Source organism: Nitratireductor sp. XY-223 (assembly GCF_004959855.1).
In the GTDB taxonomy this organism is placed as follows: Bacteria; Pseudomonadota; Alphaproteobacteria; order Rhizobiales; family Rhizobiaceae; genus Hoeflea_A.
Genome location: NZ_SPNT01000001.1, coordinates 1261750 through 1377092, shown reverse-complemented (window position 1 = coordinate 1377092; position 115343 = coordinate 1261750). Strand labels below are relative to the sequence as shown.

General features: G+C 60.7%; 107 protein-coding genes and 2 tRNA genes (2 of these 109 only partly in view). 53 read left to right on the top strand and 56 right to left on the bottom strand.

From position 1 onward, the window contains the following. Nucleotides 1–531 carry the 5' portion of a UDP-glucuronic acid decarboxylase family protein gene (locus tag E4M07_RS06260; protein WP_136657395.1) on the bottom strand. It extends 408 nt beyond the left edge of the window, so 531 of the gene's 939 nt are visible here — the first part of the coding sequence; its start codon is at nt 529–531; its stop codon lies off the left edge, out of view. A gap of 200 nt (nt 532–731) precedes the next feature. Between E4M07_RS06260 and E4M07_RS06255 the strand changes: the two genes are divergently transcribed. Together E4M07_RS06255 and E4M07_RS06250 are read left to right on the top strand one after the other, a co-directional pair. Continuing rightward, on the top strand, nt 732–1796 hold the full coding sequence (locus E4M07_RS06255; protein WP_136657394.1) for a hypothetical protein: 1065 nt from the start codon (nt 732–734) through the stop codon (nt 1794–1796). A 21-nt stretch (nt 1797–1817) separates the two neighbouring features. Beyond that, nucleotides 1818–2498: an SDR family oxidoreductase gene (locus E4M07_RS06250; protein ID WP_136657393.1), complete on the top strand. Its 681-nt coding sequence runs from the start codon at nt 1818–1820 to the stop codon at nt 2496–2498. A 12-nt stretch (nt 2499–2510) separates the two neighbouring features. Here the strand turns inward: E4M07_RS06250 and E4M07_RS06245 are convergent, their stop codons facing one another. Then, entirely contained in the window at nt 2511–3854 is a 1344-nt protein-coding gene (locus tag E4M07_RS06245; RefSeq protein ID WP_136657392.1) for a UDP-glucose/GDP-mannose dehydrogenase family protein, read from the bottom strand. 162 nt (nt 3855–4016) lie between these two features. Between E4M07_RS06245 and E4M07_RS06240 the strand changes: the two genes are divergently transcribed. From E4M07_RS06240 to E4M07_RS06215, 6 genes are all read left to right on the top strand, one after another. After that, entirely contained in the window at nt 4017–5039 is a 1023-nt protein-coding gene (locus E4M07_RS06240; RefSeq protein ID WP_136657391.1) for an NAD-dependent epimerase, read from the top strand. A 19-nt stretch (nt 5040–5058) separates the two neighbouring features. Continuing rightward, a complete protein-coding gene (locus tag E4M07_RS06235; protein WP_169054106.1) occupies nt 5059–5649 on the top strand; it encodes a histidine phosphatase family protein in 591 nt (196 codons plus the stop codon). An 86-nt stretch (nt 5650–5735) separates the two neighbouring features. Next, complete coding sequence (locus E4M07_RS06230) at nt 5736–7637, top strand: ABC transporter ATP-binding protein (RefSeq protein ID WP_136657389.1); 1902 nt, start codon at nt 5736–5738, stop codon at nt 7635–7637. Continuing rightward, entirely contained in the window at nt 7634–9547 is a 1914-nt protein-coding gene (locus E4M07_RS06225; protein WP_206057179.1) for an ABC transporter substrate-binding protein, read from the top strand. The genes E4M07_RS06230 and E4M07_RS06225 overlap by 4 nt, the downstream gene beginning before the upstream one ends. Before the next feature lie 8 nt (nt 9548–9555). Then, the gene (locus E4M07_RS06220) at nt 9556–10554 is read left to right on the top strand and encodes an ABC transporter permease (protein WP_136657388.1); all 999 of its coding nucleotides are present in this window, start codon (nt 9556–9558) and stop codon (nt 10552–10554) included. Beyond that, nucleotides 10551–11729 carry an ABC transporter permease gene (locus E4M07_RS06215; protein ID WP_136657387.1) on the top strand — a complete coding sequence of 393 codons (1179 nt, stop codon included), beginning with the start codon at nt 10551–10553 and terminating at the stop codon, nt 11727–11729. Before E4M07_RS06220 ends, E4M07_RS06215 begins: the two co-directional genes overlap by 4 nt. Here the strand turns inward: E4M07_RS06215 and E4M07_RS06210 are convergent. From E4M07_RS06210 to E4M07_RS06195, 4 genes are read right to left on the bottom strand one after another with little or no spacing between them, the layout of a single operon-like run. After that, nucleotides 11723–12841 (bottom strand): glycosyltransferase family 4 protein, encoded by a 1119-nt coding sequence (locus tag E4M07_RS06210; protein ID WP_136657386.1) that lies wholly within the window; start codon nt 12839–12841, stop codon nt 11723–11725. The two genes, E4M07_RS06215 and E4M07_RS06210, sit on opposite strands and share 7 nt — an antisense overlap. Further along, nucleotides 12841–14001, bottom strand: a complete 1161-nt coding sequence (locus tag E4M07_RS06205; RefSeq protein WP_136657385.1) for a glycosyltransferase — start codon at nt 13999–14001, stop codon at nt 12841–12843. Before E4M07_RS06205 ends, E4M07_RS06210 begins: the two co-directional genes overlap by 1 nt. After that, nucleotides 13998–15257 (bottom strand): glycosyltransferase family 4 protein, encoded by a 1260-nt coding sequence (locus tag E4M07_RS06200; RefSeq protein ID WP_136657384.1) that lies wholly within the window; start codon nt 15255–15257, stop codon nt 13998–14000. Before E4M07_RS06200 ends, E4M07_RS06205 begins: the two co-directional genes overlap by 4 nt. Further along, the gene (locus E4M07_RS06195) at nt 15257–16462 is read right to left on the bottom strand and encodes a glycosyltransferase (protein ID WP_136657383.1); all 1206 of its coding nucleotides are present in this window, start codon (nt 16460–16462) and stop codon (nt 15257–15259) included. The genes E4M07_RS06200 and E4M07_RS06195 overlap by 1 nt, the downstream gene beginning before the upstream one ends. Nucleotides 16463–16766: 304 nt before the next feature. Here E4M07_RS06195 and E4M07_RS06190 point away from each other — a divergent pair, with 304 nt between their 5' ends. Together E4M07_RS06190 and E4M07_RS06185 are read left to right on the top strand one after the other, a co-directional pair. Then, entirely contained in the window at nt 16767–19217 is a 2451-nt protein-coding gene (locus E4M07_RS06190) for a mechanosensitive ion channel family protein (protein ID WP_169054105.1), read from the top strand. Between the two features lie 104 nt (nt 19218–19321). Then, nucleotides 19322–20179 carry an FkbM family methyltransferase gene (locus E4M07_RS06185; RefSeq protein WP_169054104.1) on the top strand — a complete coding sequence of 286 codons (858 nt, stop codon included), beginning with the start codon at nt 19322–19324 and terminating at the stop codon, nt 20177–20179. Here the strand turns inward: E4M07_RS06185 and E4M07_RS06180 are convergent. Genes E4M07_RS06180 through E4M07_RS06170 form a run of 3 tightly spaced genes read right to left on the bottom strand, consistent with a single transcriptional unit; the run spans nt 20149 to nt 23129 of the window. Further along, nucleotides 20149–21462: an FAD-dependent oxidoreductase gene (locus E4M07_RS06180; RefSeq protein ID WP_136657380.1), complete on the bottom strand. Its 1314-nt coding sequence runs from the start codon at nt 21460–21462 to the stop codon at nt 20149–20151. The genes E4M07_RS06185 and E4M07_RS06180 overlap by 31 nt on opposite strands. 33 nt (nt 21463–21495) lie before the next feature. Further along, entirely contained in the window at nt 21496–22287 is a 792-nt protein-coding gene (locus tag E4M07_RS06175) for a PhnD/SsuA/transferrin family substrate-binding protein (RefSeq protein ID WP_136657379.1), read from the bottom strand. Next, entirely contained in the window at nt 22287–23129 is an 843-nt protein-coding gene (locus E4M07_RS06170; RefSeq protein ID WP_206057178.1) for a fatty acid desaturase, read from the bottom strand. The genes E4M07_RS06175 and E4M07_RS06170 overlap by 1 nt, the downstream gene beginning before the upstream one ends. Nucleotides 23130–23306: 177 nt before the next feature. Between E4M07_RS06170 and E4M07_RS06165 the strand changes: the two genes are divergently transcribed. Then, nucleotides 23307–24203 carry a helix-turn-helix transcriptional regulator gene (locus tag E4M07_RS06165; RefSeq protein ID WP_246660369.1) on the top strand — a complete coding sequence of 299 codons (897 nt, stop codon included), beginning with the start codon at nt 23307–23309 and terminating at the stop codon, nt 24201–24203. On the opposite strand, the gene E4M07_RS06160 is transcribed toward E4M07_RS06165, so the two are convergent. Beyond that, nucleotides 24204–24923 (bottom strand): GntR family transcriptional regulator, encoded by a 720-nt coding sequence (locus tag E4M07_RS06160; protein ID WP_169054103.1) that lies wholly within the window; start codon nt 24921–24923, stop codon nt 24204–24206. Nucleotides 24924–25136: 213 nt separating this feature from the next. On the opposite strand from E4M07_RS06160, the gene E4M07_RS06155 reads away from it, so the two are divergent. Together E4M07_RS06155 and E4M07_RS06150 are read left to right on the top strand one after the other, a co-directional pair. Further along, on the top strand, nt 25137–25529 hold the full coding sequence (locus tag E4M07_RS06155) for a DUF2147 domain-containing protein (RefSeq protein WP_136657375.1): 393 nt from the start codon (nt 25137–25139) through the stop codon (nt 25527–25529). Nucleotides 25530–25707: 178 nt separating this feature from the next. Continuing rightward, nucleotides 25708–26106, top strand: a complete 399-nt coding sequence (locus E4M07_RS06150) for a nuclear transport factor 2 family protein (RefSeq protein ID WP_136657374.1) — start codon at nt 25708–25710, stop codon at nt 26104–26106. 121 nt (nt 26107–26227) lie between these two features. Here E4M07_RS06150 and E4M07_RS06145 read toward each other — a convergent pair. Further along, nucleotides 26228–26303, bottom strand: a tRNA-Lys gene (locus E4M07_RS06145). 184 nt (nt 26304–26487) lie between these two features. On the opposite strand from E4M07_RS06145, the gene E4M07_RS06140 reads away from it, so the two are divergent. Next, the gene (locus E4M07_RS06140) at nt 26488–27231 is read left to right on the top strand and encodes a cytochrome c biogenesis CcdA family protein (protein WP_136657373.1); all 744 of its coding nucleotides are present in this window, start codon (nt 26488–26490) and stop codon (nt 27229–27231) included. A 7-nt stretch (nt 27232–27238) separates the two neighbouring features. On the opposite strand, the gene E4M07_RS06135 is transcribed toward E4M07_RS06140, so the two are convergent. Beyond that, on the bottom strand, nt 27239–28168 hold the full coding sequence (locus E4M07_RS06135) for a DMT family transporter (protein WP_136657372.1): 930 nt from the start codon (nt 28166–28168) through the stop codon (nt 27239–27241). Nucleotides 28169–28265: 97 nt separating this feature from the next. Between E4M07_RS06135 and glmU the strand changes: the two genes are divergently transcribed. The 3 genes from glmU (at nt 28266) to E4M07_RS06120 (ending at nt 32391) form a co-directional block, all read left to right on the top strand. Then, nucleotides 28266–29627, top strand: a complete 1362-nt coding sequence (gene glmU / locus E4M07_RS06130) for a bifunctional UDP-N-acetylglucosamine diphosphorylase/glucosamine-1-phosphate N-acetyltransferase GlmU (protein WP_136657371.1) — start codon at nt 28266–28268, stop codon at nt 29625–29627. A gap of 120 nt (nt 29628–29747) precedes the next feature. Beyond that, the gene (gene glmS, locus E4M07_RS06125; RefSeq protein ID WP_136657370.1) at nt 29748–31574 is read left to right on the top strand and encodes a glutamine--fructose-6-phosphate transaminase (isomerizing); all 1827 of its coding nucleotides are present in this window, start codon (nt 29748–29750) and stop codon (nt 31572–31574) included. Nucleotides 31575–31674: 100 nt separating this feature from the next. Beyond that, on the top strand, nt 31675–32391 hold the full coding sequence (locus E4M07_RS06120) for a DUF502 domain-containing protein (protein ID WP_136657369.1): 717 nt from the start codon (nt 31675–31677) through the stop codon (nt 32389–32391). 5 nt (nt 32392–32396) lie between these two features. Here the strand turns inward: E4M07_RS06120 and E4M07_RS06115 are convergent, their stop codons facing one another. From E4M07_RS06115 to recG, 3 genes are all read right to left on the bottom strand, one after another. Continuing rightward, nucleotides 32397–33248, bottom strand: coding sequence for a hypothetical protein (locus E4M07_RS06115; protein ID WP_136657368.1), 852 nt, complete (start codon nt 33246–33248; stop codon nt 32397–32399). 92 nt (nt 33249–33340) lie between these two features. Next, entirely contained in the window at nt 33341–33766 is a 426-nt protein-coding gene (locus tag E4M07_RS06110) for a DUF1801 domain-containing protein (RefSeq protein WP_136657367.1), read from the bottom strand. Nucleotides 33767–33775: 9 nt separating this feature from the next. Next, nucleotides 33776–35881 carry an ATP-dependent DNA helicase RecG gene (recG, locus tag E4M07_RS06105; protein ID WP_136657366.1) on the bottom strand — a complete coding sequence of 702 codons (2106 nt, stop codon included), beginning with the start codon at nt 35879–35881 and terminating at the stop codon, nt 33776–33778. A gap of 202 nt (nt 35882–36083) precedes the next feature. Between recG and E4M07_RS06100 the strand changes: the two genes are divergently transcribed. Together E4M07_RS06100 and mfd are read left to right on the top strand one after the other, a co-directional pair. After that, nucleotides 36084–36374, top strand: coding sequence for a succinate dehydrogenase assembly factor 2 (locus E4M07_RS06100; protein WP_136657365.1), 291 nt, complete (start codon nt 36084–36086; stop codon nt 36372–36374). Beyond that, nucleotides 36368–39871 (top strand): transcription-repair coupling factor, encoded by a 3504-nt coding sequence (gene mfd, locus E4M07_RS06095; RefSeq protein WP_136657364.1) that lies wholly within the window; start codon nt 36368–36370, stop codon nt 39869–39871. The genes E4M07_RS06100 and mfd overlap by 7 nt, the downstream gene beginning before the upstream one ends. A gap of 32 nt (nt 39872–39903) precedes the next feature. Here mfd and E4M07_RS06090 read toward each other — a convergent pair whose 3' ends face one another. Continuing rightward, nucleotides 39904–40254, bottom strand: coding sequence for a hypothetical protein (locus E4M07_RS06090; protein WP_136657363.1), 351 nt, complete (start codon nt 40252–40254; stop codon nt 39904–39906). Nucleotides 40255–40266: 12 nt separating this feature from the next. Next, on the bottom strand, nt 40267–40830 hold the full coding sequence (locus E4M07_RS06085; protein WP_136657362.1) for a hypothetical protein: 564 nt from the start codon (nt 40828–40830) through the stop codon (nt 40267–40269). Between the two features lie 141 nt (nt 40831–40971). On the opposite strand from E4M07_RS06085, the gene E4M07_RS06080 reads away from it, so the two are divergent. From E4M07_RS06080 to E4M07_RS06045, 8 genes are all read left to right on the top strand, one after another. After that, entirely contained in the window at nt 40972–41565 is a 594-nt protein-coding gene (locus E4M07_RS06080; protein WP_136657361.1) for a DUF4384 domain-containing protein, read from the top strand. 27 nt (nt 41566–41592) lie between these two features. Continuing rightward, complete coding sequence (locus E4M07_RS06075) at nt 41593–42174, top strand: OmpA family protein (protein ID WP_136657360.1); 582 nt, start codon at nt 41593–41595, stop codon at nt 42172–42174. A 41-nt stretch (nt 42175–42215) separates the two neighbouring features. Beyond that, a complete protein-coding gene (locus E4M07_RS06070; protein WP_136657359.1) occupies nt 42216–42707 on the top strand; it encodes a DUF4175 domain-containing protein in 492 nt (163 codons plus the stop codon). 11 nt (nt 42708–42718) lie between these two features. Next, a complete protein-coding gene (locus E4M07_RS06065; protein ID WP_136657358.1) occupies nt 42719–43282 on the top strand; it encodes a DUF4384 domain-containing protein in 564 nt (187 codons plus the stop codon). 13 nt (nt 43283–43295) lie between these two features. Continuing rightward, nucleotides 43296–44138 carry a serine protease gene (locus tag E4M07_RS06060; protein WP_169054102.1) on the top strand — a complete coding sequence of 281 codons (843 nt, stop codon included), beginning with the start codon at nt 43296–43298 and terminating at the stop codon, nt 44136–44138. Between the two features lie 3 nt (nt 44139–44141). Then, entirely contained in the window at nt 44142–44831 is a 690-nt protein-coding gene (locus tag E4M07_RS06055) for a hypothetical protein (protein ID WP_136657356.1), read from the top strand. After that, the gene (locus E4M07_RS06050) at nt 44803–45489 is read left to right on the top strand and encodes a hypothetical protein (RefSeq protein ID WP_136657355.1); all 687 of its coding nucleotides are present in this window, start codon (nt 44803–44805) and stop codon (nt 45487–45489) included. Before E4M07_RS06055 ends, E4M07_RS06050 begins: the two co-directional genes overlap by 29 nt. Nucleotides 45490–45725: 236 nt before the next feature. Further along, nucleotides 45726–47111, top strand: coding sequence for a hypothetical protein (locus E4M07_RS06045; protein ID WP_136657354.1), 1386 nt, complete (start codon nt 45726–45728; stop codon nt 47109–47111). Here E4M07_RS06045 and E4M07_RS06040 read toward each other — a convergent pair. After that, nucleotides 47108–47770 (bottom strand): DsbA family oxidoreductase, encoded by a 663-nt coding sequence (locus E4M07_RS06040; protein ID WP_136657353.1) that lies wholly within the window; start codon nt 47768–47770, stop codon nt 47108–47110. The genes E4M07_RS06045 and E4M07_RS06040 overlap by 4 nt on opposite strands. Nucleotides 47771–47793: 23 nt before the next feature. Further along, a complete protein-coding gene (locus tag E4M07_RS06035; RefSeq protein WP_136657352.1) occupies nt 47794–49611 on the bottom strand; it encodes an extracellular solute-binding protein in 1818 nt (605 codons plus the stop codon). A gap of 354 nt (nt 49612–49965) precedes the next feature. Here E4M07_RS06035 and E4M07_RS06030 point away from each other — a divergent pair, with 354 nt between their 5' ends. Next, nucleotides 49966–50586: an invasion associated locus B family protein gene (locus E4M07_RS06030; protein ID WP_136657351.1), complete on the top strand. Its 621-nt coding sequence runs from the start codon at nt 49966–49968 to the stop codon at nt 50584–50586. Nucleotides 50587–50644: 58 nt separating this feature from the next. Here E4M07_RS06030 and hspQ read toward each other — a convergent pair whose 3' ends face one another. Further along, the gene (hspQ, locus tag E4M07_RS06025; RefSeq protein ID WP_136657350.1) at nt 50645–50977 is read right to left on the bottom strand and encodes a heat shock protein HspQ; all 333 of its coding nucleotides are present in this window, start codon (nt 50975–50977) and stop codon (nt 50645–50647) included. Nucleotides 50978–51168: 191 nt separating this feature from the next. Between hspQ and E4M07_RS06020 the strand changes: the two genes are divergently transcribed. Then, nucleotides 51169–52155: an AEC family transporter gene (locus E4M07_RS06020; protein WP_136657349.1), complete on the top strand. Its 987-nt coding sequence runs from the start codon at nt 51169–51171 to the stop codon at nt 52153–52155. Here E4M07_RS06020 and E4M07_RS06015 read toward each other — a convergent pair. Next, nucleotides 52094–53317, bottom strand: coding sequence for a UbiH/UbiF family hydroxylase (locus E4M07_RS06015; RefSeq protein ID WP_136657348.1), 1224 nt, complete (start codon nt 53315–53317; stop codon nt 52094–52096). The genes E4M07_RS06020 and E4M07_RS06015 overlap by 62 nt on opposite strands. A 280-nt stretch (nt 53318–53597) precedes the next feature. Between E4M07_RS06015 and E4M07_RS06010 the strand changes: the two genes are divergently transcribed. The 5 genes from E4M07_RS06010 (at nt 53598) to E4M07_RS05990 (ending at nt 58802) form a co-directional block, all read left to right on the top strand. Next, on the top strand, nt 53598–55187 hold the full coding sequence (locus E4M07_RS06010; protein ID WP_246660368.1) for an ABC transporter ATP-binding protein: 1590 nt from the start codon (nt 53598–53600) through the stop codon (nt 55185–55187). Next, nucleotides 55177–56271 carry an ABC transporter permease gene (locus E4M07_RS06005; RefSeq protein ID WP_136657346.1) on the top strand — a complete coding sequence of 365 codons (1095 nt, stop codon included), beginning with the start codon at nt 55177–55179 and terminating at the stop codon, nt 56269–56271. Before E4M07_RS06010 ends, E4M07_RS06005 begins: the two co-directional genes overlap by 11 nt. Continuing rightward, nucleotides 56272–57192 (top strand): ABC transporter permease, encoded by a 921-nt coding sequence (locus E4M07_RS06000; RefSeq protein WP_136657345.1) that lies wholly within the window; start codon nt 56272–56274, stop codon nt 57190–57192. 27 nt (nt 57193–57219) lie between these two features. Continuing rightward, entirely contained in the window at nt 57220–58284 is a 1065-nt protein-coding gene (locus E4M07_RS05995; protein ID WP_136657344.1) for a BMP family ABC transporter substrate-binding protein, read from the top strand. A gap of 218 nt (nt 58285–58502) precedes the next feature. Further along, nucleotides 58503–58802 carry a hypothetical protein gene (locus E4M07_RS05990; RefSeq protein ID WP_136657343.1) on the top strand — a complete coding sequence of 100 codons (300 nt, stop codon included), beginning with the start codon at nt 58503–58505 and terminating at the stop codon, nt 58800–58802. Nucleotides 58803–58881: 79 nt separating this feature from the next. Here the strand turns inward: E4M07_RS05990 and E4M07_RS05985 are convergent, their stop codons facing one another. Then, nucleotides 58882–59241, bottom strand: coding sequence for an acyl-CoA thioesterase (locus tag E4M07_RS05985; protein WP_246660382.1), 360 nt, complete (start codon nt 59239–59241; stop codon nt 58882–58884). A gap of 232 nt (nt 59242–59473) precedes the next feature. Here E4M07_RS05985 and E4M07_RS05980 point away from each other — a divergent pair, with 232 nt between their 5' ends. Together E4M07_RS05980 and E4M07_RS05975 are read left to right on the top strand one after the other, a co-directional pair. Next, nucleotides 59474–60412, top strand: coding sequence for a 4Fe-4S dicluster domain-containing protein (locus E4M07_RS05980; protein WP_206057177.1), 939 nt, complete (start codon nt 59474–59476; stop codon nt 60410–60412). 142 nt (nt 60413–60554) lie between these two features. Continuing rightward, nucleotides 60555–61457: a hypothetical protein gene (locus tag E4M07_RS05975; protein WP_136657340.1), complete on the top strand. Its 903-nt coding sequence runs from the start codon at nt 60555–60557 to the stop codon at nt 61455–61457. An 18-nt stretch (nt 61458–61475) separates the two neighbouring features. Here E4M07_RS05975 and E4M07_RS05970 read toward each other — a convergent pair whose 3' ends face one another. Both E4M07_RS05970 and E4M07_RS05965 read right to left on the bottom strand, forming a co-directional pair. After that, complete coding sequence (locus E4M07_RS05970; RefSeq protein WP_136657339.1) at nt 61476–62642, bottom strand: alkane 1-monooxygenase; 1167 nt, start codon at nt 62640–62642, stop codon at nt 61476–61478. 512 nt (nt 62643–63154) lie between these two features. Then, nucleotides 63155–63244: transfer RNA gene (locus E4M07_RS05965), tRNA-Ser, on the bottom strand. Between the two features lie 286 nt (nt 63245–63530). Here E4M07_RS05965 and E4M07_RS05960 point away from each other — a divergent pair. The 9 genes from E4M07_RS05960 (at nt 63531) to E4M07_RS05920 (ending at nt 72426) form a co-directional block, all read left to right on the top strand. After that, a complete protein-coding gene (locus E4M07_RS05960) occupies nt 63531–64613 on the top strand; it encodes a septal ring lytic transglycosylase RlpA family protein (RefSeq protein WP_169054101.1) in 1083 nt (360 codons plus the stop codon). 95 nt (nt 64614–64708) lie between these two features. Beyond that, nucleotides 64709–65869, top strand: a complete 1161-nt coding sequence (locus E4M07_RS05955) for a D-alanyl-D-alanine carboxypeptidase family protein (RefSeq protein WP_136657337.1) — start codon at nt 64709–64711, stop codon at nt 65867–65869. Between the two features lie 95 nt (nt 65870–65964). Next, complete coding sequence (gene tmk, locus E4M07_RS05950) at nt 65965–66654, top strand: dTMP kinase (RefSeq protein WP_136657336.1); 690 nt, start codon at nt 65965–65967, stop codon at nt 66652–66654. Continuing rightward, the gene (locus E4M07_RS05945) at nt 66651–67691 is read left to right on the top strand and encodes a DNA polymerase III subunit delta' (RefSeq protein ID WP_136657335.1); all 1041 of its coding nucleotides are present in this window, start codon (nt 66651–66653) and stop codon (nt 67689–67691) included. Before tmk ends, E4M07_RS05945 begins: the two co-directional genes overlap by 4 nt. A gap of 84 nt (nt 67692–67775) precedes the next feature. Further along, nucleotides 67776–69326 carry a methionine--tRNA ligase gene (metG, locus tag E4M07_RS05940; protein ID WP_136657334.1) on the top strand — a complete coding sequence of 517 codons (1551 nt, stop codon included), beginning with the start codon at nt 67776–67778 and terminating at the stop codon, nt 69324–69326. A gap of 7 nt (nt 69327–69333) precedes the next feature. Beyond that, nucleotides 69334–70125 carry a TatD family hydrolase gene (locus E4M07_RS05935; RefSeq protein ID WP_136657333.1) on the top strand — a complete coding sequence of 264 codons (792 nt, stop codon included), beginning with the start codon at nt 69334–69336 and terminating at the stop codon, nt 70123–70125. Continuing rightward, the gene (locus E4M07_RS05930; RefSeq protein ID WP_136657332.1) at nt 70122–70949 is read left to right on the top strand and encodes an MBL fold metallo-hydrolase; all 828 of its coding nucleotides are present in this window, start codon (nt 70122–70124) and stop codon (nt 70947–70949) included. The genes E4M07_RS05935 and E4M07_RS05930 overlap by 4 nt, the downstream gene beginning before the upstream one ends. Then, a complete protein-coding gene (locus tag E4M07_RS05925; RefSeq protein ID WP_348640516.1) occupies nt 70942–71439 on the top strand; it encodes a YbaK/EbsC family protein in 498 nt (165 codons plus the stop codon). The genes E4M07_RS05930 and E4M07_RS05925 overlap by 8 nt, the downstream gene beginning before the upstream one ends. An 18-nt stretch (nt 71440–71457) precedes the next feature. Continuing rightward, nucleotides 71458–72426: an alpha/beta fold hydrolase gene (locus E4M07_RS05920; protein WP_136657331.1), complete on the top strand. Its 969-nt coding sequence runs from the start codon at nt 71458–71460 to the stop codon at nt 72424–72426. Nucleotides 72427–72532: 106 nt separating this feature from the next. On the opposite strand, the gene E4M07_RS05915 is transcribed toward E4M07_RS05920, so the two are convergent. Then, entirely contained in the window at nt 72533–73201 is a 669-nt protein-coding gene (locus tag E4M07_RS05915; RefSeq protein ID WP_169054100.1) for a YiiX/YebB-like N1pC/P60 family cysteine hydrolase, read from the bottom strand. A 95-nt stretch (nt 73202–73296) separates the two neighbouring features. Between E4M07_RS05915 and mazG the strand changes: the two genes are divergently transcribed. Further along, nucleotides 73297–74118 (top strand): nucleoside triphosphate pyrophosphohydrolase, encoded by an 822-nt coding sequence (gene mazG, locus E4M07_RS05910; RefSeq protein WP_136657329.1) that lies wholly within the window; start codon nt 73297–73299, stop codon nt 74116–74118. Between the two features lie 40 nt (nt 74119–74158). Beyond that, entirely contained in the window at nt 74159–74569 is a 411-nt protein-coding gene (locus E4M07_RS05905) for a GFA family protein (RefSeq protein ID WP_136657328.1), read from the top strand. 18 nt (nt 74570–74587) lie between these two features. On the opposite strand, the gene hflX is transcribed toward E4M07_RS05905, so the two are convergent. The 9 genes from hflX to dusB all read right to left on the bottom strand — a co-directional run bounded on the left by hflX (nt 74588) and on the right by dusB (nt 86632). Further along, the gene (gene hflX / locus E4M07_RS05900) at nt 74588–75940 is read right to left on the bottom strand and encodes a GTPase HflX (protein ID WP_136657515.1); all 1353 of its coding nucleotides are present in this window, start codon (nt 75938–75940) and stop codon (nt 74588–74590) included. A gap of 22 nt (nt 75941–75962) precedes the next feature. Then, nucleotides 75963–76211 (bottom strand): RNA chaperone Hfq, encoded by a 249-nt coding sequence (gene hfq, locus E4M07_RS05895; RefSeq protein ID WP_136657327.1) that lies wholly within the window; start codon nt 76209–76211, stop codon nt 75963–75965. A 198-nt stretch (nt 76212–76409) separates the two neighbouring features. Further along, nucleotides 76410–77885: a TrkH family potassium uptake protein gene (locus tag E4M07_RS05890; RefSeq protein ID WP_136657326.1), complete on the bottom strand. Its 1476-nt coding sequence runs from the start codon at nt 77883–77885 to the stop codon at nt 76410–76412. Nucleotides 77886–77891: 6 nt separating this feature from the next. Beyond that, the gene (gene trkA, locus E4M07_RS05885) at nt 77892–79268 is read right to left on the bottom strand and encodes a Trk system potassium transporter TrkA (protein ID WP_136657325.1); all 1377 of its coding nucleotides are present in this window, start codon (nt 79266–79268) and stop codon (nt 77892–77894) included. 48 nt (nt 79269–79316) lie between these two features. Next, on the bottom strand, nt 79317–80681 hold the full coding sequence (locus E4M07_RS05880) for a sigma-54 dependent transcriptional regulator (RefSeq protein WP_136657324.1): 1365 nt from the start codon (nt 80679–80681) through the stop codon (nt 79317–79319). After that, nucleotides 80671–82947 (bottom strand): PAS domain-containing sensor histidine kinase, encoded by a 2277-nt coding sequence (locus E4M07_RS05875; RefSeq protein WP_136657323.1) that lies wholly within the window; start codon nt 82945–82947, stop codon nt 80671–80673. Before E4M07_RS05875 ends, E4M07_RS05880 begins: the two co-directional genes overlap by 11 nt. A 105-nt stretch (nt 82948–83052) precedes the next feature. Beyond that, nucleotides 83053–84507 (bottom strand): nitrogen regulation protein NR(I), encoded by a 1455-nt coding sequence (gene ntrC / locus E4M07_RS05870; protein ID WP_136657322.1) that lies wholly within the window; start codon nt 84505–84507, stop codon nt 83053–83055. 2 nt (nt 84508–84509) lie between these two features. Continuing rightward, complete coding sequence (locus E4M07_RS05865) at nt 84510–85637, bottom strand: nitrogen regulation protein NR(II) (RefSeq protein ID WP_136657321.1); 1128 nt, start codon at nt 85635–85637, stop codon at nt 84510–84512. After that, on the bottom strand, nt 85634–86632 hold the full coding sequence (gene dusB / locus E4M07_RS05860) for a tRNA dihydrouridine synthase DusB (RefSeq protein WP_136657320.1): 999 nt from the start codon (nt 86630–86632) through the stop codon (nt 85634–85636). The genes E4M07_RS05865 and dusB overlap by 4 nt, the downstream gene beginning before the upstream one ends. A gap of 152 nt (nt 86633–86784) precedes the next feature. On the opposite strand from dusB, the gene E4M07_RS05855 reads away from it, so the two are divergent. Continuing rightward, nucleotides 86785–88005, top strand: a complete 1221-nt coding sequence (locus E4M07_RS05855) for a bifunctional 2-C-methyl-D-erythritol 4-phosphate cytidylyltransferase/2-C-methyl-D-erythritol 2,4-cyclodiphosphate synthase (RefSeq protein WP_136657319.1) — start codon at nt 86785–86787, stop codon at nt 88003–88005. Beyond that, on the top strand, nt 87998–88480 hold the full coding sequence (locus E4M07_RS05850; RefSeq protein WP_136657318.1) for a CinA family protein: 483 nt from the start codon (nt 87998–88000) through the stop codon (nt 88478–88480). The genes E4M07_RS05855 and E4M07_RS05850 overlap by 8 nt, the downstream gene beginning before the upstream one ends. A 3-nt stretch (nt 88481–88483) precedes the next feature. Here E4M07_RS05850 and E4M07_RS05845 read toward each other — a convergent pair whose 3' ends face one another. The 17 genes from E4M07_RS05845 to E4M07_RS05765 form a co-directional block, all read right to left on the bottom strand. Next, complete coding sequence (locus E4M07_RS05845; protein ID WP_136657317.1) at nt 88484–88762, bottom strand: hypothetical protein; 279 nt, start codon at nt 88760–88762, stop codon at nt 88484–88486. 33 nt (nt 88763–88795) lie between these two features. Then, nucleotides 88796–90190, bottom strand: a complete 1395-nt coding sequence (gene lpdA / locus E4M07_RS05840; RefSeq protein WP_136657316.1) for a dihydrolipoyl dehydrogenase — start codon at nt 90188–90190, stop codon at nt 88796–88798. Further along, complete coding sequence (locus E4M07_RS05835; RefSeq protein ID WP_136657315.1) at nt 90191–91507, bottom strand: dihydrolipoamide acetyltransferase family protein; 1317 nt, start codon at nt 91505–91507, stop codon at nt 90191–90193. Beyond that, the gene (locus E4M07_RS05830; RefSeq protein ID WP_136657314.1) at nt 91507–92523 is read right to left on the bottom strand and encodes an alpha-ketoacid dehydrogenase subunit beta; all 1017 of its coding nucleotides are present in this window, start codon (nt 92521–92523) and stop codon (nt 91507–91509) included. The genes E4M07_RS05835 and E4M07_RS05830 overlap by 1 nt, the downstream gene beginning before the upstream one ends. A 2-nt stretch (nt 92524–92525) precedes the next feature. Then, a complete protein-coding gene (locus E4M07_RS05825) occupies nt 92526–93752 on the bottom strand; it encodes a 3-methyl-2-oxobutanoate dehydrogenase (2-methylpropanoyl-transferring) subunit alpha (protein WP_136657313.1) in 1227 nt (408 codons plus the stop codon). A gap of 228 nt (nt 93753–93980) precedes the next feature. Then, complete coding sequence (locus tag E4M07_RS05820; protein WP_136657312.1) at nt 93981–94427, bottom strand: type II toxin-antitoxin system RatA family toxin; 447 nt, start codon at nt 94425–94427, stop codon at nt 93981–93983. Nucleotides 94428–94442: 15 nt separating this feature from the next. After that, nucleotides 94443–95408, bottom strand: a complete 966-nt coding sequence (gene lipA, locus E4M07_RS05815) for a lipoyl synthase (protein WP_136657311.1) — start codon at nt 95406–95408, stop codon at nt 94443–94445. Between the two features lie 22 nt (nt 95409–95430). Further along, entirely contained in the window at nt 95431–95670 is a 240-nt protein-coding gene (locus E4M07_RS05810; protein ID WP_136657310.1) for a GlsB/YeaQ/YmgE family stress response membrane protein, read from the bottom strand. A 27-nt stretch (nt 95671–95697) separates the two neighbouring features. Then, a complete protein-coding gene (lpdA, locus tag E4M07_RS05805) occupies nt 95698–97161 on the bottom strand; it encodes a dihydrolipoyl dehydrogenase (protein WP_136657309.1) in 1464 nt (487 codons plus the stop codon). 139 nt (nt 97162–97300) lie between these two features. Further along, nucleotides 97301–97864 carry an HdeD family acid-resistance protein gene (locus tag E4M07_RS05800; protein ID WP_136657308.1) on the bottom strand — a complete coding sequence of 188 codons (564 nt, stop codon included), beginning with the start codon at nt 97862–97864 and terminating at the stop codon, nt 97301–97303. A 37-nt stretch (nt 97865–97901) separates the two neighbouring features. Further along, on the bottom strand, nt 97902–99224 hold the full coding sequence (locus tag E4M07_RS05795) for a pyruvate dehydrogenase complex dihydrolipoamide acetyltransferase (protein ID WP_136657307.1): 1323 nt from the start codon (nt 99222–99224) through the stop codon (nt 97902–97904). A gap of 14 nt (nt 99225–99238) precedes the next feature. After that, on the bottom strand, nt 99239–100618 hold the full coding sequence (locus E4M07_RS05790; protein WP_136657306.1) for a pyruvate dehydrogenase complex E1 component subunit beta: 1380 nt from the start codon (nt 100616–100618) through the stop codon (nt 99239–99241). 16 nt (nt 100619–100634) lie between these two features. Beyond that, complete coding sequence (pdhA, locus tag E4M07_RS05785; protein ID WP_136657305.1) at nt 100635–101705, bottom strand: pyruvate dehydrogenase (acetyl-transferring) E1 component subunit alpha; 1071 nt, start codon at nt 101703–101705, stop codon at nt 100635–100637. Nucleotides 101706–101844: 139 nt separating this feature from the next. Continuing rightward, nucleotides 101845–102162: a septum formation initiator family protein gene (locus E4M07_RS05780; RefSeq protein ID WP_136657304.1), complete on the bottom strand. Its 318-nt coding sequence runs from the start codon at nt 102160–102162 to the stop codon at nt 101845–101847. A gap of 189 nt (nt 102163–102351) precedes the next feature. Next, on the bottom strand, nt 102352–103587 hold the full coding sequence (locus E4M07_RS05775; RefSeq protein ID WP_136657303.1) for a hypothetical protein: 1236 nt from the start codon (nt 103585–103587) through the stop codon (nt 102352–102354). A gap of 213 nt (nt 103588–103800) precedes the next feature. Then, the gene (gene eno / locus E4M07_RS05770) at nt 103801–105075 is read right to left on the bottom strand and encodes a phosphopyruvate hydratase (protein WP_136657302.1); all 1275 of its coding nucleotides are present in this window, start codon (nt 105073–105075) and stop codon (nt 103801–103803) included. Nucleotides 105076–105180: 105 nt separating this feature from the next. Then, nucleotides 105181–106065, bottom strand: a complete 885-nt coding sequence (locus tag E4M07_RS05765; RefSeq protein WP_246660367.1) for a VOC family protein — start codon at nt 106063–106065, stop codon at nt 105181–105183. Between the two features lie 218 nt (nt 106066–106283). Here E4M07_RS05765 and E4M07_RS05760 point away from each other — a divergent pair, with 218 nt between their 5' ends. Both E4M07_RS05760 and E4M07_RS05755 read left to right on the top strand, forming a co-directional pair. After that, nucleotides 106284–108143: a 2-oxoacid:acceptor oxidoreductase subunit alpha gene (locus E4M07_RS05760; protein ID WP_136657301.1), complete on the top strand. Its 1860-nt coding sequence runs from the start codon at nt 106284–106286 to the stop codon at nt 108141–108143. Beyond that, nucleotides 108136–109155 (top strand): 2-oxoacid:ferredoxin oxidoreductase subunit beta, encoded by a 1020-nt coding sequence (locus E4M07_RS05755; RefSeq protein ID WP_136657300.1) that lies wholly within the window; start codon nt 108136–108138, stop codon nt 109153–109155. Before E4M07_RS05760 ends, E4M07_RS05755 begins: the two co-directional genes overlap by 8 nt. Before the next feature lie 27 nt (nt 109156–109182). Here E4M07_RS05755 and E4M07_RS05750 read toward each other — a convergent pair whose 3' ends face one another. Further along, nucleotides 109183–109845 (bottom strand): TetR/AcrR family transcriptional regulator, encoded by a 663-nt coding sequence (locus E4M07_RS05750; protein WP_136657299.1) that lies wholly within the window; start codon nt 109843–109845, stop codon nt 109183–109185. A 135-nt stretch (nt 109846–109980) separates the two neighbouring features. On the opposite strand from E4M07_RS05750, the gene E4M07_RS05745 reads away from it, so the two are divergent. Beyond that, nucleotides 109981–111219: a parallel beta-helix domain-containing protein gene (locus tag E4M07_RS05745; protein WP_206057176.1), complete on the top strand. Its 1239-nt coding sequence runs from the start codon at nt 109981–109983 to the stop codon at nt 111217–111219. A 26-nt stretch (nt 111220–111245) separates the two neighbouring features. After that, a complete protein-coding gene (locus E4M07_RS05740; RefSeq protein WP_136657298.1) occupies nt 111246–112298 on the top strand; it encodes an SO2930 family diheme c-type cytochrome in 1053 nt (350 codons plus the stop codon). 5 nt (nt 112299–112303) lie between these two features. Here E4M07_RS05740 and E4M07_RS05735 read toward each other — a convergent pair whose 3' ends face one another. From E4M07_RS05735 to tpiA, 4 genes are all read right to left on the bottom strand, one after another. Further along, nucleotides 112304–112597, bottom strand: a complete 294-nt coding sequence (locus E4M07_RS05735; RefSeq protein ID WP_136657297.1) for a GYD domain-containing protein — start codon at nt 112595–112597, stop codon at nt 112304–112306. Nucleotides 112598–112716: 119 nt separating this feature from the next. Then, entirely contained in the window at nt 112717–114345 is a 1629-nt protein-coding gene (locus E4M07_RS05730) for a CTP synthase (RefSeq protein WP_136657296.1), read from the bottom strand. Between the two features lie 172 nt (nt 114346–114517). Beyond that, on the bottom strand, nt 114518–114913 hold the full coding sequence (secG, locus tag E4M07_RS05725) for a preprotein translocase subunit SecG (protein WP_136657295.1): 396 nt from the start codon (nt 114911–114913) through the stop codon (nt 114518–114520). 149 nt (nt 114914–115062) lie between these two features. Further along, a protein-coding gene (gene tpiA / locus E4M07_RS05720; RefSeq protein ID WP_136657294.1) for a triose-phosphate isomerase crosses the window boundary here: on the bottom strand, nt 115063–115343 show its 3' portion. The gene runs 478 nt beyond the window's last position; only the last 281 of its 759 coding nucleotides appear in the window; the start codon falls outside the window, past its right edge — the gene reads right to left on this strand; its stop codon occupies nt 115063–115065.

Here is a 115343-nt window from a genome sequence, read left to right as displayed (position 1 = left end):
CGGACCGTAGGTGTTGAATATGCGCATGACCTTGATCTCAACATTGTTCTGCCGGTGATAGTCGAAGAACAGTGTTTCGGCACATCGCTTGCCCTCGTCGTAGCAACTGCGCGGCCCGATCGGATTGACCCGGCCCCAATAGTCCTCGCTCTGCGGATGAACATGAGGATCGCCATAAACTTCCGACGTCGACGCCTGCAGGATGCGCACGCCGAGCCTTTTGGCCAGGCCAAGCATGTTGATCGCGCCGATCACGCTGGTCTTGGTCGTTTGCACCGGATCGTACTGGTAGTGCACGGGTGAGGCCGGACACGCGAGATTGAAGATGCTGTCGACCTCGACATGGAGTGGCTGGATGACGTCGTGTCGCAACAGTTCGAAGTCGGTCCGCCCCAGCAGGTGCTTGATGTTACTGCGTTGCCCGGTGAAGAAATTGTCGACGCACAAAACGCTCTGCCCGCGCGAAAGCAGCGCATCGCAAAGGTTGGATCCGAGAAACCCTGAACCGCCCGTGACAAGAATCTCGCGCATAAAAGTATCTCATCCTGTTTTCGGTTTCGCGTTGGGCTGCGGTGCAAGATATACCGTTGGCGCTCAGCTAAGAGCTTTAATTTATCAATGCTTTCGCCACAACCCGAATATGCTATCGGCGCTTCGATGAACGAATTGGCTGGAGAAAAGCGAACTTATGCAGTAATGCGGTGACTCACCGAGTAGTCTGGAATTACGGGATGGGCTTGAAGCAACGCCTGAGAAATATTTCTGATCACGCGGCAGCCAGCATAAGATTTGTCGACTATCAGCTGAGGAACGGGCGTCGCGACGAGACGGCTTGCCGCTTCGTCGGCAGCTATGGCCTGATGAAATCCTGCGACTTCTGGCGCACGGACGGAAAACCGCCCGCCGCCGGTCAGCTGCCCAAGCTCGCTTGGGATCGCGACCGCCCGCCGGCGATATATGTCAAGACCGACCATTTGCCTGCATTCGCGGAAACGTCGCTGGAGCAGATCAGCGATTCCTTCATACTCGTTTCCGGCTGCAGCGACACCGAAATCGGGCCGCGCGGTGTCGATGCCGAGACGCAGCGACGGCTGCTGGAGCACCCGTGGCTTCAAAACTGGTTTGCACAGAACTGCAACACGGATCATCCGAAACTGCGAAGACTGCCGATCGGGCTTGATTACCACACGATTACATTTCGGGTCAGACACAAGCCATGGGGCCTGTTCTCAACGCCGGTCATGCAGGAAGCGGCTCTGGATCGCGCCAGGCAGGAAGGGCCGAGGCTCGATAAAAAGAGCGTCTCAGGCTACTGCAACTGGCACCATGTGCTCGACCGCGGTGACCGTCTGCGGTGCATGAACAGTGTGGAGCTCGATGTCCTGCGCCTCGAGCGGCTGAATATCAATCGCACGCTGAGCTGGCACAACAATGTCCGGCACCTGTTCACCCTCAGCCCGCTGGGCAACGGCTTCGATTGCCACCGCACCTGGGAGGCGATCTTGCTCGGCACAGTGCCGATCGTTCCCCGATCGGGCATAACTTCGCTGTTCACCGGGCTGCCGGTCTGCATTGTCGATGACTGGGCGGAAGTGACTGTCGATTACCTGGAGCGAAAGCGTGAATGGGCGCTCGACAGCGAGTTCGACTTTGCACCGCTTTACCTTGATTGGTGGAAGGCGACGATCCGCAATGAAGGCCCGCTGCCTGCAAGGAAGCAATCGTTTCAGGACTTTGTCGACACCGCCGATCAACCGCTGTCCCAACTCGGAACCAACCTTGCGAATGCCGCATAGATAAAGACGGGCGAACCGACCATGTACGATGCGATCAGGAACAAACGTGTCATTATCACCCATGCCGTTCGATATATGGGACCCGCATGCGTCGAGGCCTTTTCGAAGGAGGGGGCGCATGTGATCGCCAACGACGACGACCTGTCGACGGAAGCGGCGTGCCGTGAACTCATCGAAAGCGCCGGCACGGTTGATGTGCTGATCGTTAATCTTGCCGCGCCCAACCACTACGGAACGCTGGTCACGGACCTGAAAGACGATGACTGGCACGAGATGTTTGACCTTCTCGTTCATCCGCTCCATCGCCTGACGCAATTTGCGCTTCCGCAGATGATCGAGAGAAAGCGCGGCAAGATCATTGTCTTCGGCAGCGCTGTGCCGTTGCGTCCGATGGGCCTGCTATGCGCATACAGCGCCGCGCGCGGCGCGCAGATATCCTATGTAAAATCCGTTGGCGTGGAGGTCGCGCGCCACAATGTGCAGGTCAACCTGATCGCGCAGAACTGGGTCGAGAACCCGGCCTACTATCCGCCGGAAATGCAGGCGAACCCCAAGTTTCAGAAAAACTTGAGCGAGCAGGTTCCGCTCGGGCGACTGGCCAGGCCAGAGGAAGACACGGCACTTGCCCTGTTCCTGGCAAGCGATCAGAGCGATTTCTTCGTCGGCCAGGCAATTCCGTTTTCCGGCGGCTGGGCGAGTTAGCGCAGAATTGCTTTAATCGGCGACAACCGGTTCTGCCGGAGCGGGCTTGGCGCGGTCGCGGCCGATACTCAGATACGTAAACCCGTGGCGCGTCGGCTCCTTGCGCCGGTGGATGTTACGAAGGTCGATCATCAGCGGCTCCGCCATGGCGTCCCTTAGCCGGTCGAGTTCAAGCGCGCGCAGGACGTTCCATTCGGTCATGATTACGACGGCATGCGCACCGATGGCCGCCTCGTACGGATCGCTTGCCCAAATGACCTCCGGGTAAAGCTCGGCCGCCGACTCCATTGCCTTGGGATCGAAGGCCCGCACCTTGACGCCGTTCTTGATCAACAGCTCGACCACCGGCAGAGCCGGCGATTCGCGAATGTCATCCGTATCCGGCTTGAACGAGATGCCAAGCACCGCAACGGTTTTGCCGGCAGGGTCTCCGATCGTCTCGAGAACACGGTGTGCCATGTTCTCCTTCCGCGCCTCGTTCATCCGTATGGTGCTCTCCACGAGTTCTTGAGGAGCATCGACCTTTCGCGCAAACGCGGCCAGCGCGCGGGTATCCTTCGGAAAGCAGGATCCTCCGAATCCCGGGCCTGCGCGGAGAAACTTGTCGCCGATCCGGTCATCGAGACCAATGATCTCGGACACTTCGATAATGTTGCTGCCGTCGACCTTCTCGCAAAGATCTGCAATGCCGTTGATGAAGCTCACCTTCATGGCGAGAAAGGCGTTGGAGGCATATTTGCTGAGCTCGGCGCCGGAAAGCGACGCTACGGAGATCGGGGTGTCCTGCAGCTTCAACGGCCGGTAGAGCGCTTCGGCGACCTCGCGACCGCGTTCATCATGGATGCCGAGCACCACCCGGTCGGGGCGCATGAAATCCTGGATCGCCGAACCCTCGCGCAGGAATTCCGGATTGCTGACAACGGAAAAGTCGAGATCCGGGCGCAATTCCTCGATGCGCTCCTTGACCGTCTGGCACGTGCCCGGAACCACGGTGCATTTGACGATGACGACGGTGCCGTCGGTCAGATGCGAGGCGATGTCCTCGACGGCCGAGAATACATAAGTCAGGTCGATCTCATCGCCGTTGGCGGCAGACGGCGTGCCAACCGCCAGGAACACAACATCGGATTCGGGGACGCATTGGGCGACATCGCCCTGGAAATGCAGTCTCCCGGCTTCCGCATTGGTGCGGATCATCTGCTCCAGGCCGGGCTCGTAGATCGGACTGACATTGTTTTTCAAAAGAGCGATTTTCTCCGGCACGTTGTCCACGCACGTGACGTCGAATCCGAACTCGGACAGACATACGCCGGTTACAAGTCCAACGTAACCGGTTCCGATTATCGTTATGATCAATGCAGCCTCACTGGTCTAATTTTGGGATAAGTCGGCCCGTTCCACCGGTCGATGAATAGCAGCATTCCCATCGAAGTTTTGTGGCTGTATAAACATTTCGCGGAAAATTTCCATACCACATCGTACCGTTCCGAACACCCACCACGAAGAGAATGAGCACCTATGGCAGATCAGAATTCAGCTCCGATATTGGTTACCGGAGCGGCGGGATTTATTGGTTTCTACGTTGCCCGCATGTTGCTGGATGCCGGCCATCTCGTGGTCGGTGTCGACAATCTGAACTCCTACTACGATGTGAATTTGAAGAAAGCGCGGCTGGATCAGCTTGTCGGCCGCAACGGGTTTGCCTTTCACCGCGCGGACATTGCCGACCGGCAGGCGATTGCGCGGATTTTCGAGGACGTCAGGCCGTCGCATGTTGCCCATCTGGCTGCGCAACCCGGTGTCCGCTATTCGCTTGAAAACCCGCATGCTTACATTGAAAGCAACATCGCGGGTTTCATGAACATTCTCGAGGGTTGCCGCGCCTGCGGCGTCGCGCATCTGGCCTATGCCAGTTCCAGTTCGGTCTATGGAAACAGCCCCGACGTGCCCTACAGCACCGATCAGAATGTGGACCACCCGATCAGCCTTTACGCAGCCACGAAAAAGTCCAACGAGTTGATGGCGCATGTCTACAGCCATCTTTGGAATATTCCGACCACAGGTCTGCGCTTTTTCACCGTCTATGGGCCCTGGGGCCGCCCGGATATGGCTGCCTATCTTTTCACGCGCGCCATTCGCGAGGGCAAACCCATCAAGATTTTCAACAACGGCGATTTGCGCCGTGATTTCACTTACATCGACGACATTGCGACGGGCGTGGTCAAAGTCCTGTTGTCACCGCCCGGCGAGGATGGCGAGCAGGCAGCGGACCGGGACCGCGGTGTGGCGCCGCTCTACCGGCTCTACAATATCGGCAACAGCGAACCCGTCGACCTGATGAAGATGATCGAGACGCTTGAAAAGGTCGCCGGTCAGAAAGCCGTCAAGGAGTATTTGCCGATGCAGCCCGGCGATGTGCATGAGACATTCGCCGACACGTCCGCCCTTGAACGTGATTTCGGCTTCAAGGTCTACACGCCTCTGGAGGAGGGGCTTGCCGCGTTTGTCGACTGGTATGACGGATATCACGCCGCAAAATAGAGGAGCCGGTTTGGCCGGGTTGCCTGATCTGTATTTCCTGCGGCACGGGCAGACCGACTGGAACCTGCAAGGCCGGTTCCAGGGCGCAAGCGACATTCCGCTCAACGAGACCGGACTTGCCCAGGCGCAGGCCGTCTCCCTCAAGCTGGCAAGATACGCAGCGGAAAAGGGTCAGGATCCGCAGCAATTCGCACTGCTGAGTTCGCCGCTGCTTCGCGCCCGCCAGACCGCGGCGACCGTTGCGCGTCAATTGCACATCGGCGAAGCCGGTTTGGAATTCGTCCCGGTCCTGCGCGAGGTTTCCTACGGCGTCTGGGAAGGCATGACCTCCCTTGAGGTCAAGGAGCGTTATCCGGAGGAACGAAGGACCCGCAAGACGGACCGATGGCGCTTTTGTCCCGAAGGCGGCGAGAGCCACGCATCGCGGATACCCGAACTCGAGGCCTTCCTGGCTGATCAAAAGGCACCGGCCGTTGTGGTTTCTCACACGGGTGTCATAAGAGTCTGCCTGTATCTGCTGGGATGTCTTGACCGCGATTCCGCGCTTGCTGAGCCGATTTCGCAAGATAAGATTTATGTCTTTTCAAAAGGATCATTGGCACTGGTGTAAAAATGCTGCAAATATGACCGAAACAAAGGCGGCGCAACGGAAGAAAAACAAATCCTGCCGCCGACCGATAGGGGAACAATTGTTGAATGAATAAGAGTGCTTCCGATTTGCTGCGCGTTGAGAACCTGCGGGTGGCAATCGGTTCGAGAGAAAACCGGGTCGATGTAGTAAAAGGCGTCAGTTTTCGCATTCCGAAGGGGAGGACCGTTGCGCTTGTCGGGGAATCGGGCTCGGGCAAGTCCATTATCGCCCAGACGATCATGGGTATCCTTCCCGACATCGCGGAAGTGACCGGAGGATCGATCAATTTCTACGATCCGCTGAATGGCGACGAGCCGGTCGACATCGTCCAGCTTCCCCGGGACGGCCGACAGATGCGCCAGTTGCGGGGAGGGCGCATATCGATCATTTTTCAGGAGCCGATGACCTCGCTGTCGCCGGTACACACCGTCGGCAATCAGATCGACGAGGCGCTCTATCTGCACCGTGACGTCAGCAAGAAGGAATGCCGCGACCTGACCGAGCAGATGCTCGCCCTTGTCGGTTTTCCGAACCCGTCGCGCGCCTATAACATGTACTCGATGGAATTGTCCGGCGGGTTGCGTCAGCGTGCGATGATCGCCATGGCTCTGGTGTGCAATCCGGCGCTGCTGATCGCCGACGAGCCGACGACGGCGCTCGACGTGACAGTCCAGGCGCAGGTTCTGGCGGTCCTCAAGGATGTGCAGCAGAAACTCGGCATGTCCCTGCTCCTGATTACCCATGATCTTGGGGTCGTGGCCAACATGGCCGACGAGATACTCGTGCTTTACCACGGCACCCTGATGGAAGCCGGCACGTTGGAAGACATCTTCCACAAGCCGGAACATCCCTATCTGAAGGCGCTTCTGGCCGCGGTCCCGCGGCTGGAGATGGAGCCCGGCGAGAAACTCGTCGCGTTGCGCGAGGTGACGCAACCGCTTCCCGAATCCTTCAAGGAACGTGCGGCCAAGAGAAAGCATGCGCCGGATGACCTGATCTTGCGGATCAACAACCTGTCGAAGAGCTTTGAGTCGAAGAAGGGCAGCCGCCTCGTCAGCTCCGAGGCGGACCGGGTCATCGCCGTCGACAATGTCAGTTTTTCGGTGCGCTACGGCGAGTGTTTCGGCCTCGTCGGCGAGAGCGGCTGCGGCAAGACCTCGCTCAGCAAAATGATCATGCGGGCGATCACGCCGTCCAGCGGCTCGATCTACTTCAACGAGGGAACGAGGGACGTTGATCTGGCATCCGTGAGAGCGCATGAGCTTTTCGACATCCGGCGCCGGATCCAGATGGTGTTCCAGGACCCGTTTTCGTCGCTCAGCCCGCGATCGACGGTCATGAATATCCTGTCCGAGCCGTTGGAGATCCACCGTCAGGGCAACCGCCAGTGGCGCATGGAACGGGCCCGCGAACTGATGAGCATGGTCGGCCTTTCGCCGACCTTTCTGAACCGCTATCCGCACAGTTTCTCCGGCGGTCAGCGCCAGCGCATCGGCATTGCCAGGGCGCTGGCTCTCGATCCCGATCTCCTGATCTGCGATGAGCCGGTTTCAGCGCTCGACGTATCGGTCCAGGCCCAGATCCTCAACCTGCTGATGCGGCTCCAGCACGAGCTGAACCTCACCTCTATTTTCATTTCCCACAACCTCGCGGTTGTGAACTATGTGGCTGATCGCGTTGCGGTAATGCGGCGCGGCCGCATCGTGGAGATCGCGCCCGGGCAGGTGTTGTTCCGGGACCCGGTACACCCTTATACTCGCAACCTCTTGCAGTCCATTCCGACGACGGATCTAGCCTGCCCGCTGGCGCTGGGAAACACCGACATACTGTCGAGCAGCGCCCAGGAAAACTGGGATGAGCAGTTCATCCCCGAAGGGCCGGGCGCCGAAATGGAAATGATGGAAGTCGGCAAGGAACACTACGTCCTTGTCCGGCCGAACTGCGATACAACAAGGCTGGTAGCATGATGTTCAAGCATTTCACATTCGCAGCGGCATTGATTGCCCTGATCCAGATGGCAGCACTGACCGCGGTTCACGCCGACACGATGCTGAAGGAACCGCCGTCTCTCGAAGCCGAGGTAAAATCCGGCGCTCTGCCGCCTATGAAGGAGCGGCTTCCCGATAATCCACTGGTGGTGGATTTCGCCTCCAGCGGAAAGAGCATCGGCCGTTATTGCTGCTCCCTGGAAATGCTGATGGGCAAGGCCAAGGACATCCGCATGATGACCGTTTACGGCTATGCGCGTCTGATCGGCTTCAACGACAAGTTCGAGCTCAGGCCCGATATCCTCGAGAGCTTCGAAGTCGAAGAGGGGCGCATATTCACCCTGCAGATCCGCAAGGGCCACAAATGGTCCGACGGTCATCCATTTACATCCGAGGACTTCCGTTACTACTGGGAGGACGTCGCGAACAACGAGGAGCTGTCGCGTTCGGGCCTTCCCCAGGTTCTTTTGTCCAACGGCAAGCCGCCGAAGTTCGAGGTGATCGACGAGCATACGGTCCGCTACACATGGGAGGACCCCAATCCGGCATTCCCGCTGGGCCTCGCCTATCCGTTGGCAACCTATATCTACAAGCCCGCGCATTACATGAAGCAGTTCCACGTGAACTACCGGGACCGCGAGGAACTGGAAAAGCAGGCCACGGACCTCGGATACCGCAACTGGTCGGCGATGCACACGGCGCTCGGCCGGCAGTACCGGCCCGAAAATCCTGAAACGCCGACCCTGCAGCCTTGGCACAACACGACGGAAGGTCCGTCGAAACGGGTGGTCTTCAAGCGCAACCCCTACTACCATCGCGTCGACCCGAACGGCCAGCAGCTTCCTTACATTGACGAAATGATTTTGCTGATGGGCTCGACCGATATCGTCCCCGCCAAGACCGGCGCGGGCGAAAGCGACCTTCAGGCAAGGTATCTGCGTTTCGACAACTTCACCTTCCTCAAGGAAGGCGAGGAAAAACAGGGCTACCGCGTGTTGCCGTGGCGTGCCGGGATTGCCTCCCAGATTTCGATATATCCGAACCTGAACGTCAAGGACCCGGTCTGGCGCGACCTGTTCCAGAACCGCGAGTTTCGCAGGGCACTGTCCATCGGCATCAATCGCAGTGAGCTGAATGAACAGCTGTATTTCGGTCTTGGGAAGGTCGGCGGCGACACGGTCCTGGAACAGTCCCCACTGTACAAGGAGAGCCTGGCACACAACTGGACCCAGCACGATCCCGATCTCGCCAACAGCATGCTCGACAAGATCGGCCTGGCCAAGCGAAACGATCAGGGAACCCGTCTGCTTCCGGACGGCAGGCCCATGGAAATCATCATCGAGAGCGCCGGGGAAAGCACCGAACAGACCGATGCACTGGAACTGATCCGGTATCACTGGGAACAGCTCGGCATCCGTTCCTTCAGCCGCTCACTGCAGCGCGACATCCACCGCCGCCGCTTCCTGACGGGCGAAACGATGATGACGATTTCGAAAGGTCTCAATATCGGCCTGGCGACACCCGACCTCAATCCCGAGGAACTGGCACCGGTTTCGCCGGCACAGCCGAACTGGCCGGTTTGGGGCCAGTACACACAGACGGGAGGAAAGGCAGGCGAGCCGCCGACGCTTCCGTCAGCCAAGCGGCTGCTCGAACTCTACGAGATGTGGCGTGCCTCGACCAATTTCGCCCAGCGTGAATCGATCTGGTCGGAGATGCTTGAGATCTACTCCGAGGAAGTCTTCTCCATCGGGACAACGCGCGAGGTTATCCAGCCTGTTGTCGTCAACGACAAGCTCCAGAACGTGCCGCAGGAGGGCGTCTGGGCCTGGTCGCCGTCCTCGTTTTTCGGAATTTACCGTCCAGAGACATTCTGGTTCGAGGAATAAGTCATTAGATGCTGAAATACATATTTCTGCGTTTTGTGGCCATGATCCCCACGCTCGCGATCGCGAGCGTGCTGATCTACACGATCGTCGAACTGCCGCCGGGCGACTTTTTCGAAAGCTATGTCGCCGAGCTGGAGGCGTCCGGCGAGACGGTCGATCCGAAAAAGATCGAGTATCTCAGGGTCGAGTACGGCTTCGACAAGCCCGTGTGGCAGCGCTATTTCCAGTGGGTCTGGGGCATGTTCCACGGGGATTTCGGCTACTCCTTCGAATATGAACGCCCGGTATCGGAGCTCATCGGGAGCCGGCTGTTCCTGACCATGCTCCTGTCCTTCGTGACGATCATATTCACCTGGGTCGTCGCGTTCCCGATCGGCATCTACTCCGCGACCCACAAGTACTCCATGGGCGACTACGGCTTTACCTTTATCGGCCTGCTCGGACTGGCGACGCCGAATTTCCTGCTCGCATTGGTCATGATGTATTTCGCCAAGGTCTGGTTCGGAACCTCGATCGGCGGGCTGATGGACCCCGAATACATCAACGAGCCCATGAGCCTTGCGAAATTCGGCTCGATCATGGAGCACATGGTCATCCCGGTCATTGTCATCGGCACGGCCGGCACCGCCGCCATGATCCGGCGCATTCGCGCCAATCTGCTCGACGAGCTCAAGAAGCAATATGTCATTACCGCGCGCGCCAAGGGTGTTCCGCCGGTCCGCGCCGTCCTTAAATATCCGTTCCGCATGTCGCTGAATTTCTTCATCGCCGATATCGGCAACATCCTGCCGGCCATCGTATCGGGCGCAGAGGTTGTTGCGATCGTGCTGTCGCTTGAGACGACCGGGCCGCTGCTCATCTCGGCATTGCAGAGCCAGGACATGTACCTGGCCGGCACATTCCTGATGTTCCTGGCCGTGCTCACCGTCATCGGCGTTCTGATTTCCGATATCGCACTGGTCATCCTCGACCCGCGCATCCGGCTGCAGGGGAAGGCGCAGAAATGAGCGATTCCTCCCTTCCCAAGCCCGGCGAGCCGCTTGGGCATTTCGTATCTTCCGATCCCTTCGATCCGCTGGCCGCGGAAAAACTGACGCCGGAACAGGAGAAGTACTACTTCGCGTCTCAGCGCCAGTTGATCTGGTGGAAGTTCAAGCGCCACCGGCTCGCGGTCTATTCGTCCGTCTTCCTGCTGTTCTGCTACTTCGTCATCGCCTTTGCGGAGTTCTTTGCGCCCTATGATCTGGCGCACCGGCACATCGATAGTATCTACGCGCCGCCGCAAGGCATCCATCTGTTCGAGGACGGCAAATTCGTCGGACCCAGGGTCTACCAGCGCGTTCGCACCCTCGACCTCAACACGATGAAGCGCGAATACGCGGCCAACCTCGACAAGAGCTACGCCATCAACTTTTTCTGCAAGGGCGATCAGTACAAGCTCTGGGGGCTGATTGAAGGGAACAGGCACCTTTTCTGCGTTGAGGAGGGGGGCACGTTCTTCCTGCTCGGGACGGACCGGCTCGGCCGGGACATGTTCTCGCGCATTATTTACGGTGCGCGAATTTCAATCACCATCGGCCTGATCGGGATTGCCGTGAGTTTCGTGCTCGGCATCACCATCGGCGGGCTTGCCGGATATTACGGCGGCTGGGTCGATGTCGTCGTACAGCGCATTATCGAGGTGTTGCAGTCGATCCCGAGCATACCCTTGTGGATGGCGCTGGCGGCTATTCTTCCGGTCACCTGGAGCCCAATCCTGATCTATTTCGGCATAACGGTCATTCTCGGGCTGCTGGACTGGACGGGACTGGCCCGCGCCGTGCGCTCGAAATTGCTGTCATTGCGCGAGGAAGACTATGTGCTGGCGTCCCAGCTCCTCGGCGCAAAGCCACGCCGCATCATCATTCGGCATCTCATTCCCGGCTTCATGAGCCACCTCATCGCTTCGGCAACCATCACTATTCCGGCCATGATCCTCGGCGAAACTTCGCTCAGCTTCCTCGGTCTCGGGTTGCGTCCGCCGGTCACCAGTTGGGGCGTGCTCCTGAACGAAGCGCAGAATATCAACGTGGTCGTGCTTTATCCGTGGCTGATCCTGCCGGTCGTGCCGGTGATCCTCGTTATCCTGGCGTTTAATTTCATGGGTGACGGGCTGCGGGACGCGGCCGACCCCTATCACTGATTCCGCATAATCAGCGGATCGAGGGTCGTTTTGAAGATCGCCGCCACGGCGGGGACGTCGTGGTGGTCTCGCACATATTGCTGGCCTCGTTGGCCGAGCCGCGCGCGCAGTTGCGGTTCCTTGAGCAGGCCCGCCAGGGCCTCGGCAAAGGCACCCGTATCGTCCTCCGGTACAAGCAGGCCGCCGACATCGTTGGCGACCACCAGCGGAACGCCCGCGGTCTCGAACGCCACCACCGGCAGGCCGCGGGCCTGTGCCTCGAGGTAGACCAGGCCAATCGCCTCGCCGATGCCGGGCCAGATGAAGACGTCGCTTTCGTCGAAGAGCGTGAACATGTCCTCATGCGCGACGCTGCCGCGAAATTCCACCCGGCCCGGGTCGGCGAAGACGGGAAACCGTTCGATCACATCCCGTTCCGGACCTTCGCCGGCGACGGTCAGGGTCCAGGAGGCGTCCTCCAGTTTGGCAAGTGCCTCGGCAAGAAGCGTGTAGCTGCGCATCTTCGCGCCGGGCCGCATCATCCCGGCCGCCAGAAGCCGCGGCACGTCCGCCGCCGCTCCCGTCTCACCCACCGGGGGCAATGCGGACATGTCCAGAAAGGGCGGGATGCGGACAGCCGCGGACATGTCCGGCAGGAAGGTCTCGAGATATTGCCAGTCGCTGTCCTTGAGCACGAAATTCGCCGCCGCCTGGCGCACGGCCTCTTGTGTCGCGGCTCTGCCCTCCAGCCAGTCTGCCGGACCGCCCTGGCGCGTCCTGCAGGCTTCCGCGGTCACATAAGGAATGCCGAATTGGCGGCAAAGGGGCGATCCGAGCCAGTCCGGTGACTTGCAGTAGGGGTGATAGGTGAACCAGAGATCCGGAATGCTGGGCGGATCGTCCCGCCACAGCCGCTCGATCCTTGTTCTCTCGGCGGTCACATCCGACCGGCGCTTGTCGTAGAGTTCCGCGGCGGGCCGTTTCTGGTAGCTGATCACCTCCGAGATCAGGCTGACGTCGTAGCCGGCGATGCCAAGTGCACGCATCATCAGCCGCGCGATTTCCCGGTCGCCGGATGGAATGGGATGATCGGGCGACTTCAGCGGGGCGTAAAAGGCGACCTTAGCAGCCACTAGCGCACCTTTTCCGGCGCAGCCTCCAGCGCCTGCCTCAAAAACCGCACCGACTGCTCCGCGCCGTCCTGGCGGATGCTCGCCCAATCCGGCGGTGGCGCATCGAGTGCTCTCACGATCGCGGAGCAAACGGCGGAAGGAGTCTTGTCCTCATGGGACAGCATGACCGCCAGTCCGCGTGCATCGAGAAGCTGCGCCCGGCGGAGCTGTTCGGTCTCCTTGTCGTTCCACTGCGGGGCTATGATGGAGCGGCAGCCGGCAGCCATGATATCGGCGACCGTGTTGTATCCGGCGAGGGAAATCGACAAACGCGCACTTAGGAGCATGCGGAAGAGATCGGGTACGAACTCACGGACCGTGATGCCGAAGCGGTCAAGTCGGTCGCGGTCGGCGATATCCATGTAGGGGCCCGTCAGCAGGCACCATTGCGCGTCCTTGAGCGGCGAGGCGGATTTGGCTTCCGCCGCCGCCAACAGCAGTTCGCGGCCCAACAGCCCGCCGCCGGCGGACACGACGACATCGAACTGCTCTTGGGAGTCGAGGGTCGGAACCGACCTATCGGGAGTTACGATGCCGGTATAGCGCAACAGCCCGGCGATTTCGGAAGTGAACGGAAAGGTCGCCGAAAGGTCGATCAGGTTTTCATCGCCATGGACGAGAACGCCGTCGAAATAGCGCTGCAGGAGTTCGACGCTCTGTCGGTCCTTTGAGGTCTTGTTCCCTTCCTGCAAGATGTCGCGGACCGACGCGAAGATTTTCGGCCTCGGTTGCATTGCGGCCGCCGCATCCATGAGCGGCAGCAGCTCGAAGTGCATTTGCCGCCGGCCGAAGGGAAACGCCTCGGTCACGATGATATCGGGCCGGCAATCCGCCAGGATCTGCAGCACCGTGTCGCGGCGGCCGGCACGGTATTTATCGTCGGCGACGCTCCCGTCTTCGGTAATCAGATTGGAAAAGTCGCCCCTGGCGGAAGTCAGCGAGGGAAGGAAATGGATGCGCGCGCCGTGACCGTCGAAATACGGCAGTTTTTCGCCGCCATGGATCAGTTCCACATGGAACCCGTTTCGCACCAGCACCGCTACGATCCGCATCGTTCGGAACACGTGGCCGACGCCAAGCAGGTGCTGCACATAGTAAAGGACTGTCGGCTGCGATCTCATTGGGCCGCTTCTTGATAGCCTGCTTCCACCCCGACCTCTTCAAACAGTGCGAGCAGCTTCGTTATCTCGCCGCGATGGTCAAAGCCGGTCGCGACTTTGCGCGCACCTGCGGCACCCATGCGCTGGCGCATTGAGGGATCGCGCGCGAGACTTTCTATTGCGCGCGCCAGATCCCGTGCGTTGTCCGGCGGAACCAGCAATCCGTTCTCGCCGTCCTCGATCAGCTCGACAATACCGGAAATCGGAGACGAAACGCACGCAAGGCCCTGGCTCTGGGCCTCAACGAGGACATTCGGCAAACCGTCGCGGTCGCCATCCTTGGCGATGCGGCAGGGCAGGACGAACAAATCGCTCTCCCGGTATGTCCGCAACACGAATTCCTGCGGTTTCGCGCCGATCATTTCCGCCCGGTCAGACAGGCCCAGCCTTTCGATCTGTTCGGCAAGCTGCTTGTACAAAACACCACCGCCGATATGGGTCCACTTCCAGTGCAGGTCGCTCGGAAGCATCGCCAGGGCATCGAGCAGCGTGTCGATGCCCTTTTTTGCCACCGCCCGCCCGACCGTGATGATACGGACCGGATCGTCCACCCGGCTGCCGTCACGAACCGAAGCGGAATTCTCCGGCGGCGGAAACCGGCTGAGGTCGATACCGTGGTGGACCAGGTGAACGGAGTTCTTGTTGCCTGCAAGCGCCTCCAGGTGCTCAAAGCCGCTGCGAGTGCAGGTGACGGTCCAAGTGGCATTGTCGAGTTTTTCCGACAGTTCCCAGTCCGGAGACGTCCATATGTCCTTGGCATGCGCGGAACAGCTCCAGCCGGTGCCAGTCATGGTGTGCGCGTAATAAGCGACGGAGCCGGGCGTGTGGATAAAATGCGCATAGAGCCAGTCCGTGTCGCCGGGCAGTTCGCGGGCAAGGACAAGGGCCTGTCCGAAGCGCCGGATCCGGTTGCGGGTCCGGTCCCGTTTCAGGTCCTTCAGGAATGTCCGCAGCGCCGCTTTGTAGCCCGGTTTCTTCCGGGCTGACAGCCAGCCGCGAAGGACGCGCAGCGGCGCTTCATGCAGATATTCGGGCAGATACGTGATCCTGGCCTTGATTTCCGAATGGATGGGATGGCGCGACGTGTCTGTCGGGCGTCTCAGGGAAAACAGATGCAGATTGTATCCGGCCCACTCGAGTTCAAGCAGTTCCTGGGCGATGAATGTTTCGGAAAGCCGCGGATAACCTTTCAGGACGACGACGATATTCCCGCCCATTATCCCACATTCTCCACCTCGAAAGGTGCTTTGCTCCGCATTTCGAGTATGGAACCGACTTTGCGGCAGATCCGCTCCAGGCCCGAAGAATCGAAACAATAGCCCTGTCCGGGCTTGTCGGCATCCGCGATCAATGCGCGTATGGCGGACGCGAATCCATCGGGATCGGTCGCATCCTCGGCCCGCACGACCTCGCAAAGTCCGAGCTCACGGGCGCGTTCCGCCCGGATCAATTGCTCCATGCGCGGTGTTTGGCGGGGAACGAACAGAACCCGTTTTTCGCGGGCAACGACTTCGCAGAACGTATTGTACCCGCACATGCCGATGACGGCCTTGGACTGTCGGATCAGCGCCTCGGGTTCGGTGTTGAAGCCGATCACCTGGACACCGTCGATCCGCTCCGCCCGCGCCCTGATCTGTTTCTCGTGCTGTGCGCCGGAGAACGGGCCGAGCAGCAGTACGGCGGGGCAGGGTATGGTCGCATCGTGCTCATAGGCATTCAGCACAGCATTCATCAGGAAATCGCCGTCGCCGCCGCCGCCAGCGGTCACAAGCAGATACTCCTCCGGCAATCCGGGGACCGGCACCTGCTCGAATTCGGGATGCGGCTGGTAGAGGTAACCGGTATAGCTGCAGCGACTAAGCACGGACTGTGGCAGGTCGAGATGGGCGAGGGGATTGTAGAAATCCTCGGACCCGTAAATCCAGATCTGATCGTAAAGGCCTTCTATGGCGCCATATATGCCTTTGTTTTTCCATTCTTTTTTTAGTTTCTCGGCCTCGTCGAGAACGTCGCGCAAACCCAGGATCAGCGTCGTGCCGCGTGCTTTCATGTGGCCGAGTGCGTCCGTCAGTTCGCCGCACAGTCCGAGCGGCTCCTTGTCGGCAATGAAAATGTCCGCGGGGTGTTTGTGTATGAAATCCAAAATGACCGAACGGCGTGCCTCGATGACCTGCGAGAGGCTCATCTGCGCATTGGCGGCGCGGTATTGGCCGTCCGGCTGTTTTTCGACCTGGTCTATTTCGACGAACCGTATGCGCGGATGGCTGGCATATTCGCCCGACAGGCCAGAACCGGTGATAATGGTGGCGTCCAGTCCGGGAAAAGCATCGACCAGCGAGCGCGCTATTTTTCGGTTGCGCCTTATATGACCAAGACCAAAGGTGTCGTGGCTGTAGAGTATGAGGTGCGCAGCGGTGCTCACGGGTGCCAACTTGCCATGTTCGGAGTTTAAACCTTGGTTTATCGCAGATTGCCAGGCCTTGCGCGGATTGTCCGCGCCGACGCTATTTTAAATCCTCGATCCTGACAGGGCCTTAACAAAGGGAAAAGCCCGGATTTCGCTGAATCGTACATAGGCGGTTGCGTTTCATATGTCACGGTCCTTTTGCGCTAATGTGAACCAAGTTGACAGGGGCGACAAACCGATTCGACTGGTTTTACGCGGCAACAGGCTGATAATGTGCGAAAAAAGGCCGGTGAATGCGGCGCCGGCAGCGGGTGACACCATGAATTCCACATCGAAATTGTTGTTCAACACAGTGCTTGCGGCCGTGGTGCTGCTCCTTTTGGCAGCACAGGCAGGCCACGCGCAATCATCCCTGCTGCAGTCCGTCGCCGGCGAAACGGGCTCTGAAAAGACCGAGACCGACGCCCTGAACACCCTCATCGAGGATGCCAAGGCCGAGGGGTCGACGGTCATCGTCATAGCGCCGCCATCGGCTGCGGCCGCAGGAGACGAGAACACGATGGAAATGGCCATGAGCAGTGAGATGCTGTTGATGGCACGCAAGAATGTCAGGCACATGCTGATTGAAGCCGGCGATTTCCGGGAACGGCTGGTGGAAGCGCTCGAGCGTGCGAGCCCCGACGGAGCGCCGTGGTGGCTTGCCTGGGCGGTCGGAACAGCCTTGTTCGGAATGGTCCTCGGGCTTGCTATCTACAAGGTGGTCGGGCGCTGGATCCGCGATCAGTTTGCCGGTTACTACAAGTCGGAGGACCTGACCCGCGCTGACAAGCTGACCTATCTGATGCTGCGCGGCGGATTGATCCTGTTCTCGACGGCCATCATGTTTTCCGTCGCGATCCTGGTGGCGGTCGTGCTCGACTACGAGCACGAGCCGTCGCGCATGACGATTTTCACGATCGTCGCCATATATGCGAGCTACCGCATACTCAGATACGTGATAATGCTGAACTTCTTCGCGCCGGACCTTCCGACGCACCGCATGATCAATCTCGACGACAAGCGGGCGCGCAAGCTCTACAACGACTGGATCTATGTCATCCTGGCATCCAGCTACATCCTCGGCATCATCGCCTGGGTGCGCGGTCTCGGCATAGACAATGACAGCTATCGCCTCTTGGCCATCGGCGGCCTTGGCATCGCCTGCATACTCATGGCTACGCTGACCATCATCCACCGCAAGGATACCTACGACATCGTCTGCGGTGTCGGCAGGGACGGCGTGGTTCCTCCTTGGCGCAACTTCGCTGCGCGGGCGACGACGCCGCTTTTGCTGCTCTACATCGTTGTCTCCTGGGTGGTGAGTTCCTTCCGGCTGTCGCTGGGACTGCCCGGCGGCTACATCATCATAATGGCGCCCATCATCGTGTTCATCGGCGGTGCGGTGGCGTACGCCATCGCCATTGTCGTGCTCGACCGCATCTATGAACGGCGCGCGAAGAACTATCGGCACATGCAGATCATCAAGCTTCGGCGCGCCCGCGCCGATGCGCGCCGTCGCGAGGCGGCGGAACGCATTGCCGCGGAAGCCGAGGTCGATGCGGAAGCGATGATCGGCGAGGGCGAAGAGATGATCGTCCACCATGTCGAGCCGCCCGTGGATGAGGATATAGACCTTGAGTACAAGCCGCTTTTCAAGCGGCTGATCGAGAACGCCATCGTCACGCTGATATTTGTCTTTGCGGTCGGAGAGCTCGGACGTCTGTGGGGCGTCAATTATGACCGTGTGGGCGGTCACCCGCTGGCGACGATCCTCGATAGCATCCTCATCGTGGTCTACACCTACCTGGCCTACCAGGCCGTCAATCTCTTCATCGACCAGAAGATCATCGAGGAGGGCGGTTCGCTCGACAACACGCCGGCGAGCCCGGGCGAGGGGGACAGCGAGGGCGGCACTGGTGAATCGCGCATGGCGACGCTGCTTCCCATTTTCCGCAGCGTTTTCATCGTGTTGCTGGTCATGGTGTCGGCTGCGTTCATCCTCTCCGACTGGGGCGTCAACATCGCGCCGCTGTTTGCCGGCGCCGGGGTGGTCGGCCTTGCCATCGGCTTCGGCGCGCAGACCCTGATCCGCGACATCTTCTCGGGCGTGTTCTTCCTGGTCGACGATGCCTTCCGCAAGGGCGAATATATCGAGGTTGGCACGGTCAAGGGCGTCATCGAAAAAATCTCCATGCGGTCCTTCCAGTTGCGCCACCACCTCGGGGCGGTCCACACCATACCCTTCGGCGAAATCAAGCAACTGACCAATTACTCGCGCGACTGGGTGATGATGAAGCTCCCCCTGCGGCTGACCTACGGCACCGATGTTGAACGCGTGCGCAAGCTGATCAAGAAGCTCGGCCAGGAGCTACTCGAACACGATCAGATCGGCCACCTGTTCCTGCAGCCGTTGAAATCCCAGGGCGTCTACTCCATGGAGGACTCGGCGATGATCATAAGGGTCAAATTCATGACCCGCCCGGGCGACCAGTTCGTGACACGGAAAGTCATCTACGGCGCGATCAGGGACCTGTTCGAGAAGGAGGGGATCACGTTTGCGCACCGCGAGGTTACCGTACGGCTTGCCGAAGAGGGGCAGGCGGACAACCTGACGCCGCAGCAGAAGGAAGCGATCACCGGATCGGTACGCAGCGTCATCGACGAGGAGGATGCGCAAAGGGCACGGGGCGGCGCGCCGGATTCTTCAAAGGTGGCGGCATCGGAACGCTGACGGGCCTGCGGATACGAATTCACGGATCGCGAAGCTTTCTGTTGTAAATCGCGACGGACTCGGCGAAAGTCCGCTGATGTCTTGGGATGGCGCGGGGGCTGTGGTTGATAAAGGAGCGGGAACTTGACCTTATTTCCGACTTCGGCGCGCACAAGCCCGGTTACCTGCCGCGGCTTGTGTGGAAACTGGCGACGCACCGGAAAATAGACCGGCAGCGCCGCAAATTTATCCGCAAGAACATCGCCCGGCGTTTTCCCGGCCCCTACGACGTGAAGGTCGAAGGTGTGCTGATGCGCGCCTATCCGCTCGAGAACTACGATGACAGGACCGCGGTCGGCCGCGGCAATCTTCCCGAAGTGCCGGAACGCGATGTGATCAGACCGCTTCTCAAGCCCGGCATGGTCTTCGTCGATATTGGGGCGAATGTCGGAAGCTACAGCCTTTTTGTGGCCAGCCAGTGCGGGGACAATGCGACAATCCTTGCATTCGAGCCGCATCCGAGGACATTCAGCAAGCTGACATTCAACGTCCGCGCCAACGGTTTTTCGTCCATCGAAGCGATCAACCAGGGCGTCGGCAGGCAAAAGGCGCGGATGCGGCTATATTCCAGCGGCGGAACGAATATCGGAACCGCGTCCATCCTGCCGGAAGCGGCCACGGACCATCAGTTCGTCGACGTCAAGGTCGCTCCGCTCGCGGAAGCGCTGAAAACAAGGCTGATCGAGCGGATCGACCTTTTGAAGATCGATATAGAAGGCTTCGAGGACCGTGCGCTATTTCCGCTGCTGTCGCTCAAGCATCAGTCCTGTTGGCCGCGGGCGATACTGCTGGAAACGGTGCTCCGGCAGCTTTGGGAGGACGATTGCGTCAGCCGGCTGAAGCATCTCGGATATCGGATCGCCGCAAACACGGGTGAAAACCTGCTCATGCTTCACCCGATGACGGAAAAGCTCGAATCCTGATTGATCTCGCGCAGGCGGGAGAAGGCACCGAGCGAAATATCCATATCCAGATGGTCGAGATGAAAACGGACCGGGTCCCGGTCATGGTCATGGCCGTTCTCGCAGGCTTCTATCAGGGCCGCCATCATCTTTCCGGCGACCGGGGCGTTCTTGTACTGGTTGCCGCTGGTGCCCACCGCCATGTAGAACCCGCCCAGATCGCTGCGGTCGTAGATCGGCATCCAGTCTTCGGTGACGTCGTAGAGAGCAACTACGCCCCGCGCCTTGCCGGGAATATGAAGGTCCGGCATCCTCTGCGCCATCCGCATCACCAGCACGTTCCACTGTTCTGAAAAGCTGTCGTCGAAATTGTCCGGATCGTCGATCCATTCCTTCACATCGCACTCGGGATCCTCGGATCCGATGAGTATGTGGTTGCCGATCTCTGGGCGGCAGTAGGTCTGGATATCGCTGTCCGAATAGACGACACCCTCGTTCTCGAAATCGACGCCTTTCGGCGCCGGCACATGGGCGACCTCGTGGCGAAGCGCCCGTGTTGAAATATTCATGCCGCCATCGACGCCCGCCATAGCGTTGATTTTCGACGAGTGCGGACCTGCGACGTTGACCACGACCGGCGCTTCGATCCGACTGCCGTCATCCAGTAGGACACCGCAGACGCGGTCCGAGGACTTCAGCACCTCGACCACCGCACGGTTGAACAGGAACTCGGCGCCGTGTGCCTCTGCGGCACGCTGCACGTTGTGGGCCGAGAGTTTCGGATCGTTGACGTAACCGCCGTTCGGAAAGAACACCGCACCTTCGACGCTCGGGCCCGTTGGCTGTCCGAAACCCTCGTCATCGGGACGCTTTGCCGGCTCGTATTGCCGGGTATCGGCGTTCGGCATGCGTTGTGCGATGTCCGAAACGGCGACGTGTTCGTAGGGACAGCCGATCCGGTCCATCATGGCGCAGACCCGATCCAGATGGTGGTTGTGTTCGGTCTTGATCACCAGGCAGCCGGTATTGTGGTACTTTATGAGACCTTTTTCGTCCGTGACGCCGACGTAGTTTTGCCAGTCTTTCCAGTAGTGCCAGCCTTCATAGGCGATGGCGCAGGATTCCAGCGCCGAATAGTAGGTCCGGATGATCGCGCACGATCCGGAGGTCGAGCCGTAACCGGCCTCCGGCAGCTTGTCGATGGAAAGGGTCCGCAAGCCCTTCCTGGCCAGTTCGTAAGCGGTACAGGCGCCGATGACGCCGGCGCCGATAATGATGGCGTCATAGGACGAATGTGCGGGCATGTGCGGTTCTTTCCTGTTCGGTCGGCGCGGGCACTAGAGTGCGACGGAATTCGCTATTTCCGCGCGGTTCGCGATTACTGCATAGTCCGAACTCTTCAACTGCGCAAAGCCGTTCAGAAGCAGCGTGTCGGCAATGTCCGGCTCCAGCGCGGCCATGGCCTCGACGACGGCCAGATGCATCCGGTCCGCCGACCACTCGCCGCGCCGGGCACAGATCATCGGCAGTCCGGGCAACGGATCGGTCACCGCCAGCACCCGCAGTTCCGCGGCGGCCGCTTCATGCCGCTCCGCAAGGCGCCATGCGACGGCATCGATGGCGGCAACGTCGGCTTCCTTGCCCGCCACCATCCGGATGGAACCGCGATGCGAACCGCTTTGCACCGTCGACGAGAACACCTGCCCATCCTTGGCAAGATTGCGCAGATGGTACGCAAGCGCCGCGCAACCGGACTGCGAGCAGGGGCTGTTGAAGGCCAGCCGGCTGCCCTTCAGATCCTCTATGTTCGCGTAAGCGCTTTCGCGGCGTACGACGATGACGCTGAAATAGCTGCCGGCACCACAATCGATGTCGTAGGCCGGTGTCCCGACGACGGAAACGTGCCGGAGCAGATCGCGCACCAGCGGCAACCCGCATGTCTGTCCGAGCACAAGCCCCGGATTGCGCCAAAGCTCGGTGGCTGACACGTCTCGTTCGAGGCGATCGGGTGCCGGAAAGCCGTGGTCGCGCAGGCTGTCCCGCAGGCAGTTCCAGTAATGATCGTTCGCGGCGTGAACTTCCGGCCAGTCATACATGGGCAGGGTTGCGACGAACCCGTCAGCCGCCATCAGTGCCGCTGCCCGGTTTCGATCGGATAGACCACAGGTTCCTTGCGGTGGAACGCGAACCGCCGGAATATCTCGCCGTAGCTCTTGAAGAAGTAGCCCTTGTTCATGGCAAGGAACCGCGCCCGGTTGCGGCGGTAGAGCGACGGCAACTGGTGCCATGCCACCGCAGGATAGGCATGGTGAACTGCATGCAGGTTGTTGTTGAGAAACAGCAGGCTGAACGGGCCGCGGTCCTCGATGATGACCGAGCGGCCGCGCAGCGTTTCTTCCGCCTGGTGCTCCAGGTACGTGCGGACCATGAGGAGAGACAGGCCCATGTAGGCGCAGGCCAGGTACACCGGCAGCGGTATGGCGGACCACAGGTAGATCGCCAGCAGGACCGGCGGGACCAGGATCGCGTGCACGGCCCAGGCGAGCGCGACCCTGCGGTCGCCCCCGACGATGGCTCTGCCATCCGAAATCACAAGCCGGATTAGCGCGATGGTCGGACCGAGAAGCATGCGGCCGATGAGCGTATTGTTGGCTTCAAAGACAAGTTTGACCCACCGCGGCAGGCGCTGCCAGAAATCCTGTTCCAGGTACCAGCTTTCCGGGTCGTCATACGGATCGCATATGCGGGCGTTCTGGTGGTGTTCCAGATGCACGTCCTTGAAACGGAGATACGGGATGTAAAGGCCGATGGGTGGCAGAACGATCGCGTCATTTGCCCAGACGTGACGAAACGGATGCCCGTGCAGGCATTCATGCTGCAAGGACGAGTGCAGCGTGATGACCGGAATTGTCAGTATGGCGGCCAGGATCGGTGCGTATGCGGCCAGGCCGAAAACAAGTGCGGCCCACAATATATAACAAATTGCAATGAGAGCGGCCGTTCGCCACTCCGTTTTATCTTTAAGAATCATTCCTTTGTCCCCAAAAAACACGGCGTGATAATGGTCATAACCATCCGCCATAGACAATGTGGGAATGCGCGAATAAAAATGAGAATGCGATTTTGATTGTGTGGAAAATAGAAATAAATGAATAATCGTGATATTACACAACACATGGAGACAGAATACACAGACAAGCGGGACGTCGCCGAGGTCTTTCGCGACCGCATGGCCCTCCTGATTGCCCAAAAGGGGTTCAATCTCAGCCGCTTCGCCAAGAGCATCGGCATTGACCGCTCGGCACTCAGCCAGTTCCTCGCGCCCGGCTCCACCCGCCTTCCGCGGGCCGAAACCCTGTGCGCGATCGCCCGCACCTGCGGCGTGTCGCTCGACTGGCTGATGGGACTGATCGCCGCCGACACGTTCGGCGAGGAGACCGCGCCCATGCTCGAGGTCGAACGGGTCACCGACGATACCGGCAGCCGCATGATCGCCGAGTGGCACCGTGAGGCAATGGGTTACAAGATCCGCTACGTACCGAGCGCGCTGCCTGATCTCCTGCGCACGGAATCGGTACGCAACTACGAATTCTACACCCACGATCGTGACGACCGGCAGGTGCGCGACCAGCTGGCCAAGGACCAGCTCATCTATTCACGGCGGCCGGAGACCGACATGGAGGTCTGCATGCCGTTGCAGCGGCTGCAGGAGTTCGCCAGGGGGCAGGGGGTCTGGCGCGGCCTTCCCGAGGACATACGGCGCGAACAGCTCGATCACATGGTGGCCCTCATAACGGAGCTCTATCCCACCTTTCGTTTGTTCCTCTACGACGGCAGGGAAGCCTATGCGGCCCCTTACACGCTGTTCGGCCCGCTGCGCGCCGCGGTCTATCTGGGCAACATGTATCTGGTGGTAAATTCGGTCGAACACATCCGTGCGCTGGCCGGCCATTTCGACCAGTTGATCCGCATCGCCCGCTACGGTCCCGACCGGGTGTCCGAGTTCATCGTCGGTCTCTCGAGCGAACTGCCCAGCGACAATTGACTATGACTGAATGAAGCGGTCGAGCCGTGCGAACGCGTTGTAGATCGCATTTCGCGATGCAAAGCCGACGCCCTTGGCATCACGGAATTCCGCCGCCGCGACGATCAGGTCGATGTCACTCAGGAAGATCGTGACCTCTTCCGACCGGTCACGCTGTGGCAGGTAGTGGAACCACAGCCGCGCCGTGCGGTAATAGAGTTCGTCATAGGTGCGCAGCAGCAACGGATTGCCGATGATGCGGCAAATGGCCGTGTGCAGTTTCATATCGGCATTGGCAAAGAACGCCGGATCGGGCCGCTGCATGATTTTGCCGTAGGTCTCGCGGGCGTCGTGAATTGCCGAAACGGTCGCCTCGTCGATCGGATGCGGGTCGAGCACCCCGATCAGCGGCGCCAGTTCGATGCGCATCTGCACCGCCTGGCGCGCCTGTTCCAGGTCGAGCGGGGCGACGATTGTTCCGACCCCGTGCCGTGTAACGACAAGGCCTTCCTGGTCCATCCGCTGAAGCACGTTGCGCACCGGAGTCCTGCTGACCCCGAATTCCTCGCTCAGGCGGTCGACGTCAAGCCGGGTGCCCGGCTCGTATTGCAATGTCGTAATGCGCTGCCTGAGTGCCATGTGGATCTGATCGAAACGCTTGCGCCAGGGGCTGTTGTCATCGCTCGTCAGAAAAATATCCGGCAGTGAGCCGGCATCGTCGCTTATCGTGTCCGTTCCCATTACGGTTCCTAAAATAGTCGCCAGGCCGTATCTGTGCGTTATGCGCAATTTGCACATTTTGCATAATAAATAGGCAAAGCTACCAGTTTTCCTTGATCTGAGACAACAGGGGCTGAAACTTTTAAACGGTCACGGATCGGCAATGGTACAAAACCTGGCGCAATTGTCGTTTAGTGATGGTCCGCAAACGAATCCAAACACGGAAGATCCAGGATGAAAAGAACGACGATCGCACTCCTGACGACACTGCTCACCGCAACAGCGGCCTCGGCAACGGATGCCACGGGCCTCTGGCGTACGCAGTCCGCCTCGAACGGCGGTTACCTGCAGGTCAAGATTGAACCGTGCGGCGCCAGTCTGTGCGGCACCATCGCTGGCGCCTATACCTCTGACGGCAAGGCCGTTTCTGGTTACAAGAACGACGGAAAGCAGATGATCTGGGACATGAAGCCCGACGGTGCCGGCAAATGGGACGGCGGCAAGATCTGGTCGCCCGACGCGAACGTCACGGCAAACGGCAAACTGTCACTGGATGGCGGCAAGCTCACCGTTTCAGGCTGCAAGGGCCCGATCTGCCGCTCGCAGGAATGGACCCGGGTGGAGTAGCGGGATCGCTCCATACCGCACTCTGCCGGTTCGGCGCGGCTCCCACTGGCGTCGAAAACCCTGGCCCTGGCATTGCGCTGCCACGGCAGCACAAAATACGGGCAAAAAGAGGCCGCATGCTACTTGCGGAATCCGTTGGTATCTCCGGCTGGCAATTCTGAAATTTCGGAGGTGAAGGATGTCGACGACCGAAGACAATAAGCGGCTCGTTCGCGAGGCGTTTCGCCCCTGGGAGAGCGGCGATAGCGGTCCGTTTTTCGAGTTGATTGCCGATGACGTCCATTGGACCGTCATCGGAACCACTCCGGTATCGGGTGTTTATCATTCGAAGCAGGACCTTATCGATCATGCTTTTGGCCCGCTTCTCGCTCGACTGGCTGGCAAACTGACGACCACGTTCGTCGATCTCGCAGGCGAGCGAGACAAGTTGTTCCTTCGCTTTGAAAGCAGCGGGGTTTCACAATCCGGGGTTAGGTACGATCAGACCTATTGTTGGGCAATGGTCATGCGGGAGCGTCGTATTGTGGAGATTGTCGCCTATCTCGATACGGATTTACTGCGAAGGGTTCTTGCGTAGGACGCGCTGCAGGATGAGGCCGCCGAACGCACAAAGCGGATACGAATCAACATCACCAATCCGAAACTGGCGGCGCCGCGGTCTGCTATTGCTTAAGGTTATGGTTTTATTTGAGAATATTTGGTGAGCCGACAGGGGTTCGAACCCTGGACCTACTGATTAAAAGTCAGTTGCTCTACCAGCTGAGCTATCGGCTCCCGAAGGGCCCGACGGCCGCCCTCAAGAATTGCGCGGAACATATGCATGCCGTCTGACCGGGTCAACTGCAAAATGACATGATTCTGCTTCTTTTGGGAAATTCATTTCACCACGCAAAAAGGTGACTGGCGCGTGATCGCCAAGCATCCTATTAGAGGTCGTGAAACAAAGCGGAAAAGACATTTGAGCATCGCGGATATTTCAATCCTGGTCGCCATTTTCGCCGGCGGACTTTCCTTCCTGTCGCCGTGCGTACTGCCGCTTGTGCCGCCTTATCTCTGCTATATGGCGGGTGTCAGCATCGAGGATTTCCAGAACGGTCGGGAGAGCAATGTCGACGTCCGCCGCTCGGTCATGCTGGCCTCGCTGTTCTTCACGCTCGGCTTCTCGACCGTGTTCATTGCCCTTGGCGCGGGCGCGTCCACCATAGGTGCCTTGCTGCGCGCCCACAGTGTCATCCTGGCCCAGATCGCCGGGGTCGTCATCATTATCATGGGACTTCATTTCCTCGGCCTGTTCCGGATCGGACTGCTTTCCCGCGAGGCGCGATTCCAGGGCGGCGGCACGCCTGCCACCTTTACCGGCGCCTACATTATGGGCCTGGCCTTCGCCTTCGGCTGGACACCGTGCATCGGCCCCGTTCTCGGTGCCATCCTCGGCGTCGCCGGCGCGCGCGACACGGTTGGCGAGGGCGCCATACTGCTCGCCGCCTATTCCCTGGGCCTTGCAATTCCATTCTGGATCGCGGCCGGATTCTCAGGCGTTTTCATGCGTTTCCTGAAGCGGTTCCGTGAGCATCTCGGCAATGTCGAAAGGGCCATGGGTGGACTGCTCGTCCTGACCGGCCTGCTTTTCCTCACCGGCGGCATCTCGTACGTTGCCTACTGGATCCAGGACGCGTTTCCCATCCTGTCGAGGATCGGCTGAGGACGCCTCATCTCCGACGCGCCGGCAGGGTGGCCAGCAGCACGCCGCCAAGCACCAGGACAATGCCCGCAACGTGATGGAACTGCAGCCGCTCGCCAAGAAAGATGGTGGCAAGGACGACGCCGTAAACCGGCATCAGATACATGAATATGCCGGTCACCGACGCGCCCATCATGCGCAGCCCAAGCTGAAATCCGGAAAAGGCAAGAAGGGACGAGAACACGATGATGCCGGCTATGCCCTGCCACGCCGCACCGGTTGAAGGCATACGGGCGCCGGACAGGAATTCGTAGGCGGCAACCGGCAGGAGCAGCAATGCGCCGGATGCGCAAACCAGTCCGAATAGCGCCATGATTGGCAGGCGTGAAAGGCGCGGCCCGCGAAAGATGATCGAGTAGCCGGCCCAGGACGCCGCGGCGATGACGACACCTATATCGCCGGGATTGAGCGAACCGGATATCAGCCTCAGGATGCTGCCCTGAAACAGAATTGCAGCAACGCCGATGAAGGAAACGACGATTCCGGCCACTTCGCGGCCACGGATTGCCCGCGCGAAAAGGATCCGCTCGAGAAGGATGATGAACAGGGGCGACGTCGTATAGATCATCGTTGCATTCGTCGCCGTCGTGAACTGCAGGGATACGTAGAATCCGGCGCCCGAAAGCCACATGCCGAGAAACCCGAGTGCCAGCAGGGTTCCCGGGCGCTCCTTGACCAGTTCGAGACAGGCGCGGCCCGACCTCAGAACGAAAGGCAGCAGGATCAGCGCGCAGGCGCCCCAGCGCAGGAAGGCGAGCGTAAAGGGTGCAACCTCTGCCACCGTTGCGCGTCCGATGACGCCGTTGCTGGCGAACAGCAAGGGCGTGATCAGCATAACGGCGTAGGCGGCCGGCATGCGCAGGGAGGACGTGCCGACCGGCTGTTCGGAGGATGTCATGGGTTCGGGAAGGACCGGGCTTTCGCAATAAGAACAAATTCTTTAGACGTCCTGTATAGGATTTGCGGCAACAAAAGAACCCGAAATGGAGAATGCAATGGCGCGCAGTTGTCTGGCGGTGGTGCTTGCGGCGGGCGAAGGCACGCGGATGAAATCCGCCACATCCAAGGTTCTGCACGAGGTGGGCAATCTGCCGATGGTTGCCCACGTGGTCGGTGCTGCACAGTCGGCCGCGGTCGATGCCGTCGCGCTGGTTGTCGGTCGCGATGCCGACACGGTCAGTGCCGCCGCCGATACCGGTCTTCCCGTTGACACGTTCGAGCAGACCGAGCGGCTCGGCACCGCGCACGCGGTGCTTGCGGCGCGCGAGGCGATCGCGCGTGGTTTCGACGACATTCTTGTCGTCTTCGGCGACACCCCACTGATTACATCGGAGACGCTTTCGAATGCCAGGCGGTCATTGGCGGAAGGGGCCGATGTCGTCGTCATGGGATTTCGGACCGACAAACCGCACGGCTATGGCCGTCTGATAGAAGAAGGCGATCAGCTTGTCGCCATCCGGGAACACCGCGACGCGAGCGAAGCGGAGCGCGAGATCACCTTCTGCAATGGCGGCATGATGGCGATCGCCGGCAGCAAGGCCCTGGCATTGCTCGATACTGTCGGCAACGACAACGCGAAAGGCGAATTCTATCTCACCGATATCGTCGCCATCGCGCGCGAAAATGGCGGCTCGGTCGTCGCCGTCGAAGCCGGCGCCGAGGAGATACTCGGTGTCGACACGCGCGCCGGCCTCGCACGGGTGGAAGCGATTTGGCAGGCGCGAAAGCGCCACGACCTGATGATGGCCGGTGTAACGATGCGCGCGCCGGAAACTGTTTTTTTAAGCCACGACACGCTGATCGAGGCGGATACGGTTCTCGAGCCGAACATTGTTTTCGGACCGGGTGTCACTATCCGCAGCGGCGCCACCGTTCACGCGTTCAGCCATCTGGAAGGCGCCACGGTGGAAAGCGGATGCTCAGTCGGACCGTTCGCGCGGCTGCGGCCTGGCGCGGACCTCCATCCGGGCGCGAAGGTCGGCAATTTCTGCGAAGTCAAGAACGCGGCGATCGGCGCCGGTTCGAAGGTCAATCACCTGACCTATGTGGGCGATGCGGAAATCGGTGCGGACGCCAATATCGGCGCCGGCACCATTACCTGCAACTACGATGGTTTCAACAAGCACAAAACGACGATCGAGGAGGGTGCCTTCATCGGCTCGAATTCGTCGCTCGTCGCGCCGGTATCGGTCGGTAAAGATGCCTATGTGGCTTCGGGAAGTGTCATCACGAGCGATGTCCCGGACGACGCTCTGGCCTTCGGCCGCGCCCAGCAGGTAAACAAGGATGGACTTGGCAAGAAGCTCCGCGAACGCCTGAAACTCGACAAGGAACGGCGGCAAAAGACTGGAAATTAGGCTCTTTTTGCCTGTATTTGTTCATAAAATCAGATTTTACCATGTTATTGAATTTGAAACCGGTGCCGTTTGCAGTGCACGGCCGATTGGTTATCAAGGCATCGATCTGAGGGGTAATTTATGTGCGGAATCGTTGGAATCATCGGCAAACAGCCGGTTGCGCCGCTGCTCGTCGATGCGCTGAAACGGCTCGAATACCGTGGCTACGATTCGGCCGGGGTGGCAACATTGCTCGACGGCCGGCTGGACCGGCGCAGGGCTGAAGGCAAGCTCGCGAACCTCGAAACCGAGTTGTCGCACCATCCGCTGGACGGAAATGTCGGCATCGGCCACACACGCTGGGCGACGCACGGCGCCCCGACGCAACAGAATGCGCATCCGCACTTTTGCGAAGGCGTGGCGGTCGTGCACAACGGGATCATCGAGAATTTCTCCGAGATCCGCGAACAGCTTACGGCCAGGGGCGCGCAATTTACCACGGAAACGGACACCGAGGTCGTTGCGCAGCTACTCGCCAGCCTTATCCGCAACGGCAAATCGCCGCGCGAGGCCATGCAGGCGACACTGGGGCTGATCAAGGGCGCCTACGCGCTCGCCGTTCTTTTCGACAGCGAAGACGGCAAGATCATGGGCGCGCGCAACGGACCGCCGCTCGCGGTCGGCCACGGCGAGGGCGAGATGTTCCTGGGCTCGGATGCGATCGCGCTTTCGCCGTTCACCGATGAGATCACTTATCTCGAGGATGGCGATTGGGCTGTCGTTGGGCGCGACGGCGTCGAGATCTTCGACACCGCCGGCAATGCGGTCGAACGCCCGCGCTCGAGGGCCTCGACAGCCTACGCGCAGGTGGAAAAAGGCAACCACCGCCATTTCATGGAGAAGGAGATATACGAGCAGCCGGAGGTCGTGTCGCACACGCTGGCGCACTATATCGACTTCACCGCGGGAAAGGTCCGCAACTTCGCGTCGGATCTCAATTTTTCCGCCATTGACGGCATCAAGATCGCCGCCTGCGGCACCGCCTATTATGCCGGGCAGATCGGCAAATACTGGTTCGAGCGCTACGCGCGCCTGCCGGTCGAGATCGATGTGGCCTCCGAGTTTCGCTACAGGGAAATGCCATTACCCGGCAATCAGGCGGCGCTGTTCGTGTCTCAATCGGGCGAAACCGCCGACACGCTGGCCTCGCTCCGCTATTGCAAGGAGCACGGGCTGACGATCGGGGCGATCGTGAATGTACGCGAATCAACCATCGCCCGTGAGGCCGATACCGTGTTCCCGACGCTGGCCGGCCCCGAGATCGGCGTTGCCTCGACCAAGGCCTTCACGTGCCAGCTTGCGACCTTTGCCGCTTTGGCCATCGCGGCCGGCCGAGCCCGCGGCACGCTCATTGCCGACGAAGAGGCCAACATGGTGCGGGCGCTTTCAGAAGCGCCCCGCATCGCCTCGACCGTGCTCAACACCATTCAGCCGCAGCTTGAGAACCTCTCGCGGGAACTGTCGAAATACAAGAATGTGCTCTATCTCGGCAGGGGAACGAACTTCACACTGGCGATGGAAGGGGCGCTCAAGCTCAAGGAGATATCCTATATCCACGCCGAGGGTTATGCCGCGGGCGAGCTGAAACACGGGCCGATCGCACTGATTGACGAGAACATGCCCGTCATCGTGATCGCGCCCTACGACCGTCACTATGAAAAGACCATCTCAAACATGCAGGAGGTTGCCGCGCGCGGCGGCCGCATCATCTTCGTGACGGACGAGAACGGCGCCGCCGCATCGACACTGGAAACGCTGGCGACCATCACCCTGCCGAATGTCGACGAACTGATGATGCCGCTGATCTTTACGCTGCCGATTCAACTGATCGCGTATCATACGGCTGTGTTCATGGGAACGGACGTCGATCAGCCCCGCAATCTGGCCAAGTCGGTAACGGTCGAGTAACGGGAAAGCGGCCGGAACGGGCGGTATCTGCGCTTGTTGCTAGCCGCCGATCTTCCTATATTAGTTCGCAAATCGTCTGCTTCCCGTTGCGGCTTGGTGAATGTCTGAAAAACAAACTCGCCTGTCAGCGTCGACCAGGATCAGGAACTACTTCCTGACCGGACTGATCATTTGCGCGCCATTGGCGATAACCGCCTACCTGACCTGGTCGTTCATCATGTGGGTCGACGGGTGGGTGAAGCCGTACCTGCCGGCGGTCTACAACCCCGACAACTATCTGCCTTTCTCGATACCCGGCTTCGGCCTTCTGACGGCGCTGGTCTTCATCACCGTGGTCGGCTTCCTGACCGCCAATCTGATCGGCCGCACAATCGTCGCTTACGGCGAATCGGTTCTCAACCGCATGCCGCTGATCCGCGGCATCTACAAGGGCCTTAAGCAGATATTCCAGACGGTGCTCGCCGAGCAGAACAATTCATTCAACAGGGCCGGGCTTATCGAGTATCCACGCCGGGGCATCTGGTCGATGGTCTTCCTGGCAACGGAGACCAAGGGAGAGGTGGATTCGCGGCTTCACGACGCGGGCGAGGACACGATTTCGGTGTTCCTGCCGACAACACCGAACCCGACCTCTGGATTCCTGCTCTTCGTTCCCCGGCAGGACATCATTATTCTCGACATGACGGTGGAGGAAGCCGCCAAGATGGTCATCTCGGCCGGCCTCGTTGCGCCCGAATATCACGCCAAGACCGAGGAACTGGCAAAGGAGGCGCTGGAGCGGCGCGAGCAGGAAAAAAGCCAGACGGCGGCCGAATAGAAGCGTCAGTAGTGCGGCCTGTTCATTTTCTTGTTGATGGCGCGCAGCAGGACCGTCTTCAGGCCCATGCCGGCGTTGTGCCTGTGGTTGCCGCGGCCATTGATGAGCGTCGCGTCGATAAACAGACGACCGCCGTTTTTCCTCAGGCACGCGTGGAAGGCAACGTGTTCGCAGACTTCCGAACCGTCATCCGCAATGCCTGAATAGCGACAATCACGAATGTCCTGAATACGGTACAGGCCAAATCCGCCAAAAGCGCTGTCGACCTCCACGAAGCCCCTGCTTGGATCGAGGCTTTTGCGCCGGTTCACCACGAATTCCTTGACCGCATCCTCGTGGGACATGCCTTCGGGCCGCTCTCTCACACGCTTCCAGCAATCGTCCGGCGACCAGGTCGGGTGCCTGAGCGCCCATATGTCGTAGTAGCGTTCGCTCTGGTTGGCAAAGATGGCCGCCCAGTCCGGTTCCCGCGTATCAAGGAGTTCAAGTATGCGCGTTTTGTCGAAGCGCTCATTCACGGCATCGAGATCCATGACGATCAGGTAGTCGAAATCGCGCAGCCTGTCGCTTGATTGAATTTCTTCGATGCACCTGTTGCGCAACATTGCCAGGCGGGCCGTGCGCTTTGGGATTTCGGCCTGAAGATCGCCGTAGGACCTTACGATTCCGCGTCCGTGGCGGCGGTCGAAGGCCTGGAGCTTCCGGAAACTCCTGTCGACGGAATTGTTTTCCAGGAAAACGTAGCCCCAATCGTCGAGACCGTTTCCGAAGTCTTCAATGATCCCGAGAATTCTGGGGAGCGCATGTGCGCAATCGCGTGCGAGACCGGCAAAGACGACCTTGTGCTTGATTGTCACGAAATGAGCCCCCGGCTGGATGGATACCGCATCCTACTAGCGCCGAAACCGGGGGCCCGCAAGTCGGTCGCAGCGCCCGTTAAAAACTACCGTCAGGCGGGCGCGGCGGCGGACTTCTTTCGCCGGTGATAGGTCAGGGCCAGGGCAAGGCAATGGCGGATCGCCTCCGCCGGGGGCGGGTGGGCGGCGGCAAACGACATGCGGCGATTGCCCTCGAATTCAAAAAGGTCCGGATAAAGCTCGCTGCAGTTCGCGATCAGGCTGGTCTGACAGTGGAAAAAGATCGAACACTGTTCCGGTCTGTCCGGTTTCCAGTCGATGCGTACGGTCGATCCGCTTTTCGGGCGGTGGGTCAGATAACTCGGCTCGCCCCATTTCAGCGTTTCTTCGATCTCGCCGACGCCGTCGGTCTGCGCTGCTTCGAACACAAGCTCCCGCAAGGCCAGCATGCTGCTCCTGACCGGTTCGGGGTAGCCGGAAAACACGGCTTCGACATCGGACGATTGAAAAGGTGTCATATGAGGTTCCTAACCTGCCTGGAGCAGCCGGATTGCTTCGTCCCGCCGCCATATATAGAGCAGATTACGCAATGCCTGGCCACGTTCGCCGGCCAGCGCCGCGTCCTTCTGGAGAATGTAACGGGCGTCATCCCGCGCGGCTTCGAGCAGGTCGCCGTGCGCCTGGAGATCGACCAGCCTGAATCCGGGCGTACCGGATTGCCGCGTGCCCAGGAGTTCGCCTTCGCCGCGCAGGCGCAGGTCCTCCTCGGCGATACGGAACCCGTCGTCGCTCTCACGCATGATCGACAGCCTTGCCCTGGCGGTCTCGCTCAGCGGCGCCTTGTATAAGAGAATGCAGCTCGACGCCTCTGAGCCGCGACCGACGCGGCCGCGCAGTTGGTGCAATTGCGCCAGGCCGAATCGCTCGGCATGTTCGATGACCATTATCGAGGCGTCCGGAACGTCAACGCCGACCTCGATCACCGTCGTGGCCACGAGGATGCGGGTCTTTCCGGACTTGAAGTCCTGCATGGCCCGGTCTTTCTCCGCGCTGCTCATGCGTCCATGAACCACGTCGGCAAGCGAACCGAATTCCGCCGCGAGATAGGCATGGCGCTGCTCAGCCGACATCAAATCGGAAAGCTCGGAATCCTCGACAAGCGGGCAGATCCAGTAGGCCTTCCGTCCGTTCGATATGGCATCGCGCAGGCGCGCTACGATATCGCCGATGCGTTCGAGCTCAATGGTCACCGTCTTGATCGGTTGCCTTCCGGACGGCTTCTCCGTCAGGCGCGAGACATCCATGTCGCCGAATGCGGCCAGCACCAGTGTCCGCGGTATCGGTGTCGCTGTCATGACGAGCATGTGCGGCGCCGAACCCTTTGCGGTCAGGCGCAGGCGCTGATGAACACCGAAGCGGTGCTGCTCGTCGACGACAGCCAGCAGCAGGTCATGGTAGTTGACACTCTCCTGGAACAAGGCGTGCGTTCCGACGATGATCCGGGCTTCACCGCTTGCGATACGGGAAAGGGCGGCTTCGCGTTCCTTTCCCTTGGTCCGACCGGTCAGCAGTTCAATCGTCAGATCCGCCTTTTGTGCAAGCGCCTCGATCGTTGCGAAGTGCTGCTGGGCGAGGATTTCGGTCGGTGCCATCAACACGGCCTGACCGCCGGCCTCGGCGCATGCGGCCATGGCAAACAGGGCGACCGCCGTCTTTCCGGAGCCGACGTCGCCCTGCAGGAGCCGGAGCATGCGGTCGGAGCTGTCCATATCCGTGAGTATTTCGGAAATCGCCTTGGATTGGCTGGCGGTGAGCTTGAACGGAAGCGCGGCCTGCAGCCTTTCCCGTATCGATCCGTCTCCGCGAACGGGCTTGCCGCGCAGCCGGCGTATCCTCTGGCGCACGAGTGCCAGCGACAACTGCCCGGCAAGAAGTTCATCATAGGCAAGCCGTCGGCGGGCCGGCGCATCGGCGCTGATGTCCGATTCGTCGCGCGGGTCGTGGAGCCGGCGAACCGCGCCCGTGAAACCGTCAAACCCGTTCTTGCGCAAGAAGGCCTCATCCAGCCATTCGGGCATGTCCGGCATGACGGCCAGGGCGCTGTCGATGGCGCGCTGCAGGAGTTTCGGCGACAGCCCGGCGGTCAGCGGATAGACCGGCTCCACCAGGGGAAAGGCGCCCGCGTCTTTCTCCAGGGCCATGTGGTCGGGATGAACCATCGAGGCGCGGCCGTTGAACCATTCCACCTTGCCGCTGACAAGCACTGTCTCGCCAACGGGCAGGGCCTTTTCGAGCCAGTTCTGCCGGGCGTGGAAGAACGTCAGCGCGATCTCGTCCGTTTCATCGTGCGCAAACACCCTGTAGGGCACGTTGCTCTTTCCTCTGGGGGGCGGCAGATGCCTGTCTACGTGCAGTTTCAGCGTCACAATGCTGTGCTCCGGAGAATGGGCGATCCCCGGCTGGTTCCTGCGGTCGATGATCCTGTGCGGCGGCTGGAGAATCAGGTCGACGGCCCGTGTCTCGTCGGCGTTTTCCCGACCGATCGCGCGTGCAATCAGGGCCGCGATCTTGGGTCCGATGCCGGAAAAAGACGTTATCGGTGCAAAAAGGGGATCGAGCAGGCTGGGCCGCATTCACCTGGTCCTCATGCAGCCGGCGATGTGATTTCGATCATGGCACTTGTCCAAAATTTTTCCGGAATTATCTGCCATCTGGTCCCCGCGTGAATTCCCATGGCCAAGCAAGCATCAAACGATCCTATGTTGGATCGCGACGCTGACATTTCAAATTGCCTCCTTTATAGAGACGCATAATCAGCAGGAATACAAACCGAACATGACCGGCACCACCCGCACGAGCGAACAACTGGATCCCAGAAGGCGACGCATTCTGTTTCGCGCCTGGCATCGTGGGATCAGGGAAATGGACCTTATTCTGGGTCATTTCGCCGATAAGAATATCGACCGACTCAGCGCCGAGGAGATGGACATATTTGAATCGCTGCTTGCGGTCGACGACCGGGATCTCATCCAATGGGTGACCGGCGAAGTGGCCGTGCCGCGGGAACACGACACGGCCCTGTTTCAGAAAATCCGCGCATACCGGCAGAGTGACGCAGCATGTTGACGGGCATCGCTGCCGACCGGATCTTCAACGCAACGGCACCGACGACCCTGGCAAACGTGCCGGCGGGGGCGGAGCCGATAGTCCTTGCTGAGGCGGCCCGAAAGGGACAGGCCGTGGCCTTCGTACTGTCGGACGGCCAGCGCATGGCCGATGTCGCGCAGAACCTCGAGTTTATCGCACCGGACATTCCCGTCCTGCAACTGCCCGGTTGGGACTGCCTTCCCTATGACCGCGTATCGCCAAGCGCCGATACGGCCGCGAGGCGCCTGTCTGCGCTGAGCGCGCTCATCGAATACGAAGCGAACCCCCATCCGGCCATCGTCCTGGTTTCGATCAACGCCCTGATGCAGAAGGTGCCGCCGCGTTCCCAACTCGCGGGACTGGGCTTCCAGGCCAAGCCGGGCAACCAGATCAGGATGGACGAACTTGCAGATCGGCTGTCCGGCAACGGGTTCGAACGTGTGCCGACCGTTCGCGAAGTCGGAGAATTTGCGATCCGCGGCGGTATTCTGGACGCGTTCCTTCCGGGCTACGACGAACCGTTGCGGCTCGATTTCTTCGGCGACACGCTGGAGAGCATCCGCAGTTTCGATCCGGCGACGCAAAGAACCACCAGCCAAGCCCGCGAAATGGTTCTCCATCCAATGAGCGAAGTGTCGCTGGACGCGGAAACGGTCAGCCGCTTTCGCAAGAACTACCTGTCGCTCTTCGGCGCGGCAACGCGGGATGATGCACTCTATCAGGCGATCAGCGAGGGACGTCGCTTCGCCGGCATGGACCATTGGCTGCCGCTTTTTTACGAGCAACTGGAAACGGTGTTCGATTATCTCGGCGGATTTGCCTTTTACGCCGATCGTCACGTCCTGGAAGCGTCCAGGGAACGCCACACGCAGATCGTCGACCATTTCGAGGCGCGCCGCAACCTTGCCGCCGAGGTATCATCGGCACAGGCGACACCTTACAATCCGGTGCCTGTCGAGCAACTTTACATGCCGCCGGACGGAGTGGCCGAAATACTGAACGCTTCGCATGCGGTGACATTGTCTCCCTTCATGGAAGAGGAACTGGCCGGACGCCCGGTAATCAATCTCGACGCCCATGCCGGCCCCCGCTGGGCCGGCACCGTCGAACAGAAAGGCGCCGAGGCTTCGCGGGTAAACGTATTCGACCAGGTTGTACGGCATATCGGCAAACAAAGGTCCGACGGGATCAAGGTCCTCGTTACGGCCTGGACCGAAGGATCACTTGACCGGCTTTTGCAGGTTCTTGGAGAGCACGGCCTGGAGCGCGTGCGCCGGATCACGACCCTGGCGGAGACCCGCAACCTCAAGCCCGGAGAGGCCGCCGCCGCCATCCTCAATCTTGAAAGCGGCTACGAGATTGACGGTCTGGCAGTCATCGGCGAGCAGGACATACTGGGCGACCGTCTGGTGCGGCGCGGACGCCGGCGCCAGAAGGGCTCCGATTACATAACCGAGGTCTCCGGTCTCGAAGAGGGCGACATTGTCGTTCACGCCGAGCACGGCATCGGCAAGTTCATCGGGCTCCGCACGATCGAGGCGGCCGGCGCTCCCCATGCCTGCCTGGAACTTCGCTACGCCGAGGCCGCAAAACTCTTCCTTCCGGTCGAAAACATCGAACTGCTCTCGCGGTACGGCTCCGACGCGGCCGAAGCGGTGCTCGACAAGCTTGGCGGTGTCGCCTGGCAGTCCCGAAAGGCGAAGCTGAAGAAACGCCTGCTCGATATGGCCGGCGCGTTGATCCGCATCGCCGCCGAGCGCCAAATGCGCAACGCACCGCAGCTCACCATGCAGGACGGTCTTTATGACGAGTTTGCAGCGCGCTTTCCCTACGAGGAAACCGAGGATCAGGCTCACGCGATCGATGTCGTACTGTCCGATCTCGGCGGCGGCATTCCGATGGACCGCCTCGTTTGCGGCGATGTCGGTTTCGGCAAGACGGAAGTTGCCCTGCGCGCGGCGTTCATTGCGGCCATGAACGGCGTGCAGGTCGCGGTTGTCGTTCCGACGACGCTGCTCGCGCGCCAGCACTACAAGACCTTCTCCGACCGACTGCGCGGTTATCCGATCCGCGTGCAACAGGCGTCGCGTCTTGTCGGCCAGAAGGAGCTGAGCCTGACGAAGAAGGAGTTGGCCGACGGCAAGACCGACATTGTCATCGGCACCCATGCGCTGCTCGGCAAGGCCATCAAGTTCGCCAATCTCGGGCTTCTCGTGATCGACGAGGAGCAGCATTTCGGTGTGAAGCACAAGGAACGCCTGAAAGAGCTCAAGAGCGACGTCCATGTCCTGACACTGTCGGCGACGCCGATCCCGCGCACGTTGCAGCTTGCGATGACGGGCGTGCGGGAACTCTCGCTGATCACGACGCCGCCGGTCGATCGCCTCGCGGTCCGCACATTCATCTCGCCCTTCGACCCGCTGGTGATCCGCGAAACGCTCCTGCGCGAGCATTATCGCGGCGGCCAGAGCTTTTATGTCTGCCCGCGCATATCGGACCTGGGCGAGATACAGGCGTTCCTCGAAGCTGATGTTCCGGAGCTCAAGGTCGCCGTTGCGCACGGGCAGATGCCGGCCGGCGAACTCGACGACATCATGAACGCCTTCTATGACGGCCAGTACGACGTCCTGCTGTCGACGACGATCGTTGAATCCGGGCTCGATGTTCCGACCGCCAACACGCTGATCGTTCACCGCTCCGACATGTTCGGCCTCGCGCAGCTATACCAGTTGCGGGGCAGGGTAGGGCGCTCGAAGGTCCGCGCCTTTGCCCTGTTCACGCTGCCGGTCAACCGGACGCTGACTGCAACTGCAGACCGAAGGCTCAAGGTTCTGCAGTCGCTGGATACGCTGGGCGCCGGATTCCAGCTGGCCAGTCACGATCTCGATATCCGCGGGGCCGGCAACCTCCTGGGCGAGGAACAGTCGGGGCACATCAAGGAAGTGGGTTTCGAACTCTACCAGCACATGCTCGAGGAGGCGGTTTCGGAACTGAAGGGAGAGGATGACATCGTCGATACCGGTTGGTCTCCTCAGATCACGGTCGGGACCTCGGTGATGATCCCCGACGAATACGTTCCGGACCTTCACTTGAGGTTGGGGCTTTACCGTCGTCTCGGCGACCTGACGACGCCCGATGAAATCGACGCTTTCGGTGCCGAACTCATCGACCGGTTCGGTCCGCTGCCCCAGGAGGTGCAGCATCTGCTGAAGATCGTTTACCTGAAATCGCTTTGCCGGGCCGCGAACGTTGAAAAGCTCGATGCCGGTCCGAAAGGGGTGGTCGTGCAGTTCCGCAATGCAGAGTTTCCCAATCCCGCCGGCCTCGTCGCCTATCTCGGCACGCTCGGTTCGCTCGCGAAGATCAGGCCGGATCAGAGTATATTCTTCGTGCGGGATCTGCCGAGCGCGGAAAAGCGGCTGGGCGGCGCGGCGGTCATCATGACGAAACTCGCCGAGATCGCCGACGCCGGGTAGCGTCGACCGCCGGGCATCTCAATGGAGCGGCCCTATTTGCTGAGCTTGTTGTGCTGCGAGGCTTCCATGGCGCTCAATACGATCAGCAATGCATCGGACTGATTGCGAGGGCTCGCTCCGCTGTCCAACTCTGCCAGCAATTCGCCAGCCGACAGGTTTTCGACATTCACCCCGTTCCTGGAAGCAAGGCAGGCCAGGTCGGCATAAAACCGGTCGTTCATGTACCCTGTCCAAGCCTTGATCGTCGGGTCGCTGGACTGCGCGAAAACGGCGCGAACGGAATTGTTGATCGGCGTTCCGGTTTCGCCGCAAGACTGATCCGCCATGGCCGGCCCGGCAATCGTCAGCGCGGCGGCAACCGGAATTACCCAGACCTTGAACATCTAACAGGCTCCTTATCGCGGCATTTGAGAACGGACATACTCAAGATAATCCAGATAGGCATCCTCAGCGATTCCGCTCGATTGGATTATCTTGGACTTATATGGCGTTGCTATTCTCGTCATGAAACCGGCCGTTTCAAGATTCTCCAGAACCTGACGCGCGGTCTCATGCGAGAATAGCGTGATCATCAGGCGCTGCATGTCAGCCTGATCGAGGCCCGGTGTGCTGGTCATCAGATTGGCTTTCGCCTTTTCTATCTGGTCGTCGGAAAACAGGCCGCGCTTCAACCTGGGAACCTCAAGCCCCATCAATCCGCGTTGGTCCCGGTTCTCGACCAGCTTGGATATTTGCTCGTTATGGTTGCGTACATAGGATTCGAACTTCTCCGGTGACTGGGTGAGCTCAAACGAATTCAGCAGGAAAAAGAACTCGACGAAGACAAATACGTTGTCGTGTCTGAGGTGCCTGAGAAAACGCGGATCGCTTTCCTTCGACAGGCGACATAACTGGTCGTGGAATGCTGTCCGGGCCTGACGAAGCACTTTCAGTGTTTCAATATTTACAATTTTGTCCATAGAAAAATGCCTGAAATCCGCCCCCAAAAAATTAGTAGTCCCGCATAAATATAGTAAAGTCTACCACGATTGAGTGCATAGGCCTTATATGTGATACTGCAACCCAACAGGTGAAAATTAGCTCAGCAAGGGATTAATACAATGCGCAAGTCGCTCCTGATTGCAACGGCAATATTCTGTGTTTCCGGGGGGCTGGGAGCCTATGCCGAGAACGCGTCAACCGAAAAATTCCGCTCTATCGCGGCAGTTGAAAACGCAACCAATCCGATCAGTGCCACGATAACGCCCATCAAGGTAAAGGATGAGGCGGTTTTCTCCAAAGGCGTTCTGCACGTCGGCGACCAGATCGGATTCGAAGTCACCGGAATCGAGGGCGCAAAGCTCTACATCCTGAACATGGATTCCGAGGGAACCATCTCGATGATCTATCCCAACAAGTTCGATGAGGGCGGCGAGGTTGAAAGCGAAGACACGCTGATGCTTCCGCAGGAAGATTCCAAGTATCATTTCGAAGCAACCGGCGCCGGCGGAACCGAGATCGTCAAGTTCATAGCCATCACCGGAGACAGCTCCACCTTCGACACCCTGTTGCAGGGGATGTTCGACCAGAAGGACACGTTTCCCAAGTCGATTGAACCGGCATCGGAAACTTCGGACACACTCAACCAGTTCTTCGAGTCGGCAAACGACTCCGCCGTTCGTGAAACGACCCTGGAATATGTGATTACGGAATAGGCGGCGACGGCCGAGAAAGAGACAGCCATGTTCACAGTCCCGATCAAGTCTGGCGAACGTTCCGTGTTGGCACTGCTGGCCGTGGCTGCTCTGGCCATCGGCTGGCAGGCGCCGGCGTCGATGGCCAGCACCTGCGGTACGCTGCCGCAGGTGCTGACCTCCACCGCCAGCGAGCAGGAGATCAAATGCGCGCTCAAGGACAGCCAGTCCAACTCGATGAAGCGCAGCATTTCGATCGTCGAGAGCGAACCCGAAGTCGAAGCCGTGAGCTTCGCGATCAATTTCGAGTTCGGTAGCGCAGACCTCACGCCGGACGCGCGCACGCTTCTGAAGAAGATTGCCGACGTCATCAAGAACGACGAGGAACTGAGCCAGTCCGCCTATTTCATCGACGGACACACCGACGCCGTGGGATCCGAGGAATCGAACGAGATACTGGGCATGGAACGGGCCAAGTCCGCAGCCGGGCAACTGCTGGCGGAGTTGGAGTTTCCATTGACAGTGAAGGTCCGCAGCTTCGGTGAAGTGCAACTTCTCGATCCGGATAAGCCCAACGCGTCCGTCAACCGGCGCGTAGAATTCACCCCTGTATCCGCGGAGCCGAACTGACGATGACAGCAACAACGCGACAGTCAGGAATTCCCGGTTTCATGCTTCCGGTCCTTTTATTGATCTCACTCGCGATAAGCGGGTGCGGAACAAATTGGTCGTATCAGGACGCCTTCGGTCGGCCGGGGGCGGGAACGGCGCCGCCCAAGGCGGTGACCAAGCCCGAGTCGACGAAGAGCGTTGCGGCCGCGCGGACGCCCAGGAACAACCCCAGGGAAGGCAAGAGCCTGGAGGTTACGGGAACGGACGCCGTGCAGTTGAGTATTATTTACCGCGAGCGATTGCTCGTTCCGCAAGGGTCCACCTTCACCATTACCGTGACGGGAGCAGGCGCAACGAAGCCGACGGTCGAAGTCTCAACGACCAAGGCCGGTCCTCCTTATGCCGTTTCCGTCCCGGTATCCGACGATGTCACCTATCCGTTGAAGATAGATGTGCAACTGAAATCCACTTACGGCCACACGCTGAAAGGAAGCGGTACGGTCCGTGAGAAGTCATCCGAGCCCGTGGAGATCCTGATTTCCACCAGTTGATGGGGAGTGGAATGTTAAAGAAAAAGGCTATTCGCGCCGCTGCCGCCGTAGTGCTTTCATCGGCGATTATGGGCGCAGGAACAACGGTTTCCCACGCCAAGTGCATCAACGGTTTCATGACCGGATTTGATGACTACGAGCGTGGCGCACGCAACTCGAAAAACACGTTTCGTGTCAACGAACTTCTGGTGCTGTGCTTCACGGCAGCGGAGAACGGTTACGTTGCTGTTTTCGACGCGCCGATCAAAGGCGACTTCGAGCAACTCTACCCCAATGAACTCACCCACAAGAACGGCGAAACCTATGCCGAGGTCGTCGCCGGCAAGGAGTACTGTTTCGGCGGCCGCGACACGTTCCCCCTCTATCATCCGCCGGATGAAGGGATCGGCTTGGGCAAGGTCTCGATCGCGCTGACGAAGTCACCCGATCTGCAATTGCCGGAAGACGATTACGATATCCCGGGCCAGCGTGTTCGCCAGTCTGTGATGAACAGGCATCTGCGTTCACACCGCCAGTCGTCTTCCAGGTGCACGGCACGCGATGTCTTGTACCTGGAATACAGGATAACGAACTAGGATGTCTGCGAACATGTTCAGCAAACTTATCAGGATTTTGTTGCCCGGCCTGATGCTTGTCGTGCCAAGCGTCTCTGCATTTGCTCAAAGCCAGATGGAGTGTACGGATCCGCGCACCGGGAAAACGACGTTGCGCATCGTCAACGGCGACCGCGCGAATCCCGGGGAGTGGCCCTTTATCGTCGGTCATGTGCCCAGGGGCGGCGACCGTGCATTCTGCGGCGGAACGCTGATCAATCAGCAATGGGTGCTTACAGCAGCCCACTGCTGGGAAGGCGTCTCCAAAAGCGATGTGGAAATCCGCCGCGTTGCATCCAACGGCGGTCTGGACAGCCCGGCCTATTCGATCGAAGCGGTTTTCATTCACCCCCGTTACGGCACGTCCAGTGACGTCATCGTCAACGACGTTGCGCTTTTGAAGCTGTCACGCCCGACGAACATCCCGAACAGCCAGCTTGCCTTGCTTCCGACCAAGTCTACGGAAAAGAGGCTTGCACCCGTACGCACGTGTGCTGAAGTGGCCGGTTGGGGCGACCTGCAATCAGGCGCGCAACAGGGTTCGCGTTACCTGAACTCGGTAAATCTGCGCCAGTTGACGGACGGGCAGTGCGCGAGGGCCTACGGTTCCGGCATTCGCTCCGATATGCACCTGTGCGCCGGCTATGAGCAGGGCGGCAAAGACTCCTGCCAGGGCGACAGCGGCGGCCCCATTATCGTCAGGGACGGTAAGACCGGCTACCTGCTGATCGGTGTCGTCAGCTTCGGCAGGGGGTGCGCGCTTGAAGGATATCCGGGCGTCTATGCGCGGACATCCCATTACCGCGATTGGATCTTTTCCACGGTGGGCGGGAATTGACCGATGTTGAACCCGCGCCGCCACGTCCTGCGTCTGCGATCCGTACTCGGATCCCTGATTTGCGCCTTGCTGGTCGCGATGATGGCAACGACGCAGCCTGCGCGGGCAGAATGCCCCTTAGAATCTCAAACCCCGGTCTACGATATCGGGTTTGAATTCCTCCGCGACTTGCTCATTTCCACGAAGTCGGAGCTGGAGCAGTTTTTCGATATAAATATCAACGAGTTCTGCCTGGATGAGGAGGAATACGGCGCCTACTACGACATGGAGTTCGGCAATCTTGTGCTTGGCGATTCTTTCTTGCTCGAAAAGGCCAATCCGCCGGGAAACGTCAACAACGTCATTGCCATTATTGCTCACGAAACCGCGCATGCATTTCAGCACAAACATGGATTGTTGAATATGCTTGTCGAGCAAAATCCACACAGGGTGAAATGCATTGAGCTGCACGCAGATTTTCTGACGGGCGGCTACATGAGATGGCGCGCCCAGGATTTCGACATCAATCATATCAAGCTGACGACGATGTTTTACCGTCTCGGCGACCGGGTGATCGAGAGTGACAGTCACCATGGGCTCGGCCCGGAGCGATACGTCACTTTTCTGCAGGGTTTCAATACCGTTGCGGGTGATGTGATAACATTATCAAGTATGGGGATAGCATATGTTTCACAAGCAGACTGTGATGAATAGCGCGCGCACACTGCAAGCTTTCGCGCTGATTGTGTCGGTCGCGACGGCCTGGACGGTGATGCCGGCCGACGCCCAGAAACTGCGCCTGAACAAGGGTTGCCCCAAGCTGGGCAGCTCGGATATCGGCAGCTATACGATCGACGAATTGAACGAGCTGTGTCACGGAGGCGGGGCATCCCAAGGGGGACCCGCGGAAGGTGGCGCGTCGCTCAGCTGCGGTCAGCACAAGGCTTTGGCGGTCTATTCGAGGTTGAATTCGAACTTTGTCGAGGGCCAGGCGGCTCAGGCTGTCGTCGACAAATACTGCGACAACGTCAGCGACGACTCGCTGCCGGTCGGCAGCCAGGTTGGCGGTGACCAGTTGTCCGGACCGGTGCGGTTCGAGCGCGGTTACTACACCGAATACTCGGGTGCCAAAGCGAGGATCTGCAAGACTTACTACTCGGGGTCCGCGTATCTTTACAACGGCACGATCGAGTTCGTATCCGGCGGCCACACCTGGCGGGGCGCGATCACTCAGAACTCCTTCATCTCGATCACGCGCGACGGGGTGGACCCGCGCCCGAAGAACCCCACAGGCATAAGCGGACCGATGCTCGGGGCCGAACTCTACAATGGTTACTGCGGCCGGGGCTTCTTTCGGCTAGTTTTACAGTAACTTGCGCGAAGGAACTGAAGGCTCCGATTTTGCAACAGCAGAACCCGCCGGCCGGTGCCGGCGGCCGCCTGTAAGTGATGCGTCGCAAAAAAGAACCATTTTTCTGAGAACATCGCCTGGAATACAACCAGAAACACCGGAACGTTTGCGATTTGTTAAGTGTAACTAGTTAGTGCTTGTTAACTTTTATTTACGGGCACGACCGGGTTTGAAGGTTCATGATCATGATCAGGAAAATGGCTGGCATACCGGGCACGATAGGACTGTCATTCCTGGTGACACTCGTTGCGTCTTGCGATTCCGGCGGAAACACCAACTCGTCTGCGGCCGTGCCGGCACCCGATCCCCAGGTTGAACAAAGCACCGTTTACGACGAGCAGGCCATCGCCGAGAGAGTCGAGGCATCCGCGACGACGGCGAGTAAAAACCCACGGCACCAGGAAACCGGTCTCAATCAGGATGAAATCAAGAGCTACGCCGAGCTGAAGGCTGCCCTCGATAACAAGATCCGCAATGAGGCCAAGAAACCCGCGGCAAACGGGCGCTCCGGCGACGATACCAAGATTGTTACCGCCACCCAGGAGACCCTGACCCAGACATCGGCGCTGCAACTGCCGGAAGCGGAACCGCAGGCCGAGGTCGCCCAGCAGATACCGGTGGAACAGGCAGGCCCTGCGCAGGAGCCGGAGGTCGTGGTCGCAGAAGCCCAGACCATCGAGGAAGCTATTTTGGACGGTGACGTGGTGACGCTTGCCAATATTCCGGTGCCGACCCCGCGTCCCGCGTATTCAAGCCCGGGACAGCAAATCGCGGTGCAGGAAAACCCGGCGCCGCAGCAAAATGCAAGCACATGTGGCAACATTGCCCAGATAACGGACAGGGACGGCGATTTCTCGCGCAACTCAGCCTATTTCCGAGACGATTTGCTTTGCGTCAGCGAGCATCGGTTCAAGGAAAACGGCGTGAACTGGATCGTCCACATCATCGAGCACAAGGACAAGCGGCCCGGGCCCCTATGGGCCGTTCCGCACGACAATGAGAATGTAGCCTTCGATACCGCCTTGTACGGGCTTTACAGATACGGCGGGAAGATTGTCTCCGTTGACAGTGCAGGCAAGCGCCTGAATGCCGGAATAGACCCCAACCGCAATTTTACCGGAAACAAAAAGGCGTGCGGCCGCTATTCGCCAAAATATACGGACCTCTTCATGTCGGCTTATCAGCGGGGCAGGCCGATCGTCGCTCTTCACAGCAACGCATTGAAATCGAGGAAAACCGGCGGAAGCGGAGGCGTGTCGATCAACTCGCCGTTCTCCAACACATCCGTGCATAAGGCGAAGAAGCCGATACCGTCTCAGAGCAACGAGGACACGCTCGCCTTTGTGGCATCGACGAAGAAGTACGGTGCGGATCACACGGTCGACAAGCGGATCGCCTCGCTCAACAACCAGGGAATCAACGTGATGCGCGAGCTCGTCAGCAGGCGTGGCAACGATTGTTCGCTGTCCAACTACGCATCACTGACGAACATAAAGGACTACTTCAATCTCGAAGTGGTACACGGGGACGGACAGACGCATATGAATATGGTCGACCGTCTTATGAAGATCCTCGGCTACTAGGAAGCCTGCGAGAGCTTTTCCTCTGCGACCTTGCTGATTGCCTCCGACAGAACTTCGGGGGATTGCGCGCCCATGACCGCGTATTTGTTCTCAAGGATAAAACAAGGGACGCCCGTTACGCCCATTTTTCGCGCGACCTCTATTTCCTGCTCGACCTCAAGGCAGTCGGCCGGTCCCGCAAGCAGGCTCTCGGTGATGGCACGATCCATGCCGGCCCGTTCGGCCGCGTCGAGAAGCACTTCCGTGTCGCCTATGTTCTTGCCCTCGATGAAAAAATCCTGGAACAGGATGTCGACGAGACGGTCCTGGACACCGGGGGCCTCGGACGCGGCCCAGCGGATGACGCGATGCGCATCGAGCGTATTCGGTGAAACCGCGATGGATTCGAAATCGAAGGGGATGCTCTCTGTGCGCCCGGCGTCGAGGATATTGGCGTAGATCTGCTGGGCGCGCTCCGATCCGCCGAACTTCTCGGACAGATACTGCTTCCGGTCCTTGCCTTCCTTCGGAAGGGTAGGGTCGAGCTGGTACGGCCGCCAGCGGACATCGACCTCGATGTTCTCCGGCAGATCCTTGACCGCGGCTTCCAGGCGCTTCTTGCCGATGTAGCACCAGGGGCACATGACATCGGAAACGATGTCTATATTGACGGACGTCATCGGCGGATCCTTTCTCGAAGGCGCTAGTTTTCGGCGCGCTTGTCCCACCAGGTCGGCAGCACATAGCCGTAAATGGGCGTCACTTCCGGATGTTCAAGATACGACCGGTAGGCCGCACGCTGTCCCGGCAGGAAGTAAAGCGGCACGACATAGTGCCCGGAAATCAGCACGCGATCAAAGGCCCGCACCGCAGAGACGAATTCCTCGCGCGAGCGCGCGTCGAGCAACGCCTGGATCATCGCGTCGATCGCCGGCTCGGCCGTGCCCGCGTAGTTGAAGGTCCCAGGCACGTCGCGTGAGCGGCTGTCCCAGCGCCACACCTGTTCCGATCCGGGCGAAAGGGAGGCGGAATATGCCTTGATGATCAAGTCGTAATCGTAGTTCTGGCTGCGCCTTTGATATTGTGAATCATCCACCGTGCGCACGCTCATATCGATACCGAGCAGGGCAAGGTTCCGCTGATAGGCGAGGGCGACCTTTTCCTGCCCTTCGTTCTGGGTCATGACCTCGAATGTGAGCGGCTGGCCTTTGTCGTCGATCAGCTTTCCGTTGTTGATCGTGTAACCCGCCTCGTTCAACAGCCTGAGCGCCGCGCGCTGGACATTGCGGTCGCGGCCGCTGCCGTCCGTCCTTGTCGCATGATAGGTGCCGTTCATGACGGATTTTTCCACAGCGCCGGGAAACGGTTCCAGAAGCGCCTTTTCGCGCTCGTCCGCGGGCCTTCCGATCGATGAGAGTTCGGAATTCTGGAAATAGCTCTCGGTCCTTTCATAGACGTCGTCGAACAGGCTTCTGTTGACCCACTCGAAATCGAACAGCATGGCCAGAGCCTGCCTGACGCGAACGTCGCTGAACTTGTCCCTTCTCGTATTGAAAACGAAGCCGTGCATGCCCGCCGGCAACTCGTTTTCGAATATCGTTTTCTTCACCTGGCCGTTTTCGATGGCGGGAAAGTTGTAGGCCCGTTGCCAGCTTGTCGGATTACCCTCGAAATGGATGTCGTAGACACCCTTTTTGAATGCCTCGAACTGCGCGCTGCCGGACAGGAAGTATTCGACCGAGATCTCGCCGAAATTGTCGACGCCACGCTTGGCCGGCAAGTCCGCACCCCAGTAGTCGTCACGCCGCTCGTAAACGATCTTCTCTCCCGGCTGGATTTCCTTGATCCGGTAGGGACCGGATGTGACGGGTGGTTCGAATGTGGTCTGGTCAAAGGTATCAACGTCGATTGCGTGTTTCGGCAGTACCGGATTAAGGCCAAGCACCAGCGGGAATTCGTGACCGGCGTCCTCGGTCAGCGTAAAGCGCACGCTGAGCGGCCCTGTCTTTTCCATGTCCGCAACCTTGTCGAGGCGGTTCGAGAAGGGCGGCCGGCCCTTTTCCTCAAGCAGGTTGAAGGTGAAAACAACGTCGTCAGCGGTAACCGGCTCTCCGTCCGACCATCTGGCTAGCGGATTGATGTTGAACTGGATATAGGTCCGTTCCTCGTCGAACTCGACGGATTCCGCCAGCAGGCCGTAGAGCGTGAACGGCTCGTCGCGCGAGCGTTGCATAAGGCTCTCATAGGTGAGATTGCCGAATTGCGGATCCCACATGCCGCGCGCCGTCGTGCGCATGCTCTTGAGGATGAACGGATTGAGATTGTCGAACGTGCCGTTGACGCCGTAGGCGATGTGGCCGCCCTTCGGAGCGTCGGGATTGACATAAGGGAAATGCTGGTAGTCCGGCCCCAGTGCCGGCTCGCCATGCGAGGCGATCGCGTGCTTTTTATCGTTGGCGAGCGCGGATCCCGCTGCCGTACAGAAAGCAAGCAGCGTTGCGGTTAGAATTCGTAACAACATTTGCATGGCGATCCTTCGCTGATTCGTAGCAAACCGTAGCACGATCCGCTTGCATTCCAACGCTCCAGCTTTTGCCCGCCGATTAAGGCTATTACAGGAAATTCCCGTGAAACCGTGCCCGCCCGTGCCAAACGGCGTGACATCGAAGCCATTTGCCCTTAGACAACGGTTAAAGACCTGCGTGGCAAGCCTTGCAATGGCCTTATTTGAGGTACAGGGAGTGCGCGATTGACGAGGCGGATCCGCCGGCTACGGCCACGGATTTGACACGACGGGTGGAGCCGGTTCCACACTGGATGCATGCTGCACCGCCGGTTACAATTGGATATCGAAAGCCCAGGAGATAACGCAAGAATGACCTTCAGGACCTCAAAAGTCGCAAGGACTGCGCTGGCGACCGTGTTTGCAGGGGCTGCGACCCTGTCGCTTATGGGCGCCGCGCACGCACAGGGCCCGAACCAGGGGTGGTTCAAAGTGTGCACCAAACAGGAAGACAATGACGTCTGTGTCGTTCAGAACATCACCACCGCATCAACCGGACAGCTTCTGACGGCCGTTGGCCTGATCATCGTCGAAGGCAAGGTCAACAACAAGACGCTTCAGGTTTCCGTTCCTTCGGCGCGGACAATCCCGCCGGGCGTCAACATGCAGATTGACGGCGGCAAGGCCCAGCGGGTCCCGTATTCGGTCTGCATGCCCGACAAGTGCGTGGCCCAGGTACCGCTGACCGACGCCATCGTCAGTTCCTTCAAGCGAGGTGGCGAAGTGGTGTTTACCTCGGTCAATTTCCAGCGTGCGCCCAATCCGATCAAGGTGTCGCTGAAAGGCTTCACCGACGCGTTTGACGGCGAGCCGGTCGCGCAGTCCGAGCTCCAGGAGCGGCAGCGCCTGCTGCAGGAAGAAATGCAGCGCAAGGCGCAGGCGGCCAGGCAGAAGCTGGAAGAAGCCCAGCAAAAGGCCAAGGAACAGAACTAAACAAGAAAGGCGCGGATTTTCCGCGCCTTTTGATTCCCACGGGACTTGAGCATCCCGGTCAGTGGCCGACGGGCCCCCTCAGCTTGTAGACACCATCGTCGGACCCCTCGAAAATCTCGGCAATCTGCGGATGCTGGACCGGTTGGCCGCTGTCGTCGGGCAGAAGATTCTGCTCCGACACGTAAGCGATGTAATCCGTGTCCTCGTTTTCAGCAAACAGGTGGTAAAACGGCTGCTCCTTGTGCGGGCGGACGTCCTCCGGGATGGATTGATACCATTCCTCGGTGTTGTTGAAGACCGGGTCGACATCGAAAATGACGCCGCGAAACGGGTAGACGCGGTGCTTGACTGTCTGACCAATCTGAAATTTCGCCGTCCGTGATTTGAGCATCCAAATGTGCCTCCTGAAGACACTAATAGAGGCAAGACGCGCGCAATTTCAACGCCTTTCGGACGAATCCAGTAACAAAACGGTAACTTTGGCATCGCCATGTCGGGCGGGCCGTGCGGTTCGCCGGCTACAATTGCTTGATTATGGGCTGTTTCTGAATACAAATTGTATCGCAACCGCGATTCCCATCCATGTCACAGATCACAGCGCTAATCCTCCCGCTCTTCGGGCTCATTTTTCTGGGCTACGTGACAGCCCGGCTTGTGCGCCAGCCGTCCGATGCGCTTGGCTGGCTCAACATATTCGTTCTCTACCTCGCGCTTCCGGCCCTGTTCTTCAAGCTCCTGTCGCGCACACCGATCGAAGAGCTGGCGCGTTTCGATTTCATACTCGCGAGCCTTCTTTCCACCTACTCGATATTTGCGGTGGTCTTCGCGCTGGCAATCATCCTGGCGCGGGCATCGATCGCTGCCGGCACCATACAGGGACTGGCGGCGGCCTACGGCAATATCGGGTACATGGGACCGAGCCTTGCCATCCTTGCCTTCGGCGAACAGGCGGCCGTTCCAGTTGCCCTGATTTTCTGCTTCGAGAACATCATGCATTTTGCCATCGTGCCGTGCATGATGGCGATTTCCGGTAGCGAGAAGCACCCGTTGCCGACGCTTGCGTTGCTCATCGCGCGCCGCATCGTCCTGCATCCGTTCATCCTGGCGACCATGGCCGGCATCGCGGTCGCCTGGCTCAACCTGCCGATTCCGGACGCGCCCCAGAGGCTGATCGACTACCTGTCCCAGGCAGCGGCACCCTGCGCCCTTTTTGCGATGGGTGTCACGCTTGCCTTACGTCCATTGCGCAGAATGCCGCTCGAGCTGACCTATATCGTACCGGCCAAGCTGGTCGCCCACCCGCTGCTGGTCTACCTCGCCATGGGCCTTGTCGGGGATTTCGACAGTACGTGGATTTTTACCGCGGTGCTTCTTGCTTCGCTCCCGACGGCCACGAATGTGTTCGTTCTCGCGCAGCAGTACAATGTCTGGGTCGAACGGGCCTCGGCCACGGTGCTTATCACCACCGTGCTCTCGGTCATTACAGTTTCATCATTGCTTTACGCGATCACCGCCGGCCTGCTTCCGGCCGATGTCTTTCCCGCCCCTGGGGGCGCCTCAGGAAACTGAAGCCGCTGCCCGGTTCCATGCCCTCGCGCATGGCCAGCACACGCAATGGCGCTATGGCCGAGAGCGCCGCGAGCCCGCCAGAGCGCAGCACCTGTACCGGCAGGAAATCGTGCAGCAGGGTGCGGTTCAGCATATCGACACTTGCCGTGCGCGAAACGACGTCGCTGCGCCGCGCGCGATCGTAGCCGCGCACAGCGGCAATGGCGTTGGCCGGACCGCCGGCGCGATCCAGCGCAGCCACGAACGCCAGCACGTCGCGCAGGCCGAGATTGAGTCCCTGCGCACCGATGGGCGGAAAGACATGTCCTGCCTCGCCGACCAGAACCATGCGCCCGCGGCCGAACGAGCGCGCGATCATGCCGCTGAAGGCAAAGCGTTGCACGGCGCTCTCCACCGCCACCTTGCCCAAAATCGAGTGCATCCGCTCCTCAATCAGCACCGCCAGTTCGCCCTTGGGCCTGGCCTGCATGATCTCCGCCTCGGCCGGCGAAAGAGCCCATACGAGGCTGGACATGCGGCCGGGCAGGGGCACCTGCGTGAACGGACCGGATTCGGTGTGAAATTCGTTCGACGTGTCGGCATGCGGATATTCATGCGAGAAATTGAGGACAACGGCCGTCTGGGGGTAACTCCAGTCGTGGGTCCGGATTCGGGCGGCCTCGCGGACCTTCGAGTTGCGCCCGTCCGCGCCCACAACGAGTTTTGCGGAGATTGCGGAACCGTCTTCCAGGATGACCTGCGCCTGCTCCGCATCCTCGTTTATGGAGATCGCAGCCTTCGGGTAACACGTGATATCGGCACACGATTCAACCGCCGTTGTCAGTGCTTCGAGCAGCGGCGCATTCGGTATGTTGAAGCCAAAGGCATCGATTTCGAGTTCGCTTGCGTGGAAGGTCACGGTCGGCGCGCGAACGAGCCGGCTTGTGGCGTCGATGATGCGCATGGCCCGCAAGGGAGCCGCCGCCGCGCGCACCTCGGGCCAGACGCCGAGTCGTTCAAGCAGTTCGATCGATGGCATCATCAGCGCCGTGGTTCGACCGTCGGCCGCTGCCGGTCGGGGCGCAACCAGCGCAGTCTTGTATCCGCGCTGCGCAACAGCGAGCGCCGCAGCGGAACCGGCGAGGCCCGCGCCAATCACCGCAATGTCGAATGTCTCGCCCATGACCTGTTTCCTCACCGTATTCACCGGTTGTCACCCTATCACCACCGGCGCATGAAACATAAGAAAAGACAGTCGGTCGGACCATCTGCCGCAGCCCAAACATTGGGCCATGTGCGCAAATGTTTTGCACTGCATCATTCGTGGATGACAGCAGAACCGCGGCCTGCAATTATGTGTCAAAAATTTGAAGCTCTTTATAATCGTTCGATCTTTCCGGGATATGCCGACTGCGCCTAGGATCATTACCGGTTGGATCCGCTTCAATGCGGGGGAGGAAATTTTGGCTCATCACGAACCTGGGCACAGCGATTGCCTATTGGAAGTGCGCGGCTTGACCAAGGTCTTCGGCGAATTGCGCGCCAACGATCATATAGACCTGGAGATCAAGTCCAGCGAGATTCACGCGCTTCTCGGCGAAAACGGCGCCGGTAAATCAACACTCGTCAAGATGCTGTTCGGCTCGCTGGAGCCGACATCCGGTCAGATATTCTGGAAGGGCAACCCGGTCACCATCGGCAGCCCCGGACAGGCACGTGGGTTTGGCATCGGTATGGTGTTCCAGCACTTCTCGCTCTTCGAGGCGCTGACGGTCGCGGAGAACATCGCGCTTTCCATGGACGACGATGTCAGCATCGAGAATATCTCCGAGCAGGCCGCAGTCCTTTCACGCGAATACGGCCTGCCGCTCGATCCCAACGCCCATGTGGCGGATTTGTCCGTCGGCGAACGCCAGCGCATCGAGATCGTCAGGACCCTGCTGCAGAACCCCGAGCTCATCATCCTGGACGAGCCGACATCCGTTCTGACACCGCAGGAGGCCGACAGGCTTTTCGAAACGCTCGAGAAAATCCGCTCAGAGGGCCGGTCGGTCCTTTATATCAGCCACCGGCTCGAAGAGGTCCAGCGCATCTGTGACCGGGCGACCGTCCTGCGTCACGGCAAGCTGACCGGCGACTGCGATCCCCGTGCCGAGACCCCGGCATCGCTTGCCCGCATGATGGTCGGCTCCGAGGTGAAGTCCGTTTCGAACACCGGCGGCAAGGTCACCGACGAAGTGCTCATCGAGGCGCGGGGACTGTCCGCGCCGGCCCGCACCCCCTTTGCGGTGGCGCTCAAGGATATTGATTTGACGGTTCGCGGCGGCGAGATCATCGGCATTGCCGGCGTGGCGGGCAACGGACAGAGCGAACTGTTCGACGTCCTGTCCGGCGAGGAACTGGTCGACAATCCCGGTGACATCAACATTTGCGGAAAAGACGCCGGCCGGCTCGGCATTTCGGCCCGCCGTCTTCTTGGCGCTGGCTTTGTGCCGGAGGAACGGCACGGCCATGCCGCCGTCTCCTCGATGACCCTGTCCGAGAACATGGTGCTTGCAAGGCACCGTTCCGACGCGGCCGAGTTTCTGACCGGCGGTCCCTTGAAGGTCATCCGGCACGATGTCGTCCGGCAGGCGTCCGAGCGGATCATCAAGGAAATGGATGTTCGCATGTCCGGGGAGGACCCGGATGCATCGTCGCTGTCCGGCGGCAACCTTCAGAAATTCATTGTCGGCCGCGAGCTCGACCGGAAACCTTCGGTGATCGTCGTCAACCAGCCGACCTGGGGAGTCGACGCAGGCGCCGCCAGCCGCATCCGGCAGGCGCTGATCGATCTCGCCAATGCGGGATCTGCGGTTGTTGTGATCAGCCAGGACCTTGACGAGATATTCGAAGTCGCGACCAGCATTGCTGTGATCAATGAAGGCCGGCTTTCGGCCGCTGAGCCAGCGGAGAACATGACACTCGAGCGGATCGGCCTCCTTATGGGCGGCATCCACGGCGAAGACACGCCGGTCGAAGAAACACGGATGGAGGCCGCCCATGCGCATTGAACTGGAACGCAGACCCGGCCACTCGGCGTTTTTTTCCGTCGTTTCGCCGTTCATCGCACTCGGGCTGACCATCATCGCCGGTGCCATCATGTTCACCGCGCTCGACAAGAACCCGATCGACGCCCTCTTCAGCTTCTTCATCGAACCGCTGACCGAGGTCTGGTCGCTGCATGAGCTCGCCATCAAGGCGGCGCCGCTGATCCTGATCGCCGTCGGCCTGTCCGTGTGCTTCCGGTCGAACAACTGGAACATCGGCGCGGAGGGACAGTTCATCCTCGGCGGGGTTGTCGGCTCGATCGTGCCGATCATGTTCCACCAGTGGGATTCCTGGCTCGTCCTGCCTGTCATGCTGATCATGGGCATGGCCGGAGGCGCCGCCTATGCCGCGATACCGGCCCTGCTGAAAACCAGGTTCAACACCAACGAGATCCTGTCGAGCCTGATGCTTGTCTATGTGGCGCAACTTTTCCTCGACTGGATCGTGCGCGGTCCGTGGCGCAATCCGGAAGGCTTCAATTTTCCGGAAAGCCGCGAGTTCGACGTCGAAGCGATCCTGCCCGAGCTGCTGCCGGCATCCGGCCGCGCCGACCTTGCCATCATCTTTGCGGTCATCGCGACGCTGCTGACTTGGTTCATGATGCGCTACATGCTCAGGGGCTTCGAGGTCTCGGTGCTCGGACAGTCGGCCCGTGCCGGCCGGTTTGCAGGCTTTTCCGCGAACAAGATGGTGTTCTTCGCCTTCCTGTTCTCCGGTGCACTGGCAGGCCTTGCAGGCATATCCGAGGTGTCCGGTTCGATCGAACAGCTCCAGCCGGTGATCTCACCGGGCTACGGCTTCACCGCCATCATCGTCGCCTTCCTTGGACGCCTCAATCCGCTCGGCATCTTTGCCGCCGGGCTGATCCTGGCGCTGACCTATCTCGGCGGCGAAGCGGCACAGATCTCGATCGGCCTGCCTGACAAGATCGCCCGCGTGTTCCAAGGCCTGCTGCTGTTCTTCGTCCTGGCTTGCGACACACTGATCCACTACCGCGTGCGGCTGAAATTCGCCTCGCATGCCGAACTCGCCGGGGAGGGCGCCTAGATGGAACTGATCGTAGCCGTACTTCTGACCGTTACGACAGCGGCGACGCCGCTGCTGCTGGCCGCCATGGGCGAGCTGGTCGTGGAGCGGTCCGGTGTCCTCAATCTCGGCGTTGAAGGCATGATCGTGGTGGGCGCCGTTGTCGCCTTCGCCACCGCGCAACTCTCAGGCAATCCGTATCTCGGTGCGCTGTGCGGAGCTCTGGCGGGCTGCGCCTTCTCGCTGCTCTTCGGATTTCTCAGCCTCACGCTGGTGACCAACCAGGTTGCAACGGGACTGGCACTGACCATCCTCGGACTTGGACTTTCCGGCATGATCGGCGAGAATTTCGTCGGTCAGCCCGGTGTCCAGCTCGAACCGATTGCCATTCCGCTGCTTGCCAGCCTGCCGCTTGTCGGGCCGCTGATCTTCAACCAGGACATCATCTTCTACCTGTCCATCCTGTCGGTTGTCGGCGTCAGCTGGTTCCTGTTCAGGACCCGCATCGGCCTGCAGCTGCGCGCCATCGGCGACAGCCACGGCTCTGCCCATGCACTCGGCATCTCTGTCATCAAGACGCGGTATCTCGCCGTCATGTTCGGCGGCGTGTGCGCCGGCCTCGCAGGTGCGCAGCTGTCGCTCGTCTACACGCCGCAATGGGTAGAGAACATGTCCGCCGGCCGCGGCTGGATCGCACTTGCGCTCGTTGTCTTTGCAAGTTGGCGCCCGCTGCGCGTGCTCGCCGGCGCCTATCTGTTCGGTGCCGTTACCATCGGACAGCTGCATGCCCAGGCGCTTGGCTTCGGAATTCCGTCGCAGTTCCTGTCGGCGCTTCCCTATCTGGCGACAATACTCGTCCTTGTGCTGATCTCGCGGAACAGGCGCTTGACACTGATGAACACGCCGGCTTCGCTCGCCCAATCATTCGTCCCGGATCGATAAACCACCATAACAGAAGAGGTGAACACGATGAAAAAGACACTTTTGGCACTAACGGCAGCCGCTGTGGTCAGCCTTGGCGGGACCGCCGCGCAGGCCGCAACGAAGATCTGCTTCGTTTATGTCGGCTCGAAGACCGACGGCGGCTGGACCCAGGCGCATGACATCGGCCGCCAGGAACTCCAAAATCATTTCGGCGACAAGATCGAGACGCCTTATCTCGAGAACGTTGCTGAAGGACCGGACGCCGAGCGCGCCATCGAACGCTTCGCGCGGTCGGGCTGCGAACTGATTTTCACGACATCGTTCGGTTTCATGGAACCGACCCTCGACGTCGCCAAGAAGTTCCCGAAGGTGAAATTTGAACACGCCACCGGTTACAAGACGTCCGACAATGTCACCAGCTACAACTCGCGCTTCTATCAGGGCCGCTTTATCCAGGGTCAGATCGCCGGACAGATCTCCAAGACCGGCGTCGCCGGCTACATCGCGTCCTTCCCGATCCCGGAAGTGGTGCGGGGCATCAACTCCTTCCTTCTCGGCGCCCAGTCGGTCAACCCTGATTTCAAGATCAAGGTCGTCTGGGTGAACTCCTGGTTCGATGCCGGCAAGGAAGCTGACGCCGCAAAGGCGCTGGTTGACCAGGGCGTCGACATCCTGACCCAGCACACCGACTCGACGGCACCGATGCAGGTCGCCGCTGAGCGCGGGATTCACGCCTTCGGACAGGCCTCCGACATGATCGAGGCAGGCCCCAACACCCAGCTGACTGCCATTATCGACAGCTGGGGCCCTTACTACATCAAGCGCACACAGGCGATGATGGACGGTACCTGGAAAACCCAGTCCACCTGGGATGGCCTCATCGACGGCATTCTCACGATGGCGCCCTATACCAACATGCCGGACGACGTGAAGCAGATGGCCATGGAAACGGAAGCCAAGATCACCAACGGTGAGCTGCATCCGTTCACCGGCCCGGTCACCAAGCAGGACGGTTCCGAGTGGCTGAAGGACGGCGAAACCGCCGATGACGGAACGCTGCTGGGCATGAACTTCTACGTCATGGGCGTGGACGACAAGCTGCCGCAGTAATCGGTTTCTTGCATAAATTGAAAAGGCGCCGTTCCGGCGCCTTTTCTTTTTGCATATCTCGGAACAGAGCGTCCTCCGGCACTGACGTCATTTCAAAGACGTTGAAAAATCGCGAAGGAGCGCCTTGCTTGAATGAATGCGACATGAACCGAATCTTCAACGGGTGTTCAGTCTGTCCGCGATAGGGTGTGGATACGCTCATACGAGAGGAAAGACCGATGTTACACGCATACCCGTTCACAGCCGTGATCCGCGCGCACCTCGCCGCCACCGGTATTGTCTGCTCTGCAATCGTAGCATCCACGATAGGAATGGCTGGATTTCCCGGGCAGGCACAAGCCGAAGGCACGCAGTTCAAAATCCAGATGGCTACGTCCGACATGCAGAATGCCGAAAACACAAATGGCCGGAACGAAGTCCCGGGTCAGAAGAAATTGAAGAGCTCCTCTCGGGAGGAGCCGCAAAAGGCATTCGATTCTTTTCTGATATTCAAGAATCCGGGTGCAGGTGCAAAATAGCGGCACCGGCTGCGACGATGGCAAAGGCCACCACGCCTCACACCGATTGGGGAAGTCTGCCGCATGTACTGCCCATTCTTCAAGCACCTGGGGAAAGGGTATCGGACGGGACCTGCACGGGACGGCCGTTCCTGTCCACGGCAACGAAAGTAAAATGCGCGTCCGTCACCTTCTCGTGCGCACCGTATCTGTCGCGCAGTACCCAGGCCTCGACATGGATCTTCATCGATGTGCGGCCGACATGCTCGAGATCGGTATAGACACACACCACGTCGCCGACCTTGACCGGCCGGATGAATTTCATCGCCTCGATGGCGATCGTCACGACCCGCCCGCGCGCCCGCTGGCCCGCCGCGATTCCGGCCGCGAAATCCATCTGGGATACGACCCAGCCGCCGAATATGTCACCGGCCGCATTGGTATCGGCCGGCATCGCCATGGTCCGGATCGTGAGCTCGCCCTTGGGGCTGTCTTCGCTTTCCTGCAATTTGGTCCACCTGCAAAGCTGTGCCCATAAAGCAATACACACTTTGGCGGTGGACCAGAAGTTCGAAATTCCACCCGGATGCTGCGCTGCGGGACAGGAGGCTTTATGTTGCCGCGAATTGCCGTAGACTGCCTCCATGCCGAGAGCCAACCCGCATCGCCCGTTCACTCCGGATCCAGCGCAGATGGAATGCGCGCCTGAGATTTCAGGCAATGCGGTCAACGGACTTGGCGAAGAAAAGTTCCGGCGCCCCGAAATTGTCTATTGGTCGCCCGATCCCGACGCCATTCCGCACGGGCGGCTGCAGAGGTGGTTTTACACCGTAAACCCGAACGAACCTGCCATCGTCGAGCAGCGCGCGGCACGGCAGAAGATCCTCGACGCGCCGCTGCCGGATCTGTCGGAGCGGCAGGTCGAGCGAACGCCGGAAGCCTGGACTGAGGCGCTCCAGCAATATGTCTCCGCAGGCCATTGCGAGCAGGTCGGCGCGACACCGCTCGACCGCGACTGGCTGTTTGAGGGCCAGGAAACGCCGTTCTCGAATGTCATCGTCATCGGCGTACAGCATGATTACGAGGCGATTTCCGAAGCGCCGAAACCCCGTGCCGGCGGCGAGGTGATGCGCCAGTACAGCCGCGCGGCCTTCGCCGCCAAGGCGATCGCCGGATGGTTACGGCGCTCCGGCTGGGATGCGGACCCGGTGACCGGGCCGATGGCCGGCAAGATCACGCTCATCCCGCCGGCCATCGCCAGCGGCTTCGGCGAACTCGGCAAGCACGGTTCGCTGATCACGCCTGAGATGGGCGCCAGTTTCCGCCTGTCAGCCGTGCTGACGGACGCGCCGTTCGCGCCGACGCCGCCCCGGCCGTTCGGGCTCGATGATTTCTGTCTGAGCTGCCGCGTCTGCGAAGACGCCTGCCCACCGGAGGCGATCTTCCCGGAAAAGCAGACCGTGCGTGGCGAAACCAAATGGTATGTCGATTTTGACAAATGCCTGCCGTTCTTCAACCAAACCCACGGCTGCGCCATCTGCATCGCCGAGTGCCCCTGGAGCCGCCCCGGCGTCGGCATCAAGCTGGCGGAAAAACTCGCGCGCAGGGCAGGGCGGCTGGCAGCCGTCTGACAGCGCCGCCACACTATCGCTCGCCCTCCATTCCGATCCAGGGGTTGTACGGCGGCGAAACCACAATTAGAAATAACAAACAACGGTTTATCTTTGCAGGCCATGGGCCGGCGCGCCGCGACCGGCTGGACGGGAGGGGTTCATGTCCGATCACGGACAGGCGGACGACGAAGGCGAAGACCGGGCCTTGGCGGTCGATGCCGTCGTTTCCGAGAAGATAGACGCGGATGAATACATCAAGCGTTTGCTGCCGGCGCATCGCGAGCACCAGAGGCTGTTTTCCCGCCTGCTGGTCTTCTGCCTTGCTCTGATTTTCGTTACCGGGATGGTCCAGATCCCCGAAACAACGGCGGAACAACCTCAGAACCTTACGCTCTTCGGCGCTCCGCTGCCGCTCGACATCTATCTTTACTCCGTGCTGGTGTTCTTTGTCCTCTTTTCCGTCCCCTATTCGGCATCACGGCTCCGCTCGTCCGAAACGCACAACCTGATCGCGGCCCTGTCCATCCTGCAGGGCAACAGGGACAAACCGCTCCTGTTGCGGATCAAGTCCGGCTGCAAGCCAAGTCACGGTTATACCAAGCACCGATACGTCACCGCTCTCATGGATGGCGGTTTCCACTCGGTCAAAACGATCACGGACAACGCGTCTCCGTTTTTAAGCTTCGCATCGCGGCTGACAAACAAATACGTCATACACCCGGCGATGTGTTTCGTGCCCCTTATCGGAGTAGGGGTGACGGTGGGAAAGCTGTACGAAGCGATCAATAGGAAAAATGACGACGAAACTTCGTCATTCATATGCACAAAGATCCTGAATTGCCCGTCCGGCCGCCGGCCAGTGGTCGACTATTTCCTGGATATGAACGTATGGCAGAGCCTCGGCACGGCGGCCATAGCGGTTGGGACACTCCTGGCGATCCTCTATTGCTGGAACGCGTATCGCAGTGTCCTGCTGGGCATCGAAATCCAGAAAAACGCCCGGGATCTTCTCATCTGGTCGAACCATCCCTCGCTCAGATATCTGCGCGGAAAACCCGACTGAGACGGGGCAGGGTGTCCGTCAGACAGCTGCCGCCTGCCGGTAGGCATGCTCGAGGCCCGGCATGACATTAGCCTTCGTCACGTCGCCACCGGCCCAGCGCATCACCTTCGGGTCCATGACCCGCCGCCACCAGGGCGGCACCACTGCCATAACGAAGCAGCCTGGATAGCCGCTCGGCAGGCGCGGCAGTTCCTCGAAATCACGCAAGGCCTGGTAGGGCCGCAGAGGATTGGCGTGATGGTCGGAGTGACGCTGCAGGTGGAAGAGCATCAGGTTCGAAACGATGTGGTTGGTGTTCCAGGAGTGACGCGGCGCGCATGGCTCGTAGCGCCCGTCTTTCCGTTTCTGCCGCTTGAGGCCGTAGTGCTCGACATAGTTGGCGAAGGTGAGCTGCAGCCATCCGGCAAAATGATGGATGACAAGGAAAGGCAGCACGATCCAGCCCAGCGCCAGCAGCAGTGCGATGGCCACGAGAAGAGCAATGGCATAGCCCTGCAGGATGTCGTTGCGGACGATCCAGAATCCGAAGCCCTTCGCCTCCAGTCGGTCGCGCTCCAGCATCCAGCCGCGCCGCGCCCCGCCCGGGATCTCGCGCAGGGCAAAATGGTAGACGCTCTCGCCGAGCCGCGCCGAGGCGCTGTCTTCCGGTGTCGCCACATGCGTGTGGTGGCCGCGATTGTGCTCGATGGAAAAGTGGCTGTAGCCGGTCAGCGCGCAGACGAGCTTGCCGCCCCACCGGTCGATCGGGTTGAGCTTGTGGCCGAGTTCATGCCCGACGGCGAGCCCGCCGCCGGACGCGGCTCCGGCGCCCAGCGCCAGCGAAACATAGGCCCAGACCGGCAGGCTTGCGGTCGCGGCAACGACCGTGCAGATCAGGAAGCTCGCCCACAGCACCGGCACGGAACAGAAGAGAAGCATCCGGTAGTAGCCGTCATCGGAAAGCTCTTCGACCACCTCCTCCGGCGGATTGTTCGTATCCTCGCCGAAAGCGACATCGAGGATCGGCACGACAAGATAGTAGAAAGTCAGAGGCACGAGCGACCACAGCGGCGCGCCGCTCCACGCGAGCATCAGGGCCGAGGCGCCCGGAACGGCGGGTGCCAGCACAGACGCCCACCACAGATGCCGTTTCGTATCGTGATACGAAACCTTCCCGCCGTCCTTCGATGCCGCGACGAATATCATCCTTGCGCTGCCTTTGCCTCCGTGAAGGCAGAAGACTAGCACAGTTCGGCGGCCGCAGACATGAAGCTTGCGCTTTTGTACCGTGCGTTGACATCCACGACCGATTTTCCTAAAGACCTTCCATCAACAGGAAAAGACGATGTTTTTCGCGCTCAACAGTAGTCCAAGCTCATATGCGTCCGCGCTTCGCGGTCGAGGGCTTTTGCGTGTGCGGTAAACCGTAGTCACATCGAAACGTTTTCGACCCGGAAGCAAGCGCTTGCCGGGTTTTTTGTTGCCCGGGTCGCCAACAGGAAGACCACTTCCATCCTCCACCAAGAGGAGCAGCCGGGCAACGGAGGGCCCACCGAACTTCGATACTTGAGCGGTGCCGGTTCGACACCAGCCTGCTCCTCTAAAGAGAGTGAACCAGCAAGGTGCTGGCGCAGACTGCTAATCTGTCGGGGCTTGTAAAAGCTTGCGGGTCGGGACCGCCGCTCTCTGCCAATCCCCCAAAACTGAAAAATGGAGTTTGGCGGAGGAGGTGGGATTCGAACCCACGAGACGGTCTCCCGCCTGCCGGTTTTCAAGACCGGTGCCTTCAACCACTCGGCCACTCCTCCGGACGCGCCTTCATGCGACAAGTGGATTGGATTTTCAAGATGGCGTGCGCCAAAATTTGCCGGGCGGGCCGTTTGTCGGCGAAGCTTTCACCAGCCATTAACCACGATCCGACGTATTCGACTCAAATGCGACGAAATGGCCGTGATGTCGCGCTCAAAGGATTTCTTCGGACCGCCTTTTGAGGCATTATGCAATTTCCGCCATTAAGGCATTGGGATTTAAGCCTAAATGGTGTATGTAAACATCAGCAGTTCTGCGTTCAGCGAAATCGGAACGAAAAAATTGATGCGATACGGTTTTGCCAAACCCAGATCCGGCCCGGAGCGCGACTGCGCGAAATCCGGCGACATTCTGCATTTCATCCGCTTCGGTATCCTCATTTCGGCCGGCCTCGCGCTCAGCGCCTGCGGCGGCAATCCGGACAACCGCGCGGAAATCAACGACAAGGTGAAGTTCACCTCGAAGGACTACGGCGTCTCGGCCAGCAAGCGCGTGACCACCTCGAAGAAGGTGCGCAAGGGCGGCGGCACCTACAAGGTCGGCAAGCCGTACAAGGTCAAGGGGCGCTGGTTCCATCCGAAAGAGGAGAAGGACTACGACAAGCGCGGACACGCCTCCTGGTACGGGCCGAATTTCCACGGCCGCCTGACCGCCAACGGCGAGGTCTACGACCAGTATCACCTGTCCGCGGCGCACCCGACATTCCCGCTGCCGAGCTATGCGCGCGTCACCAATCTGAAGAACGGCCACTCCGTCATCGTCCGCGTCAACGACCGCGGACCGTTCGAGAAGGGCCGCATCATCGACGTGTCGAGCAAGACCGCCGATATTCTCGACATGAAGCGCGAGGGCATCGCCAAGGTGCGCGTGCAGTATATCGGCAAGGCACGCATGGACGGCCGCGACATGCGCTACCTCTCGGCCTCCTTCACCAAGGATGGCCGCAGAACGCCGATCCCGGGCACGGACACCAGCCGGCCCGGCATCATGCTGGCGCTCAACAAGCGCAGAAAACCGGCTGATACGGCCTTCGCCGCCGGCGAGGTCAAGCTTGCGTCTGCCGTAATCCCGGCAGCACCGGCCCACGTGGCCCTGGCGCCGCCGAGCGCCGAGCCCGCTGTCAAGGGCGGCCGGCTGCCGGCCGTGGGCGATATCGCGCTTCCCGAAATCGGGCCAATCCCGCGCGAACGCCCGTCTCAGCTTCCGGCGCTCGCCGGGACTGAACCGAGGGTGTCTCCGGCGCTGGCATCTTATGCTCAAAGGCGTGTCGAGCAGCAGTCAAAAACCCCGTTCCGCGTCCTGTTTACCGGCAACAGCCGCCTGACCGGCGATATGGTCGCCGCCTCCTGGAAACGCAGAAACCACTGATCATTTAACCCTTCCCGAGGATCGTCGTTGATCGGCGGCTGCACGGTTGCTAACCTTCCGTGCAGGGGTACTGCGTAACCAGGGATTCGGGATTTATGTTCAGGCTGTTCGGGTCTTTCTTGTTCACGGCCACGCTGCTGGCAGTGATTGTCCTTCCAGGCGGTGCCGCCGCGCAGATATTCGAAACCAAAGCCAAGCAGGCCTATCTCATCGAAGCCGAGACCGGAACCGTTCTATTCGCCAAGAACGAGGACGATCTCATCCCGCCTGCGTCGCTCGCCAAGCTGATGACCATGGAAATGGTCTTCAACGCTCTCAAGATGGGACAGCTGACGCTCGAGGATGAATTCCAGGTCTCGGAAAACGCCTGGCGCACCGGCGGCGCGGTTTCGGGCACGTCCACCATGTTCGCCGAGATCAATTCGTCGATCCGGCTGGCCGACCTCATCCGCGGCGTCATCGTCCAGTCGGGTAACGATGCGTGTATCGTCATCGCCGAGGGCATGGCCGGCTCAGAGGACAATTTCGCCGAAATGATGACGGAACGGGCCCGTGCGCTCGGGCTCGAAAAATCGGTATTCGGCAATTCCACCGGGCTTCCCCACCCGGACGCGCGGGTCACCGTCCGCGAGCTGGTGCTTCTTGCCCGCCACATCCAGCAGAGCTATCCCGAGTACTACACGATATACTCCGAGCTCGATTTCACCTGGAACAAGATCTTCCAGCGCAACCGCAACCCTCTGCTGCGCTCCAATATCGGGGTCGACGGATTGAAAACAGGCTTCACCGAGGAATCGGGCTACGGCATCGTCAGTTCGATCCAGCGCGACGGCCGGCGCCTGTTCCTGGCGATGAGCGGCATGAGCAGCATCAAGGAGCGCGCCGAGGAAGCCCGCAAGATGCTGGAATGGGGCCTGCGCTCCTTCGAGAAGAGGGAGCTGTTCGCCGACGGCGAGATCATCGGAAATGCATCCGTTTACGGCGGCGAGCGATCGAAGGTCGCGCTGATGGCTGGCGGACCGGTGAATATATTCGTACCGGTGACCAATGCCGACCGGCTGAAGGCACGCATTGTCTATGACTGGCCGCTGACGGCGCCGGTCGACGAGGGCCGACCGGTCGGCACGCTCAATGTGTGGATCGGCGACACGCTCAGCCAGCAGACACCGCTCTTCGCCGCCGAATCCGTTCCCAAGGGCCCGTTGCACAAGCGCGCCTTCGACGCCCTGCAGGAGCTGATGCTGTTCTGGCTGTGACCTGGAATACCCGTTGGCGCACAACGCCCCTTAACGCGGTTTGTCTGGACGCAGGGGAAAAAGCCCCGTAATAACGGTGCCGGAATGGCAAGGAATTGGCTTCTTTGAAGGGACATTTCATAACATTCGAGGGCGGCGAAGGCGCTGGAAAGTCGACACAAATCCAGTATCTCGCCGAGGCACTGAGGGCGCATGGATTCGAAGTGGTCATGACGCGTGAACCCGGCGGCTCTCCCGGCGCCGAAGCGGTTCGTCACGTGCTTTTGTCCGGCGCTGCCGAGGAGTTCGGCGTGCGCATGGAGGCCATCCTGTTCGCCGCCGCGCGAAGCGACCATGTCGAGGAATTGATACGGCCCGCCGTCGATGCCGGCAAGATCGTCCTGTGCGACCGCTTCATGGATTCCTCGCGTGTCTACCAGGGCGTCACCGGCGGGCTGGAGCCGGAGTTCATCAACGGACTTGAGCGGATCGCCGTCAACGGAATGGTGCCGGACCTGACGATCATACTGGACCTGCCGGCGGAGGTCGGGCTGTCACGGGCCCGCGCGCGCAGCGACGACAGGGGAACCAAGCCGGACCGCTATGAAAAGGAAGCGCTAGCGGTTCAGGAAAAGCGGCGGGATGCGTTTCTCGATCTTGCCGCACGCGAGCCGCAACGCTGCAAGATTGTCGACGGCAACCAGCCGGCCGACGCGATTGCGCAGGAAATCGAGAAACTGGCATTCGAACTGCTCGACGGCGCCGAACCGAACGGAACCGACCGTGCGGAAGCAGAACCCTCATGAGCAACGACACCGGTGTCCTCGACGGTGCCATACCGCCGGCGCAAAACACGCGCCTGTTCGGACACGAGGCAACGGCTGAGTTCCTTGCCGGCAGCTACCGCTCCGGACACCTGCATCACGCGCTGCTCCTAGAGGGGCCGGAAGGCATCGGAAAGGCGACGCTGGCCTATCGTTTCGCCTATCACATCCTGACCCATCCCGAGGCCGGGAATGCGCCGCCGACGCTTGACGACCCCGATCCCGACTCCCCGGTTTTGCGGCAAATTGCCGGCGGGGCCTCCCACAACCTGATGCACCTGGCGCGGCCGCTCGACGTCAAGACCGGCCGCGTGAAATCGGCGATAACGGTCGACGAGGTCCGCCGGGCAGGGCACTTTCTGTCCCAGACATCGGGAACAGGCGCCTGGCGCATCGTGATCGTCGATCCCGCGGACGACATGAACCGCTCGGCGGCGAACGCGATTTTGAAAATCCTCGAGGAGCCGCCGAGGAAGACGCTCTTCCTGGTGCTGTCGCACGCGCCCGGCAAACTTTTGCCGACGATCCGCTCGCGATGCATGCCCGTGCGCCTTGAGCCGCTTTCGGAGGAAAACATGCGCAAAGGCCTCGATCACCTTGGCCTGACCGCGCATCAGGACTCTGCCGTGGTCGACGCCGTCATCGACAATGCCGGGGGCAGCCTTTCAAACGCGTTGCTGCTGTTGCGTTATGGCGGCCTTGAGATCGCGGAAACCTTCGAACAGATCCTGGAGGCAGGCGAGGGGGCTTCGCGCGTGCAAATGCACGCATTGGCGGATTCGCTTGCGGCAAGGGACCGCGAAATGGCCTACACCTTCTTTTGCCGATACGTTCTGGACAGGATATCGGCGATGGCGGTCAGCGCAGCGTCAACGCAGAACCTCCATGCGGCCAATCACTGGGCGACCACGGCCGGCACCCTGGAGGAAAACCTGGCGATCGCGGACGGTTACAATCTCGACCGCAAGCAGACGGTCCTGTCCGTTTTTTCTTCGCTGTTTCGAATGCCGGCGGCATAGCCACCGCGAATATTTTGCCGTATGACGGCAGCGAACCCGTAGCCGAAACGGTTACACCACAACCGAAAAGATGACACGAGACGAATGAGCGACCGCGAACGCTTTTACATCACCACGGCCATTTCCTATCCCAACGGGAAGCCGCATATCGGCCACGCCTATGAACTCATCGCGACCGACGCGCTTGCGCGCTTCCAGCGCCACGACGGCAAGGACGTCTATTTCGTGACCGGAACGGACGAGCACGGTCAAAAGATGCTGCAGACGGCCCGCAAGGAAGGCCTGCCCGTTCAGGAGTTTGCCGACCGCAACGCGGCCGAGTTCCAGCGCATGGCCGTAGAGCTGAATGCGTCGAACGATGATTTTATTCGCACCTCCGAAGAGCGTCACCACCTGTCGAGCCAGGCGATCTGGCAGAAAATGGTCGACACCGGCGACATCTACAAGGACACCTATGCCGGATGGTATTCCGTCCGCGAGGAGGCCTATTACCAGGAAAGCGAAACGGAACTGCGCGACGACGGCGTTCGCTACGGTCCGCAAGGCTCGCCCGTTGAATGGGTGGAAGAGGAAAGCTATTTCTTCCGCCTGTCGGCCTATCAGGACCGGCTTCTGGAGCACTATGAGCAGCATCCCGACTTTATCGGGCCGGACGCGCGAAGAAACGAGATCGTCTCATTCGTCAAATCCGGATTGAAGGACCTTTCGGTGTCGCGCACCACCTTCGACTGGGGAATCAGGGTCCCGGACGAGGACGGCCATGTCATGTATGTCTGGGTCGACGCGTTGACCAACTACATTACCGCGCTCGGTTATCCGGATACTGACAATCCGCTTTGGGCCTACTGGCCGGCCGTGCACATCATCGGCAAGGACATCATACGCTTCCATTCGGTCTACTGGCCGGCGTTCCTTTGGTCGGCCGGCGTCGAGTTGCCCAAGCGTGTCTACGCGCACGGCTTCCTGTTCAATCGCGGCGAGAAGATGTCCAAGTCGGTCGGCAATGTCGTCGACCCGTTCTCGATGATCGAGCACTACGGGCTCGACCAGGTTCGCTACTTTTTCCTGCGCGAGGTGCCGTTCGGCCAGGACGGCAACTACAGCCACGAGGCGATCGTCGGCCGCATCAACTCCGACCTCGCCAACGATCTCGGCAACCTTGCCCAGCGCTCCTTGTCGATGATTGCCAAGAACTGCGAGGGCCGGGTCCCGCAGCCCGGTGAACTATCCGATCCGGACCGCGCCATTCTGGATGCCGCGGACGCATTGCTGGGCGAGACCCGCGCGGCCATGCAGCGGCAGGCCATCCACAGCGCGCTCGCCTCGATCTTTGCCGTGGTCTCCGAGGCCAATCGATACTTTGCCGGCCAGGAGCCGTGGGCGTTGAAGAAGACCGACCCGGAGCGCATGGGCACGGTCCTTTACGTGACGGCGGAGATCATCCGGCAGGTCGCGATCCTGTGCCAGCCCTTCATACCCCAATCTGCCGGTGAGCTTCTCGATGTCCTTGCCGTCGATGCGGGCGAACGCGATTTCGACCAACTCGGCGGGGCAGGGCGTCTCGTGGCCGGCAACGCGCTTCCCAAACCGCAGCCGGTCTTCCCGCGCTACGTGGAACAGGAACAGTCAGAGTAACCGGGCCATGCTTGTCGACAGCCACTGCCATCTGGATTTCCCGGACTTCGATGCCGAGCGCGATGCCATCGTGGAGCGGGCGCAGGCGGCGGGTGTCGAACGCATGGTGACGATCTGCACGCGGGTCGCCAATTTCGACCGCGTCCGGGCCATCGCCGAACGGTACGACAATGTCTATTGTTCCGTCGGAACCCATCCGCACAATGCCGATGAGGAGCTTGACGTCACGCCGGATGACCTGGTGCGCCTGAGCGATCATCCAAAAGTCGTCGCGGTCGGCGAGGCGGGTCTCGACTACTATTACGACAACGCCCCGCGGGAGGCACAGGCGACCGGCCTGCGCAATCACATCATCGCGGCGCGCGAGACGCAGCTTCCCCTCGTCATCCATGCCCGCGACGCAGACGCCGATATGATCGCCATTCTCAAGGAGGAAAGCGCCACTGGCGGCTTCCCCTTTGTCCTGCATTGTTTCTCGTCCGGAGCCGCGCTCGCGCAAACGGGGATCGAGCTCGGCGGCTACGTTTCCTTCTCCGGCATCCTCACCTTCAAGCGATCCGACGAATTGCGGGAGATCGCCAGGGGCCTGCCGGTCGACCGCCTTCTTGTAGAAACCGACGCGCCATATCTCGCACCGCCGCCGCATCGCGGGCAGCGCAACGAGCCGTCCTATGTCGTTCACACCGCGCAGGTGCTGGCCGACACGCTCGATATGCCGACCGATGCGCTTTGGCGGGAAACGAGCGAAAATTTCTTTCGGCTCTTTTCCAAGGTGCCGAAACCGGAAGCCGGCGCATGATCGTCAACCAGCGTTTCACCCTTCTCGGCTGCGGTTCCTCGCCCGGCGTGCCGCGGGTGACGGGCGACTGGGGCGCCTGCGATCCGTCCAATCCGAAGAACAGGCGGCTTCGGGCATCGCTGCTGATCGAGCAGACGGACGCCAACGGCAAGACCACCTCCGTTGTCATCGATACCGGTCCGGATTTCCGTACCCAGATGATCGCGGCCGGTGCGACACGGCTCGACGCCGTAGTCTATTCGCACCCCCATGCCGACCATATACACGGCATTGATGATCTGCGCGGCTTTGTATACGCGCAACGCAAGCGTATCCCGGTCTACGCCGATGCGCCGACCATGCAACGTCTTCGCGAAGGCTTCGATTACTGCTTCGAGAAGCCCAACGGCAGCAACTATCCGCCGATCGTCGATGGATATCTCATTGAAAACACCGAAGATCCGATCGTCATAGACGGGGAGGGGGGACACATTACCCTGCTCCCGTTCGAGCAATTGCACGGCGATATCACATCCCTCGGCTTCCGTGTCGGCAATATCGCCTATTGCAGCGACGTCAGCGGTTTTCCCGACGCCACACCGCCGAAACTCCGGGATCTCGACGTCCTGATCATCGACGCGTTGCAGTACAAACCGCATCCAAGCCATCTTTCGCTCAGCGAGGCACTGGAGTGGATCGAGCGGTTGAAGCCGAAGAAGGCCGTGCTTACCCATATGCACATACCGCTCGACTACGACACGGTCGCGCGTGAGACGCCGGATCACGTGGAGCCGGCCTATGACATGATGGTTCTTGAACAGACTTTGGAGATTGCCGGTGACTGATGCGAACGCGAACACATCGAAACGTTCAAGCATGGACCGGGTTCGCGACAGTGCCGACGAACTCGGTCTCGACATCGAGATCAGGCGCATGGATCAGTCGACGCGCACTGCGCAGGAAGCTGCGGATGCCTGCGGTTGCAAGGTCGGTCAGATCGTCAAATCGCTGGTTTTCGAAGACGCCGCAAACGGCCAATTGATATTATTACTTGTAGCAGGTAATAATAATGCGGATATCGATCACCTGGCTGACCGCTATGGCATGAAGCTGCAGCGATGCGACACCCGGAAGGTCCGGAATGAGACCGGCTTTGCCATCGGCGGTGTCGCACCCATAGGCCACATCAATCCGATCAGGACCTGCGTCGACGAGACATTGCTGAAGCACGACGTCGTATGGGCTGCCGCCGGTCGCCCGGACAGCGTCTTTTCCGTCGATCCCAATACGCTGGTCGCGGCAATCGACGCCGAGATCATCACTGTCATGAAATAGCGGCGCGGGACGTTTGCCATGCACCGGAAATTCTGGATACCGATCCTGGCAATACCCGTGATCTATCTGGTCATCGCGTTTTCACTGACGTTGATCGGGCCGCGTGTCGGCAGCACCAGGAGCCTCAATTTCGATCGGCTCCCATCCGCTGATTCCGGCGTCCAGCCAAGACCGCTGCAGACGTTCGAGGCGCGCGACGGGCAGGCGCTTTCACTCGCGCATTATCCGTCAGACAGCAATCTGAAAGTGATCCTGTTGCACGGATCCGGCTACCACGGCGCTTATCTTGCGCCGCTGGCCGACCATCTGGCTTCGAACGGCGTGGCAGATGTCTACGTGCCGAATGTCCGTGGCCATCACGGTTCTGGAGACAGGCGCGGTGACGTGGACTATGTCGACCAGCTCGAGGACGATATCGACGAAGTGGCGGCGCTGATCCTGCAGGACAGCCCGGACGCCAGGATCTGCATCGGCGGTCATTCGTCCGGCGGCGCGCTCGCCATGCGCTACGCATCCGGTGAATACGGATCCTTGATTTTCTGTTTCTTCGGCCTTGCACCGTTTCTCGGACCCGATGCACCGACCATGCCGGAAACGGACTCCGGCTGGGCGCACATATCGTTGCCGCGCATCATCGGATTGTCGATGCTGAACAATGTCGGCATTCATGTCCTCGACGGCCTGGAGACAATCCGTTTCAATCTGCCGGAACCATATCGCGACGGCACCGAAACGCTTGGCTACTCCTGGCGGCTGATGACGAATTTTGCGCTGAACCGTGACTTTGAAAGCGACATCGCCGGGTTGCCGGAGGAGTCGCTCGTCCTTGTCGGAAGCGATGACGAGGCGCTGGACGCCGATGCATTCGTGCCGCTGTTTGCGAAGCTGGGCAAGCAGGCCCAGGTGATCGACGGGCTTGATCACTTCGGCATTGTGCTCGACGAGGGCGTCATGGAACGCCTTGGCGACTGGTTGTCGCAACACTGAGGCGCCAATACCGCAATATCAGCGCACAGCAATAAGTTCCATAATCTATCTTATGCGATCTTTGGATAAGGAGATCCGTTGCCCTGAACATGGCCGCCGGCGCTGTCTAGGCCGCCACGGCGATCTCCTCCTCCAGAGCGTATCCGCTTAGAAGATCTATTTCCGTATCGCTGGAAAAATCCGACGGCGTGTATTCATTCGCAGGCAGCGTCTTGTCCAGGATGCCGAGCTTCTGGTACGCATCGGCGACAAGCTCGCTGCAGAACAGACTTGAAATGTCCGCTTCGTTCGCGCCGAACGGACCGTCAAAAGCCGCCTTGATCAGCTCGATCTCATTGAGCTCATACGGCTTGCCTTTGTAGAGCTCGCGAAGCTCGACGAGCTGCGCGTGATGGTCCGATGACAACGCTTTGTTCAAACGGCGGATATTGACTTCGCCGTCGTAGGTCCGGATGCGCTCGCTCAGGGGCACGATCTGGACGCCCTTGTTGTATTTGCCCGTATCGATATCCTTGAACTTCGACAGTGTCGTCGATTCCCACAACGCCATGAGATTGTACTCTTCAAGAAAGTAGACGAGGCCGACATGCGACCATTTGGATCCGGTCGCGAATTTGATACCGGCACTGAGACCGCCCTTGCCGGAAAACAGCACAACATCGCCGGTTTTGAGGTGCGATCGAAGTTCGGAGTATTGCGTTACCATGGTTGTTCCTCCCTGCCCGATCTCCGTATCGTGCCGGATAATCAGGAAAACGACTGTGGTGATTGTCACGAAAACGGCCCGGGCTTGTTTGCTGCACCGTGAATTGTCGCCGGTGCCTTTCTTACCGCTGTCCATCGGCATCCGGTTCCGTTAAAGATGCGGCCATGGAACCGTCACGACATATCGACCGCCTGATCGAAATCATGGCCGCGCTGCGCGATCCGCAATCTGGCTGCCCGTGGGATGTCGAGCAGGATTTTCAATCCATCAAGCCCTATACGATCGAGGAAGCCTACGAGGTGGCGGACGCAATCGAGCGCGACGACCTCGACGATTTGTGCGACGAGCTTGGCGATCTGCTGCTGCAGGTCGTGTTCCACGCGCGCATGGCCGAGGAGGACGGCGCATTTGATTTCGGCGATGTCGTTCACGCCATCACGCGCAAGATGATCCGACGGCATCCGCACGTCTTCGCGGTCTCTTCCGCAGACACGCCCGAAGGGGTCAAGATCCAATGGGAAGAGATCAAGGCGCTGGAGAAGGCCGAGCGCACTCAACGGCGCCTGAAACACGGCAAGGACCCGAGTGACGAGGCGGGCCTGCTTGACGGTGTGCCCCGCGCCCTGCCCGCGCTCTCCGAGGCGATCAAGCTGCAGCAGAAGGCCGCAAAGGTCGGCTTTGACTGGAGCGATGCCGCGCCGGTGCTCGATAAGATCGAGGAGGAAATCGCCGAGCTGAAAGCGGCCCTGGCGCACGGTGAAAAGGACAAGGTCGGCAGCGAGTTCGGCGACCTTGTATTTGCGCTCGTCAATCTGGGTCGCCATGTCGATATCGACCCGGAAATGGCATTGCGCGGAACCAATTCGAAATTCCGCCGCCGGTTTTCGTTCATCGAGAAAGCGCTCGATGATGCTGGTGAGGACATCAATGCCGCCACGCTCGATCGCATGGAAGACCTGTGGGGCAAGGCCAAAGCGCACGACTAGGTCCCTGCCCTGAACAAATGCGCGTAAGGACGCGGGTATCATGGACGGACAATGCCAGTGCGGCGCCATCCGTTTCAGGCTGAACGGCAATCCCGTTGAGACCTATGTCTGCCACTGCCGTGAGTGTCAGCGGCAGTCTTCGTCGGCGTTCGGCATCTCAGTCTTCATGCACCGGCCGGATGTGGAACTGCTGCGGGGATCGCCGAAAACGTGGTCAAGGCCGACCGATTCCGGCGGGGTTCTCGACTGCTATTTCTGCCCCGACTGCGGCACCCGTCTCTGGCATATCGGCCGCGACTGGCCGGACAGGGTCAGCGTCAAGGGCGGCACGCTGGACACGCCGCCGGATCTTTCCGACGCCACCCACATCTGGACGTCGCGAAAGCTCCAGGGCGTTGTCATTCCCGAAGGCGCGAGGACGTGCGCGTACGAACCGTCTTATAGTGAATAATTATGCGATTACAGTGTGTTACGACGCAACGCGTCGGCGGCGTTCGAACTCGGCCATCTCGTGCTGGGTGATTTCCAGGTCCAGCGCAACACTGCCGTCCTCCTTGTCGTCGCGATCCAGCACATTGGCATGGTCGTAGAGCCACGCCATATGCGACAGCTCCCTGGGGCGAAGCACCACGGTTTCGCTGAGCAGCGTACCCGACAGGGTCTCCTCGATCAGGGCGAGCAGCCCGTCGATGCCCTTGCCCGTCACCGCTGAAACAGCGGCAACACGATCCGATGAGGCCGACTTGCCGATCATGTCGTCGACCGCCGTCTGCGGCAGCAGATCGATCTTGTTCCACACCTCTATGATTTCGGTGGGACTTGATCCCGGCCGGTTGACGCCAAGCTCGCTAAGAATGCGCAGGACATCGGCGCAATGGGCCTGGTTGTCCGGATCGGACATGTCTCGCACATGCAGGACGAGGTCGGCCTCGAGCACCTCTTCAAGCGTCGCACGGAATGCGGCGACCAGATGGGTCGGAAGGTCCGAGATAAAGCCAACGGTATCCGACAGGATCACCATGCGCCCGTGCGGCAGCGTCATGCGCCGCAGGGTCGGGTCGAGCGTGGCGAAAAGCATGTCCTCGGCAAGCACGCCGGCGCCGGTGATCGTGTTGAACAGTGTAGACTTGCCGGCATTCGTGTAGCCCACCAGGGCAACGACCGGATGCGGTACTTTCTTGCGCTTGGCCCGGTGCAGTTGCCGTGTCCGCCTGACCTGCTCCAGCTCGCGCTCCAGCCGGACGATCTTTTCCTGCAGGATGCGCCTGTCGGCCTCGATCTGTGTTTCACCGGGCCCGCCCATGAAACCGGCGCCGCCGCGCTGGCGCTCAAGGTGCGTCCAGCTTCGGACCAGCCGGCCCTTCTGGTAGTTCAGATGGGCAAGCTGCACCTGCAGCACCCCTTCCTTGGTGGAAGCCCGCCGGCCGAATATTTCGAGGATCAGGCCGGTGCGGTCGATGACCTTGGCCTTCCAGGCTTTTTCGAGGTTGCGCTGCTGCACCGGTGTCAACGGGTGGTCGACGATGACGAGACCGGCATCGAGGCTGACGACGAGACCGGCGATCTCATCCACCTTGCCGGAACCGATCAGCGTTGCCGGGCGGACCGTGTTCAGCGCCACGATATCGGCATGCACGACGTCGAGCTCGATCGCCTCGGCCAGTCCGACGGCCTCCGCGAGCCGTGTTTCACCGGGGCGCGATAGCCGGGATATCTGCTCGCCGCCGCCCGATGCGGGCGACACGGATTTCAGGACGGGAACAATGACAAGCGCGCGGGTGGCATCCCATCGCCCGTCCGTTTCCGTCTGGTTGTTTCCGATGCTGTTTTCGTGTCTGCTTTGATCAGCCTTCACGGCTCGCTTCTTCGCCTTCGAACATCTGGATAGGCTGGCCCGGCATTATCGTCGAGATCGCATGCTTGTAGACAAGCTGCGAATGGCCATCACGGCGCAGTAAAACACAGAAATTGTCAAAAGATGTGACCACGCCCGTCAGCTTTACGCCGTTAATCAGGAAAATCGTGAGGGGTACCTTTTGTTTTCTGACAGTATTGAGAAATTGGTCCTGCAGATTCTGTGAACGCTCCGCCATTGCGCCAGTTTTCCTTGTCCTTACCGGTTTTTTCTTCTTGTACGGCTGTACCTGAACTCCATCGCGGGACGATTTTTCCGTATCAGCTGTCTGTCTTCCGAGTACACACCACTTTGTTGGTTATCAAATCGACACCTAATCCGCAATCTTAAAAACGGCCTGTCTGACGCTATGGTTGAGCGTTCGTGACCTCCGTCGCTACCGGTTGTACCAATAGCGGATATTCAGGACCGCGAATATGACGAGCACCTCCAGGCGGCCGATGGTCATGAGCAGGATCGAGATCACGTAGGTGATCTTTTGCGGAAGTTCCTGAAAGGTCGGCCAGTCCTGCAAGGTTGCTTCGCTCGCCAGCGGCCGAAGCGCGTCGTAGACCGGACTGGCGTTGGAAAAGAACGAGACCGACATGACGATTGCCGCCTCGAAGCCCGTTGCCGTCAGGGCCAGCAGCATCGCACCGGTGCCGACAACAAGGACGGCGATGATGAAATAGGTCCAGATCGCCTGCATGGATTTGGGATCGATCAGGAGATCGCCGAACCGGTGGCGGTCGACGCTGTTCGGATAGATCAGCCGGTTGAGTTCCGCGATCGTGTATACCCACATGGCGCCGATGCGGAAGACCTTCACGCCTCCGGACGTCGAATAGACCCCTGCCCCGACAAAAATGATCGCCAGCACGACGACGCTCGGCAGCAACGCGATGACACCCGGTCGGGTTTCAATGCCGCTCGTAGCAACCAGCGATGACGCGGTGAAGAAACCCTCCTGCAGGGCCGCCAGGAGCCCTTCCCGCATCGAGCCGCCCGATACGTCCAGTATGCGGGCCGCATAGGCGATTGTGAGCGCCAGGATGACGGCGACGACGATTGTGGCCTCGAGATTGTTCTGGAAGATCCGCTTGGGCCGGCGCAGGATGTTGCGGCGCCAGAAGACACTCATCGTTCCAAGGCAAAGGCCGAGCGCCATGACCGTCGCGGCACCCCTGCCGATATTCTCCTCAAGCGGCCCGGTGAACGGCAGGAATCCGCCGGTCGCTGCCGAGATCATGCTCAACATCATCGCGTTCAGCGGGTTAACGCCGAACACCATCAATCCGAAAAAGACAAGACCGGTGATGATTCCGTACTGCAGCGCCAGCGTTCCGTAGGTTTCCAGCCGGAACAGCCCGTGATCCGGATTGGCCGAGAGCATGCGGCTGTCGGAGGTCTGCAGGCCGCCGAAACCGGCCGGCGCCAGGACGTGCACGATCGACGCTAGCGCGAGGAACCCGCCATACCATTCGGTGGAACTGCGCCAGAACAGCAGGCCCGCGGGCGCGTTTTCCCGCACCAGCACGGTCGCGCCCGAAGTGGTCAGCGCGCCGACGGCCTCGAACCAGGCCGGCAGGAAAGGAAGTTCCGCGAGCACGACATAGAACAGCCCGGCAATCAACGGCGTCACGGCCCACACGCCCACCAGTGCGAGGTAGGTAAAGGCCCGCTCAGTCTTCTTGACCCTGCCGGACAAAGCCGTGATGACAGCCACCGCCACGAAGCTGCCTACCGCGAACAGCAGCAGCATGTCGGTCGCCAGCGCCACCTCCGAATGCGCCACGGCCACGAGGATCGCCGGAACCAGCAGCGCGAGCAAACCGGAAACCGCCATGGTTATCAGGAATATTGCCCCGGCCATGATGCTCTAGAAAAACTCGAGACTGACGCGGAACAACTGCTCGACATGGCGAACCGAGTCCGCCTTGGCGAGCAGCACCACCCGGTCTCCGGTCTTGATCTTGCTGTCCCCGTCCGGGCGCATGACCGTGCCGTCGCGATAGAGCGCACCCAGGCGAATTCCATGCGGCAGATCCAGTTCCCGAAGTTCCCTTCCGACAATCGGAGATGTTTCAAGCGCTTCGGCCTCGATGACCTCCGCCGCGCCCTGTTGAATACTGTGCACTGCCAGGATACGCCCGCGCCGCACATGTTGCAGGATGCGCGATATCGTCACGGCCCGCGGATTGACCGAGGCATCGATGCCCAAAGTCTTGGTGAAGTCCAGGAATGCCGGGCTGTTGATGAGCGTGAGGTTGGCCTTGCAGCCGAGGCGCTTGGCCATCACGCTCGACAGAATGTTGACCTGGTCGTCATTGGTCAGCGCCACCATCAGGTCGGCATCCTGGATATCCGCCTCCACCAGGATCTGCTGGTCCAGCGACGAGCCGTTGAGCACGACCGTACGGCTGAGATCGTCGGCAATGCTGACCGCCCTCTCGCGGTCGTACTCGATGATTTTGACCTTCGTGCGCGGCTGCCGCTCCTCGATCGTTTTGGCGACAAAGAAGCCGATATTGCCGCCGCCGGAAATCACGATCCGCGTCGCTTCCGGTTCTTCGTGCCCGAACAGGCCGAGAGTCCGCCGCACGTGGTTGCGATCGCAAATCACGAATGCCAGGTCGCCGGTGATCAGCTGATCGGACGAATGCGGCACGATCAGGTGCCCGTCGCGCCACACGCCGACCACGGTCGCCGTCAGGTCCGGGAAAAGATCGCTAAGCTGCTCCAGCGGCGTGTTCACGACCGGGCAGTCCTCGAGGCATTCGATGGCGACCATCGTGATGGAATCGTCGGAAAACCGCACGGCGTCGTTGGCGCCGGGCAGCGCGATGCGCCGCAGCACCATCTGGCCGACCTCGATTTCGGGCGAGATGATGACATCGATGGGCATGTGCTCGCGCGAGAAAAGGTCCGAATAGTGCGAGGCAAGATAGCTTTGCGCCCGGATGCGGGCGATCTTCGTCGGCACATTGAACAGGGAATGCGCCACCTGGCAGGCCACCATGTTGACTTCGTCGTAGAGGGTTACGGCGATGATCATGTCGGCCTGGTCGGCACCGGCCTGGGCAAGCACTTCCGGATGCGCGCCGTGCCCGACATATCCCCGCACGTCGAGCGATTCGCGGATGGCGTGGATCAGCGGAGGCGACGTATCGATCACCGAGACGTCGTTGTCTTCGGTGGAAAGGCGCTCGGCAATACCGTAGCCGACGCGCCCCGCCCCGCAGATGATCACTTTCATGCCGTCCGGTCCTCAGCTCGCTCTGGTAAAATTCGTCCCTTGCGAATCTTATAGACCAAGCGTTTTCAGCTTTCTATGCAAAGCGGACCGTTCCATCCCGACGAATTCCGCGGTTTTCGAGATATTACCGCCGAACCGGTTGATCTGGGCGACGAGATATTCGCGCTCGAAAAGCTCGCGCGCTTCGCGCAGCGGCAGCGTCATGACGTGGTTTTCGTCCTGACCAGACACATTGGGAAGCATCTCCCCGATTTCCTTCGGAAGCATGTCGGCCGTGATGGCATCACAGCTGGCATCGCTGCGCGTCAGGATCATCAACCGCTCGATATTGTTCCGCAGCTGGCGAATGTTCCCGGGCCAGTCATGCGCCTGCAGGACCGCCATGGCGTCATCGCCGATGGGGCGCACCTTGATGCCCACCTGTTCGCTGATCTGCTTCATGAACTGGTCGACCAGGAACGGGATGTCCTCGCGCCGTTCCGCCAGCGAGGGCACCCGGACCGGAACCACCGCAAGCCGGTGATAAAGGTCCTCGCGGAAATTGCCTTCGCCGATCAGGTGCTCGAGATTGCGCGACGTGGATGAAATGACCCTGATGTCGACACTGACGCGCTTCGAACCGCCGACGCGTTCGAATTGCTGGTCGACGAGAACCCGAAGGATCTTGTTTTGCGTCCCCTGCGGCATATCGGCGATCTCGTCGAGGTAGAGAATACCGCCATGGGCCTCCTCGAGCGCGCCGACCTTGCGTTCCTGGCCGTTTGCCGTTTCCGTGCCGAACAGGGCGATTTCCATGCGCTCCGGCGTGATTGCGGCGGCGTTCAGCGCGACAAACGGTCCATCCTTTCGGGAGGAGTGCCTGTGGATCAGCCGTGCCACCAGCTCCTTTCCGGAACCGGACGGCCCGAGGATCATTACGCGGCTGTTTGTCGGCGCGACCTTTTCGATAAGCTGCCGAAGCTGCGATATTGCAACCGAGGTTCCGGTCAGGTCGACGGGATCGCCGGACCGGCGCTTCAGCTCGTCGACCTCCCTTTTCAGGTTGGATGTCTCAAGCGCCCGTTCCGCGACCAGAACCAGCCGGTCCGCCTTGAAGGGCTTTTCGATGAAATCGTAAGCGCCGCGCCGGATAGCAGACACCGCTGTTTCGATGTTCCCGTGTCCGGATATCATCACCACCGGCAAATGCGGGTGCCTGGCCTTGATCTCATCCAGCAGCGCGAGCCCGTCGAGCCGGCTTCCCTGTAGCCATATATCGAGAAACACAAGCCGCGGAACACGCTCGGCGATCGCCCGCAGCGCGCTGTCGCTGTCTCCTGCGGTGCGTGCCTCGTGCCCTTCATCGGACAGAATACCGGAAACCAGTTCCCGGATATCCTCCTCGTCATCGACAACAAGAATGTCAGACGCCATCTGCCCCTACTTCTCCCATCGTATTTGAGCCGCTTTGTTCGGGATCTGCCGGAAGGACAACGCGGATCATCGCACCGCCGCCCGGATCGAACTCCCTTGGTGCGTCGTGCAGTTCGAGCACGCCGCCGTGTTCGTCGATAATCTTCTTCACAATGGCCAAACCGAGGCCTGTGCCCTTCTCCCGCATGGTCATGTACGGTTCCAAGATGCGGTTGCGGTTTTCCACTGGAAGCCCCTTGCCGTTGTCCATGACATCGACCCGGATCATCCCGTCCGCTCCACGCGCGGCCCGTACCAGGACCTTCCGCCCCTGGCGTTCCAGATCCGCGCCGACGGAATCAATCGCCTCCGTGGCATTCTTGATCAGGTTCCCGAATGCTTGCCCAAGCATGCGCGAATCGAAAAAACCCGTCAGCGGTTCTTCACCAAGTTGGCGTTCAAATTCGATGTCATTGCGACTCATTTCGCGAAGAAAGATCGCATCCTTCAGGATTTCACGCAGATCCTGCTTCTCCTTCGCCGGCTTCGGCATACGCGCAAAGGCGGAAAACTCGTCGACCATCCGGCCAATGTCCTCAACCTGACGGACTATGGTGTCGGTGCATTGATCGAACACGTCCCGATCGTCGTCGGAAATCTGCTTGCCGTAACGCCGCTTGATGCGCTCGGCGGACAACTGGATCGGCGTCAGCGGGTTCTTGATCTCATGGGCGATGCGCCGTGCCACTTCGGCCCAGGCGGTCGACCTTTGCGCTATGACCAGATCGGTGATGTCGTCGAGCGTGATGACGTAGGACTCCATGCCCTGGTGCGGGCGCTCCTGCGTCGCCTGGACGTTGAGCGTGCGCTCCGAGCCGTTGCGCATGACAGTGATCTGGCTGCGGTATTCCTGGCGGTGCCAGATGGCCGCGCTGGCAAGCACCGGCGCCACCTCCGGCGCCACATCCGACAGTTGCTTGCCGACCAATGCGCCCTGATCGACACCCAGCATGATTTCGGCGGACCGGTTTGCAATGGAAATGTAGCCGTCATCGTGTACGCCGATAACACCCGCCGTGACACCCGAAAGCACCGCTTCGGTAAACCGGCGGCGCTCGTCCATTTCGTCTCGCGCCGAGATAATTTCATCACGTTGAACACGAAGTTCCTCGGTCATATTATTGAATGTCTTGGATAAATTACCGACATCTCCGTCGGATGCCTTGACCGGGACGCTGACTTCGAGATTGCCGCTGGCAACATCGTCTGCCGCGCCGATCAATTGCCGGATGGGACGAACGATGCGGTCGGCAACGGCAATCGCCGTCCAGATCGCCGAAAGCAGGACGATCAACGCAAATCCGAGGTAAAGGATTGCGAAGGCAAGCTGAATCGGCCGCCGGTCCTCCTCCAGCGCGCGGTATTCCTCGGTGTTCTCTTCCATCAGCCGCATCGAGCGGATCACGTTGGGATCGACGGCACGGATCGTATAGAGGAAGGCACCGGGGATGTTCTGCAGCTTGATGACCGCGCCCACGAGATTGGTCGAGCCCGGCGGGATTAGCGCCGGCTCGCCTCGCGCCGCCGCTGTAAGCGCCCCCGTCGGCACACCCGGCAGCGGATTGTCCGTCTTGATATCGGCTTTGACGATAACGCTGCCGTCTTCCCTGATCACGCTGGCAGCCAGAAGTCCGCGGCCGATGGCCTGCCTTGTGACCAGCACATTGAAGCCTGTCCGGTCGAGGCTGTAGAGCGTACGCGCAGAATCGAGATCGTTTGCCATGGACACGGTCTGCCCCTGGAGGTACCGAGCGTTCTCGTTCACATAGGCCTGGGCAACGCTGAGCGAAGAATTGACGATTTCCTTGGTGCGCAGCGAAAACCAGCGGTCGAGGCCGATGTCGAGCGTGATGCTGGCGACAATGGCAACGAGGATCGCCGGCAAGATAGCAACGACGCTGAACAAACCGATTATGCGGACATGAAGCCGCGATGCCGCCCGCCCGCGCCGGCGCGCTGCCAGAATATTGGCGACCTCGCGCATGATAAGGCCGATCAGGGCGAGCACGAAGATCAGGTTGACGATAACAGCGGCCAGCACCACCTCATTGCGGGGCGCGATCGGCGTCAGGCCCATCAGGATGACAAATGAGACAATGGCGCACACCAGCGCGCAACCGACGATAATGACCCCTGGCAGCGCCAGCAGTCTCCGTCGATCGGCCTTTTGGGCAGGCGGAGGGGACGATGTCCCGTCCGCAGAGGAAATTGTGCCGCCGACTGTCATCGGATCCCCAGCAGTTACTCGCACATTGGCTCTATGACATGACTTGTCACAGCGTTGCCTTGTTGCAACGCTTTGTGGCGAAAATGCAACTGTCCTGGGCGTTGGTCAAGCGCTTCTTGGAGCACGGTAAACAGAAACACCAAGTTCTCGTATTTTTTTTCGTAAAGTATTTCTGTTCAGGCCAAGTAATTCAGCCGCCTTTATTTGATTTCCCTGGGTTGCAGTCAGTGCCGCGAGAACCAGCGGATGCTCGACTTCTTCCAGGACGCGGTGGTAAAGCCCCGGCGGCGGCAGTTCGGAGCCGAACTGGGCGAAATAGCGCCGCATATTGTCCTCGACCGCCTGGGAAATCGTGGCATTGGCACCGATCCCCCCGATGGCGCTCGCCGCCTCACCGCCGCTCTCGCTTTTGAGCTCCGATTCGACGATTTCCGCGGTGATGGCATCCTGCGGGTATAGCGCTGTGATTCGGCGGACGAAATTCTCGAGCTCGCGCACATTGCCCGGCCACGGATAGCTCTTCAGCCTGTCCAGCGCGGAGGCCTCGAAGCGCTTCGGCTGCAGCCCCTCCTTTTCCGCCTCGCTGCTGAAGTGACGCACCAGGTCAGGGATGTCCTCCGCCCGGTCACGCAAAGGCGGAAGCCGCAAAGGCACGACATTGAGGCGATAAAAGAGATCCTCGCGAAACAGGCCCTGATTGATCGAGGTCTTCAGGTCCTTGTTCGTCGCCGCCACGATGCGCACGTCGGTACGGATCGGCGTCCGGCCGCCCACGGTCGTGTACTCGCCCTGCTGCAACACGCGCAGCAGCCGCGTCTGTGCATCCATCGGCATGTCGCCGATCTCGTCCAGGAAGAGCGTGCCGCCCTCGGCCTGTTCGAAACGGCCGCTGGAACGGGTCTGCGCGCCGGTGAAGGCGCCCTTTTCATGACCGAACAGTTCCGATTCGATCAGGTCCCGCGGAATGGCCGCCATGTTGATGGCAACGAAGGGGCCGTTGCGGCGCTTGCCGTAGTCGTGCAGCGCCCTGGCCACCAGTTCCTTGCCGGTCCCTGATTCGCCGGTAATCATCAGCGTCAGGTCCGTCTGCATGAGACGTGCAAGCACCCGGTAGATTTCCTGCATTGCGGCCGACCGGCCCACCAGGGGCATACCTTCGCCGAGATCATCATCCGCGCTGCTGGCAACCGATTTGGGTTCCGACAATGCCCGGCCGACGATCGCGATCATCTCCGTCAGGTCGAACGGCTTCGGCAGATATTCATAGGCGCCGCGCTCCGATGCCTTGATCGCCGTCATGAAGGTGTTCTGGGCACTCATGACCAGCACGGGAAGGTCCGGCCGTGCCTTCTTGATTCGCGGCAGAAGATCGAAAGCGTTCTCGTCGGGCATCACCACGTCGGTCACAACGAGATCGCCTTCGCCGGCGGCTACCCAACGCCACAATGTCGCGGCATTGGAGGTGATGCGCACATGATAGCCGGCCCGTGACAGCGCCTGGTTGAGCACCGTCCGGATCGCCGCATCATCGTCGGCGACCAGTATGGTTGCTTTGCTCATCTCTATGTCTCTCCGGCCGTTGCATTTTCGTCTTTGGAAGCGGGCATGAGGATGCGGAACGTCGTTCGGTCGTTCTGGCTGTCGCATTCGACGATTCCACCGTGGTCGCCGACGATTTTGGCGACCAGCGCCAGGCCGAGCCCCGAGCCGTTGATCTTGGTGGTGATGAACGGATCGAACAGGTGCTGCAGGATGTCGGAGGGAACGCCCGGCCCGTTGTCCTGCACGCAGAATTCCAGCGGCAGCGACACGCGCTCGCTGGCGCCCGGAATGGACAGCCGGATGCCCGGGCGGTAAGCGGTCGTCAGGGTTATCTCGCCGTTGGACTGCGACGTCAGGGCCTCGCTCGCATTTTTGATGAGGTTGAGAAAAACCTGAACCAGCTGGTCCCGGTTCGCGAAAACCGGCGGCAGGGATGGATCGTAGTTCTCGACGATCTTGATCTTCTTGGCGAAGCCCGCGGAGGCAACGGCCTTCACGTGGTCGAGGACGGCGTGGATGTTGACCGGCTCCCGGTCGACGGGCCGTTCATCGGAAAATATCTCCATCCGGTCGACAAGGGATACGATCCGGTCGGTCTCATCCCTGATCAGCCGCGTCAGCGCCCGGTCCTCGTCCGTCACCGAGGCCTCGAGCAATTGCGATGCGCCCCTGATGCCCGAAAGAGGATTCTTGATTTCATGGGCGAGCATCGACGCAAGACCGGTCACCGAACGGGCGGCCGAGCGATGCGTCAGCTGGCGGTCGATCTTGTCGGCCATGGAGCGTTCCTGGAACAGCACGACGACGGACCCGTTCTGGTCGGTCACGGGCGCGACGTAAAGGTCGACAAGCCGGTCGCTTCCGAGTTTCGGGGAACTCACGTCGACCCGGTATTCATTGACCGGCGCGCGGCGTTCGCGCACCTGGTCGATCAGGGCGAGAAGCGGACTGCCGAACGGAATATAGGTATCGAGCTTGCGGCTCGAAAGCTGCGCGCGGCTTGCACCGAAAAACGATTCCGCCTCCCCGTTGGCGTAGGAGATGTGGCTCGCCTCGTCGATCATGATGACAGGGTGCCGGATGGCGTCCAACACGACACTCGCCGCCTCGCCGACAAGGCCGGCTTCCTTCGCCTGCAGTGTTGTCATGCGGCTGCCCTGCCGGGTTGAATCCCGTCGCACCGTGTGTCGAATGCCTGTCGCAGATCGCGGACAACGGCCTCGTGGTCCGTGCCGGTCATGATCCGCGCCTTCAGGTCCGACGGGCAATCACTTGCGTGCAGTGCCAGATACCAGCCGAGATGCTTGCGGAAATGCCGGACGCCGACCTCCGGCCCGTGGTGTTCCAGATTCATGGCGTAGTGCTCGATCACAAGATCGAGTATCGCGTCCGGCGAGCTCGGTGCACTGTCATGACCGGCAAGCTGACCGACCAGCCACGGCCTGCCCTGGGCCCCGCGCCCGACCATGACGGCGTCCGCGCCACTCAAGGAGACGATTCGTTCCATGTCCCGTCTCGATTCGACATCGCCATTGGCAACGAGCGGGACCGAGATGGCCTCGCGCACGGCGCGGATGGCGGCCCAGTCCGCGCGGCCCTTGTAGAACTGACTGCGGGTGCGCCCGTGGACCGTGATCATCCGGGCACCCGATTGCTCGGCCCGTCGCGCCAGTTCCGGCGCGTTGATCGAGCTTTCGTCCCAACCGAGGCGCATCTTCACTGTCACCGGAACGCTGACGGCGCGTACCGTCGCATCAATGAGTTCGATGGCGTGATCGAGATCGCGCATCAGTGCCGACCCGGAATAACCGCCGGTCACCTTTTTCGCGGGGCAGCCCATGTTGATGTCGATGATGTCGGCGCCGTTGGCCTCGGCGATCCGCGCCGCCTCGTCCATCCATCTGGCTTCCCTGCCGGCAAGCTGGACCATGTGCGGTGAAATGCCCTCGCCCCTGAGCCGCGACCACGATTCCTTGCGGTCGCACACCAGTTCCCGGCTGGCCACCATTTCGGTGACCACGAGGCCGGCGCCATGGCGCCAGGCCAGCCTTCGAAACGGCAGGTCGCTGATACCCGACATCGGGGCCAGAACGGCCCGGTTGCGGATTTCGACGTTTCCGATATTGAAAGGTTGTTCAATCATTTCACATGCACGAAAAAGAGGCACTGCTCATCCTTGCATAGTTTTTATGCATTCGCCAACAAAAAACAAGACAGATCACCAGAAAGGATGCTGGTCAAAACAGCGCGGGACGGCTACAGCAGGCAGGCTTTGTCCAAACGTAGTTGGCGAACATGTCGGAAACCGGAAGCATTGGAGCGGTCATCGTCGCCGCCGGACGCGGCGAGCGCGCCGGAAACCCCGAGGATGGTCCGAAACAGTACCGTTCCATCGGCGGACGCGCGGTTCTCGCATGGACGCTCGAAGCGTTTCAGAATCACCCGCGCATCGGACAGATCGCCGTTGTTATTCATCCGGACGATCATGCGCTCCTTTCCCGCTCCGCCGAGCAAACAAACGCACGTTCCAGCCTGATCGTCGTGGAAGGCGGCGCCGAGCGGCAGCAATCGGTCCTCCGGGGCCTGGAGGCCCTCGAGGAAGCGGAACTCGCCCATGTCCTCGTCCATGACGGCGTTCGCCCGTTTGTCAGCAGCGCCGTGATCGACCGCGTTGTCGAGGCGCTGGAAAGCGGTGAACAGGCGGCATTGCCGGTGGTCGCCGTGGCTGACACGTTGAAGAAATCGATCACCGGCGAACATGTCGACGGCACGATATCGCGAACCGGTCTCTACGGCGCCCAGACGCCGCAGGGCTTCGCCTACTCCGCAATCCTCGATGCCCACCATGCCGCGGCCGGGGCAAACATGTCCGATTTCACGGACGACGCCAGCATCGCCGAATGGTCCGGACTGTCCGTCGCGCTGGTCGATGGCGAACCGGACAATGTGAAACTGACGACCGCGAGGGATATGACCGTGGCCGATGAGAAACTGAAGTCTCGTGAATACACGGCGGGACTGCCCGATGTCCGCACCGGCAACGGCTATGATGTCCACGCGCTTGTTGCGGGCGATCGCGTGATATTGTGCGGCATCGAAATTCCGCACGACCAGGCGCTATCCGGACATTCCGACGCGGATGTCGCATTTCATGCCCTGACCGACGCCCTGCTGGCGACGTGCGGCGCGGGCGATATCGGCGATCATTTTCCGCCGAGCGATCCGCAATGGGCCGGCGCGCCCTCGCGCATCTTCCTCAAACATGCCGCCGATATCGTCGCATCGGCAGGCGGTTCGGTCATGAACGCGGACGTCACGTTGATTTGCGAAGCGCCGAAGATCGGACCGCACCGCGATGCCATGCGTCACAGCCTCGCCGAGGTTCTCGGCATTGCCGTCGACAGGTGTTCGGTGAAGGCGACCACGAACGAGAAAATCGGGTTTGTCGGCCGGCGCGAGGGCATAGCCGCCATTGCCACGGCGACCGTCGTTTACAGGAGCACCGACAATGGCTGATCTGGCAGGCATGGCGCAAAGCCTCGTTCTTGACATGACCCGGGCCGGCAAAATGGTGGCCACCGCCGAATCCTGCACCGGTGGCCTGATCGCCGCGACGATAACCGAAATCCCCGGCTCCTCGGCCGTGCTCGATCGCGGCTTTGTCACCTATTCGAACGAAGCCAAGGAAGAGATGATCGGTGTCTCCGTTGCCACGCTGCAGGCCCACGGCGCCGTATCCCGCGAGACCGCGGTCGAAATGGCGGAAGGCGCCCTCGCCCGCTCAAAATCCGACTACGCGGTATCCGTCACCGGCATTGCCGGTCCAGACGGCGGCACCGTCGAAAAACCCGTCGGGCTGGTTCATATGGCACTCGCGCGCCGCAACGGCGCGACCGAACATACGGAGTTGAGGTTCGACGACCTTGGCCGCGCTTATATCCGCGAGGCAACGGTCAAGAAGGCCCTGGAGGCGTTGATCAAGGCGCTTTGACGCCTACAGCGCCCTTTGCAGGTCCTCGGCGTTGAGAACCGGCTGAATCTCGATGGACGCATCGAGGGCCGCAAAGAGCGGCTCGTTGATAACAGGCATGCGCGCCTGGTCGGACTCTTCGAAAATCACGATGCCCATGCGTTTGCCGTCCTCGAGCGCGAAATAGGACGCCTCGGCCTTGACGGTTTCGACCAGCCTGGCGATGGCCGGCCCGAGCGTGCCGTCCTTCTCGGCCTGGTTGCCTTTTTCGACGGGTATCGTGAATTTCAGCATCAAACGCATCGCGTCCTCCAGTGATCCGGGTGGCCTATTGTCTTAGATATGCAACCCGTGGCCGAGCGCAAGCATGGCGGCCTCCTGAATGCCCTCGCCCTGCGTCGGATGGGCGTGGATGGTCGACGCGATATCCTCGAGGCAAGCGCCCATTTCGAGGGCCAGCGCGAAGGACGACGCAAATTCGGAAACATTCTTGCCGACGGCCTGGATACCGAGCACCAGCTCATTGTCCTTGCGCGCGACAACCCGCACGAAGCCGGATTCAGCGCCGAGCGTCATCGCCCGCCCGTTGACCGGCAGCGGGAACTTGCCCACCGCGACCTCGTGGCCCGCTTCGCGGGCCTCTTCGGGCGAAAGACCGACGGAAACCACCTCGGGATCGGTAAAGCAGACCGCGGGGATCGCCGCCGGTTCAAATGTCCGGCGCTTGCCGGCGATCAGCTCGGCGACCACCTCGCCCTGGGCCATCGCACGGTGCGCCAGCATCGGCTCGCCGGTCACATCGCCGATGGCAAATACATCGGTCATGGACGTTCTGCACTCCTCGTCGATGGCGAGGAAACCGTTGTTCATCGTCAGCTGCAGCTCCCGCAGCCCCCAGCCGTCGAGGCGTGGTTTCCGCCCCACGGTCACGAGTACCTTGTCCGCGTCGACGGTGAATGACTTGCTGTCAGGGCCGGTCGCTTCCAGCGCTGTGCCCTTCTTGTTCATGCCGCCCGCATAGGTGTTGAGATGGACATCCACGCCGAGCTTCTTCAGTTGCCGGGTGACAGCCGTGCCGATTTCCTTGTCGTATTGCGGCAGCAGCCGGTCCGTCGCCTCGAGCACGGTCACCTTCGAGCCCATCTTGGCGAATGCGGTGCCGAGTTCCAACCCGATATAGCCGCCGCCGACGACAACGAGCCGTTTCGGCAGCTCCTCCAGCTTCAAGGCCTGGGTCGAGGATATGACGTTGCCTCCGAATGGCAGCGCTTCGAGTTCGATCGGTTCCGAACCCGGCGCGAGCACCACGAACTTGGCCTTGATCTGCGTGTTTTCCTTTTCGCCGGCAATGCTGCAGGTCTTGCCGTCACGCATGCGGGCCTGGCCGTTGATGACGGTTACGCCCGCCTTCTTCAGCAGTGCCTCGACGCCCCGGTTCAATTGGCCGACAATGCCGTCCTTCCATTCCATGGCGCCGACCAGGTCGAGGACCGGGTCCTTGACCGAATAGCCGTGTGCCTCGCCTTTCGATGCCTTGACGGCCTGTTCGAATTCGTCGGCGACATGGATGATGGCCTTGGAGGGAATGCAGCCGACATTCAGGCACGTGCCGCCGACCGATTTCTTCTCGACCAGGATCGTATCGAGCCCCAGCTGGCCGGCACGGATGGCCGCCACGTAGCCGCCCGGACCGCCGCCGATGACCAGCACTTCGCAGGACAGATAATTCATTTACGGCTCCATGAAGAGAGTTGCCGGCGTTTCCAGCGAACGGCGAATGTGCTGTATGAACTCGGCCGCGTCCCAGCCGTCGACGATCCGGTGATCGAACGATGACGACAGGTTCATGATCTTGCGCGGCACGAAGGCGCCGTCCTGGTAGACCGGCCGCATGGCGATCTTGTTGACGCCGACAATCGCCACTTCCGGACTGTTGATCACCGGCGTCGAGACAATGCCGCCGATGCTGCCGAGACTGGTCAGCGTGATCGTCGATCCGGTCAGTTCCTCGCGGGTGATCGTCCCGTCCCGCGCCGCGGCGGCCAGCCTCTGCGCCTCTTCCGCGAGGTTCCAGATATCGCGCGCCTCGGCGTTGCGCACGACGGCCACCATCAGCCCGTTGGCCGTCTGCACCGCCATGCCGATATGGGCGGCGCCGAACTCGCGCAGGATGCCCGCCTCATCGTCGAAATGGGCACTGAGTTTCGGGTAGGTCCGCAGCGCCTTGACCATGGCGCGCATGATGAACGGCAGAAGCGTCAGCTTCGGCTGGTCCGGACGCCGCGTCTCGTTGAGGTGATGACGGAGCTCCTCGAGTTCCGTCATGTCCACCTCGTCGACATAGGTGATGTGCGGAATGCGTTTCTTCGCGTCCTGAAGCCGCTCGGCGATCTTGCGCCGCAATCCGATGACCTTGGTCTCGGTGATCGTATTGTTTGGCTGGAACGAGCTCGTTACCGGTTCCGCCTTGCCGGCGATATAGGCGTCCAGGTCTTCGCTGAGGATGCGGCCGGCGGGACCGCTGCCGCGCACATAGACCAGTTCGATGCCGGCATCCATGGCCCGCTTCCGCACGCTGGGCGCGGCCAGCGGCCTCTCGCCTTCCGGCCGCGGCGGCCCGTTCGTCGCCGGCACCCTTCGCGGTGCGGCCGGTGCCGGGCCTGCAGCGGCAGGCCGAGCAGGCTCTGCTTTCGCAGGTGCGGCTTCGACCGGTGCCTCGGCCGCCTCTTCGCTCGCTTCCGCCACCGGGGGCGGTTCTTTCGCGGCGGGCGGCGGTGGCGCCTTTTCCACCGGGCTGTTGCCTGCGCCCTCGACCTCAATCGAGACGATGGCCGAGCCGACCGCCGTCATCTGGCCGACCTCGCCCTCGATCGAGACGATCTTTCCCTCGACCGGCGACGGGATCTCGACGGTCGCCTTGTCCGTCATCACCGCCGCAAGCACATCGTCCTCACGCACGGTGTCGCCGACCGAAACGTTCCATTCGACGATCTCGGCTTCGGTGATACCCTCGCCGACATCCGGCATCTTGATCGTGTGGACGCCCATCACATCGCCTCCGTCAGCTCTTTGAGTTCACGGCCGACACGTGCCGGTCCCGGAAAATAGTCCCACTCCTGCGCATGCGGATAGGGCGTGTCCCATCCGGTCACGCGCAGGATCGGTGCCTCGAGGCTGTAAAAGCAGTTCTCCTGGACCTGCGCAGCAATCTCCGCGCCGAACCCGGAGGTGAGCGTCGCCTCGTGCAGCACCATGCAGCGGCCGGTTTTCGTGACCGATTGGGCGATCGTTTCGATATCCAGCGGCAGCAGCGTCCGAAGGTCGATGATCTCGGCGTCGATCCCGGTCTCCTGGACAGCGGCCTCGGCGACAAAGCACATGGTTCCGTAGGTCACGATGGTAGCCGCGCTGCCTTCCCGCCGGATCGCCGCCTTGCCGATCGGCAGCGTGTAGTGCCCCTCCGGCACGTTGCCGAGCGGATGGGTCGTCCAGTTCTGCGCGGGGCGCTCGTGGTGGCCGTCGAACGGCCCGTTGTAAAGCCGTTTGTGCTCGAAGAACACAACCGGATCGTCATCTTCAATGGAGGCGATCAAAAGGCCCTTTGCATCATAAGGTGTTGAAGGAACGACGGTTTTCAGTCCCGAAACATGCGTGAACAGCGCCTCGGGGCTCTGGCTGTGCGTCTGGCCGCCGAAGATGCCGCCGCCGACGGGGCTGCGGATGGTGATCGGCGCCGTGAAGTCGCCGGCGGAGCGGTAACGGATACGCGCCGCCTCCGATACGATCTGGTCGTAGGCCGGGTAGATATAGTCGGCGAACTGGACCTCGATACAAGGCCGCAGGCCGTAGACCGCCATGCCGATGCCGGCGCCGACAATGCCGCTCTCGTTGATCGGACTGTCGAAAACGCGCGAGGCGCCGTACTTCTTCTGCAAGCCGGCCGTGCAGCGGAACACGCCGCCGAAATAGCCGACGTCCTCGCCGAACACCACGACATTCTCGTCACGTTCCATCGTCACGTCCATGGCGCTGCGGATGGCCTCGATCATCGTCATCTGGACCATGGTCACACCCCCAGCTTCTGGCGTTGTGCGATCAGGTGCGGCGGCATTTCCTTGTAGACGTCCTCGAAGATATCGCGGGCGCTCGCTCCGCCGCCCATGACGCCGTAGGATTCGGCCTCCTTGGCGGCGACGCGCATTTCCTCGTCGAACTCGGCTTCCGCCTGGGTGTGCCGTTCTTCGGTCCACAGGCCGATTTTGATCAGATGGTTCTTGAGCCTGAGAACCGGATCGCCGAGCGGCCAGGCCGCCGATTCCTCGCGCGGTCGGTACTTGCTCGGATCGTCCGATGTCGAATGCGGCGCCACCCGATAGGTGACCCACTCGATCATCGTCGGCCCGAGATTGCGCCGGGCCCGCTCGATCGCCCATTTGGAAACGGCGTGAACCGCCATGAAATCATTGCCGTCCACCCGCAGGGACGGGATGCCATAGCCGAGCGCGCGTTCGGCAAAGGTCGCCTGGTCACCGCCGGCGATCCCCTGGAATGACGAAATCGCCCACTGGTTATTGACGATGTTCAGCACCACCGGCGGCTGGTAGACCGAAGCATTGACCAGCGCCGCGTGGAAATCGCTTTCCGCGGTCGATCCGTCACCGATCCAGGCCGCCGCGATTTTCGTGTCGCCCTTGATGGCGGATGCCATCGCCCAGCCGACGGCGTGGATGTATTGCGTCCCGAGATTGCCGGAGATGGTGAAGAAGCCGTGCTTCTTAGAGGAATAGAGCACCGGCAGTTGCCGGCCGTGCAGCGGATCCCGCGCATTGGAGAGGTTCTGGCAGATCATGTCGACCACGGGGTAGTCCTGGCACAGGAGCAACCCCTGCTGTCTGTAGGTCGGAAAATTCATGTCGCCCTCGGACAGCGCGAGCTGCTGGCCGATGGCGATCGCCTCCTCACCGGTGCATTTCATGTAGAAGGAGGTCTTCCCCTGACGCTGCAGCGTCATCATCCGCTCGTCGAATGCGCGTGTGCGCAGCATGGACCGCAGCCCGTGCAGCAATGTCTCCTTGTCAATCTCTTCGGCCCATGGCCCGACGGCTTCACCTTCGCGGCTCAGCACCCGGATCATCGTCGTCGCCAGATCCTTGATGTCATTGGCGTCGGTATCGACACCGGGCTTGCGGACGGTGCCCGCCTTCGGCACCTCGAAATCTGAAAAATCCGGTTCGTCGCCCGGGCGGACCGGTGGTTCGGGCACTTTGAAGGAAAGCGGTCCGTAGTCGTTCATAGGTGTCTCGCTTTCTGGTGAGCCGCGCCTCGGCGCCGGCAACCGTTAATTACGACAACAATACTGACCTATATGATGCGCCGGTTGGGCACACCCGACAATAGCGCCTTTGAAATTGGATTGTATATGGCGCGACCTGTGGATGGTCGTTACGGAAATTGCGCGAAAGCCGCCCGTTTTGTTTTTTCGTTTCGCGCGCTCGCAGCAATTGTGCGCTGCAGCATGAAATCAGCCGTAAATCGCGTCGGCGCGCTGTTCGAATGCCTCGGCGAATTTATGGAACGCCCGGTCGAACATCGTGCCCATCACGGCACCCAGCATGCGGCTCTTGAACTCGTAATCGATGTGAAAGGAGACGTCGCAGCCGCCGTTGCCCGCGGGCTCGAATCCCCAGCGGTTGTTGAGATACCGGAACGGTCCGTCGAGATATTTGACATCGATGACGGAGTCCTCCGGGCTCAGCAGCACCTGGCTGGTAAACGTCTCCCGGATGGCCTTGTAGCCGACGGTCATGTCGGCAACCAGCAGCGTCTTGGTGCCGCGTTCCTTGCGGTTGCGGACCTTCAGCGCGTCGCACAAAGGCAGGAATTCGGGATATTTCTCGACATCGGCGACAAGCGCGAACATGTGCTCCGGTGTGTGGGCGACAAATCGCTTGGTGTCGAATTTCGGCATGTCGCGAGGGGTCTGCTAGATCGAAAGGCCGCGCCGCTCCGCACGCGCGGCCTGCAGCTTGGCGAAGTCGTCGCCGGCATGGTGGGACGAGCGCGTCAGCGGGCTCGCCGACACCATAAGGAAACCCTTGGAATAGGCGATCGTCTCGTAAGACTTGAACTCGTCCGGCGTGACGAACTTCTCCACCTTGTGGTGCTTGCGCGTCGGCTGCAGATACTGACCGATGGTCAGGAAATCGACGTCGGCGACGCGCAGGTCGTCCATGAGCTGGAGCACCTCGTTGCGCTCCTCGCCGAGCCCGACCATGATCCCGGATTTCGTGAACATGTCCGGATCGAGTTCCTTGACCCGCTGCAGGAGCCGGATCGAGTGGAAGTAGCGGGCGCCCGGCCGCACCGTCAGATAGTTGGACGGCACGGTTTCCAGATTGTGGTTGAAGACGTCCGGACGTGCTGCGACGACGGTTTCCAGCGCGCCGTCCTTGCGCAGGAAATCGGGCGTCAGGATCTCGATGGTCGTTTCCGGCGAAGCCTCGCGGATCGCGCGGATCGTCTCGACGAAATGCTGTGCGCCGCCGTCGGCAAGATCGTCCCGGTCGACCGATGTGACGACCACATGCTTGAGGCCCATCTGATGGACGGCCTTGGCAACGTTCTCGGGTTCGTTCGGATCCAGTGCCGTCGGGCGTCCGGTAGAGACGTTGCAGAAGGCGCAGGCGCGGGTGCAGATTTCACCCATGATCATGAAGCTGGCGTGCTTTTGCTGCCAGCAACTGCCGATATTCGGGCAGCCGGCCTCCTCGCAGACGGTCACCAGGTTGTTGGATTTCACAATGTCGCGGGTTTCCAGGTAGCCCTTGGACGTCGGCGCCTTGACCCGGATCCAGTCGGGCTTGCGCGCGACCTCGTTGTCGGGCCGGTGGGCCTTCTCCGGGTGGCGCACGCGCGGCTCGCGCGCAACCGTATCGACAACAGTGACCATCTCGAGTGTCCTTAAATCTGCGTCAGCGGCCCGCCAGAAGTGCGAACAGCCAAAGCACGATAATAGCGCCGACGGTCGCAACGATCAGCGTCCCGACGAAACCGCCATATGAAATACCGACCAGCGGCGCCAGATATCCGCCCACGACAGCGCCGATGACGCCGACAACCAGGTTCTTGATCAGCCCGTGGTTCCTGTTCATGACCTTCTCGGCAATGAAACCGGCGATCAGACCAATCACGAGAAATGCCAACCAGCCCATATCCGCTCTCCTATTTAAGAATCCTGCCTAAGCATTCAATGCGCGGCCATAGGCGTCAAGCACGCTTTCCTTCATCATCTCAGATAGGGTCGGGTGCGGGAAAACCGTATGCATGAGCTCTTCTTCGGTCGTCTCCAGGTTCATCGCGACGACGAATCCCTGGATCAGCTCGGTGACTTCGGCCCCGACCATGTGCGCGCCCAGGAGCTGGCCGGTTTTCTTGTCGAATATCGTCTTGACGAGACCCTTGTCCTCGCCGAGCGCAATCGCCTTGCCGTTGGCGCTGAACTGGAAACGGCCGACGCGAATGTCGTATCCGGCGTCCTTGGCGGCGGCTTCCGTCAGGCCGACGCTTGCCACCTGCGGGTCGCAATAGGTGCAGCCGGGGATCATGTTCTTGTCCATCGGATGAACGCCCGGGACGCCGGCGATCTTCTCGACACAGACGACGCCCTCGTGTTCGGCCTTGTGGGCAAGCATCGGCGGGCCGGCGACGTCGCCGATGGCATAGATGCCCTCGACATTGGTCTTGCCGTATCCGTCGATGACGATACAGCCGCGGTCGGTCTTGACGCCGAGCGCCTCCAGGCCGAGATTTTCGATATTGCCCTGAACGCCCACCGCCGAGATCAGCCGGTCGGCGGTGATTACCTGGGTTTTGCCGTCCTTCGTCTCGACATGGGCCGTGACGCTGCTGGCCGCTTTATCGACCTTGGTCACCTTCGCATCGGTGATGATTTTCAGCCCGGCCTTTTCGAGCTGCTTGCGTGCGAGGCCTGAAATTTCCGCATCCTCGACGGGCATGATGGTCGGCATCAGTTCGACGACGGTCACGTCGACACCGAGCGCGTTATAGAAACTCGCGAATTCGATACCGATCGCGCCCGAACCCATGACAACCATGGACTTTGGCTGTTCCTGCGGCACCATCGCCTCGAAATAGGTCCAGATCAGATTGCCGTCCGGCTCGATGCCCGGAAGCGATCGCGGACGCGCACCCGTGGCAACAATGACGTGTTTTGCCTGATAGGTGCCCTCGCCCAGCGTGTTCTTGGGCACCGGATGCTGCGGCTCCATCGGCTTCTTGGTCGGCTTGCCGACAACGATCTCCGCCGGCGCCCCGCCCTTGGCGGCCTTGCTCAGCTTCGCCTCGCCCCAGATGACATCGACCTTGTTCTTCTTCATCAGGAATCCGACGCCGCCGTTGAGCCGGCCCGACACGCCGCGCGAGCGCTGAACGACCGCCTTGATATCGGCGGAGATTTTTCCTTCCAGTTTCAGGCCATAGCTGTCGGCATGTTCCGAAAAATGCAGGATTTCCGCGGATCGCAGCAGCGCCTTTGTGGGAATGCAGCCCCAGTTCAGGCAGATGCCGCCCAGATGCTCGCGCTCAACGATGGCGGTCTTGAAGCCTAGCTGAGCCGAGCGGACCGCGGTTACATAGCCACCCGGACCGGACCCGATGATGATGACATCATAAGTATTGGACACGCTTCGTCTCCTGGTTTCGGGGCATGGCCACACCATGCCTTACTGTGCACCGGCGTTCGGTTGCGCTGCCGGTCATTGATGGGCGGCCCGCCCCGCGGACCGCGAAATTCTGCTCTACCGCCCGGCCCGGCGGTCCGGATCAGCTCTTGCGCAGGGCAAACCCGGTCAACAAAAGGGCGACGCCGTTGAAGGTCAGTTCCACGCCGAGGAAAAGACCGAGCACCGAGGCCGCCGCCCAGGGAAAGTTGGAGAAGATGATGACGCCGAGAACGATCGACAGAACGCCCGAGACCGTCACCCAGCCCCACCCGGCGGCGGGGCGCATCGACATGGAATAGGCGATCTTTGCGCCGCCCAAGAAGAACAGCAACACGCCGACGACGATTGTCAGCGAGACCGCGCCTTGAACCGGATAGCCGACGAGAATGGCACCGACCAGCAGTGTCAGGATGCCGACGCCAAGGGTCCACAGGAACCCGCCCGAGCCGCGCGACGAGAAGGCCTGTGCAATCTGCACGATGCCGACGAAGATGAACATGAACCCGGCCAGGTAATCGACCGTCAGGGTTGCGGCGAAGGGATTCGCGAAACAGAAAAACCCGCCGATAATGGAGATGATGCCGATGGCGATCAGCCAGCCCCAGGCCGCCTTCAGCTTCTCTACGGCCTCTTCGATGTCCTTTTTGTCAATCGGGTCCGCCATTGCCGTGTCCTCTCCTCAATTGGTTGAAATGCAACAGCTATACCAGCATTGCGAAGGGATTTTCCACATATCCCTTGAATGCCGCGAGAAGCTCGGCGCCCAGCGCGCCGTCGACGGCGCGGTGGTCGGTCGACAGCGTCACGGACATGACCGTCGCAATGGCCAGCGCTCCGTCCTTGACAACCGGGCGTTGTTCGCCCGCGCCGACAGCAAGGATCGTCGCATGCGGCGGGTTGATGACAGCGGAGAACTCCTTGATGCCGAACATGCCGAGATTGGACACCGCGGTCGTGCCGCCCTGGTACTCCTGCGGCATGAGCTTGCGCTCGCGCGCCCGCTTCGCCAGATCCTTCATCTCGTTGGAGATCACCGACAGCGGCTTGACCTCTGCCTCACGCACAATCGGCGTGATCAATCCGCCCGGGATCGAAACGGCGACACCCACATCCGAATGCTTGTGACGCACCATGTTGCCCTCGGTCCAAGACGAGTTGGCCTCCGGCACGTCGCGCAGTGCCAGGGCCATCGCCTTGATGACGAAATCGTTGACCGAAAGCTTGAAGGCAGGCTTTTCGTCATGCACCGGCGCGGAATCGTTGAGCTGCTTGCGCAGTGCCAGCAACGCATCGAGCTGACACTCGATGGTGAGGTAGAAATGCGGCACGTTCTGCTTCGATTCCACCAGCCGCTTGGCGATGGTCTTGCGCATGTTGTCATGCGGGATGAGATCGTAGGACCCATCCTCGAACAGCTTCAGGATCTGCTCGTCCGACGGCGCTGTCGGTGCAGCCGCAGGTGCGGCAGCCGGTGCGGCCTTGCCGACACCGCCGGCGATGGCTGCGTCGACGTCGCGGCGGATCACCCGGCCGTGTGGGCCGGTTCCCGTGACGGCTGCAATGTCGATGCCCGCATCCTTCGCGATCCGTCTTGCGAGCGGCGAAGAAAACACACGGTTCGCACCCGATTGCGGCGCAGCGGGCACTGGGGCGGCTTCGGCCGACGCAGGTGCCGGCGTCGGAGCCGGCGTGCTGCCGTTCGGCTTTGGAGCCGCGGCGGGTGCCGGAGCAGCCGCCGGTTCGGCGGCGGGTGCCGCGCTGGCGGCGGCGGATACGTCCTCGCCCTCCTCGGCGAGAATGGCGATCGGCGCGTTGACCTTGACCCCCTCAGTGCCTTCCGGAACCAGGATCTTCGCGACGACACCCTCGTCGACCGCTTCGACCTCCATCGTCGCCTTGTCGGTCTCGATCTCGGCGATCACGTCGCCGGAGGAAACGCTGTCGCCCTCCTTGACCAGCCATTTGGCGAGATTGCCTTCCTCCATGGTCGGAGAAAGCGCGGGCATGGTGATATTGATCGGCATCTTCGCGCCCTCCCCTAGGCCGTGTAGGTGACGGCTTTGACCGCGTCGACGACTTCGGCGACATTCGGCAGAGCCAGCTTTTCAAGATTGGCCGCGTAGGGCATCGGAACGTCCTTGCCGGCGACGGTCAGGATCGGCGCATCGAGATAGTCGAAGGCCTGCTGCATAACCCGTGTGGCGATTTCCGTTCCGACGGAGCTTTGCGGAAAGCCCTCCTCGACGGTCACCAGGCGGCCGGTCTTCTTGACCGACTCGATCACCGTCGGCAGGTCCATCGGACGGATGGTGCGCAGGTCGATGACCTCCGCCTCGATGCCCATGCCCGACAATTCCTCGGCCGCCTGCTCGGCATAGGTCATGCCGATGCCGAACGAGACGATGGTCACGTCGTTGCCGGCCCGGTGGATGCGTGCCTTGCCGATCGGCAAAACGAAATCGTCCAATTTCGGCACGTCGAACGTGTGGCCGTAGAGGATCTCGTTCTCCAGGAAGATGATCGGGTTGGGGTCGCGGATCGCCGCCTTCAAAAGACCCTTGGCGTCTGCAGCCGTGTAGGGCATGACAACCTTGAGGCCCGGCACATGGCTGTACCAGGACGCGTAGCACTGGGAGTGCTGCGCGGCGACACGCGCAGCGGCGCCGTTCGGGCCGCGGAAGACGACCGGCGCATGCATCTGGCCGCCGGACATGTAGCGCGTCTTCGCAGCCGAATTGATAATCTGGTCCATCGCCTGCATGGCGAAGTTGAAAGTCATGAATTCGACAATAGGCTTGAGGCCCGCCATCGCCGCACCGACACCGACGCCGGCAAATCCGTGCTCCGTGATCGGCGTGTCGACCACACGGCGTGCGCCGAACTCGTCGAGCAGCCCCTGCGTTACCTTGTAGGCCCCCTGATATTCGGCGACTTCCTCGCCCATGACGAAGACATCGTCGTCGGCGCGCATTTCTTCCGCCATCGCGTCGCGCAGCGCCTCGCGCACCGTCGTCGGCACCATTTCGGTGCCCGCCGGAATATCCGGGTCGGACGGAACCTCGGCCGTCGCAGGCGCGGCTGCTGCGGGTTCGGCGGCGACCGGGGCCGGCGCTTCGGCCGGTGCCGGCGCCGGGGTCGCGGCAGGCGTTTCGGTTCCGATGTCGGCGGCGGTCTCGCCGTCGCCGAGCAACACGGCGATCACCGCGTTGACCTTGACGCCCTCGCTGCCCTCGGGCACGACGATCTTGCCGATCGTGCCCTCGTCGACAGCTTCGACCTCCATCGTCGCCTTGTCTGTTTCGATTTCCGCAATGACGTCGCCCGAGGTGACACTGTCGCCCTCGTGTTTGAGCCATTTGGCGAGTGTGCCCTCTTCCATGGTCGGCGAGAGCGCTGGCATAAGAATATCGATCGGCATTTCGTCTCCCCCCGGTCTAGGCCAGAATGTCCGTGTAAAGTTCCGACGGATCGGGTTCGGGATCCGTCTGGGCGAATTCGGCGCTGTCGGCGACGATATCGCGCACGCTCTTGTCTATGGCCTTCAACTCGTCCTCGCTGGCCCATCCCTTCTCGAGAAGGCGCACCTTGACCTGTTCGATCGGGTCGTGCTCGGAGCGCATCTTCTGCACTTCGTCCTTGCTGCGGTACTTGGCGGGATCCGACATGGAATGACCGCGATAGCGGTAGGTCAGCATTTCCAGGATGATCGGCCCGTTGCCGGAGCGCGCGTGCTCAAGCGCCGCCTCGGCCGCGGCAAAGACAGCCCGCACATCCATGCCGTCGACCTGGTATCCGGGAATGTTGAAGGACACGCCACGCTGCGAGAAGTCGGTCTGCGCCGATGCGCGGGACACGGCCGTGCCCATGGCGTAGCGGTTGTTCTCGACGACATAGACAACGGGCAGTTCCCAAAGCTCGGCCATGTTGAAGCTTTCATAGACCTGGCCCTGGTTGGACGCGCCGTCGCCGTAAAAGGCGATGCTGACATTGCCGTTGTCCCTGTAGCGGTTGGCGAAGGCGAGACCGGTGCCGAGCGGCACCTGGGCACCGACGATGCCGTGGCCGCCGAAGAAGTTCTTTTCAAAGGAGAACATATGCATCGAGCCGCCCTTGCCGCGCGAATAGCCGCTCTGTCTGCCGGTCAGTTCCGCCATGACACCGCGCGCCGTCATTCCGGCCGCGAGCATGTGACCGTGGTCCCGGTAGCCGGTGATCAGCTGGTCGCCGTCCCGCATGGCGTGCTGGATGCCGGTGATGACCGCTTCCTGGCCGATATAGAGATGGCAGAAGCCACCGATGAAGCCCATTCCGTAGAGCTGGCCGGCTTTTTCCTCGAACCGCCGGATGAGAAGCATCTCGCGGTAGACACCGAGTTCCTGTTCCTTGTCGAATTCGGCAATCTCGGTGCCGATGGCCGGCTTTGCGGATTTGCCAGACCTTGATTTCGCGGATTTCGATGCACCGGCGCGACGACCGGCTGACGCTGCACTTTTGCGCGGGGCCATGGAGTCCTCCCAATTGTTCGTCGGCATTCACCTTACGGAATTGGGGAACGGCCAGCAAGGCCAATTATGCATAGCTTGCTTGAAAGTTATATTACTGTTTTTAAATAATAAAACAGGTGTTAACTGGATTACAGTTAAATCAATGAAATTTGTAGATGACGATCTCGTTCGGACGCGACAGATTGAGCGCTTCGCGGGCCTTTTCATCGAGCATGTCGCGCACGACCGGCCCGCTCGACGGCAGCAATTTTACCCTTTGCTGCAACAACTTACGCTCCTCCGTCAGAGCCGAAAGACGCGCCTCCAGCTCGGCCTTGCGCATATCGAAGCGCTGCGTCGCGTTCAGTCCCCGGTCGCCGTTGATCGAATGAAATCCGAAATAACTGATAAAGGCGATTGCAAATAGTGGAACAACCAGTCGGCCGGTATTCCTGATCTTCTTCTGCCGTGTCGACATGTCAGACGCTACTTTACTCGATACAAACGCGCGCCCGGCCGCTCATGACCGCTGGCGGATACTGGAACTCCTTTATGACGCAACATGTTTAATAACGTGTTATCGATCCGCCCTGCCCTGTTTCGGGATCTCCGGCCGAAACGGCGCCGGAAACACCGGCGCCGTGGATCGCATTGCAGGCCCGGATTGTCACTCTGCGGCATCGAGGCGCGCGGACGGTGCGCTCGCGCCCATCTCACCTGCCCGGCCCGGCCCCAGATGCTTGCGGTTCAGGAGCAGCATCGTGCGGATCGTGATCAACTGTATGTAGACCAGCGGCGCCATCAGCACGAAGTACACGAGGGAGAACTTCTCGACGATGCCGTTTCCCACCAGTCCCGGGTGAATGAAGAACATGCCGAACACCATCAGCGCCACACCCGGACAGATCAGGGCGTAGGAGGAGGCACTGATCTTGCCGCCGTGAACGTAGTCCGCGAAATAATGCAGCTTGCGCAGCACGACGAGGCCGATCAGCCCGAACAGCAACTGAACGGACAACAGAACCACGAGATTGACCAGCATGTCGGAGGCTGCCGGCCCGCCCGCAAAGACATGATGGAGCCCGTGCGACAGCCGGACCATGGCGATGCCGCTCACAGTGATGATGGGAATGATGATCCACAGCGACGGAGAGCCCTCCTCGCTGACGCCGTGTTCCAGCATGTCCTTGATGCCGAGAACGACCATCACCGTTCCGAAGACGGCGGCGGCGGTCAGGAAGAAGATCGACAGCACCATGCCGATGACGACGGTTGCCTGGACATGGCTCATCGCAGCGGGTGCCGCGAAGCCGACCCCGATCATCGACATGGCGAAGACAGCGACGAGCTGGCTGAGGCTGTTGTTGGTGGACCAGTCGAACCTGCCATTGACGAGGATGCGGCTGAAATAGGAGGCGAACATGTGCAGCGCCAGGATGGCGACTGCACCGAATGCCACGAGCGCAGCGGGGAAGAGATATTCAACGACGCTCCAGAGTCCCGGGACGAACAAGGCACCGAGAATGAAGGCGACATTGATGCTCATCGACAGGGTCAGCGGTATCGCCATGCGGGTGACCTCCGCGTTGCCGGCCATGAGTTTCCCGTAGGCCTCCGTCTTCTGATAGGTGCGATAGGCCCGCAAATTCCTGATCAGAAGCCGGTAGTGCTGGTAGGCGAAATAGAGGATCCCGGCGAGCGCCACCGCCACCGGCACCGCAAGAAGCGGATCGCCGCCGGAATAGACGCGCGACAGCGTGGCAAAGGTCGGGATCGCCGACTCCGGATGCGGCAGCATGAACATCAGATAGATGAAGAAGGAAACCGCCAAGCCGCCATTGCCCAGCGAGGCAAGGAAATAGAGCGGGTTGTAGGGACCGTTGAATCGGGAGGTATTGACCATAGCAGACTCCATGGCAAGAGCTTCGGCCCGCCCCGGCCGGACGGCCGGAACGGCATGGTGATATCATCCGAATATAGTTTTATATTAGAATATTGTAAGATACTAATATTAGGTTGCGACCTTTTGCCCTGCCGATCCGGGGAAGAGCGGGTCAAATGAAAACGGCCTCCGCTTTGGAAGGCCGTTCAAGTCCGCAAGTTCTCTTATCGGGCGCTAGCTGCGCAGCATGCTTCTGCCGGCGTAGCTTGCCTGCGTGTCCAGTTCTTCCTCGATGCGGATGAGCTGGTTGTACTTGGCCAGCCTGTCGGAGCGCGCCAGTGAACCGGTCTTGATCTGCCCGCAATTGGTCGCCACCGCAAGGTCCGCAATGGTCGCGTCCTCGGTCTCGCCCGAGCGGTGCGACATGACCGCCGAGTAGCTGGCCTTGTGCGCGGTCTCGACGGCGTCCAGCGTCTCGCTGAGCGAGCCGATCTGGTTGACCTTGACGAGGATGGAGTTGGCAACGCCCATCTTGATACCGTCGCGCAGCCGCGCCGAATTGGTGACGAAAAGATCGTCGCCGACGAGCTGGCACTTCGATCCGACCTTGTCGGTAAGGATCTTCCAGCCGTCCCAGTCGTCCTCGGCCATGCCGTCCTCGATGGAAATGATGGGATATTTGTCGACCAGCTCCGCCAGGTAGTCGGCCATGGCATCGGGTTCGAGCACGCGCCCCTCGCCTTCAAGCACATATTTGCCGTCCTTGAAGAACTCCGTGGAAGCGCAGTCGAGCGCCACGAACATGTCCTCGCCCGGCGCATAGCCCGCCTTTTCGACCGACTGCATGATGAAGTCGAGCGCCGCCGGGGCGCTGGCGAGACCCGGCGCGAAGCCGCCCTCGTCGCCGACATTGGTGTTGTGGCCCTGCGCGGACAGCTCCTTTTTCAGCGTGTGGAACACTTCCGATCCCATGCGCACAGCGTCTCTGATGGAGTCCGCGCCAACCGGCATGATCATGAACTCCTGGAAATCGATCGGATTGTCCGCGTGCTCACCGCCATTGATGATGTTCATCATCGGCACCGGAAGCACATGGGCATTGGGGCCGCCGACATAACGGTATAGCGGCAGGCCGGCGGCTTCCGCCGACGCCTTTGCCACGGCAAGGGAAACGCCCAGGATCGCATTGGCGCCGAGCTTGGCCTTGTTGGGTGTTCCATCGAGCGCGATCATGGTGTTGTCGATCTGGATCTGGTTCTCGGCCTCGAGACCGACCAGTTCCTCCAGGATCGGCCCGTTGACGGCGTCGACCGCCTGCAGGACGCCCTTGCCGAGATAGCGCGGGCCCCCGTCGCGAAGCTCGACGGCCTCATGGGCGCCGGTGGATGCGCCGGAGGGCACCGCCGCTCTGCCGAAAGAGCCGTCTTCCAATAGGACATCGACCTCCACGGTCGGGTTGCCGCGGCTGTCCAGAATTTCGCGGCCGACGATATCGACGATTGCTGTCATGACACAGGATCCTTGTGGCGCAGGTTTTGGGAGTTTCCGTGTCCTTTTAGGCAACCGCGCAAAAAACGCAACGCCGGAACGGCTGCGATCGCGAGATTCGCGCCTTCACTCGACCTGTTCGAAGGCGAAGAAGGCGCCCTGCCCCGCCGTTTCCGCGACGACCAGCCGCCCGGCCGTGAAGACATAGGCTATGCCCTCTTCCTTCAGCCGTTGTTCCATCGCATTGAGATCGCCGGTCGCAAAGACGATGCCGCGCAGTCGTAGCCCCCGGGCATGGGTGCCACCCTCGACGCCGAAAAAACCCTTCAGTCCCGCGGCGTTAAGCGCAACGACATCGGTATTGGCCGCGGCGAGATCGACACCGAACGAATGCGCGTTGACCTCACGCTGGCCAACGACCTGCTGGAGAAGGTACTGGAAGTCGCTGGGATTTGGTTCCGACAGCACCACCTGCCTGATTCCGGTCACGCCGTTTTCGTGGGTTTCGAGCGCGGTCCGGTCGACTTCCGGCGGATTCTTGCGCTGGCAGGTGAAGAAAAAGACGTCGGGCGCCCTTAGGTCGCCGGCAAACGCCAGTTCGAACCCCGCCATTGCGCGGGCGCCGTCCGGTGTCTCGAAAGGGCGGGAGAATTCGAGGTTGAGGCCGGCGCTGATGCCGGCTCTTACGAACCGGTTCCGGTCCTCTGCTGCATTGTCGGTTCCCATGACAAGCGCGGAAAAGCCCTCCTCTCCCCGGCGGAACCGGTAGGCCTGGTCTCGCTTGACGAAGACGTTGCCGTCGATTGCCGCATGTTCGCAAAGCTCCCTTTGCGCGACCGCCAGCGGCTCCAGATAGGTGCCGTCGGCAAAGAACACGCATGCATTGGCCGTACCGAACGGATGCCGCGCCTCCGGGGCCACGGTAAAGCCCAGCGATGCAAGGCGGGCTCGTGCAACCTCCAGCTCCGCGGTCGGCAGCACGAGATGATCGACGGGACGCGGTTTGTCCACTTGGTCCTCCAGTTCGGGATGATCGCCGGGGCAATCTATCCAAACGGGTCGCCAAGTGGAATCAATAATCCGTTCGGCGCCAACGACGCTTCCCAAACCGCCGAGACCGGGCCCGCGTCCAATTGGCAATACTCTTTGCCCCGGCAGTGCGCTATAAACAAGGGAACCGGCTTTGCCGCCAGACCGTTTTGGAACGATCGCAGGACAAAGATCCACGCATGAACGTTGTTGAAGGCACCAAACCACCTGAAGGATCCACCGTCGAGACCGTGGTCGTCCGCTTCGCGGGCGATTCCGGCGACGGCATACAGGTCATCGGCTCGCAGCTCGGCCTGGCCAGCGCCATGGCCGAAAACGATCTCGGCACGTTTCCGGAATATCCGTCCGAAGTCCGCGCGCCCGTCGGCACCACCTACGGCGTTTCCGCCTACCAGGTGCATTTCGGCGGCAGGCCGATCAAGACCATCGGCGACGAGGCAGACATGCTCGTCGCGCTCAATCCCGCCGCGCTCAAGACCAATCTCGACATCCTGAAAAAAGGCGGAACCATCCTGGTGGATTCCGGCACGTTCACGCAGCGCAATTTCGAGAAGGCAGGCTATTCGGCCTCGCCGCTCGAGGACGGAACGCTCGACGGTTACCGGATCCTGGCGCCCGACATATCGAAACTGACGCTTGAGAGCGTCGCCGATATCGGTCTCAACAGGAAGGCGTCGCTGCGCTGCAAGAACTTCTGGGCGCTCGGCCTCGTCTACTGGATGTACGGGCGCGACCGGCAGCCGACAATCGCGTGGCTGGAACACAAATTCGCCGGAAACAAGGACGTTGCGACCGCAAATATCGCCGCGCTCAATGCCGGCCACGCCTATGGCGAGACGGTTGAGGCCACCGCCCTGGAGGTCGCCCGCATCACGCCCGAGCCGGGAACATACAATTTCGTCACCGGCTACGAGGCCCTCGCATGGGGGCTCGCCGCGGCTGCCGAGTTGTCCGGCCGCAGGCTCGTGTTCTCTTCCTATCCGATCACGCCGGCCTCGCCATTGCTGCACACGCTGGCGCGGCTTTCCGATATCGGCGTCACCACCTTTCAGGCCGAGGACGAGATCGCCGCGATCTGCGCCGCCATCGGCGTCTCCTTCGCCGGCGGGCTCGGCGTGACCTCGAGTTCCGGGCCGGGGATCGCCCTGAAGCAAGAGGCCATGAGCCTGGCGGTCTCGGCCGAACTGCCGCTCATCATTGTCAACACACAACGGGCCGGCCCTTCGACGGGTATGCCGACGAAGACCGAGCAGTCGGACCTGAACCAGGCGCTCTACGGCCGTCACGGCGAGAGCCCGCTGGCCGTGCTCGCGGCCGGCTCGCCCGCCGAATGCTTCGAAATGGCGATCGAGGCGGCCCGCATCGCCCTGACCTACATGACGCCGGTGATCCTGCTGTCCGACGGTTTCGTCGCCAATTCGTCGAGCCCGTGGATCTTGCCGGACATCGATCAACTGCCGCGGATCGATGTTGCCAACCACGCCGAGCCGGAGAGTTTCAATCCCTATGATCGCGATCCCGAAACGCTGGCCCGCACCTGGGCCGTGCCGGGAACGCCCGGTTGCGAGCACCGTATCGGCGGCATCGAAAAGGATTTCGCCACCGGTCACATTTCCTATGAACCGGACAACCATCAGAAAATGACCGATGTGCGCGCGGACAAGATCGCCGGGATCGCGAAGTCCATTCCGCGGCTTGAGCCGGACCAGGGTCCTGCCGAGGGCGATCTCGCCGTCGTCGGCTGGGGCTCGACCTACGGTCCGATTTCCAGGGCGGTGACAAACCTGCGGGCGCGCAACTACAGCGTCTCCCACATCCATTTGCATCACCTGCGGCCCTTTGCGGCCAATCAGGGCAATCTGCTGGCCGCCTTCAGGCGCATCCTGGTTCCGGAAATGAACACCGGACAGCTCGCCGCGCTGCTGCGGGCCGAAGGATGCACGAATGTCGAGGCGTTGAACAAGATGACGGGCCGGCCGTTCCAGGTCGCCGAGATCGAGGAAGCGATACTCTCCCGTCTGGAGCCTGGTGATGAATGAACAACTGACGAGCACCAAACTGACGGCTGCCGATTTCGCCACGGACCAGGAAGTGCGCTGGTGTCCGGGTTGCGGCGACTACGCTATTTTGAAGGCCGTGCGCACAGTTCTCGCAGAGGTCGGTGCGCGCCGCGAAAACACGGTCTTCGTCTCGGGCATCGGCTGTTCCTCGCGGTTTCCCTATTACATCGACACGTACGGCTTCCACACGATCCACGGCCGCGCACCGGCGGTCGCGACCGGCATGCTACTGGCCAATCCCGACCTGGATGTGTGGATCGTCACCGGCGACGGGGACGGCCTGTCGATCGGCGGCAATCACCTGCTGCATATCCTGCGGCGAAACCTGAACTGCCAGATCCTGCTGTTCAACAACGAGACCTACGGCCTGACGAAAGGCCAGTACTCGCCGACATCGCACCTTGCGACCCGCTCCCCCTCGTCGCCCGGCGGAAGCATCGACAATCCCGTCGATCCGTCGAGTTTCGCGCTGGGCTGCGGCGCGCGCTTCGTCGCCCGCGGCGTGGACACGCAGGTCAAGCAGCTCACGGAGGTGCTCAAGGCGGCCTATCACCACAAGGGTGCGGCCTTCGTCGAGATTTTCCAGAACTGCATCGTCTTCAACGAGGATGTGTTCGACGGATTCACGGCCAAGGCCAATCTTGCCGAGCACCAGTTGCAGGTGGAGCCTGGCAAGCCGCTGGTCTACGGAACCGACGGCAGCCGCGGCCTGGTCTTCGATCCGGCTGCGCTCGGTCTGCGCGCGGCGGAACTGTCAGAGGATTCCGCAAACGATGTGCTTGTCCACGACCCCGGCAACTACAATCTGGCAACGGCGCTTGCGCGCATGACAAATCCGGAATTTCCGATGGCCACGGGCGTCCTGTACGACGATCCCGGCCCGGTTTACACGGTGCAGGGTGCGCAATCCGACGCTGCCGCCAGGACGGACCGCACACTGAAAGACGCCATGCGCTCCGGCTTCAGCTGGAAGGTCGACCGCAAATCATGATCGATCAGGAGAACGGCCCCTCAAGCGTCATGAATGCTCTTTGAGCTGGAGGCTTTCCGTGAACGGACACTGCATGTCCGGATTGGCCGCGCGGTAGAGCGCGAATTTGCAGTGGGCCACCAGCTCGGCCTGGATACGCTCCTGGATCTCGGGCTCCTTGGTCAAAAGCACCACGTCGCAAAGAACGCTTAGGATGTTGATGACGGTCCTGCGGGTGACCTCCATCTGATCGTCGCCGATGTCCGGAATCCGTTGCCGGATGAACGCGCTTATCATGTCGCCGGCAAATTCCTCGACAGCCGCATCGTTAACGCCGGGCGGTTTGTTGAGGAAAGAGAATCGCAGGAGCTGAAGATAACCGGGCTGCGCCTTGGCACTCTCGATATAGATGCTGATGAGCTTTTCGATCGGGTCGCCGACCGGTTGGGACAGCACCTTGTAGACCTCACCCGCCAGCTTCGCGGCCAGCCGCTCGAACATCCTGATTTCGGCGGCAATGAGCAATTCGGTGCGATTTCCGAAATATTGATAGATGGTGCCGACGGCAAGGCCGGTGTGTTCGGCGATCTGCGTCGTCGTCAATGCCTCGATACTCTGCCGGGTAACAAGTTCCTCGACCGCATCCAGGATCTTGTCGACCTTTTCCTTTGAGCGCTTCTGGCGCGGTTTGCGCCGCGTATCGGCTGTCATTGCTCACTGGCTCCCGCCCGACTAGCGGGATCGTAACGGGCACGCGTAAAAATGTGAATAATATTCATGTTAATTGCCAATGCGTGAATCTCATGTTACGACACTACACCATAGTTTCCTGGGGAGGAGCAGACAGTGGGCAGCAAATATCGTGTTTTTTACACTTTGCCGCTCCTGTTTGCCCTAAATACCGCCGGTTTCGCGGCAGGCAGCATTTCCATTGTGCCTGGGCCCGATGCCGCGGAAGAGCTTCAGGAAGCGCTGATCACTGCCGAACCCGGCAGCATGATCAGTCTGGCGGAGGGGACGTTCGAGTTTTCGGACGGTCTCTCACTCGACGTCCCGGGGGTTACAATCCGGGGCGCCGGCATGGACAAGACCGTCCTCTCGTTCGGGGATCAAAAGGCCGGGGGCGAAGGCTTTCTGATTACATCTGACAACGTGACGCTAGAAGACTTTGCCGTGGTGAATACCAGGGGTGACGGCATCAAGTCGAAGGGTGCCGATCAGATAAGCTACCGCCGGATCCGCGTCGAGTGGACCGGCGGCCCCGACGAGAAAAACGGCGCCTACGGCATCTATCCAGTTGAATCGAAGAATGTTCTTGTCGAGGACAGCCTGGTCCGCGGCGCGTCGGACGCAGGCATCTATGTCGGCCAGTCTGAAAACATCGTCGTGCGCAATTCGACCGCCGCGTACAATGTCGCCGGCATCGAGATCGAAAACAGCAAACACGCCGACGTCTACGGCAACACGGTGACGCACAACACCGGCGGGATTCTGGTCTTCGATCTGCCCAACCTGCCCGTCATGGGCGGGCACTCCGTCCGCGTCTTCGAAAACCAGGTCATCGACAACGACACGCCCAACTTCGCGCCGGCAGGCAACATTGTCGGAATGGTCGCCAAGGGAACCGGCATCATGGTCATGGCGAACAGGAACGTTCACGTCTTCGACAACGTCCTGAAGAACAACGGCACCGTACACGTCCTGATCGCCACCTACCCGAATGACTTCGATGACGATACCTATGTTCCGCATCCCCGGGCTGTCCTCGTCCGCGACAACTCCTATGGGGATGGCGGCGGCGAACCGGACGGGGAAGTCGGCAAGATCATATCGGATGTCACGGGCACCCCGGTGCCCGACATTGTCTGGGACGGCGTCGTTCCGCTGACGGAGTGGATCACATGGACATCCGGCGACGACCGCATTTATGTCAACGAGGCTGACGGCACCACATTCGCCAACCTGCGGATGATCCAGAACACGCTTTATCCGTGGTCGACGTCGCCGGATCGCGACATTTCCGACTATGAAGGCACCTTGCCCGAGCCGGATATGGTGTCGCTGCCTCAATTGCAGGTACAATAGTCAGAAACCGGCGAACGGAACATGCCATGAAGGTCAGCGCCTTGTTGGGGATTGCGCTTTGGCTGACGGCCTTGGCGAGCGCTCGGGCTGACAAGGTCAATGACGCCGCCTTGATGGCCGCCAATCCGCCGCGCATGCTCTCCGCCTACGGCCTGTTTGTCGATCCGGCAAATCAGATACCGAATGTTGGCGTTCTGCCCTACGACCTGGTGACGCCGCTCTTCACCGACTACGCGTCCAAATACCGTTTCGTTTACATCCCCGGCGGAAAAAGCGCCGAATACCGCGAGCGCGAGGCTTTTGCGTTCCCCGTCGGGACGACGCTCGTCAAGACATTCGCCTACCCAGGGGATCTGCGGAAGCCGAACGAGCAGATCCGGTTGATCGAGACGCGGCTCCTCATTCGCCAGGACGCCGGCTGGAAAGCCTGGGCCTATGTCTGGAACGAGGACATGAGCGACGCGCGGCTCAGGATCGCCGGAAAGCGCCTGCCGGTTTCGGTCACTCACCGGGACGGATCCGAACTGGCGATCGACTACGTGGTTCCCAACGCCAATCAGTGCAAGGGCTGTCATGCCCTCAACAAGGAGCTCACGCCGATCGGCCCGAACGCACGCAACCTCAACCACGATTACAGCTACGCCGGGGCCGTCAAGAACCAGTTGCGCATGTGGGTCGATCTGGAACTGCTCAAGGGCGCGCCCGACATCGGCGGTCTGCCACGCGCCGCGGATTGGCGCGATGAAAGCGAACCGCTGGACAAGCGCGCGCGAAGCTATCTCGATGTCAATTGCGCCCATTGCCATCGCAAGGAAGGACCGGCGAGCAATTCCGGTCTGTTCCTGACCGCCTGGGAGGATGACAGGACCGCCTGGGGTTACCGCAAACGCCCGGTCGCCGCCGGGCGCGGATCGGGCGGGCTGGAATTCGGTATCGAACCCGGAGACGCCGACCGCTCCATCCTCATCTACCGAATGCGCAGCAACGATCCGGCAATCATGATGCCGGAACTCGGGCGGACGCTGGTTCACGAGGAAGCGGTGACAATGCTCGAAGCATGGATCAACGGGCTGAAATAGCGCTGCTATTCCAGCGAATCGACGATCGCGCGGTACTGGTCCTCGCTGAATGCCTTGAGCGTCAGGGTGCGGGTGTGACCCTGTGCACCGCCCTGAAGCGCCAGGCGGGCAACGGTCTCGTCATCCGGGGCCTCGACGATGATGACCATATCGTAGGGGCCCATGGTCATGTAATAGGCCTTGATTTCACCGCCATGCTCCTTGCAGGCGGCCTTGAAGGCATCGAGACGGATTGGCGAGTCCTTGATGTCGCGAAAACCCTCTTTCGTCCAATTGGCGAGCAATATGAATGTAGCCATGGGTCATCTCCTTCATCCGAGGAGATTGTACCCGGGCACGTTGATTTTGTCCCGATTGCTATCGCCCGTTGCAGTTTTGAGAAGCGGAACGGGTATTGTGACTTTGAGGATTTCTGCCGCTAGACCAGGCGCGATTGTTCCAGCGCAGCCTCGATGAAGGAGGCGAACAGCGGGTGCGGCTCCAGCGGTCGCGATTTCAGCTCGGGATGATACTGCACGCCAATGAACCAGGGATGGTCCGCATATTCGATGGTCTCAGGCAGGACCCCGTCCGGCGACATGCCGGAGAATACGAGCCCGTGTTCTTCCAGGGCGTCTACATATTCGTGGTTGACCTCGTAGCGGTGACGGTGCCGTTCTGAAATTTCAGTCGAACCGTAAACGCCGGCGATGCGCGTTCCTTCCTTCAGGTGCGCCTTGTAGGCGCCGAGCCGCATGGTTCCACCGAGATCACCGGACTTCGACCGTTTCTCCAGCATGTTGCCCTTGAGCCATTCGGTCATCAGGCCGACGACGGGCTCGGAGGTCTCCCCGAACTCGGTGGACGATGCAGCATCCAGTCCGGCCAGCGACCGGGCAGCGTCCAGAACCGCCATCTGCATGCCAAAACAGATACCGAAATAGGGAACCTTGCGTTCCCGTGCGAACCGTGCGGCCAGGATCTTGCCCTCGGCCCCGCGCTCTCCGAAACCGCCGGGAACCAGGATACCGTGCACCTTTTCAAGCCACGGGGCCGGCTCCTCCTTCTCGAAGATCTCGGATTCGATCCATTCGAGCTTGACCTTGACGTGATTGGCGATGCCGCCGTGATGCAGCGCCTCGATCAACGATTTATAGGCATCCTTGAGCCCGGTATACTTGCCGACGATGGCAATGGTCACCTCGCCTTCCGGGGTGCGGATGCGCTCGGCGACCTCTTCCCAGCGCTCCATGCGCGGCGCAGGCGCCGGCTCGATGCCGAAGGCGGCAAGCACCTCGTCATCGAGACCTTCGCGGTGGTAGGAAATCGGCACGTCGTAGATGTTGTCGACGTCGAGCGCCTGGATGACCGCCGAAGAACGTACGTTGCAGAAGAGCGAGAGCTTGCGCCTCTCCTCTTCCGGGATCGGACGGTCTGCACGCACCAGCAGAATGTCGGGCGCGATGCCGATCGACTGCAGTTCCTTGACCGAATGCTGCGTCGGCTTGGTTTTGAGCTCGCCAGCGGCCGGAATCCATGGCATCAGCGTCAGGTGGATATAGATCGCGTTTCCGCGCGGCAGGTCATTGCCCAGCTGCCGGATCGCCTCGAGGAACGGCATGGCTTCGATATCGCCGACCGTGCCGCCGATCTCGCACAGGACGAAATCGTAGTCGTCATTGCCGTCAAGAACGAAGTCCTTGATTTCGTTGGTAACATGCGGGATGACCTGAACCGTCGCACCCAGATAGTCGCCCCGCCGCTCCTTGTCGATGATGTCCTTGTAGATGCGACCCGTGGTGATGTTGTCCGCCTGAACCGCGGACCGCCCCGTAAACCGTTCGTAATGTCCGAGATCGAGGTCCGTCTCGGCGCCGTCATCGGTAACGAACACTTCCCCGTGCTGATAGGGGCTCATGGTTCCGGGATCGACGTTGAGGTAGGGATCCAGCTTGCGCAGGCGTACACTGTACCCGCGCGCCTGCAGTAAAGCGCCGAGTGCGGCGGCTGCGATGCCTTTACCCAAGGATGAAACCACGCCGCCAGTGATGAAGACATATCGCGCCATGGGCTTATTCCGTTACCGCGTTGTGACTGATTCCGCCAGCCCCAAAACGTGGTGCCGGTGTATTTTTCGACATATTTGTGCGTGCGCGCAACGATCCACCGCCGGGAGGCCTGCCACACAGTAAAAAACCGGCGACGCATTCACGCCGCCGGTTTTCATTCGTATTACGGTCCTACTGACCGGTCGGAACCTGGGTCTCGCCCCCGCCCGACGTGGCCGGTTGCGGAATATTATCCGCTCCGCTGTCTTCGGATGTCGTCGGCGATCCGCCGATCTGGTCGAGAACCGACTGTCCGCCGCTGGGCGCGGTCTGTTCGATACGGTCGAGAATGTCTGTCGGCCGCGATTCGTAGCGGGCATAGATCCCGAGCGCGATGGAGGTGGCGAAGAATGCAGCGGCGAGAATGCCGGTCGTACGCGTCAGTGCATCGGCCGCGCCGCGTGCCGACATGAGGCCGCCCGAACCGCCGCCGATACCGAGTGCCCCGCCCTCTGAGCGCTGCAGCAGCACGACTCCGACAAGCGCGACCACGATCATGAGATGTATAACGATTAAAACCGTTTGCATGGATTACCGTTCCTGCGTCTGGAGCGAGAGCCATTCTCGTTTCGCCCCAAGCAAATTGCAAAATTCGCGGCTGTGTACACGAGGCTGGAACGCATTCCAACCCCTATCGCCAATTCGCCCGCCCCGCGGCGTGATGAATCGGCCGCGCGTTACCTATAAGCCTCACAAATGGCGAGGAAGTCGTCCGCTTTCAAGCTCGCGCCGCCAACAAGCGCGCCATCGACATTGTGGACCGCCATCAGCTCGCCCGCATTTCCGGGCTTTACGGAGCCTCCGTAAAGCAGCCGCATCCCCGCGCCGTGGCCGCCGAACCGGGCCTCCAGCTGCCGCCGCATAAACGCATGCGCCTCCTCGACGTCTTCCGCCGTGGGCGTTACGCCTGTGCCGATGGCCCACACCGGCTCGTAGGCGATCACCGTGTTTTGAGCGG

Coding starts and splice junctions, on each gene's coding strand:
- E4M07_RS06255 (WP_136657394.1), top strand. CDS start 732: ATGGGCTTGAAGCAACGCCTGAGAAATATTTCTGATCACGCGGCAGCC.
- E4M07_RS06250 (WP_136657393.1), top strand. CDS start 1,818: ATGTACGATGCGATCAGGAACAAACGTGTCATTATCACCCATGCCGTT.
- E4M07_RS06240 (WP_136657391.1), top strand. CDS start 4,017: ATGGCAGATCAGAATTCAGCTCCGATATTGGTTACCGGAGCGGCGGGA.
- E4M07_RS06230 (WP_136657389.1), top strand. CDS start 5,736: ATGAATAAGAGTGCTTCCGATTTGCTGCGCGTTGAGAACCTGCGGGTG.
- E4M07_RS06225 (WP_206057179.1), top strand. CDS start 7,634: ATGATGTTCAAGCATTTCACATTCGCAGCGGCATTGATTGCCCTGATC.
- E4M07_RS06220 (WP_136657388.1), top strand. CDS start 9,556: ATGCTGAAATACATATTTCTGCGTTTTGTGGCCATGATCCCCACGCTC.
- E4M07_RS06215 (WP_136657387.1), top strand. CDS start 10,551: ATGAGCGATTCCTCCCTTCCCAAGCCCGGCGAGCCGCTTGGGCATTTC.
- E4M07_RS06205 (WP_136657385.1), bottom strand. CDS start 14,001: ATGAGATCGCAGCCGACAGTCCTTTACTATGTGCAGCACCTGCTTGGC.
- E4M07_RS06200 (WP_136657384.1), bottom strand. CDS start 15,257: ATGGGCGGGAATATCGTCGTCGTCCTGAAAGGTTATCCGCGGCTTTCC.
- E4M07_RS06190 (WP_169054105.1), top strand. CDS start 16,767: ATGAATTCCACATCGAAATTGTTGTTCAACACAGTGCTTGCGGCCGTG.
- E4M07_RS06180 (WP_136657380.1), bottom strand. CDS start 21,462: ATGCCCGCACATTCGTCCTATGACGCCATCATTATCGGCGCCGGCGTC.
- E4M07_RS06175 (WP_136657379.1), bottom strand. CDS start 22,287: ATGGCGGCTGACGGGTTCGTCGCAACCCTGCCCATGTATGACTGGCCG.
- E4M07_RS06165 (WP_246660369.1), top strand. CDS start 23,307: ATGAATAATCGTGATATTACACAACACATGGAGACAGAATACACAGAC.
- E4M07_RS06160 (WP_169054103.1), bottom strand. CDS start 24,923: ATGGGAACGGACACGATAAGCGACGATGCCGGCTCACTGCCGGATATT.
- E4M07_RS06155 (WP_136657375.1), top strand. CDS start 25,137: ATGAAAAGAACGACGATCGCACTCCTGACGACACTGCTCACCGCAACA.
- E4M07_RS06150 (WP_136657374.1), top strand. CDS start 25,708: ATGTCGACGACCGAAGACAATAAGCGGCTCGTTCGCGAGGCGTTTCGC.
- E4M07_RS06135 (WP_136657372.1), bottom strand. CDS start 28,168: ATGACATCCTCCGAACAGCCGGTCGGCACGTCCTCCCTGCGCATGCCG.
- glmU (WP_136657371.1), top strand. CDS start 28,266: ATGGCGCGCAGTTGTCTGGCGGTGGTGCTTGCGGCGGGCGAAGGCACG.
- glmS (WP_136657370.1), top strand. CDS start 29,748: ATGTGCGGAATCGTTGGAATCATCGGCAAACAGCCGGTTGCGCCGCTG.
- E4M07_RS06120 (WP_136657369.1), top strand. CDS start 31,675: ATGTCTGAAAAACAAACTCGCCTGTCAGCGTCGACCAGGATCAGGAAC.
- E4M07_RS06110 (WP_136657367.1), bottom strand. CDS start 33,766: ATGACACCTTTTCAATCGTCCGATGTCGAAGCCGTGTTTTCCGGCTAC.
- recG (WP_136657366.1), bottom strand. CDS start 35,881: ATGCGGCCCAGCCTGCTCGATCCCCTTTTTGCACCGATAACGTCTTTT.
- E4M07_RS06100 (WP_136657365.1), top strand. CDS start 36,084: ATGACCGGCACCACCCGCACGAGCGAACAACTGGATCCCAGAAGGCGA.
- mfd (WP_136657364.1), top strand. CDS start 36,368: ATGTTGACGGGCATCGCTGCCGACCGGATCTTCAACGCAACGGCACCG.
- E4M07_RS06090 (WP_136657363.1), bottom strand. CDS start 40,254: ATGTTCAAGGTCTGGGTAATTCCGGTTGCCGCCGCGCTGACGATTGCC.
- E4M07_RS06085 (WP_136657362.1), bottom strand. CDS start 40,830: ATGGACAAAATTGTAAATATTGAAACACTGAAAGTGCTTCGTCAGGCC.
- E4M07_RS06080 (WP_136657361.1), top strand. CDS start 40,972: ATGCGCAAGTCGCTCCTGATTGCAACGGCAATATTCTGTGTTTCCGGG.
- E4M07_RS06075 (WP_136657360.1), top strand. CDS start 41,593: ATGTTCACAGTCCCGATCAAGTCTGGCGAACGTTCCGTGTTGGCACTG.
- E4M07_RS06070 (WP_136657359.1), top strand. CDS start 42,216: ATGCTTCCGGTCCTTTTATTGATCTCACTCGCGATAAGCGGGTGCGGA.
- E4M07_RS06065 (WP_136657358.1), top strand. CDS start 42,719: ATGTTAAAGAAAAAGGCTATTCGCGCCGCTGCCGCCGTAGTGCTTTCA.
- E4M07_RS06060 (WP_169054102.1), top strand. CDS start 43,296: ATGTTCAGCAAACTTATCAGGATTTTGTTGCCCGGCCTGATGCTTGTC.
- E4M07_RS06055 (WP_136657356.1), top strand. CDS start 44,142: ATGTTGAACCCGCGCCGCCACGTCCTGCGTCTGCGATCCGTACTCGGA.
- E4M07_RS06050 (WP_136657355.1), top strand. CDS start 44,803: ATGTTTCACAAGCAGACTGTGATGAATAGCGCGCGCACACTGCAAGCT.
- E4M07_RS06045 (WP_136657354.1), top strand. CDS start 45,726: ATGGCTGGCATACCGGGCACGATAGGACTGTCATTCCTGGTGACACTC.
- E4M07_RS06040 (WP_136657353.1), bottom strand. CDS start 47,770: ATGACGTCCGTCAATATAGACATCGTTTCCGATGTCATGTGCCCCTGG.
- E4M07_RS06035 (WP_136657352.1), bottom strand. CDS start 49,611: ATGTTGTTACGAATTCTAACCGCAACGCTGCTTGCTTTCTGTACGGCA.
- E4M07_RS06030 (WP_136657351.1), top strand. CDS start 49,966: ATGACCTTCAGGACCTCAAAAGTCGCAAGGACTGCGCTGGCGACCGTG.
- hspQ (WP_136657350.1), bottom strand. CDS start 50,977: ATGCTCAAATCACGGACGGCGAAATTTCAGATTGGTCAGACAGTCAAG.
- E4M07_RS06020 (WP_136657349.1), top strand. CDS start 51,169: ATGTCACAGATCACAGCGCTAATCCTCCCGCTCTTCGGGCTCATTTTT.
- E4M07_RS06015 (WP_136657348.1), bottom strand. CDS start 53,317: ATGGGCGAGACATTCGACATTGCGGTGATTGGCGCGGGCCTCGCCGGT.
- E4M07_RS06005 (WP_136657346.1), top strand. CDS start 55,177: ATGCGCATTGAACTGGAACGCAGACCCGGCCACTCGGCGTTTTTTTCC.
- E4M07_RS06000 (WP_136657345.1), top strand. CDS start 56,272: ATGGAACTGATCGTAGCCGTACTTCTGACCGTTACGACAGCGGCGACG.
- E4M07_RS05995 (WP_136657344.1), top strand. CDS start 57,220: ATGAAAAAGACACTTTTGGCACTAACGGCAGCCGCTGTGGTCAGCCTT.
- E4M07_RS05990 (WP_136657343.1), top strand. CDS start 58,503: ATGTTACACGCATACCCGTTCACAGCCGTGATCCGCGCGCACCTCGCC.
- E4M07_RS05985 (WP_246660382.1), bottom strand. CDS start 59,241: ATGGCGATGCCGGCCGATACCAATGCGGCCGGTGACATATTCGGCGGC.
- E4M07_RS05980 (WP_206057177.1), top strand. CDS start 59,474: ATGGAATGCGCGCCTGAGATTTCAGGCAATGCGGTCAACGGACTTGGC.
- E4M07_RS05975 (WP_136657340.1), top strand. CDS start 60,555: ATGTCCGATCACGGACAGGCGGACGACGAAGGCGAAGACCGGGCCTTG.
- E4M07_RS05970 (WP_136657339.1), bottom strand. CDS start 62,642: ATGATATTCGTCGCGGCATCGAAGGACGGCGGGAAGGTTTCGTATCAC.
- E4M07_RS05960 (WP_169054101.1), top strand. CDS start 63,531: ATGCGATACGGTTTTGCCAAACCCAGATCCGGCCCGGAGCGCGACTGC.
- E4M07_RS05955 (WP_136657337.1), top strand. CDS start 64,709: ATGTTCAGGCTGTTCGGGTCTTTCTTGTTCACGGCCACGCTGCTGGCA.
- E4M07_RS05945 (WP_136657335.1), top strand. CDS start 66,651: ATGAGCAACGACACCGGTGTCCTCGACGGTGCCATACCGCCGGCGCAA.
- metG (WP_136657334.1), top strand. CDS start 67,776: ATGAGCGACCGCGAACGCTTTTACATCACCACGGCCATTTCCTATCCC.
- E4M07_RS05935 (WP_136657333.1), top strand. CDS start 69,334: ATGCTTGTCGACAGCCACTGCCATCTGGATTTCCCGGACTTCGATGCC.
- E4M07_RS05930 (WP_136657332.1), top strand. CDS start 70,122: ATGATCGTCAACCAGCGTTTCACCCTTCTCGGCTGCGGTTCCTCGCCC.
- E4M07_RS05920 (WP_136657331.1), top strand. CDS start 71,458: ATGCACCGGAAATTCTGGATACCGATCCTGGCAATACCCGTGATCTAT.
- mazG (WP_136657329.1), top strand. CDS start 73,297: ATGGAACCGTCACGACATATCGACCGCCTGATCGAAATCATGGCCGCG.
- E4M07_RS05905 (WP_136657328.1), top strand. CDS start 74,159: ATGGACGGACAATGCCAGTGCGGCGCCATCCGTTTCAGGCTGAACGGC.
- hfq (WP_136657327.1), bottom strand. CDS start 76,211: ATGGCGGAGCGTTCACAGAATCTGCAGGACCAATTTCTCAATACTGTC.
- E4M07_RS05890 (WP_136657326.1), bottom strand. CDS start 77,885: ATGGCCGGGGCAATATTCCTGATAACCATGGCGGTTTCCGGTTTGCTC.
- trkA (WP_136657325.1), bottom strand. CDS start 79,268: ATGAAAGTGATCATCTGCGGGGCGGGGCGCGTCGGCTACGGTATTGCC.
- E4M07_RS05880 (WP_136657324.1), bottom strand. CDS start 80,681: ATGGCGTCTGACATTCTTGTTGTCGATGACGAGGAGGATATCCGGGAA.
- E4M07_RS05875 (WP_136657323.1), bottom strand. CDS start 82,947: ATGACAGTCGGCGGCACAATTTCCTCTGCGGACGGGACATCGTCCCCT.
- ntrC (WP_136657322.1), bottom strand. CDS start 84,507: ATGAGCAAAGCAACCATACTGGTCGCCGACGATGATGCGGCGATCCGG.
- E4M07_RS05865 (WP_136657321.1), bottom strand. CDS start 85,637: ATGACAACACTGCAGGCGAAGGAAGCCGGCCTTGTCGGCGAGGCGGCG.
- dusB (WP_136657320.1), bottom strand. CDS start 86,632: ATGATTGAACAACCTTTCAATATCGGAAACGTCGAAATCCGCAACCGG.
- E4M07_RS05855 (WP_136657319.1), top strand. CDS start 86,785: ATGTCGGAAACCGGAAGCATTGGAGCGGTCATCGTCGCCGCCGGACGC.
- E4M07_RS05850 (WP_136657318.1), top strand. CDS start 87,998: ATGGCTGATCTGGCAGGCATGGCGCAAAGCCTCGTTCTTGACATGACC.
- E4M07_RS05845 (WP_136657317.1), bottom strand. CDS start 88,762: ATGCGTTTGATGCTGAAATTCACGATACCCGTCGAAAAAGGCAACCAG.
- lpdA (WP_136657316.1), bottom strand. CDS start 90,190: ATGAATTATCTGTCCTGCGAAGTGCTGGTCATCGGCGGCGGTCCGGGC.
- E4M07_RS05835 (WP_136657315.1), bottom strand. CDS start 91,507: ATGGGCGTCCACACGATCAAGATGCCGGATGTCGGCGAGGGTATCACC.
- E4M07_RS05830 (WP_136657314.1), bottom strand. CDS start 92,523: ATGGTCCAGATGACGATGATCGAGGCCATCCGCAGCGCCATGGACGTG.
- E4M07_RS05825 (WP_136657313.1), bottom strand. CDS start 93,752: ATGAACGACTACGGACCGCTTTCCTTCAAAGTGCCCGAACCACCGGTC.
- E4M07_RS05820 (WP_136657312.1), bottom strand. CDS start 94,427: ATGCCGAAATTCGACACCAAGCGATTTGTCGCCCACACACCGGAGCAC.
- lipA (WP_136657311.1), bottom strand. CDS start 95,408: ATGGTCACTGTTGTCGATACGGTTGCGCGCGAGCCGCGCGTGCGCCAC.
- E4M07_RS05810 (WP_136657310.1), bottom strand. CDS start 95,670: ATGGGCTGGTTGGCATTTCTCGTGATTGGTCTGATCGCCGGTTTCATT.
- E4M07_RS05800 (WP_136657308.1), bottom strand. CDS start 97,864: ATGGCGGACCCGATTGACAAAAAGGACATCGAAGAGGCCGTAGAGAAG.
- E4M07_RS05795 (WP_136657307.1), bottom strand. CDS start 99,224: ATGCCGATCAATATCACCATGCCCGCGCTTTCTCCGACCATGGAGGAA.
- E4M07_RS05790 (WP_136657306.1), bottom strand. CDS start 100,618: ATGCCGATCGATATTCTTATGCCAGCGCTCTCGCCGACCATGGAAGAG.
- pdhA (WP_136657305.1), bottom strand. CDS start 101,705: ATGGCCCCGCGCAAAAGTGCAGCGTCAGCCGGTCGTCGCGCCGGTGCA.
- E4M07_RS05780 (WP_136657304.1), bottom strand. CDS start 102,162: ATGTCGACACGGCAGAAGAAGATCAGGAATACCGGCCGACTGGTTGTT.
- E4M07_RS05775 (WP_136657303.1), bottom strand. CDS start 103,587: ATGGTCAATACCTCCCGATTCAACGGTCCCTACAACCCGCTCTATTTC.
- eno (WP_136657302.1), bottom strand. CDS start 105,075: ATGACAGCAATCGTCGATATCGTCGGCCGCGAAATTCTGGACAGCCGC.
- E4M07_RS05760 (WP_136657301.1), top strand. CDS start 106,284: ATGAACGTTGTTGAAGGCACCAAACCACCTGAAGGATCCACCGTCGAG.
- E4M07_RS05755 (WP_136657300.1), top strand. CDS start 108,136: ATGAATGAACAACTGACGAGCACCAAACTGACGGCTGCCGATTTCGCC.
- E4M07_RS05750 (WP_136657299.1), bottom strand. CDS start 109,845: ATGACAGCCGATACGCGGCGCAAACCGCGCCAGAAGCGCTCAAAGGAA.
- E4M07_RS05740 (WP_136657298.1), top strand. CDS start 111,246: ATGAAGGTCAGCGCCTTGTTGGGGATTGCGCTTTGGCTGACGGCCTTG.
- E4M07_RS05735 (WP_136657297.1), bottom strand. CDS start 112,597: ATGGCTACATTCATATTGCTCGCCAATTGGACGAAAGAGGGTTTTCGC.
- E4M07_RS05730 (WP_136657296.1), bottom strand. CDS start 114,345: ATGGCGCGATATGTCTTCATCACTGGCGGCGTGGTTTCATCCTTGGGT.
- secG (WP_136657295.1), bottom strand. CDS start 114,913: ATGCAAACGGTTTTAATCGTTATACATCTCATGATCGTGGTCGCGCTT.